87 protein-coding genes and 4 pseudogenes (2 of these 91 only partly in view) are annotated in these 115343 nt (G+C 67.2%); 53 read left to right on the top strand and 38 right to left on the bottom strand.

Features of this window, described 5'->3' with window-relative positions; genetic code table 11:
• The 6 genes from narH to EET10_RS21125 form a co-directional block, all read left to right on the top strand.
• Positions 1 to 311 carry the 3' portion of a nitrate reductase subunit beta gene (narH, locus tag EET10_RS21150; RefSeq protein ID WP_122502473.1) on the top strand. The gene continues 1276 nt to the left of window position 1, outside the view, so the window shows 311 of its 1587 coding nt (coding positions 1277-1587); its start codon lies beyond the left edge, outside the window; the stop codon is at positions 309 to 311.
• On the top strand, positions 308 to 970 hold the full coding sequence (narJ, locus tag EET10_RS21145) for a nitrate reductase molybdenum cofactor assembly chaperone (protein WP_122502472.1): 663 nt from the start codon (positions 308 to 310) through the stop codon (positions 968 to 970). The genes narH and narJ overlap by 4 nt, the downstream gene beginning before the upstream one ends.
• On the top strand, positions 963 to 1694 hold the full coding sequence (gene narI / locus EET10_RS21140; protein ID WP_063467036.1) for a respiratory nitrate reductase subunit gamma: 732 nt from the start codon (positions 963 to 965) through the stop codon (positions 1692 to 1694). Before narJ ends, narI begins: the two co-directional genes overlap by 8 nt.
• A 184-nt stretch (positions 1695 to 1878) precedes the next feature.
• The gene (gene typA, locus EET10_RS21135) at positions 1879 to 3753 is read left to right on the top strand and encodes a translational GTPase TypA (RefSeq protein ID WP_063467035.1); all 1875 of its coding nucleotides are present in this window, start codon (positions 1879 to 1881) and stop codon (positions 3751 to 3753) included.
• 103 nt (positions 3754 to 3856) lie between these two features.
• Positions 3857 to 5743, top strand: a complete 1887-nt coding sequence (locus EET10_RS21130) for an ABC transporter family substrate-binding protein (RefSeq protein WP_244602034.1) — start codon at positions 3857 to 3859, stop codon at positions 5741 to 5743.
• 228 nt (positions 5744 to 5971) lie between these two features.
• On the top strand, positions 5972 to 7744 hold the full coding sequence (locus tag EET10_RS21125; protein WP_122502471.1) for a PE family protein: 1773 nt from the start codon (positions 5972 to 5974) through the stop codon (positions 7742 to 7744).
• Between the two features lie 32 nt (positions 7745 to 7776).
• On the opposite strand, the gene EET10_RS21120 is transcribed toward EET10_RS21125, so the two are convergent.
• Positions 7777 to 8373, bottom strand: a complete 597-nt coding sequence (locus EET10_RS21120; RefSeq protein WP_063467032.1) for a TetR/AcrR family transcriptional regulator — start codon at positions 8371 to 8373, stop codon at positions 7777 to 7779.
• A 312-nt stretch (positions 8374 to 8685) separates the two neighbouring features.
• Between EET10_RS21120 and EET10_RS31080 the strand changes: the two are divergent.
• From EET10_RS31080 to EET10_RS21105, 3 genes and pseudogenes are all read left to right on the top strand, one after another.
• A pseudogene (locus EET10_RS31080) lies at positions 8686 to 9046 on the top strand (PE family protein); the annotation flags it as partial.
• A 443-nt stretch (positions 9047 to 9489) separates the two neighbouring features.
• A complete protein-coding gene (mshB, locus tag EET10_RS21110) occupies positions 9490 to 10386 on the top strand; it encodes an N-acetyl-1-D-myo-inositol-2-amino-2-deoxy-alpha-D-glucopyranoside deacetylase (protein WP_063467030.1) in 897 nt (298 codons plus the stop codon).
• Positions 10387 to 10478: 92 nt separating this feature from the next.
• Complete coding sequence (locus tag EET10_RS21105) at positions 10479 to 10943, top strand: hypothetical protein (RefSeq protein WP_063467029.1); 465 nt, start codon at positions 10479 to 10481, stop codon at positions 10941 to 10943.
• A gap of 13 nt (positions 10944 to 10956) precedes the next feature.
• On the opposite strand, the gene EET10_RS21100 is transcribed toward EET10_RS21105, so the two are convergent.
• Positions 10957 to 11829: a PE family protein gene (locus EET10_RS21100; RefSeq protein ID WP_063467028.1), complete on the bottom strand. Its 873-nt coding sequence runs from the start codon at positions 11827 to 11829 to the stop codon at positions 10957 to 10959.
• Positions 11830 to 12012: 183 nt separating this feature from the next.
• Here EET10_RS21100 and EET10_RS21095 point away from each other — a divergent pair, with 183 nt between their 5' ends.
• Positions 12013 to 14607 (top strand): bifunctional FO biosynthesis protein CofGH, encoded by a 2595-nt coding sequence (locus EET10_RS21095; RefSeq protein WP_063467027.1) that lies wholly within the window; start codon positions 12013 to 12015, stop codon positions 14605 to 14607.
• Positions 14608 to 14665: 58 nt separating this feature from the next.
• Here EET10_RS21095 and EET10_RS21090 read toward each other — a convergent pair whose 3' ends face one another.
• Positions 14666 to 14998, bottom strand: a complete 333-nt coding sequence (locus EET10_RS21090) for a hemophore-related protein (protein ID WP_036400603.1) — start codon at positions 14996 to 14998, stop codon at positions 14666 to 14668.
• Positions 14999 to 15221: 223 nt separating this feature from the next.
• Positions 15222 to 17246 (bottom strand): NADPH-dependent 2,4-dienoyl-CoA reductase, encoded by a 2025-nt coding sequence (locus EET10_RS21085; protein WP_036400601.1) that lies wholly within the window; start codon positions 17244 to 17246, stop codon positions 15222 to 15224.
• 292 nt (positions 17247 to 17538) lie between these two features.
• Here EET10_RS21085 and fdxA point away from each other — a divergent pair, with 292 nt between their 5' ends.
• Positions 17539 to 17865, top strand: a complete 327-nt coding sequence (gene fdxA / locus EET10_RS21075) for a ferredoxin (protein WP_036400599.1) — start codon at positions 17539 to 17541, stop codon at positions 17863 to 17865.
• 32 nt (positions 17866 to 17897) lie between these two features.
• Positions 17898 to 18992: a succinyldiaminopimelate transaminase gene (gene dapC, locus EET10_RS21070; protein ID WP_063467025.1), complete on the top strand. Its 1095-nt coding sequence runs from the start codon at positions 17898 to 17900 to the stop codon at positions 18990 to 18992.
• Between the two features lie 5 nt (positions 18993 to 18997).
• On the opposite strand, the gene EET10_RS21065 is transcribed toward dapC, so the two are convergent.
• Entirely contained in the window at positions 18998 to 21814 is a 2817-nt protein-coding gene (locus EET10_RS21065; RefSeq protein WP_122502470.1) for a DEAD/DEAH box helicase family protein, read from the bottom strand.
• Positions 21815 to 21918: 104 nt separating this feature from the next.
• On the opposite strand from EET10_RS21065, the gene EET10_RS21060 reads away from it, so the two are divergent.
• Complete coding sequence (locus EET10_RS21060; protein WP_425461693.1) at positions 21919 to 24303, top strand: APC family permease; 2385 nt, start codon at positions 21919 to 21921, stop codon at positions 24301 to 24303.
• A 39-nt stretch (positions 24304 to 24342) separates the two neighbouring features.
• Here the strand turns inward: EET10_RS21060 and EET10_RS21055 are convergent, their stop codons facing one another.
• Together EET10_RS21055 and EET10_RS21050 are read right to left on the bottom strand one after the other, a co-directional pair.
• Positions 24343 to 25503: a PPE family protein gene (locus EET10_RS21055; protein WP_063467045.1), complete on the bottom strand. Its 1161-nt coding sequence runs from the start codon at positions 25501 to 25503 to the stop codon at positions 24343 to 24345.
• A 48-nt stretch (positions 25504 to 25551) separates the two neighbouring features.
• Positions 25552 to 26733, bottom strand: coding sequence for a PPE family protein (locus EET10_RS21050; protein WP_063467023.1), 1182 nt, complete (start codon positions 26731 to 26733; stop codon positions 25552 to 25554).
• A 1239-nt stretch (positions 26734 to 27972) separates the two neighbouring features.
• On the opposite strand from EET10_RS21050, the gene EET10_RS21045 reads away from it, so the two are divergent.
• Together EET10_RS21045 and EET10_RS21040 are read left to right on the top strand one after the other, a co-directional pair.
• Entirely contained in the window at positions 27973 to 29397 is a 1425-nt protein-coding gene (locus tag EET10_RS21045) for an MFS transporter (RefSeq protein WP_063467022.1), read from the top strand.
• A gap of 330 nt (positions 29398 to 29727) precedes the next feature.
• On the top strand, positions 29728 to 30471 hold the full coding sequence (locus tag EET10_RS21040) for a lytic polysaccharide monooxygenase (protein ID WP_036400597.1): 744 nt from the start codon (positions 29728 to 29730) through the stop codon (positions 30469 to 30471).
• Positions 30472 to 30601: 130 nt separating this feature from the next.
• Here the strand turns inward: EET10_RS21040 and stf0 are convergent, their stop codons facing one another.
• Together stf0 and EET10_RS21030 are read right to left on the bottom strand one after the other, a co-directional pair.
• Positions 30602 to 31405 carry a trehalose 2-sulfotransferase gene (stf0, locus tag EET10_RS21035; RefSeq protein ID WP_122502468.1) on the bottom strand — a complete coding sequence of 268 codons (804 nt, stop codon included), beginning with the start codon at positions 31403 to 31405 and terminating at the stop codon, positions 30602 to 30604.
• A gap of 51 nt (positions 31406 to 31456) precedes the next feature.
• A complete protein-coding gene (locus EET10_RS21030; RefSeq protein ID WP_099187598.1) occupies positions 31457 to 33049 on the bottom strand; it encodes a PucR family transcriptional regulator in 1593 nt (530 codons plus the stop codon).
• An 84-nt stretch (positions 33050 to 33133) separates the two neighbouring features.
• Here EET10_RS21030 and pruA point away from each other — a divergent pair, with 84 nt between their 5' ends.
• Together pruA and EET10_RS21020 are read left to right on the top strand one after the other, a co-directional pair.
• Positions 33134 to 34765, top strand: a complete 1632-nt coding sequence (gene pruA / locus EET10_RS21025) for an L-glutamate gamma-semialdehyde dehydrogenase (RefSeq protein ID WP_122502467.1) — start codon at positions 33134 to 33136, stop codon at positions 34763 to 34765.
• Positions 34765 to 35724, top strand: a complete 960-nt coding sequence (locus EET10_RS21020; RefSeq protein WP_122502466.1) for a proline dehydrogenase family protein — start codon at positions 34765 to 34767, stop codon at positions 35722 to 35724. The genes pruA and EET10_RS21020 overlap by 1 nt, the downstream gene beginning before the upstream one ends.
• Before the next feature lie 240 nt (positions 35725 to 35964).
• Here EET10_RS21020 and EET10_RS21015 read toward each other — a convergent pair whose 3' ends face one another.
• The 5 genes from EET10_RS21015 to EET10_RS20995 are packed head-to-tail and all read right to left on the bottom strand — an operon-like array spanning position 35965 to position 39178.
• A complete protein-coding gene (locus tag EET10_RS21015; protein ID WP_036400593.1) occupies positions 35965 to 36606 on the bottom strand; it encodes a TetR/AcrR family transcriptional regulator in 642 nt (213 codons plus the stop codon).
• Positions 36607 to 36610: 4 nt separating this feature from the next.
• The gene (locus EET10_RS21010) at positions 36611 to 37780 is read right to left on the bottom strand and encodes a lipid-transfer protein (protein ID WP_036400592.1); all 1170 of its coding nucleotides are present in this window, start codon (positions 37778 to 37780) and stop codon (positions 36611 to 36613) included.
• Positions 37777 to 38220 (bottom strand): MaoC family dehydratase, encoded by a 444-nt coding sequence (locus EET10_RS21005; RefSeq protein ID WP_036400591.1) that lies wholly within the window; start codon positions 38218 to 38220, stop codon positions 37777 to 37779. Before EET10_RS21005 ends, EET10_RS21010 begins: the two co-directional genes overlap by 4 nt.
• Complete coding sequence (locus EET10_RS21000) at positions 38217 to 38636, bottom strand: Zn-ribbon domain-containing OB-fold protein (RefSeq protein ID WP_036400588.1); 420 nt, start codon at positions 38634 to 38636, stop codon at positions 38217 to 38219. The genes EET10_RS21005 and EET10_RS21000 overlap by 4 nt, the downstream gene beginning before the upstream one ends.
• Complete coding sequence (locus tag EET10_RS20995; RefSeq protein WP_036400586.1) at positions 38636 to 39178, bottom strand: FAS1-like dehydratase domain-containing protein; 543 nt, start codon at positions 39176 to 39178, stop codon at positions 38636 to 38638. Before EET10_RS20995 ends, EET10_RS21000 begins: the two co-directional genes overlap by 1 nt.
• Positions 39179 to 39383: 205 nt before the next feature.
• Between EET10_RS20995 and EET10_RS20990 the strand changes: the two genes are divergently transcribed.
• From EET10_RS20990 to EET10_RS20975, 4 genes are all read left to right on the top strand, one after another.
• Entirely contained in the window at positions 39384 to 40841 is a 1458-nt protein-coding gene (locus EET10_RS20990; protein WP_063467044.1) for an aldehyde dehydrogenase family protein, read from the top strand.
• 76 nt (positions 40842 to 40917) lie between these two features.
• Positions 40918 to 41826, top strand: a complete 909-nt coding sequence (locus tag EET10_RS20985; protein WP_036400583.1) for an alpha/beta fold hydrolase — start codon at positions 40918 to 40920, stop codon at positions 41824 to 41826.
• 3 nt (positions 41827 to 41829) lie between these two features.
• Positions 41830 to 42630 (top strand): esterase/lipase family protein, encoded by an 801-nt coding sequence (locus tag EET10_RS20980; protein ID WP_051490326.1) that lies wholly within the window; start codon positions 41830 to 41832, stop codon positions 42628 to 42630.
• A 9-nt stretch (positions 42631 to 42639) separates the two neighbouring features.
• A complete protein-coding gene (locus EET10_RS20975) occupies positions 42640 to 44043 on the top strand; it encodes an acyl-CoA synthetase (protein ID WP_122502465.1) in 1404 nt (467 codons plus the stop codon).
• Positions 44044 to 44078: 35 nt separating this feature from the next.
• Here EET10_RS20975 and EET10_RS20970 read toward each other — a convergent pair whose 3' ends face one another.
• On the bottom strand, positions 44079 to 45344 hold the full coding sequence (locus EET10_RS20970; protein ID WP_036400578.1) for an Rv1453 family transcriptional regulator: 1266 nt from the start codon (positions 45342 to 45344) through the stop codon (positions 44079 to 44081).
• 731 nt (positions 45345 to 46075) lie between these two features.
• On the opposite strand from EET10_RS20970, the gene EET10_RS20965 reads away from it, so the two are divergent.
• Together EET10_RS20965 and EET10_RS20960 are read left to right on the top strand one after the other, a co-directional pair.
• Positions 46076 to 46375, top strand: coding sequence for a PE family protein (locus EET10_RS20965; RefSeq protein ID WP_036400575.1), 300 nt, complete (start codon positions 46076 to 46078; stop codon positions 46373 to 46375).
• Between the two features lie 30 nt (positions 46376 to 46405).
• Positions 46406 to 47581, top strand: a complete 1176-nt coding sequence (locus tag EET10_RS20960; RefSeq protein ID WP_036400572.1) for a PPE family protein — start codon at positions 46406 to 46408, stop codon at positions 47579 to 47581.
• 246 nt (positions 47582 to 47827) lie between these two features.
• Here the strand turns inward: EET10_RS20960 and EET10_RS20955 are convergent, their stop codons facing one another.
• The 7 genes from EET10_RS20955 to EET10_RS20925 all read right to left on the bottom strand — a co-directional run bounded on the left by EET10_RS20955 (position 47828) and on the right by EET10_RS20925 (position 65460).
• A complete protein-coding gene (locus EET10_RS20955) occupies positions 47828 to 48457 on the bottom strand; it encodes a GNAT family N-acetyltransferase (RefSeq protein ID WP_063467011.1) in 630 nt (209 codons plus the stop codon).
• A gap of 81 nt (positions 48458 to 48538) precedes the next feature.
• Positions 48539 to 48763 carry an MbtH family protein gene (locus EET10_RS20950; protein ID WP_036400569.1) on the bottom strand — a complete coding sequence of 75 codons (225 nt, stop codon included), beginning with the start codon at positions 48761 to 48763 and terminating at the stop codon, positions 48539 to 48541.
• Positions 48741 to 50027, bottom strand: a complete 1287-nt coding sequence (mbtG, locus tag EET10_RS20945; protein WP_036400567.1) for an NADPH-dependent L-lysine N(6)-monooxygenase MbtG — start codon at positions 50025 to 50027, stop codon at positions 48741 to 48743. The genes EET10_RS20950 and mbtG overlap by 23 nt, the downstream gene beginning before the upstream one ends.
• The gene (locus EET10_RS20940; protein WP_122502464.1) at positions 50024 to 54445 is read right to left on the bottom strand and encodes a non-ribosomal peptide synthetase; all 4422 of its coding nucleotides are present in this window, start codon (positions 54443 to 54445) and stop codon (positions 50024 to 50026) included. Before EET10_RS20940 ends, mbtG begins: the two co-directional genes overlap by 4 nt.
• Positions 54442 to 60978, bottom strand: a complete 6537-nt coding sequence (locus EET10_RS20935; protein ID WP_122502463.1) for a non-ribosomal peptide synthetase — start codon at positions 60976 to 60978, stop codon at positions 54442 to 54444. The genes EET10_RS20940 and EET10_RS20935 overlap by 4 nt, the downstream gene beginning before the upstream one ends.
• Entirely contained in the window at positions 60971 to 64129 is a 3159-nt protein-coding gene (gene mbtD / locus EET10_RS20930; RefSeq protein ID WP_122502462.1) for a mycobactin polyketide synthase MbtD, read from the bottom strand. The genes EET10_RS20935 and mbtD overlap by 8 nt, the downstream gene beginning before the upstream one ends.
• Positions 64129 to 65460, bottom strand: a complete 1332-nt coding sequence (locus tag EET10_RS20925; protein ID WP_036400792.1) for a beta-ketoacyl [acyl carrier protein] synthase domain-containing protein — start codon at positions 65458 to 65460, stop codon at positions 64129 to 64131. Before EET10_RS20925 ends, mbtD begins: the two co-directional genes overlap by 1 nt.
• 580 nt (positions 65461 to 66040) lie before the next feature.
• Between EET10_RS20925 and EET10_RS20920 the strand changes: the two genes are divergently transcribed.
• From EET10_RS20920 to EET10_RS20895, 5 genes are all read left to right on the top strand, one after another.
• Positions 66041 to 66355, top strand: coding sequence for a hypothetical protein (locus EET10_RS20920; RefSeq protein ID WP_036400565.1), 315 nt, complete (start codon positions 66041 to 66043; stop codon positions 66353 to 66355).
• Between the two features lie 10 nt (positions 66356 to 66365).
• Complete coding sequence (locus tag EET10_RS20915) at positions 66366 to 67106, top strand: thioesterase II family protein (RefSeq protein WP_036400563.1); 741 nt, start codon at positions 66366 to 66368, stop codon at positions 67104 to 67106.
• 247 nt (positions 67107 to 67353) lie between these two features.
• Positions 67354 to 68685 (top strand): condensation domain-containing protein, encoded by a 1332-nt coding sequence (locus EET10_RS20910; RefSeq protein ID WP_099188500.1) that lies wholly within the window; start codon positions 67354 to 67356, stop codon positions 68683 to 68685.
• 134 nt (positions 68686 to 68819) lie between these two features.
• Positions 68820 to 70181, top strand: a complete 1362-nt coding sequence (locus EET10_RS20905; protein ID WP_122502836.1) for a cytochrome P450 — start codon at positions 68820 to 68822, stop codon at positions 70179 to 70181.
• A gap of 885 nt (positions 70182 to 71066) precedes the next feature.
• Positions 71067 to 72350, top strand: a complete 1284-nt coding sequence (locus EET10_RS20895) for an MFS transporter (RefSeq protein ID WP_063467042.1) — start codon at positions 71067 to 71069, stop codon at positions 72348 to 72350.
• Between the two features lie 3 nt (positions 72351 to 72353).
• Here EET10_RS20895 and dapD read toward each other — a convergent pair whose 3' ends face one another.
• Positions 72354 to 73343, bottom strand: coding sequence for a 2,3,4,5-tetrahydropyridine-2,6-dicarboxylate N-succinyltransferase (gene dapD / locus EET10_RS20890; RefSeq protein ID WP_099187594.1), 990 nt, complete (start codon positions 73341 to 73343; stop codon positions 72354 to 72356).
• A gap of 55 nt (positions 73344 to 73398) precedes the next feature.
• Here dapD and dapE point away from each other — a divergent pair, with 55 nt between their 5' ends.
• The 6 genes and pseudogenes from dapE to eccE all read left to right on the top strand — a co-directional run.
• Positions 73399 to 74463, top strand: a complete 1065-nt coding sequence (dapE, locus tag EET10_RS20885; RefSeq protein ID WP_036400549.1) for a succinyl-diaminopimelate desuccinylase — start codon at positions 73399 to 73401, stop codon at positions 74461 to 74463.
• Positions 74464 to 74955: 492 nt separating this feature from the next.
• Entirely contained in the window at positions 74956 to 75246 is a 291-nt protein-coding gene (locus EET10_RS20880; protein ID WP_081260500.1) for a PE family protein, read from the top strand.
• The gene (locus EET10_RS20875; protein WP_167480205.1) at positions 75191 to 76360 is read left to right on the top strand and encodes a PPW family C-terminal domain-containing PPE protein; all 1170 of its coding nucleotides are present in this window, start codon (positions 75191 to 75193) and stop codon (positions 76358 to 76360) included. Before EET10_RS20880 ends, EET10_RS20875 begins: the two co-directional genes overlap by 56 nt.
• Before the next feature lie 64 nt (positions 76361 to 76424).
• Complete coding sequence (locus EET10_RS20870; RefSeq protein WP_122502460.1) at positions 76425 to 76718, top strand: WXG100 family type VII secretion target; 294 nt, start codon at positions 76425 to 76427, stop codon at positions 76716 to 76718.
• Positions 76719 to 76751: 33 nt separating this feature from the next.
• Positions 76752 to 77042, top strand: a complete 291-nt coding sequence (locus EET10_RS20865; protein WP_063467440.1) for a WXG100 family type VII secretion target — start codon at positions 76752 to 76754, stop codon at positions 77040 to 77042.
• A gap of 416 nt (positions 77043 to 77458) precedes the next feature.
• Positions 77459 to 78391, top strand: a pseudogene (gene eccE, locus EET10_RS32420) (type VII secretion protein EccE); the annotation flags it as partial.
• Between the two features lie 215 nt (positions 78392 to 78606).
• Here eccE and EET10_RS29995 read toward each other — a convergent pair.
• On the bottom strand, positions 78607 to 80787 hold the full coding sequence (locus EET10_RS29995; RefSeq protein ID WP_036400544.1) for an ATP-binding protein: 2181 nt from the start codon (positions 80785 to 80787) through the stop codon (positions 78607 to 78609).
• A 101-nt stretch (positions 80788 to 80888) separates the two neighbouring features.
• Here EET10_RS29995 and EET10_RS20850 point away from each other — a divergent pair, with 101 nt between their 5' ends.
• The 8 genes and pseudogenes from EET10_RS20850 (at position 80889) to EET10_RS20815 (ending at position 88486) form a co-directional block, all read left to right on the top strand.
• Complete coding sequence (locus EET10_RS20850; protein WP_122502458.1) at positions 80889 to 81458, top strand: LOG family protein; 570 nt, start codon at positions 80889 to 80891, stop codon at positions 81456 to 81458.
• Positions 81459 to 81509: 51 nt separating this feature from the next.
• The gene (gene fadD6 / locus EET10_RS20845) at positions 81510 to 83291 is read left to right on the top strand and encodes a long-chain-acyl-CoA synthetase FadD6 (RefSeq protein WP_122502457.1); all 1782 of its coding nucleotides are present in this window, start codon (positions 81510 to 81512) and stop codon (positions 83289 to 83291) included.
• 141 nt (positions 83292 to 83432) lie between these two features.
• Positions 83433 to 84329, top strand: a complete 897-nt coding sequence (gene folP / locus EET10_RS20840; RefSeq protein WP_276857437.1) for a dihydropteroate synthase — start codon at positions 83433 to 83435, stop codon at positions 84327 to 84329.
• Positions 84326 to 85315, top strand: coding sequence for a glucosyl-3-phosphoglycerate synthase (locus EET10_RS20835; RefSeq protein ID WP_036400537.1), 990 nt, complete (start codon positions 84326 to 84328; stop codon positions 85313 to 85315). Before folP ends, EET10_RS20835 begins: the two co-directional genes overlap by 4 nt.
• A gap of 143 nt (positions 85316 to 85458) precedes the next feature.
• Positions 85459 to 86866 (top strand): annotated as a pseudogene (locus tag EET10_RS20830) (IS1380 family transposase).
• 192 nt (positions 86867 to 87058) lie between these two features.
• Positions 87059 to 87430, top strand: a complete 372-nt coding sequence (locus EET10_RS20825) for a DivIVA domain-containing protein (RefSeq protein WP_036400534.1) — start codon at positions 87059 to 87061, stop codon at positions 87428 to 87430.
• A complete protein-coding gene (locus EET10_RS20820) occupies positions 87427 to 88002 on the top strand; it encodes a DNA-3-methyladenine glycosylase I (RefSeq protein WP_063467437.1) in 576 nt (191 codons plus the stop codon). Before EET10_RS20825 ends, EET10_RS20820 begins: the two co-directional genes overlap by 4 nt.
• Positions 88003 to 88318: 316 nt before the next feature.
• Positions 88319 to 88486, top strand: a complete 168-nt coding sequence (locus EET10_RS20815) for a DUF3117 domain-containing protein (protein WP_011211259.1) — start codon at positions 88319 to 88321, stop codon at positions 88484 to 88486.
• Positions 88487 to 88510: 24 nt separating this feature from the next.
• Here the strand turns inward: EET10_RS20815 and glgA are convergent, their stop codons facing one another.
• Positions 88511 to 89674 (bottom strand): glycogen synthase, encoded by a 1164-nt coding sequence (gene glgA / locus EET10_RS20810; RefSeq protein ID WP_036400525.1) that lies wholly within the window; start codon positions 89672 to 89674, stop codon positions 88511 to 88513.
• Positions 89675 to 89943: 269 nt separating this feature from the next.
• Here glgA and glgC point away from each other — a divergent pair, with 269 nt between their 5' ends.
• Complete coding sequence (gene glgC, locus EET10_RS20805; RefSeq protein ID WP_023366483.1) at positions 89944 to 91158, top strand: glucose-1-phosphate adenylyltransferase; 1215 nt, start codon at positions 89944 to 89946, stop codon at positions 91156 to 91158.
• A gap of 174 nt (positions 91159 to 91332) precedes the next feature.
• Here the strand turns inward: glgC and EET10_RS20800 are convergent, their stop codons facing one another.
• From EET10_RS20800 to EET10_RS20770, 6 genes are all read right to left on the bottom strand, one after another.
• Complete coding sequence (locus EET10_RS20800) at positions 91333 to 93012, bottom strand: CocE/NonD family hydrolase (protein WP_122502456.1); 1680 nt, start codon at positions 93010 to 93012, stop codon at positions 91333 to 91335.
• A gap of 63 nt (positions 93013 to 93075) precedes the next feature.
• Positions 93076 to 93750 (bottom strand): methyltransferase family protein, encoded by a 675-nt coding sequence (locus tag EET10_RS20795; protein ID WP_122502455.1) that lies wholly within the window; start codon positions 93748 to 93750, stop codon positions 93076 to 93078.
• 21 nt (positions 93751 to 93771) lie between these two features.
• The gene (locus EET10_RS20790; protein WP_122502454.1) at positions 93772 to 95415 is read right to left on the bottom strand and encodes an ABC transporter permease; all 1644 of its coding nucleotides are present in this window, start codon (positions 95413 to 95415) and stop codon (positions 93772 to 93774) included.
• Positions 95412 to 96350, bottom strand: coding sequence for an ABC transporter ATP-binding protein (locus EET10_RS20785; RefSeq protein ID WP_122502453.1), 939 nt, complete (start codon positions 96348 to 96350; stop codon positions 95412 to 95414). The genes EET10_RS20790 and EET10_RS20785 overlap by 4 nt, the downstream gene beginning before the upstream one ends.
• Entirely contained in the window at positions 96340 to 96978 is a 639-nt protein-coding gene (locus EET10_RS20780; RefSeq protein ID WP_122502452.1) for a TetR/AcrR family transcriptional regulator, read from the bottom strand. Before EET10_RS20780 ends, EET10_RS20785 begins: the two co-directional genes overlap by 11 nt.
• Before the next feature lie 596 nt (positions 96979 to 97574).
• Complete coding sequence (locus EET10_RS20770) at positions 97575 to 98249, bottom strand: O-methyltransferase (RefSeq protein ID WP_063467432.1); 675 nt, start codon at positions 98247 to 98249, stop codon at positions 97575 to 97577.
• A 224-nt stretch (positions 98250 to 98473) separates the two neighbouring features.
• Between EET10_RS20770 and sigE the strand changes: the two genes are divergently transcribed.
• The 4 genes from sigE to tatB all read left to right on the top strand — a co-directional run bounded on the left by sigE (position 98474) and on the right by tatB (position 101957).
• Positions 98474 to 99238: an RNA polymerase sigma factor SigE gene (gene sigE, locus EET10_RS20765; RefSeq protein WP_036400518.1), complete on the top strand. Its 765-nt coding sequence runs from the start codon at positions 98474 to 98476 to the stop codon at positions 99236 to 99238.
• Positions 99239 to 99423: 185 nt separating this feature from the next.
• The gene (gene rseA / locus EET10_RS20760; RefSeq protein WP_036400515.1) at positions 99424 to 99816 is read left to right on the top strand and encodes an anti-sigma E factor RseA; all 393 of its coding nucleotides are present in this window, start codon (positions 99424 to 99426) and stop codon (positions 99814 to 99816) included.
• A gap of 160 nt (positions 99817 to 99976) precedes the next feature.
• Entirely contained in the window at positions 99977 to 101503 is a 1527-nt protein-coding gene (htrA, locus tag EET10_RS20755; protein WP_036400513.1) for a serine protease HtrA, read from the top strand.
• Positions 101504 to 101555: 52 nt separating this feature from the next.
• On the top strand, positions 101556 to 101957 hold the full coding sequence (tatB, locus tag EET10_RS20750) for a Sec-independent protein translocase protein TatB (protein ID WP_122502451.1): 402 nt from the start codon (positions 101556 to 101558) through the stop codon (positions 101955 to 101957).
• 8 nt (positions 101958 to 101965) lie between these two features.
• Here tatB and EET10_RS20745 read toward each other — a convergent pair whose 3' ends face one another.
• The 5 genes from EET10_RS20745 to EET10_RS20725 all read right to left on the bottom strand — a co-directional run bounded on the left by EET10_RS20745 (position 101966) and on the right by EET10_RS20725 (position 107269).
• Entirely contained in the window at positions 101966 to 103114 is a 1149-nt protein-coding gene (locus EET10_RS20745; protein ID WP_036400781.1) for an Mrp/NBP35 family ATP-binding protein, read from the bottom strand.
• 49 nt (positions 103115 to 103163) lie between these two features.
• Positions 103164 to 104555: a lytic transglycosylase domain-containing protein gene (locus tag EET10_RS20740; RefSeq protein ID WP_122502450.1), complete on the bottom strand. Its 1392-nt coding sequence runs from the start codon at positions 104553 to 104555 to the stop codon at positions 103164 to 103166.
• Positions 104556 to 104668: 113 nt separating this feature from the next.
• Complete coding sequence (locus tag EET10_RS20735; RefSeq protein WP_122502449.1) at positions 104669 to 105211, bottom strand: DUF1003 domain-containing protein; 543 nt, start codon at positions 105209 to 105211, stop codon at positions 104669 to 104671.
• Positions 105208 to 106515, bottom strand: coding sequence for a magnesium transporter MgtE N-terminal domain-containing protein (locus EET10_RS20730; RefSeq protein ID WP_122502448.1), 1308 nt, complete (start codon positions 106513 to 106515; stop codon positions 105208 to 105210). The genes EET10_RS20735 and EET10_RS20730 overlap by 4 nt, the downstream gene beginning before the upstream one ends.
• A gap of 91 nt (positions 106516 to 106606) precedes the next feature.
• Entirely contained in the window at positions 106607 to 107269 is a 663-nt protein-coding gene (locus tag EET10_RS20725; RefSeq protein ID WP_122502835.1) for a DUF4190 domain-containing protein, read from the bottom strand.
• Positions 107270 to 107495: 226 nt separating this feature from the next.
• On the opposite strand from EET10_RS20725, the gene EET10_RS20720 reads away from it, so the two are divergent.
• The 5 genes from EET10_RS20720 to EET10_RS20700 all read left to right on the top strand — a co-directional run bounded on the left by EET10_RS20720 (position 107496) and on the right by EET10_RS20700 (position 112340).
• Positions 107496 to 108023: a general stress protein gene (locus EET10_RS20720; RefSeq protein WP_023366448.1), complete on the top strand. Its 528-nt coding sequence runs from the start codon at positions 107496 to 107498 to the stop codon at positions 108021 to 108023.
• A 71-nt stretch (positions 108024 to 108094) separates the two neighbouring features.
• On the top strand, positions 108095 to 109438 hold the full coding sequence (locus EET10_RS20715) for an extracellular solute-binding protein (protein WP_081260617.1): 1344 nt from the start codon (positions 108095 to 108097) through the stop codon (positions 109436 to 109438).
• Positions 109439 to 109446: 8 nt separating this feature from the next.
• Positions 109447 to 110334, top strand: a complete 888-nt coding sequence (locus EET10_RS20710; RefSeq protein ID WP_036400777.1) for a carbohydrate ABC transporter permease — start codon at positions 109447 to 109449, stop codon at positions 110332 to 110334.
• 4 nt (positions 110335 to 110338) lie between these two features.
• Positions 110339 to 111163 (top strand): carbohydrate ABC transporter permease, encoded by an 825-nt coding sequence (locus EET10_RS20705; RefSeq protein ID WP_099188494.1) that lies wholly within the window; start codon positions 110339 to 110341, stop codon positions 111161 to 111163.
• A 4-nt stretch (positions 111164 to 111167) separates the two neighbouring features.
• A complete protein-coding gene (locus tag EET10_RS20700; protein ID WP_063467426.1) occupies positions 111168 to 112340 on the top strand; it encodes an ABC transporter ATP-binding protein in 1173 nt (390 codons plus the stop codon).
• A gap of 167 nt (positions 112341 to 112507) precedes the next feature.
• Here EET10_RS20700 and corA read toward each other — a convergent pair whose 3' ends face one another.
• On the bottom strand, positions 112508 to 113608 hold the full coding sequence (gene corA / locus EET10_RS20695) for a magnesium/cobalt transporter CorA (protein WP_036400499.1): 1101 nt from the start codon (positions 113606 to 113608) through the stop codon (positions 112508 to 112510).
• Positions 113609 to 113792: 184 nt separating this feature from the next.
• Between corA and EET10_RS20690 the strand changes: the two genes are divergently transcribed.
• Positions 113793 to 114782, top strand: a complete 990-nt coding sequence (locus tag EET10_RS20690) for a malate dehydrogenase (RefSeq protein WP_036400497.1) — start codon at positions 113793 to 113795, stop codon at positions 114780 to 114782.
• Positions 114783 to 114819: 37 nt separating this feature from the next.
• Here EET10_RS20690 and EET10_RS20685 read toward each other — a convergent pair.
• Positions 114820 to 115343, bottom strand: a pseudogene (locus EET10_RS20685) (PE family protein) (its annotated part continues 639 nt past the right edge of the window); the annotation flags it as partial.

Below are 115343 nucleotides of genomic sequence, written 5' to 3'. Positions count from 1 at the left end.
CCCAGCCCCACATCCCGGAGTCGGTCGGGATGACCGAAGAGCAGATCTACGAAATGTATCGGCTGCTCGCGATCGCGAAATACGAAGAGCGCTACGTCATTCCGACCGCGTTCAGCCCGCAGGCGCGCGAGCTGGAGCAGCTGGGCTGCTCGCTGACCGGCGAAGGCGGCCCGGGCATGTACGAGGACGGCGGGCCGGTGCCCGTCTCCGTGGAGACATTCCATGCCACGCGAGCGGCCACGGTGAACCTGTTGACCTGGCAGGGCGACCAGGTGCCGGTCGGGATGTTCCCCGAAAAGCGGCAGTCATGAAACTGCGCTCCCGAAACCGCGAACCCGCGCTGCGCGATCGGCTGGTCTGGCAGGCCGCGTCGCTGCTGCTGGCCTACCCCGACGACGGGCTGGCCGAGCGTCTGGATACCGTCGAAAGCCTGCTGGCACACCTGGACGGGACCGTCGCCGAGCTGCTCGGACGCACCGTTGTGGCGCTGCGGGCCGCCGAGCCGATGGCCGCCGCCATGGACTACGTCGCCACGTTCGACATGCGCCGGCGAGCCACCATGTACCTGACGTACTGGACCGCGGGGGATACCCGCAACCGCGGGCGGGAGATGCTGGCCTTCGCCACCGCCTACCGGGAGGCCGGTGTGGAGCCGCCACGCAGCGAGGCGCCGGATCACCTGCCCGTGGTGCTCGAGTTCGCGGCGACCGTCGCACCCGGGGCGGGACGCCGGTTGTTGACCGAGCACCGGGTCCCGATCGACGTGCTGCGGTCCGCGTTGGCCGACGCCGGGTCGCCGTATGAGCACACCGTGGCGGCGGTGTGCGAGACGCTGCTGGCGGCCACCGACCAGGAAGTGCGCCGGGCGCAACGTCTGGTAGAAGCCGGTCCGCCCGCGGAAGCCGTTGGGCTGCAACCGTTTACCTTGACCGTGCCGCCTCGACGCGAAGAAGGAGCGCCCGATGTTTAGCAACGTACTGTTCTGGGACATCACTCCTTACGTCACGCTGGCGGTCTTGGTGGTCGGCCTCTGGTGGCGATACCGTTACGACAAATTCGGCTGGACCTCACGCTCTTCGCAGATCTACGAGTCGCGGCTGCTGAGCATCGCCAGCCCGATCTTCCACTTCGGAATCCTGGCGGTGTTCGCCGGGCACGTGATGGGATTGTTCATCCCGCCGCGGGTGACCAAGGCGCTGCATGTCAGCGACTACGTCTATCACCTCCAAGCCGTCATCGCCGGATCCATCGCGGGCTTTGCCACGCTGGTCGGGGTCGGGCTGCTGATCTACCGGCGGTTCACCCGCCCGGCGGTGTCGGCGGCCACCACCCGCAGCGACAAGGTGATGTATGTGGTTCTGGTGCTGGCGATCGTGGTGGGCCTCTACTGCGACCTGATCGGCACCGGCCCGCATGGCGGCGAGTTCCACTACCGCTACACCGTCGGCATGTGGTTCCGGCGGATCTGGGTCTTCCAGCCGCACGGCGAAGTGATGATCAACGCACCGCTGGACTATCAGCTGCATGCCCTGATCGGGATGGTGCTGTTCACGCTGTGGCCGTTCACCCGGCTGGTGCACGTGCTGAGCGCGCCGATCGCTTACCTGTTCCGGCCCTACATCGTCTACCGCAGCCGCGACGTGGCCGCATCCGACCAGTTGGTCGGTTCGGCGCCGCCCCGTCGCGGCTGGTAGGGCCGTCTCCAGGGCGTGCCGAGGCTGCGCCCAGCGCGCCGAGACTGCGCCCAGCGCGCCGCTCAGCCGCCCGCGGTAGCTCTGTACGCAGAGTCGATGTACGAGACGGCCTTGAGACGGCCTTCGAGACGGCGCCGGACGCTGGTTTTCGCGAACCGGCCACCGGGCTGCCACAATCACCGACGTGCCATTCCGCAATGTCGCCATCGTCGCGCACGTCGACCACGGCAAAACCACGCTGGTCGACGCGATGCTGCGGCAATCCGGGGCGCTGGCCGAACGTGGCGGGCTGCAGGAACGCGTGATGGACACCGGCGACCTGGAGCGGGAAAAGGGCATCACCATCCTGGCCAAGAACACCGCGGTGCACCGCCACAACAGCGATGGATCCGTGACGGTAATCAATGTGATCGACACTCCTGGGCACGCCGACTTCGGCGGCGAGGTGGAGCGCGGGCTGTCCATGGTGGACGGGGTGCTGCTGCTGGTCGACGCGTCCGAGGGGCCGCTGCCCCAGACCCGCTTCGTGCTGCGCAAGGCGCTGGCCGCGCACTTGCCGGTGATCCTCGTCGTCAACAAGACCGACCGGCCCGACGCGCGCATCGCCGAGGTCGTCGAGGCCAGTCACGACCTGTTGCTGGACGTGGCCAGCGATCTCGACGACGAAGCAGCCGCAGCAGCCGAGCACGCGCTGGGCCTACCCACGCTGTTCGCATCCGGACGCGCCGGGGTGGCCAGCACCACCCAGCCGCTCGACGGCCAGATTCCCGACGGCGACAACCTCGACCCGCTGTTCGAGGTCCTCGACGAGCACGTGCCGCCGCCGAAAGGCGACCCGGAGGCGCCGTTGCAGGCCCTGGTCACCAACCTGGATGCCTCGACATTCCTGGGCCGCCTGGCGTTGATCCGTGTCTACAACGGACGCATCCGCAAGGGTCAGCAGGTGGCGTGGCTCCGCGAGGAAGGCGCCGCGACCGCCAAGATCACCGAATTGCTGGCCACCGAAGGAGTGCAACGCACTCCTACCGAGGAAGCCGTCGCCGGCGATATCGTCGCCGTCGCCGGACTGCCGGAGATCATGATCGGCGACACGCTTGCCGATCTGGCCAACCCCGTCGCGCTCCCCAGGATCACCGTCGACGAGCCGGCCATCTCGGTCACCATCGGCACCAACACCTCACCGCTGGCCGGCAAGGTGGCAGGCCACAAGCTCACCGCCCGCATGGTCCGCAACCGGCTGGACGCCGAGCTGGTGGGCAACGTGTCGATCCGGGTCCTCGACATCGGCGCACCGGACGCCTGGGAGGTGCAGGGCCGCGGCGAGCTGGCGCTGGCCGTGCTGGTCGAGCAGATGCGCCGCGAGGGCTTCGAATTGACCGTGGGCAAGCCGCAGGTGGTGACCAAGACCATCGACGGCAGGTTGCACGAGCCGTTCGAGGCGATGACCGTCGACTGCCCGGAAGAATACGTCGGCGCGATCACCCAATTGATGGCCGCCCGCAAGGGCCGCATGGTTGAGATGGCCAACCACACCACCGGCTGGGTGCGCATGGATTTCGTGGTGCCCAGCCGGGGCCTGATCGGGTGGCGCACCGACTTCCTCACCGAGACCCGCGGCACCGGCGTTGCACACGCCGTGTTCGACGGGTACAAGCCGTGGGCGGGGGAGATCCGGGCGCGACACACCGGATCGCTGGTCTCCGACCGGTCCGGCACCATCACGCCGTTCGCGCTGCTCCAACTCGCCGACCGGGGCCAGTTCTTCGTCGAGCCCGGCCAGGACACCTACGAGGGCATGGTCGTCGGCATCAACCCGCGCCCGGAGGACCTCGACATCAACGTCACCCGGGAGAAGAAGCTGACCAACATGCGGTCGTCGACCGCCGATGTCATCGAGACGCTGGCCAAGCCGCTCGAACTCGACCTGGAGCGGGCCATGGAGTTCTGCGCCCCCGACGAATGCGTCGAGGTGACCCCCGAAGTCGTGCGGGTCCGCAAAGTCGAGCTGGATGCCACCTCCCGCGCCCGCAGCCGGGCGCGGGCAAAGGCCCGGGGTTAGCTTGGGTTCGCCCGGCTCGCGCGAGCGTGACGCCACTGCGAAGTCCGGCCCGGTTTTTCGCCGTGACGTCCCCGTCGTGGGTCACCTCGATACCCTGGGGCTTGTGCTGCGCCGAGCCCGTCATGTCATCGTGACGGTCGGGGTGCTGATCTCGACATTGGGTTTGGCGCTGTCCGGTTGCACGGTGAGCCCGCCGCCGGCGCCCCAGAGCACGGATACCACGCACATCACCCCGCCGCCGCCGCCGCATCCCACTCAGATCATCATGGGCATCGACTCGATCGGTGCCGGGTTCAACCCGCATCTGCTCTCGGATCTGTCGCCGGTGAACGCGGCGATCAGCGCGCTGGTGTTGCCAAGCGCCTTCCGCCCGGTGCCCGATGCCGGCTCGCCGACCGGTTCGCGCTGGGAGATGGACCCGACGTTGCTGGTGTCGGCGGATGTGACCAGCGAAAACCCGTTTACGGTGACCTACAAGATCCGGCCCGAGGCGCAATGGACCGACAACGCGCCCATCGCCGCCGACGATTTCTGGTACCTGTGGCGGCAGATGGTCAGCCAGCCTGGCGTCATCGATCCGGCCGGCTATGACCTCATCACCGGTGTGCAATCGCTCGAAGGCGGCAAGCAGGCGGTGGTGACCTTCGCGCAGCCATACCCGGCGTGGCGGGAGTTGTTCAACAACCTGCTGCCGGCGCACATAGTCAAGGACGTGCCGGGCGGTTTTGCTGCGGGGTTGGCCCGGGCGCTACCCGTCACCGGCGGGCAGTTCCGGGTGGAGAATATCGACCCGCAGCGCGACGAGATCCTGATCGCCCGCAACGACCGGTACTGGGGGCCGCCTGCCCAACCCGGCCTGATCCTCTTCCGGCGGGCCGGGGCACCCGCGGTGCTGGCCGATTCGGTGCGTAACGGCGACACGCAGGTGGCGCAGGTGCATGGCGGTTCGGCCGCCTTCGCGCAGTTGTCGGCCATTCCGGATGTGCGGACCGCGCGGATCGTGACACCGCGGGTCATGCAGCTGACGCTGCGGGCAAACGTGCCCAAGCTGGCCGACGCGCAAGTCCGCAAGGCGATCCTGGGGCTGCTGGACATCGATCTGCTGGCCGCGGTGGGCGCCGGCAGCGACAACACCGTGACCCTGGACCAGTCGCAGATCCGCTCGCCCAGCGACCCGGGCTATGTGCCGACCGCGCCACCGGCGATGACGACCACCACCGCGTTGGGGTTGCTGGCTGCATCCGGATATGAGATCGACAGCAACATGTCGGCGTCGACCGCGCCGCCGGGACCGGCTTCGACCACACCGGTGAGTACCGGGCCGCCCGAAGTGATCCGGGGCCGCATCAGCAAGGACGGCAAACAGCTGTCGCTGGTCATCGGCGTGGCGGCGAATGACCCGACGTCGGTTGCGGTCGCCAATACGGCCGCCGACCAACTGCGCAACGTCGGGATCGACGCGACCGTGCTGGCCCTGGACCCGGTCATACTTTATCGGGATGCGTTGAACGACAACCGGATTGACGCCATCGTGGGGTGGCACCAAGCCGGCGGAAACCTGGCGACATTGCTGGCCTCTCGTTACAGCTGTCCCGCGCTGCAGGCCACCCAGGTCCCGTCCCCGGCTTCGCCGGCGGTTACCCCGACCGGCGCCACGCCGACCGTGGCTCCCGACACGGTTACGCCCACGCCGCAGCCCGGGCCGCCGGCCGATCCGGGCGCGCTGGTCAAGGCGCCGTCGAACCTCACCGGGATCTGCGATCGCAGCATCCAGTCGAATATCGACGCCGCCCTCAACGGCACCAAGAACATCAACGACGTGATCACCGCAATCGAACCGCGCCTGTGGAATATGTCGACCGTGCTGCCGATATTGCAGGACACCACGATCGTCGCGGCCGGTCCGAGCGTGCAGAACGTCAGCCTGTCCGGCGCGGTGCCGGTCGGCATCGTCGGCGACGCCGGCCAATGGGTCAAGACCGGGCCGTAGCGGCCCGCGGTGGCCATCGGTTCGGGTAAACCCGTGGGCGATAGCTCTTTTCGCCGCGATCACGGGACCGCCTGAGGACGCCGTTACGCATTACCCGAGTGGCAAATTGTTACCAACGGATTACATCGAAACGCCTGAAGCGGCTCGCAGGTCGCGATACGCTCCGCTGCGGGCTGCTCTGATCGGGCCAGGGACGGCCAGCAATGACGCACGGTTGAGAGGCCCGAGATGTCTTTTGTATTCGCAGACGCCGAGCTATTGACGGCGGCGGCAACGGATTTGGCAAATATCGGTTCGACGATAAACACGGCCAGCAATACCGCGGCATCCGCGACCACCAGTGTGCTCCCTCCGGCTCTCGATGAGGTGTCGGCGAGCATCGCAGCGCTGTTCGGGGCGCACGGCCAGGCATATCAACAGCTCAGCACGCAGATGGCGCTGTTTCATGACCAGTTTGTGCGGACGCTGAACTCGGGTGCGGCGGCGTACGTCGGCAGCGAGGCCGGCAATGTGGCGGGGATGCTCTCGGGTGGCCCGGCGGGCGCGCTGCTCGAGCAGGCGGGCCAGGCGCGGGCCGCTCTCACCGCCGACCTGGCCTGCGCCGAGCTCGCGCTCAACGAGACCTTGGTCGCCGGTGAAACCGCGTTGGGGCAAGCGGTCGCCGGCGTCAACGGCGCATTGGGCGGTGTGCTCAACGCCGGCTTCAACGCCGCCAACTCTCTGGTGTATGCCGGCGAGCAGTTCGTCAACACCGTCGCGGGTGTGCCGGTCGCGCCGAATCTCAGCGCCAGCCTGCTGGTCGGCGGTTCGGTGCAAGGCGGTGGGCAGTTCGGTGCCGGTCTTGCCACATTGATCCCGACGGGTCGGCTGCTGACCGGCGGCTTCGACAGTGCGATCGACAGGTTGGCTGCGCAGTTGAGTGCTGCCCTGCCGCCCGGTATCGGCGGTGGACCCGGGGTGCTTTCGGGACTGGTGGCCACCGGCGGGACCCTTGCGGCCGGCTTGCACAGCGGGTACCCGGGGCTGCTGCAAGCGGTGGTTCCCGGCCCGGTCCGAGCGGTGCTGACGGGCTCGCCGGACAGTGTGTTGCAGCACATTGCGCACGCTGAAGTCGTCCTTGGTTCCGGCATCGTCAACGGTGAGCTGGCCTTCAACCATGCTCTGGTCGACGGGGAGATGGCGTTGCAGCAAGCTGTTTTCGGAACCGACGCGGCGTTCAACGGCGTGGTCAACAACGGCTTTGGCATCGTCAACTCGTTGCTGGGTACTGGCGAGCAATTCGTCAACACCCTGTTGGGTGCGCCGGTTCCGGACGGCTTCCATTCCAGCTTGGTCGTCGGTGGGTCGGTGGCGGGCGAAGCCCAACTCGGCGGTATCGCGGGCGCGATCACTCAAAAACTCATGCTGGACGCCAACCTGATCGGCCTGACCGGCGGCGTAGTGACGCCCGCGCTGGTGGCGTTGGGTGTCGATCCGACGCCGGTGCAGGCTGTCTTGGGTGCCCCGGCTGGTTTCGTGGCACAGCTGGAGCACGGGCTGGTGGGCTTCAACGCCAACCTGATCGGCGCCGAACTTGCCCTCAACCATCGGTTGGTCACTGGTGAAATGGGCTTGGAGCGGGCCGTTTTCGGCACCAACGGTGCCCTCAACGGGGTCATCGATCGCGCCTTCAATATGGGCAATCTGGCGTTGGGCACCGGCGAGCAATTGGTCAACACCGTCCTGGGTGCACCCGCTCCGGCAGGTTTTTACGCCGACCTGATCATCGGTGGTGACGGGCAGGTCTTCAGCGACGGTCACGTCGGCGGCCTGTTGGGTGCCGTGCAGCAGAAACTGATGCTCGACACTCAATTGGTCGGCCTGGTTCTCGGCGGCGGACCGGTCGATGTCTCTACCGGTGTCGAAACCGGTGGTGGCGGCGAAATCGGTGGCGTCGGAGGCGAATTCGGTGGTGGTGTCGAAACCGGTGGTGGCGGCGAGGTCGGCGGCGGAACGTACTGACGGCGGCGGTCCGTTGCCGGCAACCAAGACGTCTAGGACGTCTTTCGCGGGATCACCGTGTCGACGATGAGTTCCAGCTCTCTACGGTTTGGCGGCGTTCCGGTCAACATGAAGTGCTGGTTGATCAGGGCGGGCCCGACCCGTGCCGTCAACGGGGTGAGCAGGGACGCATCGATCTGGCCGTCGCGAACAGCGGCCTGCAGTATCGACTCGACGATTTTCAGGCGCGGAAATATCACCGCGTCGGTGAAGATGGCGCGCAGTTCGGGTTCGTGGACCAGCTGACCGATGATTTCGAGGCCAGGAAAATCGGTCTTGCCTGCCAGCACATCACGCTGAGCGGTGAAAACCGTCAACAGGTTTTCCCGCGCCGACCGGCCGGGGCGCGGGTCCTCCAGCGGCGGCACAGCGTGCTGCAGGGCGGCGTGGACCAGGTCATGCTTGCTGGCCCAGCGCCGATACAGTGCGGCCTTGCCGGTACGAGCGCGCGCCGCAATCCCTTCCATCGTCAGGCCGCCGTACCCGGCCGCCGCCAGCTCGGCCAACGTGGCCGCATAGAGCGCACGTTCGAGCACTTCGCCGCGCCGGCGACTGCGGACGTTCGACCGGTCCTGGGTGAGCTGGGCCATGGTGTGATAGTAGCCGCTCGCGTTCCTATTTGTTGCTCCTGGAGCCGGCGCTTCAGGATCCGGCCCGGCGTGCGGGCCGCTTCCCGGACAGCGGGACTGCAAACAGCCCGTCCGAATCCGCCCGGTGACGCTCTCCGCTGCAGGCGGTTCATCCTCGGCACGGGCCGGTGGCGGGCCGATTACCCGAGTAGCACATTATTGCCAACGGATTCTGTGGAAATGGTCATCTAAGCGGTCGTATCGGGATACGCTCCGCTTTGGTCACCCGATCGGGGCGGGACGGCCGGTAGTAGTGCTGTGGGGAGGTCGAACGTGTCTTTTCTCTTAGCGGAACCGCAACTTGTAGCCGCCGCCGCAACGGATTTGGCGGGAATTGGTTCGACGATAAGCGCGGCCAACACGGCCGCAGAAGCCGCAACGACCGGGGTGATACCGGCCGCTCTGGACGAGGTGTCGGCGGCGCTCGCATCGCTGTTCAGCGCCCACGGCCAGGCATACCAGGCGCTCAGCGCCCAGGCCGCGCGCTTTTCACGACCAGTTTGTGCAGGCATTGAACGCCGGCGCGAACCTGTATGCCAGTGCCGAGGCCGCTAACGCGTCTCCGATGCAGGCGGCGCAGAAGCTGCTCAGCGCACCGGGCCAGGCGTTGGCGGGCGGTTCGCCGGGCAGCCCGTTGCAGCGGCTCGAGTCGGCGCAGATCAAGTTCACCACCACTCTGGTCAACAACGAGCTGGGCTTCAACCATTGGTTGTTGACCAACGAGGTGGGATTGGAGCAGCGGTTCTTCGGCACCGACAGTGCCCTCAACGGGGTGATCAACCGCGGCTTCAACGTCGGTAACCTGCTGGTGGGCACCGGCGAGCAGGCTCTCAACACGGTGGTGGGCGCACCGGTGCCGGCAAACTTCACCTCGAGCCTGCTCACCGGCAGCGGGGCCCAGGTCTTCAACGGCGGTCAAATCGGCGGTCTGGCAGGCGCTTTCGATCAAGGCCTGATGGTCGCCGCCGACCTCGCCGGCCTCGTCACGGGCCGGTAGGGGGGCGTGTTCGGTCCGTTTGCGGTAGGCCATTGGTTGGGGCTGGATGCCGCCGCGCCCGGCGGCTAGGGTGCTAGCCGATGCCTGAGACGCCGCGGCTGCTGTTCGTGCATGCCCACCCCGACGATGAAAGCCTCAGCAACGGCGCGACGATCGCCCACTACACCGCCCGGGGCGCAGTGGTCCATGTCGTCACCTGCACGCTCGGTGAGGAGGGCGAGGTCATCGGCGACCGCTGGGCCCAACTCGCCGCCGACCACGCCGATCAACTCGGCGGCTACCGCATTGCCGAACTCACCGCCGCACTGCGGCTGCTGGGGGTGAGCGGACCCCGCTATCTGGGCGGCGCGGGCCGTTGGCGTGACTCCGGGATGGCCGGCACCGAGCAGCGCAGCAAGCGCAGATTCGTCGATGCCGACGAACGGGAGGCGGTGGGAGCACTGGTCGGGATCATTCGCGAGGTCCGCCCGCATGTCGTGGTGAGTTACGACCCCGACGGCGGATATGGGCATCCCGACCACGTGCATACCCACAAAGTCACCGCCGCCGCGGTGGCCGCAGCAGACACCTCAGATTTCCCGGGCGACCCGTGGACGGTGCCGAAGGTTTACTGGACTGTCTTCGGGCTCAGCGCATTCCGCGCGGCCAAGCAGGACCTGGCCGCCGAGGACCTGCGGCCCGAGTGGGTGATGCCGCCGGACGACGTACCCTTCGCCTTTCCGGACGAACGGATCGACGCCGTCGTCGAGGGGGACTCGCATGCGCAGGCCGCAAAGGCCGCGGCGCTCGCGGCGCACGCCACCCAGGTCACCGTCGGCCCGACCGGCCGGGCCTGCGCCCTGTCCAACAACATGGCGCTGCCGATCGCGGCTCAGGAGCACTATGTGCTCGCCGCGGGCGTCGCGGGGGACCGCGACGAACGTGGCTGGGAAACAGATCTGCTCGCCGGTCTGGGCTTCACCGGTTACGGCACGTAGGCTGCCAATCAGGCAGCCACGGAAGGAATTCGCATGGACCCCGACCTGGACCCTAACCTGCAGCATTGGCAGGACCGGCTGGACAGCCTGCAGTGGGTCATCGGTTCGATCCTCTCCCAAATCGACAGCGTCCCAACCTGACCGAAACTCAGCCGCGTGCCGTCTCGGGTGAAGAGACCGCCGCCACCACCGACCCCGCGATACGTGTCGTTGTCTTGGCGTTGCTGGCCGTCGACGGGGTGTTATCCGCACTAGCCGGGGCTCTGCTGCTGCCGTCCTACATCGGTTCGGTGCCCTTCCCGATCAGCGCTGTGATCAGTGGATTGGTCAATGCCGCCCTCGTATGGGCAGCCGAGCGATGGACCACGTCGCCACGGCTCGCCGCGTTGCCGTTGTGGACATGGCTATTGACAGTGGCGGTGTTGAGCCTGGGCGGTCCCGGTGATGACGTCGTCCTGGGTGGACGGGGCCCGATGGCCTTTGGGGCTTTGATCCTCATCGGGTTGGGGGTCGCGCCGCCGGCATGGGTGCTGTGGCGGCGCCGCGTCAGCGGCTAACGGTTACCGCCGGTTATGGCAGCGGCGGCCAGGGCGGAAGGAAGTTGCGGATCCAGTTGATCTCGGTGTTGATGAACTGGTTGACCGATGCCGTGGTGGCCGACCAGAAGTTGCTCAGCCCCTGACTGAAGGTGATGGTCCCGTCCAGCCAGTCGAGCGTGTTGAACAGCGCACTCTGCACCATCGGCTCGAAGAGGTAGTAGAAGAAGTTGATCTGGGGCGCCAAGATCCCGAGATAGGGCACCCAACCCGCCGCCCAGGAGGCGACGTTGAAGCCCCACTGCACCCACGGCTCGGCCCAAAGATAGAAATTCTGGATAGCAGTGGCCACCGACACCGGTATGACCGCTGCCGGTGCCGCGGCGGCGCCGGCCAAGGGCCGCAGCAGCGCGCCGTTGCCCGCCAAAGCGCCGAGTCCGCCGGTGGGCGGCAGCGCCAGCGCCCCCGCTAACGGGTTCCCGCCGAGCATGCTGGGGCCCACAGCGCCACCGACGGCGCTTTTGACTTGGTTCACCGCCTGCGATACGAGGCCGTTCGGGCCGATCAACGGGTGGCCCAGCAGTTTCTGGGCAGGCGCGGTCACCGCACCCAGCAAGGTCTTGGCCGCGTTGGCCTCGGCGGACGCATAGGCGTTGGCGCCGGCGCCCAGGGCCTGCGCGAACTGGTCGTGAAACGTCGCCAACTGCGCGCTGAGCCGCTGGTACACCTGACCCTGTGACGAGAACAGGGCGGCGACCTGCGCCGAGACGGCGTCGGCGGCTGACGCGGTGACCGCGGTCGTCGGAACCGCCGCCGCCGCGTTGGCCGCGCTGATTTCCGATCCGATGCCGGCGACACTCGAAGCCGCCGCTGCCAGCGCCTCCGGTGCCGCGGCCAGATACGACATCGCGTCCGCACCCCCGTTCCACCGTGGTCTGGCTAGCGTATCTCGATCGGGTGCGAATCGTGGCGGATCGGCCAAGACGCCGCCCAGGCCGGTCAGTGGCGTGTCCGGACCTGCCGCTACTGTTGCGAATATGGCACCCGCCGAGTTACGGACCATTGACGCGCGGACGGAAGTTGTACCAACGTGCCACTGACTTCGCGCCAGGAGTCCACAGCTCTGCCTCACCCCGTGGCGCCGCCCCGACCCGGTGCGTCGGCGCTGCGGCGGGTGCTGCGGCGGGCTCGAGACGGGGTCTTGCTGAATCTTGATGAGGCGGCCGTCGCCATGACGGCGCGCGGCGACGAACTGGCCGACCTGTGCGCCAGCGCGGCGCGGGTACGCGACGCGGGTTTGCAGTCGGCCGGGCGGCGCGGCCCGGAGGGTCGGCTGCCGATCACCTACTCGCGCAAGGTCTTCATCCCGCTCACCCATCTTTGCCGCGACACCTGCCACTACTGCACGTTCGTCAGTGTTCCGGGCAAACTGCGCGCCCACGGCGTCGGGATGTACCTGGAACCCGGCGAGATCCTCGACGTGGCTCGGCGCGGAGCCGAACTGGGTTGTAAGGAAGCATTATTCACACTCGGGGACCGTCCGGAGGATCGTTGGCCGGAGGCGCGTGAGTGGCTCGACGCACGCGGCTACGACTCCACACTGTCCTACGTGCGCGCGATGGCGGTACGGGTGCTGGAAGAAACCGGACTGCTTCCGCACCTAAACCCCGGGGTGATGAGCTGGTCGGAGATGTCGCGGCTCAAGCCGGTGGCGCCGTCGATGGGCATGATGCTGGAGACGACATCGCCGAGGTTGTTCGACACCAAGGGACTGGCACACTACGGCAGCCCGGACAAAGACCCGGCCGTGCGCTTGCGTACCCTGACCGACGCCGGCCGGCTCTCCATCCCGTTCACCACCGGCCTGCTGGTCGGCATCGGCGAGACGCTGGCCGAACGCGCCGATACCTTGCATGCAATTCGCAAGGTGCACAAGGAGTTCGGCCACATCCAGGAAGTGATCGTGCAGAACTTCCGGGCCAAGAAGCACACCGCCATGGCTGCCGTTCCCGACGCCGGGATCGACGACTACCTTGCGACGGTGGCGGTCGCGCGGCTGGTTCTCGGCCCCGGCATGCGCATTCAGGCGCCACCGAACCTGGTGTCCCGGGACGACTGCCTGGCGCTGATCGCCGCCGGCGTTGACGACTGGGGCGGTGTATCCCCGCTGACACCCGATCACGTCAACCCGGAACGGCCCTGGCCCGCGCTGGACGACCTGGCCGCCGTCACCGCGGAGGCCGGCTACGACCTGGTGCAGCGGCTGACCGCACAGCCCAGGTATGTGCAGGCGGGCGCGGCATGGATCGACCCGCGGGTGCGCAGACACGTTGCGGCCCTGGCCGATCCGGCGACCGGCTTCGCGCGTGACGTCAACCCGGTGGGCATGCCGTGGCAGGAGCCCGACGACATGGCGTCGGCGGGCCGGGTGGATCTCAACGCGGCGATCGACACCAAGGGCCGTAACACCGAGGCTCGCAGTGACCTCGACAGCGCCTTCGGCGACTGGGAATCCATCCGTTCGCAGGTGCACGATCTGGCGGCTCGCGCTCCCGAGCGCATCGACACCGATGTCCTTGCCGCACTGCGCTCGGCGGAACGGGACCCCGCCGGCTGCAGCGACGAGGAATACCTCGCCTTGGCTGCCGCCGACGGTCCAGCACTGGAAGCTGTTGTCGCACTGGCGGATTCATTGCGGCGCGATGCGGTCGGCGATGATGTGACGTTTGTGGTCAACCGCAACATCAACTTCACCAATATCTGCTACACCGGCTGCCGGTTCTGTGCCTTCGCCCAGCGAAAGGGCGACGCCGACGCGTACTCGCTGTCGGTCGACGAAGTCGCCGATCGCGCCTGGGAGGCTCACGTCGCCGGCGCCACCGAGGTGTGCATGCAGGGCGGTATCGACCCGGAACTGCCGGTCACCGGGTACGCCGATCTGGTGCGCGCGGTCAAAGCCCGGGTGCCGGAAATGCACGTGCACGCGTTTTCGCCGATGGAGATCGCCAACGGCGTGACCAAGAGCGGACTGAGCATCCGCGAGTGGCTGATCAGCCTGCGCGCGGCCGGACTGGGCACCATCCCGGGCACCGCCGCCGAGATTCTGGACGACGAGGTGCGCTGGGTGCTGACCAAGGGCAAGTTGCCGACGTCGTTGTGGGTAGAGATCGTGACCACCGCGCACGAGGTGGGGCTACGGTCGTCGTCGACCATGATGTACGGGCACGTCGACACCCCCCGGCATTGGATCGCCCACCTCAACGTGTTGCGTGATATCCAAGACCGCACCGGGGGCTTCACCGAGTTCGTACCGCTGCCGTTCGTCCACCAGAATTCACCGTTATATCTGGCGGGGGCGGCGCGACCCGGGCCCACTCAGCGCGACAACCGGGCGGTGCACGCCTTGGCGCGGATCATGCTGCACGGCCGTATCCCCCATATCCAGACCAGCTGGGTGAAGCTCGGCGTCGCCGGCACCCAGGTGATGCTCAACGGTGGCGCCGACGACCTCGGCGGCACGCTGATGGAGGAGACGATCTCGCGGATGGCCGGCTCCGAATACGGCTCGGCGAAAACCGTCGCCGAACTGGAGGCCATCGCCGAGGGGATAGGCCGGCCCGCGCGCCAGCGCACCACAACCTACGCCCTGCTGGCGGCCCAAGAGCGCATAAGAGCGCGGGCGTAACGCACGCAAGCTTCCCGGGATGAGAATCCTGCGTGGCGCTACGCCCGCGCGCTCAGAATCAGTAGTTGTTGCAGGACGCCGCGACCGACTCGACCAGCCCGACGTACTGTGCAGCTCCCGGCATGGCCTGCACCTGCGCGGCCATCTGCGCGCGTCGCGGCGGCGCCGCGGCCAGGAACGAATGCAGCCAGCCCTGCGCGAGCGGCGACGCGTTGAACTGCGCCGCGGCTCCGGGATCGGTCGCATTCAGCGCCGCCATCACCTGGCCGTAGTTACACGTGGTGTTGATGACCGCATCCAGCGGATCTGCGGACGCGACTCCGGCCCCGGCGCTCAGCGACAATGCCAACGCGCCGGCAGCGACAGTCAGTCCCTTCAACGACAGCCTCATGTGTGGACACCTTCCCCATTTATTGCACCGCCAACAAGACGTCGACGACATCTGCCCAGCGGGTTGCCGTCTTCGCTCAAGATTAGCAGCCTCCGTGGGCTAACTCATCTCAAACGGCTTATCGAGGAGATCCTTCCCGGCGTAACTATCTGCAGGTCAGCGCGGTATCCGCGGCAATTTCACGCTCAGTGAAATCGGTCCTCCTGGGGATCACAGCCGGGTTTCACAGCCGGGCAGCGACTTCGGTGCCCTGCTTGATGGCGCGCTTGGCGTCCAGCTCCGCGGCAACCGCCGCACCGCCGATGATGTGCGGGTCGACACCGCCGCGTCGCAGCGCGCCCTCCAGATCCCGGACTGGCTCCTGGCCGGCGCAGACCACCACGGTGTCCACTGCCAGTACCCGGGGCTGCTGCCGGTGCGCGCCCAAGCTGATGTGCAGGCCGTCGTCGCCGATCCGCTCGTAGTTCACCCCGGACAGCTGGTGGACGCCTTTGGCCCGCACCGATGCCCGGTGTACCCATCCGCTGGTCTTGCCGAGTCGCCTGCCCTGCGGACCCTTGGTGCGCTGCAGCAGGTAAACCTCGCGCGCCGGCGGGGCAGGTCGCGGCGTGGTCAGCGCTCCCCGGGCTTCCGGCGGGTTCGCGACGCCCCACTCCTCTTTCCAGAGCTTGAGGTTCAGGGTCGGTGAATGGTCGGTGACCAGGAGTTCGGTGACGTCGAATCCGATGCCCCCGGCGCCGATCACCGCCACGGACTTCCCGACCGGCTTGGCGCCGGTGATCGCCTCGGCATAGGTCAGCACCCGCGGGTGGTCGATCCCCGGAATGGCCGGAATGCGCGGCTCCACACCGGTGGCCAGGACGACGACCTCGTAGCCCGTCAGCAGGTCGGCGGTCGCCCGGGTGCCCAACCGGACCGCGACGCCGTGCTTGTCGAGCATCGTCGAGAAGTAGCGGATCGTTTCGCCGAATTCTTCTTTGCCCGGGATGCGCCGGGCCAGGTCGAACTGTCCGCCGATGAAGTCGTTGGCCTCGAACAGCGTGACCCGGTGGCCCCGCGCAGCGGCGTTGACCGCCGCCGCCAAACCGGCCGGACCGGCGCCCACCACGGCGACCGACCGAGCGCGCCGCGCCGGCGACAACACCAACGTCGTCTCGTGTCCCGCCCGTGGATTCAGCAGGCACGACACCGCTTTCTTGGCGAATGCGTGGTCCAGGCAGGCCTGGTTGCAGGCGATGCAGGTGTTGATCTCCGCGGCTCGGCCCGACTCCGCCTTAGCCACCCATGCCGGGTCGCTCAACAGCGGCCGGGCCATCGAAATCAACCGCACCGGGGTCTCGGCCAGAATGTGTTCGGCGGCCTGGGGCATGTTGATCCGGTTGGAGGCCGCCACCGGGATGCTGACCTGTTCGGCGATGGCGCTGCTGATGTCGACGAACGCGCTGTTGGGCACCGAGGTGACGATCGTCGGGACCCGCGCCTCGTGCCAGCCGAAACCGGAGTTGATCAGGGTCGCGCCGGCAGCTTCCACTTCGGTTGCCAGCGCAAGGATTTCGTCCCAGCTCTGGCCATCCTCGACGTAGTCGGCCAGCGACATCCGATAACAGATGATGAAGTCGGCGCCGACCGCCGCGCGGGTGCGACGCACGATCTCCACCGGGAACCGGCGGCGGTTGGCCGGTGTGCCGCCCCAGGAATCGGTGCGCTTGTTGGTGCGTGGTGCCAGGAACTGGTTGAGGAGATACCCTTCGCTGCCCATGATTTCGACACCGTCGTAGCCGGCCTCGCGCGCCAGCTGAGCGCACCGCACGAAATCCGCGATCGTGGACTCGACACCGCGCGCCGACAAGGCCCGGGGCCGAAACGGGTTGATGGGAGCCTTGATCGACGACGCGCTGACCGACAGCGGGTGGTAGGCATAGCGTCCGGCGTGCAGGATCTGCAACAGGATCTTGGCGCCCGCATCATGAACGCCGCTGGTGATCCGGCGGTGCCTGCGGGCTTGCGCCGCCGAGACCAGCTCCGAGGCGAACGGCAGCAGCCAGCCTGTGCGGTTGGGTGCGTAGCCGCCGGTGATGATCAGTCCGACGCCGCCGCGGGCGCGTTCGGCGAAGTACTCGGCGAGCCGGTCGGTACTGCCGGCCCGGTCTTCCAGCCCGGTGTGCATCGAACCCATGACCACCCGGTTGCGCAGCACGGTGAAACCGAGGTCTAACGGCGACAACAGGTTCGGGTACTGGCTCGTCAACGGGTTCTCCTGCGGTAGTCGAGCTGCTCATCGAGCCGGTCGTCGACGCGACGACCGCGTGGGCCAGCCCACCGGGGCCAGCCCACCGGGGCAGCATAAATGTCACTCGGCCGCTGTGCGGCGCGGTGCATGCCGGCCGTGCCCTGACCGGCGTGCCAGTTGGTTGACGTGTATGTGCAACGTCTAGTATCAGTAACCGAACGCTTCGCCGGTCAGCGGCCCGGAGCCCGCGGTAAGGCAAGCAGCAGCCCCACACCGAGCAGTAGCTGAAGTACACGTTGAGGAGACGTCCGTGACATACGTGATCGCCGAGCCTTGCGTCGACATCAAGGACAAGGCATGCATCGAGGAGTGCCCGGTCGACTGCATCTACGAGGGTGCCCGGATGCTCTACATCCACCCCGACGAATGTGTCGACTGTGGCGCGTGTGAACCGGTCTGCCCGGTTGAAGCGATCTACTACGAAGACGACGTGCCCGATCAGTGGAGTCAGTACACGCAGATCAACGCCGACTTCTTCGACGAGCTCGGTTCGCCCGGCGGCGCGGCCAAGGTCGGGATGACCGAGAATGACCCGCAAGTGGTCAAGGATCTGCCGCCGCAGGGCGAAGAAGACTGACCAGGTTCGCAGCTCCGCACCCTGGTCGCCGGGTGTCGGCGTCCCTGCCGGATTTTCCGTGGGACACGCTGGCCGATGCGAAGGCGCGGGCCGCCGCCCACCCGGACGGCATCGTCGACCTGTCGGTCGGTACCCCGGTGGACCCGGTCGCGCCGCTGATCCGGGAAGCGTTGGCGGCCGCTAGTTCCGCGCCCGGCTACCCCGCCACCGCGGGGACCGCGCGGTTGCGTGGGGCCGCGGTTTCGGCGCTGGCCCGCCGCTACGGCATCACCGGGCTGGCCGAGTCGGCGGTGTTGCCGGTGATCGGCAGCAAAGAGCTCATCGCCTGGTTGCCGACGCTGCTGGGTCTGGGTCCGCGCGACGTGGTGGTGGTGCCCGAGCTGGCGTACCCGACCTACGACGTCGGCGCCCGGCTGGCCCGCTCGCAGGTGCTGCGAGCGGACTCGCTGACCCAGCTGGGCCCGCAAACCCCGGCGCTGCTGTATCTGAACTCGCCGAGCAACCCCACCGGAAGGGTTCTCGGAGTCGATCATCTGCGCAAGGTCGTCGGGTGGGCCCGTGATAGAGGCGTGCTGGTGGCTTCCGACGAGTGCTATCTCGGTCTGGCCTGGGACGTCGCCCCTCCGGGACCGCGGTCGGTGCTGCATCCCGAGGTGTGCGACGGCGACCATACCGGGTTGCTGGCGGTGCATTCGCTGTCGAAGACCTCGTCGCTCGCCGGCTACCGGGCCGGTCTGGTCGCCGGGGATGCGACGTTAGTCGCCGAATTGCTGGCGGTGCGCAAACACGCCGGGATGATGGTGCCCACACCCGTGCAGGCAGCCATGGTGGCCGCCCTGGACGACGACGTTCACGAACAGCAGCAGCGGCACCGGTATGCGCAACGCCGGGCCGCGCTGTTGCCGGCCCTGCGGTCGGCGGGTTTCGCGGTCGACCACTCCGAGGCCGGCCTGTACCTGTGGGCCACCCGCGGCGAGCCGTGCCACGACACGGTCGCCTGGCTGGCCGAGCGCGGCATCCTGGTGGCGCCCGGTGATTTCTACGGACCGCGCGGCGCGCAGCATGTGCGGGTCGCGCTGACCGCCACCGACGAGCGCATCGCCGCGGCGGTTACGCGGCTCAGCTGAGCGGGTCAGCGCCAGGTCGTGCGGAGCTGGGTGGTGAGCGCGAGCGGGTTGTCGCCGCGGAACAGCTCGAGAATGGCTTGGCCCTCGGGGGAGTCGGCCCGCAGGTGTCGCGGCGGACCGATGTGTTGTCGCCACGACTGCAGCAGGCAGCCCAGCCGGTCCTTGCGACGGGCGAACCACTGCGGCACGCTGTGCCAGGCGATGGCGCCGGGCAGGGGCAGGCCGACGACGGCGCGCGCCGCGAACAGGCCCCGGGCAACGCGCCCGGTGGGCGGGGTGAGGATCTTGCGCCCGATGAGGTAGCGCGGTTCGGTCAGCGGGGCCAGTAGCTCGTCGAGGGCAGCGGTGAACCGCTGCGACTGCTCGATGGGCACGCCGCCGAGTTCGCAGCGGATCCAGCCGTCGGGATCAGCGGTGACTCGCAGCCCCTCGGATCCGCGGTCGGCACCGCCGGCGGCCCGCAGCGCATCCGCGACGGCGGCGGCCAACTGCTCGAGAGCGTTGGGTGCGTGGGACAGGCGACGGCTTTGGGCTCCGGCGGCAGCCGCCAGTAGCCCTACGCTGGTCGCGATGACGCCACCGGCCGTGGCAGCTGCGGCGAGCGGGCCAAGGCTGGTGCTGGCGACTGCGGCGCCGCTGGCCGCACCGGCCAGGGACACGCCGGCGATGGCGGCCCGTGCCGTGCGGAGCGGACTGCGCCGCCCCGGCACCGGCGGTGCCAATGCCGACGCGGGTATCCCGGGTGCGGCGATTCCCGGGGAGCGCTGGGAGCGGATACGGATGGTTGCCACATCGGTTCCCTGATAGGGCTCACCGATCCGCCACGACGCCCGGGCCTGGCCGCGTTCGGCGACGCGCTGCAGTGCCCGGGCGGTAATGCCGGCATCGGCCGCCGGCGGGCCATAGGGCGACAGGCGGGGATCGCAATGCGTCACCCCCGACTCGATGAGCCCTTGCGGACTCGCCGCGAAGTAGGCGTCGTGTTTGCGCACCAGCCGCAGGTAGTCGGCGTCGCCGCGCGGGTGATCGGCACTGACGCAGCACACCGACCAGTTGTCGGCCACCTTGCCGGCGTCGGCGGGATCTCTGCGGAGTGCCCGGCCGCGCATCTGGGTGATCGCTCCCGGGGTCGTCGCACTGGTCAGGTCGACGGTGACGTTGACCGCGGCGCAGTCCCACCCCTCGCCCAGCAGCGCGCGGGTGCCGACGAGCACGCGGGCCCGTCCGGTCATGAAGTATTCCGTGGCCAGCGCGACCCAGGTGCGGGGGCCGAAGTTGCCGTTGCCGCGCACAAGCCGCAACCCGGGGTGGGTCCGCAGCGGCTCGGTGCTGACCACCGCGCCCCGGCTTGCGCAGAAGGCCGTCAGGTCGTCTTCGATCGCGGCGGGACAGGCGAAGGTTTGACCCGTCACGAGCAGGGGGTGCAGTGGGCTGGCGCGCCGCTTGTCGGAGGCGGCGAGCATGGCGGTGACCAGCTGGGCCGACCCCGACAGGTCGTTGACGGGCGCTCCCTTCAGCGAGGTGGGAAGCGTGCCGGTCATGGACTCGAAGTCGCACAGCACCAGGGCTCGCAACCGCGCTCCCAGCACGGTGTCCTCGGCATCGAGGATGTGGGTCGTCGCCGCGACCTTGGACTCCGACAGCGCGCACACCCGGTCCACCGGTGAGGTGGCGACGCGCACTCCGCGACTGGTGAGCCGGTAACCGAGGCCGGGCAGTACCCGTTTGATCGCGGTCAGCGCCTGCGCATCCCGCGGATCGTCGCTGTCGAGCAGGTGGCCGGCGGCGAAGTCGGTCAGCACGGTGACCCAGTCGTGGGCGTCGGGTGCGACCCGGTGCTGCTCGCGCAGGCGGGCGCCGTCGGGCAGCGGAATGAGGCCGTCATGGACGAAGCGCAGTCCGCTTGCGGCCAGGGCGGGTTCGGCGCGCTCGAAGGTCGACCACGCGATCTGGTTGCCGTCGCGTGTCGACCGGTCCACGATCCGGGTCCGTAGCCAGGCGGCCAGCGACATACTGCCCACTTGTTGGTCGACGAGCGCCAGCATCAGGTCGGCGAAGCGAGCGCGTTCGGTCGCCATCCAGGCCTGCTCCTCCGGGGTTGGCCCGGTCAGGTAGACCAGCTCTTGATACGGGGCCAGGTCGCCTTCTTTGACCAGGGCAGGTGTGGGGACCACGAAGTCGGCCGTGCCGAACAGCTCGTCGTGCAGGGCCCGCTGCCACTCGGTCAGCGCTGTCGCCGGGGTCGCGGTCAGCCCGATCAGCGCCGTCCGGGGGCCCAGCACCGACACCAACGCCCCGACCAGCGCCCCCCACGTCGCCAGCAGGTGATGACACTCGTCGAGCACCAGCGTCCACGGTCCCAACGATGCGGCCCGCTCGATCAATGCCCTGCCGTTCGGGTGCAGCAGGCCCAGCAAGGCTTGGCGGTCCCGGGTGCGCAGGATCGCCCGCCGCGCCGTGGCATCCGTTTCGCCGTCGATGACCGCCAGCGACTGATAGGTCAGCACGTTCATCGCCGAGGTCAGGGCACGGTCGGTTCCGCAGGCCGGCGCCGACGGATCCAGTGGCGGAAATCTGGTATTCCACGCCGCGGCCCACTGTGCCTGGACCGCCGTGTTGGGAACCAGAACCAAGGTGCGCCGTCCCACCCGGCGCGCGGCTTCCAGTCCGATCATCGTCTTTCCGGCACCCGGCGGCAGCACCAGATACGACCGGTTGTCGCCCGTGGCGACATCGGCATCGAACGCGTCCAATGCTTGCTGCTGATACCGTCGCCATTCGCCGGCGAAGCCGCGGGAGTGTAGGTCACGGCCAGGCTCCACGAGTGCCCACCCTAACCAACACGCAACCAGACACCGGCTTGGCAGAATGCTGGGAATGCTTGCTCAACGCTGCACCTCGGGTAAGGATCGGGTAAGGAGTGGTCGTGACCGCTTCGGCTGGTAATCCGGCTGTCAAGCCGCCCATCCCGTTGTCGCTCGGCGACATCGTCAAGCGGGTGTTTCTGGGCAAACCGCTCGTCACCGAAAGCCTGACATCCGAGAAGCTGTCGAATCCGGTTGCGCTGGGTGCACTTTCACCGGACGCCATCTCGTCGACGGCCTATGGTCCAGAGCAGATCCTGATCGAGCTGCTGCCGAGCGCCGGACTGGCGGCCTTCGCGTTGCTGCTGCCCCTCACAGGCGTCATCCTGCTGATCCTGGTGCTGGTCACGGCTTCGTACCGGCAGGTCGTGATCGCCTACACCCGAGCCGGCGGTTCCTACATCGTGGCGCGGGAGAACTTCGGGCCGCGCATTGCGCAGATCGCGGCTGCGGCACTGCTCATCGACTACGTGGTCACCGTCGCGGTGCAGTCGGCGGCCGGGACCGTCGCGGTGGTGTCAGCCATACCGGCGCTGGGTCCCTACAGCCTGGAAATCACGGTGGGTGTGGTGATCGTCATCTGCTATGCGAACTTGCGGGGCATGCGCGAAGCCGGACTACCGTTTGCGGCGGCGACGTACTTCTTCGTCGTCATGATCGCCTTGACCATTATCACCGGTGTCGTCCGCCAAATATTCGGTGACTTACCGGTATACGATCCTGCGCAACTGCCCGGGACGGTGCCCGTCCACCAGGGGAACGGGCTGGTGATGGGTGCAACCATCCTGGTGGTGTTGCGCGCATTCGCCAACGGCGGTTCGTCGCTGACGGGCGTGGAGGCGATCTCCAATACGGTCGACGTGTTCCGGAAACCGCAGGGCCGCAATGCGCGTCGAGTTCTCACCACGATGGCCTGCATTCTTGGTTTCTTGTTGGCCGGTGTCGCCTATCTTGCCTACGCCACCCATGCCACCCCGTACCGCACCGAATACCCGTCGGTGCTTTCCCAAATCGGCCGAGCCGTATTCGGCACCGGGGCGATCGGACACGTCTTCTTCGTCCTGGTCCAGGCCTCAACCGCGGCAATCCTTTTCACCGGTGCCAACACGAGCTTCAACGGGTTTCCGGCACTGGCCAGTTTCGTCGCCGAAGACCGGTTCCTGCCCCGGCAGCTGACCAAACGTGGTTACCGCCTGGTGTTTTCGAACGGCATCATCACCCTGACGGCGCTATCGGTAGCGCTGCTGGTGATCACCGGTGGGTCGGTCAACGCGTTGGTCCCGTTCTACGCGATCGGAGTGTTCACCGGGTTCTCGATGGCCGGCTACGGGATGACCAAACACCATCTGACCCAACGCGAACCCGGATGGCATTACCGGTTGGCGATCAACCTGTCGGCGGGAATCTTGTCGACGGTCGTGGTGGGCATCTTCGCGGTGGCGAAGTTCACCGAGGGTGCCTGGCTGGTTGTCGTCGTGTTTCCGATACTGGTGTTCGTCCTGATGCGGCTCAACCGCGAGTATCGGGCCGAGGCGGCCATTCTCGAGATGTTCCGGACCGACCGTCCCGAGGTGGTGAGGTATGCCCGGCATCGGGTGTATGTCTTCGTGAGTTCGGTCGATCTCTCGGTGCTCGAGGCGTTGCGGTACGGGAAAGGGCTTCGCGCCGACGAACTGATCGCGGTGCATTTCATGGTCGACGCGGCCCAGGCCGCGCAGTTGCGCAAACGCTGGGACCACTTCGACCTCGACACCCCGTTGCGGGTGGTGGACTGTCCGGATCGGCGCATCAACCGCGCGGCACAGCTGCTGGTTGCCCAAGCGCGTGATGAGCATCCGAACACCAACGTGACGGTGTTGTTGCCGCGTCGAACGTTCGCGCCGGTGCTGGGGCGGCTGCTGCACGACCGCACCGCGGACAAGATCGCGCGGGCTGTCAGCCTGATTCCGGACGCCGCGGCCACGATCGTGCCCTACGACGTCCAGTCCCGGATCAAGCAGGCCTACCCCGACGGCATCGAGCAACGGGTGGCGCGGGTGCTGGACAGGCTCGAAGTGTGGGTCTCCCGGGACGCCGGGTCGGCTGTCCACGCCTACGAGCATCCCGAACGGCCGCCGACGGTGATCACCGTGGCGGGGCTGATTCCCGGCCAGCGCGCGACCATCGAAGGGCGGGTCAGTCAGGTCGAGGACATCAGCAAACGTGGGCGAACGCAGCGATGGATCCTGGTGGGCGACGAGAGCGGGGACATCCGGATCGCGTTTCGCGATGGGCGCGGCGGCGCCGACATCCAGCCAGGCCAGCTGGTGCGGATCACCGGCAAGGCCCGCCAGAGCGGCAACCGGCCCGTGTGGATGCTCGACCCCGGCTACCACGTGCTGGAGGAGCCACCGAAGTACCCGGATGCCGGAGACGCCGGAGCAGTGCAACACGTCGGCAGACGATAACGGTCGCATGTGCTCGCCGGCGGCACGCATTGCACCGCGCTATCCGCCGGATAGCGGACGGGGCATCGTGAAGCGGCGACGCCCCGTCCGCAACACCGGGGTGCCGGTGCGTCGGGCGACGTTGCCGGTCATCGGCCCCGTGCCGGGCAGCCGGTTGGAGATGCCGTGCGGTGAGTCTGGGCCGCCGGCCGAAACGGCGCGAAGATCGGTTCCGCGGGGCTCCGGCAGCGTATCGCCGACGCTGGGCTGCGAGATGGCCGCCGTCCAGCTCTGCGGGACGGACAAGCGTCCCACCGTCGCAGCGCGCCCCACCCGGGCAAGCACCGCACCGTTTCCTAGTCGTCCGGCCCGCACCGTGGTCGCCCGGGTGATGGGAGTGGCCTTGGCTTCGGCCTGGACGTCGGAGCGGTAAAGCCCGGTACCGAATCGGCCCGCCGAGGTGACGGTGCGGCTGAGGGCGGCAGCAAGGTTCGCTGGGCCGGTGAGGGTATTGAAGTCGCTGACGAGCGTGAGCAACAGGGTCGGCCAGAATGTCCACCAAGACCCCGAATGCCCTGCTGTTGCAAGGGCTTGCAGCAGCTGCGCCACGATTTGGCCCAGTTTGGCGTGTTCGGCGGTCGAGGTGGCAACCAGATGCGCCGCCGCGGCCATCTCGTCAGCTGGTCCGCCGGCAGTTGTGCTCTGCGGCGGAGCGCTGAGCGGCACCGGTTGCGTGGCAACCAACGACGAAGCGGCATAGCAGTACATTGCTGCCGCGTCTTGAGCCCACATCTCCACGTAGGCGGCCTCGGTCGCGGCGATCATCGGGGTGTTCTGACCAAAGAAGTTGGTTGCGACCAGCGTCGCAAGCAGGATGCGGTTGGCTGCGACCACTTCTGGCGGCACCGTTGCGGCGTAAGCCGCCTCGTACGCGGCCGCCGCTGCACGGGCCTGATCGGCGATTTGTTCAGCCTGCGCCGCTGTCGTCAGCGCCCACGCCACATATGGGGTGACGGCACTGGCCATAGCGATGGCCGCGGCGCCCGACCAGCTGGTGTCCAGCAGCTCCGACAGCACTGTGGAGTAGCCGGCCGCGAACAGTTCCAGTTGCGCGGCGAGCGCTGCCCATGCCGACGCGGCCGCCATCATCGGTCCCGAGCCGGGCCCGGAATACATTCTGGCCGAATTGATCTCGGGAGGCAGCATCCCGAAATCAAGCATCGGCACTCTTTCTGTGCATGGACGGGCCGGGTTCAGGTAACCGACGTACTAGCCGCCGAGCGACGGGCGTGGCATCTTGAACCGCCGGGGCTCCACGCGCAACACGCTGCCGACGGTGGGACGCGTCGAGAAGCCCGCTATCGGCCCCATGCCCGCGGTCGGCGGCCCGGTGAGCATCTCCGGTGTCTCCGACCATGACGGGCCGCCGTCGAGTTCGGTGTCGGACAACCACATCGGCTCGTCGGCAGCCGCCAAGACGGGTGGATTTGTCGTCGCCCAGCTCTGCGGAACAGACAGCCGCCCGACCGGCGTCGCGTTACCCACACTCACTGCCACCTGGCCGCGAAGGGTTGCCGGGCCAACCGATTCCGCGCCCTTAGCGATCGCTTTCGCGGCGCCGCCGCCGGCCTGAATCCCGGATCGGTAGGCCCCGGTCAGGAAACTTCCGGCCGATGTGCTGGTACGGCTGAAATTCGAGGCCAGACTCGCCGGACCGGCCAGCGTGTTGAAGGCGCTGAAAGCCGCAAGTATCGTCGATGGCCCCAGCCACCAGGAATGGGCCGAATGACCACCCGCCGCCAGGGCTTGCAGCTGTTGTGACATCGTCGACATCAATTGCGTCAAGCTGGTCTGAGTATTGCCGGCGGCCGATGCGGCGCCGGCTTGGGCCACCGCGGTGGATTGGGCTGCTTGCCCGGTGAGGTTCGTGGTCTGGGGTGGTTCCCGGAAAGGGGTCAGCCCGGTCGCTGCCGACGACGCGGCAGCGTAACCGTACATCGCAGCCGCATCCTGCGCCCACATCTGTTCGTATGCGGATTCGGTGGCGGCGATAGCGGTGCTGTTCTGGCCCAGAACATTGGTTGCCACCAGCGTCGCCAACTGGTCACGGTTGGCGATCACCAGGGCTGGCGGCACCGTCGCGGCGAACGCAGCCTCGTAGGCGGCCGCTGCCGCACGAGCCCCGCTGGCAGCCTGCTCGGCCTGCGCTCCCGTCGCCGTCGCCCATGCCAGGTATGGTGCGACGGCGCTGCCCATCGCCGCCGACGCACTGCCCGACCAACTTTCGCCTTGCAGCTGCGAGATCACGACGCAGTACGCGCGCGATGTGGACTCCAAGCCTGCTGCGAGTGTCTCCCAGGCTGCGGCGGCCGTCAGCATTGACGCCGAGCCAGGACCCGAATACATTCTGCCCGAGTTGATCTCGGGCGCCAGGGCCCCATAGTCCAGTATCAGTTTTTCACCTTCCTCAGTTTTCCTCAGTGCCGCTCAGGTCGCGACAAGCCGAGCCGCGGAACTCGCTGAGCACTCGTGGCTAGGTCAGGCAATCGGCGGCTGACCGGGATGTTGCCAAACACAACGGACGCCCCTACAGCTGTTGTGTTGCAACGATTTGTGGCTGTGAACGACCACGCGCGGTCAAGGGCGAGCAGGGCTGCCAACGCACGTTGACCATCCGCCGCGTACTCACCTTGACAGCGCACGTCTCACTGACCAGTCAATAGTCGCATGCAATTGTTGCATAGGGACACCAAATGTATCAACGATGCACAGGAGATTTACAGCTAACCTTCGGGTGTAACGATGTGGTCAAGCGGCCCGGCGTCGAGGAGCTGTCCGGAAAGCCCGACCGGCATCACACGAATTACATTGGGGTGGAGGTATTTCGAATCGTGGATTTCTGGCAGCGGGACATGTCCCCGGCGACTCTGCCACGGCAGTACCTTATTGGCTGTTGGACTGGCTGTTGGACTGGCTGTTGGACTGGCTGTTGGACTGGCTGTTGGACTGGGTTTCAGGCATTACGCGAGTCCGGATATGGTTACGCGGCAAGCTATTTCGACGAACCAGGAGAGCGCCGCAATCCGGGGGAGGGGTACATCCGCGGAAAGCGCTGCGGCTCTGCATCATCGCCGCTGCTCGAGCGTCGGCCGTGGCCCGAAGCCGAGCCGGTTCCGGGTGAGGTCCCGGGTGAGGTGAAGTCTCCGCTCGGCTGGCAGTACTGGCCAAGTGAGCTGAAAATCTCCTGTGCGTAAGCGATGTCTGGTTGTCGGGTGACCGCGATTGGGCTTCACTATCGGGTGGTCGGTGTGACGGCGTGCAGCGGTGCCCGTGTTCGTCATTGCCCAGGTGTCACCGGTCGTCGTCAAGAGCCCCTTAGAACCGCGTTGCGTTGCTGTCCGATCGGGTAGTCATTCGTGACGCGGAGGAAGAGCAGTGTCCGTGCACTTTTCGTCAGAGCCATCGGTGGAGAAGTGTGGCAACCCGCGGCCAGCCGGCGGCGCGTCGTCATACTGATAATCCGTATGCCGGACGTCCGAACCGATCGGCCGAGCAACGTCCGACGGTTTCGGTGGGCAACAAAACGCACCGACCCACTGTTGCCTGATCTTCCCGAGTGAATGCACACTAAGCCACCATGTATTGCCGCTCGGTGGTACGCCGACATCGTCTGTGAAAGGTAAGTACCGTATGGCGCGACCGCATCGCATCGCGGATTGGGATGCGGAAGACGCTGCCGCCTGGCGCGACGGCAACAACGTGATCGCCCGTCGCAATCTGATTTGGTCGAACGTGACCGGGCACATCGCCTTCTCCATCTGGTACCTCTGGTCGGTAATGGTGCTGTTCATGCCGCAGAGCGTCTACGGTTTTTCGACCGGCGACAAGCTGCTGCTGGCGGCCACCGCGACGTTCGTCGGGGCGATCGTGCGCATCCCCTATGCGATGGCTACCACGAGGTTCGGCGGACGCAATTGGGCCGTTTCGTCGTCACTGGTGTTGCTGATCCCCACCGTCGGCGCGATGGTGTTGCTGGCCAACCCCGGCCTGCCGTTGTGGCCATATCTGGCCTGCGCCGCGCTGACCGGATTGGGCGGCGGCAACTACGCCGCTTCGCTGGCGCACATCGAAGCCTTCTACCCGCAGCGGCTGAAGGGCTTTGCGCTGGGCTTCACCGGGGGTTTCACCAACCTGGGGTCGGCGGCCATTCAGGCAGTCGGGCTCGTAGTGCTGGCGACCGCCGGCCACCAGGCGCCCTACGTGGTGTGCGCGGTTTACCTGGTCCTGCTGGCCGTAGCGGCTGTCGGCGCGGCACTGTTCCTGGACAACCTTAGCCACGTCATCGACGTGGGCCATGTGCGATCGGTTCTGCGGGTTCCCGACTCGTGGGCCATCTCATTTCTCTATCTGTGCTGCTCCGGCTCGTTTCTCGGTTTCGCGTTCGCTTTCGGCCAGGTGCTGGTGCACAATTTCGTGGCCGCGGGGCAAACCCACGCACAGGCATCGCTGCACGCGGCGGAGATCGCCTTCATCGGCCCGCTGCTGGGATCGGTGGCGCGGATAATCGGCGGCAGGTTGGGCGACCGCTTTGGTGGTGGTTACGTGACCCTCAGTGCATTGGCCGCCATGGCGGGAGCCGGTGGGTTCCTGGTCGCGGTCAGCACCCACGACGACCTCACTCAGGGGACTCGCGGGGGGCCGACAGTCCATACGATGATCGGCTACATCTTCGGCTTCATCATGCTGTTCATCTGTTGCGGCATCGGCAAGGGGTCGGTGTTCAAGCTGATCCCGTCGATTTTTCAGAATCGCAGTCGCGCGCTGAACGCCACCGCCGCCGAACGCCGCGACTGGGAGCGGGTCATGTCGGGAGCGTTGATCGGGTTTGCCGGGACACTCGGCGGGTTGGGTGCCATGGGGGTCAACCTGGTGCTGCGGCAGTCGTATGTGAGCGCCGGCACCGAAACCCCGGCATTCTGGGTCTTCCTGCTGTGCTATATCGGCGCCACGACGTTGACCTGGTGGCGCTACGTACGCCCGCACGGCGGGAGTGGGCCGGCACCGACGTTGCGACAACAAGCGGCAGGGGAGCCAGTCGGAGGGGCTGCCGCCTAACACGAGAGGGAGCATCAACGTGCTCTCGCCGGGAGACGTCCGGCCGCCGCCGTCGAGGCCGCAGCCGAATCCAGTAGCGCGCATCAATGCTGGTGAATTGATTTCCAGCCCAGGATAATTCGATTTTATACGCTCCAAACAGCGTGATTTCGCAACGATGTACACAGCCAGGTTTTCCTAAAATACGGCATCGCAACAGAATCAGATTCCGAAACGCCGTAAGTACAACATCGTTGACGCATCTGTCCCGTATGTATAGGTTCGATCACCACAACCGAATAGCGTCGGCATCAATGCGATGTAGTCGAAACACGCAGGGAGTAAACGCAGATGACGAACCGCGTATTGTCTATTATCGGCACGGCAACATTGATCCCTTGTCTTCAGGTCTTTCTTCCGATGGCTAACGCCTCTGCGCATGGCTTTGTCTCGTCTCCGCCCAGCCGTCAAGCCCAGTGTGCACAGGGCGTAGTTCAATGCGGCGCGATCAAGTATGAGCCGCAGAGTGTGGAGGGCCCCAAGGGGCTTACCAGCTGCAACGGCGGCCTCGGGCAATTCGCCGAGCTCAATGACGACAAGAAGCCGTGGCGGCCGACACCGGTCGGCAACACCGTCTCGTTCACCTGGACCAACACCGCACTACACCGGACCACCGGCTGGGAGTATTACATCGGCGCCACCAAAGTCGCCCGCTTCGACGGTAATAACGCGCCACCTGGTGCGACGGTCACGCACACCGTCAACCTGAGTGGGTTCAGCGGTCGCCAGAAGCTGCTGGCCATATGGATTATCGGCGATACTCCCAACGCGTTCTATTCCTGCGTCGACCTGCAAGTCGGCGCCGGTCAACCGCCCACCAGCACATCGACCCCGTCCGCCGGCACAACAACCCCGTCCGCCGGCACAACGACGACGGTTCCACCGGCGGCCAACTCGTGGGCCGCCGGCGCGACCTATGCGGTGGGTGACACCGTTACCTACAACGGCAAGACCTACCGATGCCTGCAGGCGCACACCGCCTACGACCCAACCTGGACCCCGGCCGCAACGCCGGCGCTGTGGAAGGAGACGTGACCGTTGTCGTCGAGCGGGTTGACCCGTTCACGTGGGGCCGGCGTCAGACCCGCCATGCCGGTAAGCGTGCTGGCCCGTCGTCCCGTGTGCGGCATGCGGCGGCGCAGTCCGGCGATGTGCCGGGCCGCCATCACCTAGGCAGCCCGTCCCTTTCGGCATCTGCCCGATAGCGGTCCACCCATTCGTCGGAACGCTGATCGGCCTGCCGCTCCAGCGCCGGGGCAGGCGCCAGCCGCGGGTCGAGCCCCAACGCCTGGAGGATGGTGCCGACCAGTTCGGTCAGATTGCGCCACAACACCGGATAAGCGATCTCTAACGGTGTGATGTTCTCCTCGACGAACCAGCCGCGCCAGCCCGCTTCCTGGGCGCGCAGCATGGTGACGACGTGAGCAATCGCCCCGGCGTGATAGACGGCGCGAGCGTCGCGGACCGGATCGGGGCGCCCCCGCCAGACCCGCGTCTGCACCGCACGCCAAAACGACACCGCCTGCGACACGACGTCGGGACGGTAGACATAGACAAGGAACGGGTTCTCACCGACGACGTCACGGATGGCCGCCTTGAGGCCCTCGCCCGAGCAATCGGGAAGCTCGCACGCGCGATTCAGCAGCAGCGGGGTCTGATTCCACATCAGCTTGCCGCCCCAGACACCGTTGGGCGTTCTGCCGACCGTGCGGATGTAGTCGCGCCAGATCTCGGCCGGCGCGAGGTCCGGCTTACCGTTGTCCAGCGGATCGAGCAGGCGCAGGATCGACTCGTCGTCAACTCCGGCAAACCAGTCCCGCGGTTGCGGCGGCTGGCTCGTCGTCGGCAGATATTGGAAGAACTCCTGGGGTTCGCCGGCTACGCCGGTGGCGCGCAACGATTCGACCAACAGCGTGCTGCCGCTACGCTGCGATGCCAACACCAGGTATGACGACGGGCGGTCTGCCACGAAAAAAGAGTATCCGGAAGAAAACTGACTCCGCGCGTGATTCGGCCGGTGTCAACCAGACCGTTCGGCCACGCGCAATCCCAGCGAAAAGAGCAGCCGCACATCGGGATCAGCCAACGACGTCGACAGCAGCTTCTCGATCCGCCGCACTCGATAGCGAACTGTGTTGGGATGCACCTGCAGTGCCTGCGCGGCGGCGCCGATATCGCCGAAGCTGTCCAAGTAGACCCGTAACGTTTCGGCCAGCGCAGGATCCCGGGTGCGCAGGTCGCGTATCCGCGGGTCGACCAGCCGCGCATGGGTGCCGACCAGCGTGACGATTTCGTCGAGCAGGACTGCGGTGCGTGCTTCGGCCACCGAGGTCACCTGCCCTATCGAGATGGGGTGGCGCACAGCGCTGTCGAGCACGCCGTCCACCTCGGTGCGTGCCGCGGCGATCCCCCGCAGACCCGCGACCGGCGCGGCGATCGCGGCCCGCAGGTGCACGCCCAGCTCGGTGCGCAGCGAGCTGACCGTGCCATGCACCCATGAGGTGACCGCGCGGGCCGTCGCGGTGTGCGGTAACACCACATAGATCCGCGATCCGTTGGTGCCCACCTGGGCGTCACGACGAAAAGCGCTGGCGCTCAACGCCAAGACGTCGGTGAGCCGGGCTGGTTGGTTTTCGGCGGCAATGGTGTCGAAGCCGATCAGCGCGGCGTTCCCGTCGCCGGGCAGCCCGAGTTCGCGCGCGACAGCGGCCGCATCGAGCGGTTCACCATCGGCCAGGCCGAGTAATTGCTGTACCCGCCGCGCGTGGGTGGAGGGCCGGGCCGCCAGCCGCGACATGATCCGAGCGGCCAGCACCGCCGCTCCCTGCAAAATCTCTTCGGCATCGTCGGCCAGCGGCTGCGAGCCCTGCTGAACCCAGATCGCGCCGGCGAACACCGGTGAGCGCCGCGGGGTGACCGCTGGTTGGTGAATCCCGATCGCCAGCCGCGGACGCAGTGCCAGTTCCGGGCGCTCAGCCACCCGGACCACCTCGCTGCTGGCGCGAAGGGCGTCGAAAATGCCCCATTGGGCCAGCCATTCCAGATGCTCGGGCGGGCCGGCGCGGCCCAGGATGGACAGCCGGCGCAGCTCGTCGGCGTCTTCGTTGGAAGCCGAGTAGGCCAGCACATGAGACTGCGCGTCTTCGATGCTGACCATGCCGTGGATTCGGTCGGCCAGGGACTGGGCCAGGCCGAACAGGTCGGTGCCCGAGTCGTCCACGGGATCGCCACGGTCCCCGTGATGCTCCAACACGTGATTGACCAGCCGGTAGAGGCGTTCCCAGCGAGCACGCGGTTCCACGGCAACCACCGCCGACCCTGCTCGGACCGCTTTGGCCACCACCGCGTCGGACGGTTCCTTGACGAAGATCGCCACCGGCGCTCGGGCTTGGCCGTCGATCCAGCGCAGCGCCTCGTCGCTGGCGACGCCCAGCAGAAAGAAGGCGTCGGCCGAGCCCGCCGCTTCGGCCAGGCCCAGCCGTACATCGTCGGAATCAACCAGCGCCGCCGAGGCCACGGTGAGATCCAGCCCCCGCGGAGCTTCGACCAGGCTGACCAGGGTCGCATCCAGGGCAAGGAGTAACTGGCCCAATCCGACACCGGCCACCCGCATATTGTTCGATCCTACTAGCAGCGGTGGCAATTCCTGTCGTATCGGCCAATCGATTCCGGCGCGGGGACGGGGAACCTGGCAGGCATGGACGCTATTACCCAAGTGCCGGTCCCGGTCAACGAGCCGGTGCATGACTATGCCCCGAAATCGCCGGAACGCGCCCGGCTGCGCGCCGAGCTGGCCTTGCTGTCCGGTCATCCGATGGAACTGCCGCACGTCATCGGCGGCCGACACCGGATGGGCGACGGCAAGGCGATCGACGTCGTCGCCCCGCACCGGCATGCCGCGCGGCTGGGCACCCTGACCAACGCCGACCATGCCGATGCGGCGGCGGCTATCGCGGCCGCCATGGCCGCCAAAAACGCTTGGGCCGCTGTGCCTTTCGATGAGCGTGCCGCGGTGTTCCTGCGCGCCGCCGATCTGCTCGCGGGGCCCTGGCGAGAAAAGGTCGCCGCCGCCACCATGCTCGGCCAGTCGAAGTCGGCGTACCAGGCCGAGATCGACGCGCCCTGCGAGTTGGTGGATTTCTGGCGATTCAACGTCGCGTTCGCCCGCCAGATCCTGGCCCAGCAGCCGATCAGCGGCCCCGGGGAGTGGAACCGCACCGATTACCGTCCGCTGGACGGCTTCGTCTATGCGATCACGCCGTTCAACTTCACCTCGATCGCGGGCAATCTGCCCACCGCGCCGGCGCTGATGGGCAACACCGTGGTGTGGAAACCGTCGATCACCCAGACCTTGTCGGCCTATCTGCTCATGCAACTGCTCGAAGCCGCGGGGTTGCCGCCGGGTGTGATCAACCTGGTCACCGGCGACGGCTTCGCGGTTTCCGAGGTGGCGCTGGCCGATCCGCGATTGGCCGGCATCCACTTCACCGGATCGACGGCCACCTTCTGTCACCTTTGGCAGCAGGTCGGCGCCAATATCGGCCGTTACCAGAGCTATCCGCGGCTGGTCGGGGAGACCGGTGGTAAGGACTTCGTGGTGGCACACCCGTCGGCACGCCCGGATGTGTTGTCCACATCCTTGATTCGCGGAGCATTCGACTATCAGGGCCAGAAGTGCTCGGCGGTGTCGCGGGCGTTCGTCGCCCACTCGGTGTGGCAGCGGATGGGTGATGCCTTCCTGGGCGCCGTCGCCGAGCTGAAATACGGTGACATCACCGACCTGTCGAACTATGGTGGAGCGCTGATCGACCGGCGCGCTTTCATCAAGAACGTCGACGCGATCGAGCGGGCCAAGGGCGCGGCCGGTGTCACGATCGCCGTTGGCGGCGAATACGACGACAGCATAGGCTATTTCGTGCGTCCCACGGTATTGCTGTCCGACGACCCGACCGACGAGGCATTCGCGACCGAGTACTTCGGGCCGGTGCTGGCGGTGCACGTCTACCCTGACGGGCACTACGAACGCATCCTCGACGTCATCGATACCGGATCACGCTACGCGCTGACCGGCGCCGTCATCGCCGACGACCGCCGCGCGGTCCTGAGGGCACAAGACCGGCTTCGGTTCGCTGCGGGCAACTTCTATGTCAACGACAAGCCGACCGGTGCGGTCGTCGGACGTCAGCCATTCGGTGGCTCGCGCGGATCGGGCACCAACGACAAGGCGGGTTCGCCGCTGAACCTGTTGCGTTGGACCTCGGCGCGCACCATCAAGGAGACGTTCGTCCCGGTGACCGACCACCACTACCCGCACATGGCTGCCGACTGATGGCCCGGTTGTTCGCCCGCACCCTGCGCCCGGCCCTGCTGGTGGCCGGACGGTCCGACAGGTTGCGGCTCATGACCGAGCGCTCGTCGGTGACCCGGCGGGTGGTGCGCCGGTTCGTGCCCGGTGAAACGCTGGATAGCGTTCTGAAAGTCATTGCAGTGCTGCGTGATTCGGGACGTTATGTCAGCATCGACTATCTCGGCGAGAATGTCACCGACGCTGACGGCGCCGCGGCCATCGTGCGGGCCTACCTCGACTTGCTCGACGCGCTGGGCCGGCGGGCGGACACGGCATTCGCCGGGGTGCGGCCGCTGGAGGTGTCGGTCAAGCTGTCGGCGCTGGGGCAGGCGCTGGACCGCGATGGCCCGAAGATCGCCTTGGACAATGCCCGCACTATCTGCGAGCGGGCCGAGCAGGTCGGGGTGTGGGTCACCGTCGACGCCGAAGACCACACCACCACCGATTCGACCTTGTCGATCTCGGGTGACCTGCGGGTCGACTTCGGTTGGTTGGGCACGGTTGTGCAGGCCTACCTGCGGCGCACGCTTGCCGATTGCCGAGAGCTGGCCTCGGTAGGCGCCCGGGTCCGGCTGTGCAAGGGCGCCTACGACGAGCCCACAGCGGTGGCCTACCGGGACGGCGCCGAGATCACCGACTCCTACCTGCGCTGCCTGCACGTTCTGCTATCCGGTTCCGGGTACCCGATGGTGGCGTCGCACGACCCGGCGATCATCGGCGCGACCGGCGGCATGGCTACTGGAATACGTCGTACCGCTGGTGATTTCGAATACCAGATGTTGTACGGCATTCGCGACGACGAACAGCGGCGACTGGCCGCCGCCGGTAATCAGCTGCGGGTTTACGTGCCGTTCGGCGGCCAGTGGTACGGCTATTTGATGCGACGCCTGGCCGAACGCCCGGCGAACCTGGCGTTTTTCCTGCGCGCCTTGGCGCATTGAGTGCGTCGAGTGTGCCCAGGTGGCGTCGAGTGTGCCCAGGTGGCGTCGAGTGTGCCCAGGTGGCGTCGAGTGTGCGGCTGTGGCGTCGAGTGTGCCCAGGTGGCGTCGAGTGTGCCCACTGGGCGGGTTTTCTGCGGCTCGGCCGCCCTGGCCGCACACTCGACGCCGCAGCCGCACACCGAAAGTCCCAGCCGCACACTCGACGCCGCAACCACCCACTCGACGCCGCCAGTTGCACACTCAGCGCAGCTTCGACGCCGCGCGGGCAGACTGCGGCCGGTCATCGCGGAAACCCCGTACCACATGCGCACGCACGAAATCGGCCACGGCTTCGGGGGCATCGGGGTCGTCCAGATTGCGGATCGGCGATGGCGTGGTGAACAACGAGAACAGGATGCGGGCGAACCACTCCCCGGCGGCCTCGACATCGAGGTCCTTGCGTACCTCGCCGGTGAGCTTGGCCGCAGTGAGGTAGGGCGCGAAGAAGTCGACACTTTCGCGCAGCAGCTCGGCAGCGTCCTTGGTCAGCAACAGGTTGATCGCGTCTTCATCGACATACGTAGCCGACGTGATCGCCCGGCGCGCCCGAGTCACAAATACCGCTGCGCGGCAAAGCTTTTCCTCCAAGGGGCTCACCCGGCTCATGGCCTGGGCCATTTCGCGGTAGAACTGGTGGGAAGCATGTTCGGCACAGGCCTCGACAAGGGCGGCCTTGTCCGGGAAGTACTCGTAGACGGTGCTGCGGGATACCTTCGCCGACCTGGCGATGTCGACAATGGTCGCCTTCTGCAGTCCGTGCTCGCGGAAACAGACGTATGCCGCCCCGATGATGAGCTCGCGCGTATCACCCGCCTGGATCACCGCAGAAGCTCGCGTCGTCACGCGCTCACCTGCCCGGCTCAAGAATCAGGCCGCTGGTCGGCACCCCGGTTCCCGACGTGACCACGACATGTTCGACGCCGTCGACCTGGTTGCAGGAGGTGCCGCGCACCTGACGAACCGCCTCGGTGATGCCGTTCATGCCGTGGATGTAGGCCTCGCCCAGCAGACCGCCGTTGGTGTTGATCGGCAGCACCCCGCCCAGCGACAGGTTCTCGACGGTGGCGAAGTCCTTCGCCTCACCGCGCCCGCAGAAGCCGAGCTCCTCGAGCTGAACGAACACAAAGGGCGTGAAATGGTCGTAAAGGAAGGCGGTTTGGATGTCGGCGGGCTTGAGACCCGAATCCCGCCAGAGCCGCCGGGCCACCACTGCCAGCTCCGGCAGGCCGGTGATGTCCTCGCGGTAATAGCTGGTCATCATCTCACCCTCGGCGGCGGCGCCCTGGGTGGCCGCGGTGATCACCGCCGGCGGCTGCCGTAGATCCCGGGCTCGGTCAGCGCTGGTCACCACCAGTGCCACACCGCCGTCGCTTTCCTGGCAGCAGTCCAGCAGTCGCAGCACGGGTTCGACGATCCAGCGCGAATTCTGGTGGTCTGCCAACGTGATCGGACGCTGATAGAACCACGCATCGGGGTTGCGGGCCGCATGGGCACGGTCGACGACGGCGATCGCGCCGAAGTGTTCGTTGGTGGCGCCGTAGGCCGACATGTAGCGCTGGGCGTGCAGCGCGACCCACGCTGCCGGAGTGAGCAACCCGAATGGCGCGTAATGCGCCATGAACAGCGGAGTTTCGCTGCTGGTGCGCCCGCTGCCGCCGAACCGCATGCCGGAACGCTCGTTGAACGCGCGGTAGCACACCACGATGTCGGCCACAGCCGTGGCTATCGCCATTGCCGCGTGGACCACCGTTGCGGCTGCCGCGCCGCCGCCGTGCGGCACCCGGCTGAAGAAGTTGAGGTCGCCGATTCCGAGGTTGCGCGCGACGGCGATCTCATCGCTGGCGTCCATGGTGAAGGTGACCATGCCGTCGACGTCGCCGGGCGCCACACCGGCGTCGTCGAGTGCGGCGCGCACCGCCTCGCACGTCAATTGCAGCTCGCTGCGGCCGGACTCCTTGGAGAACTCGGTCTGGCCGATTCCCGCTATGGCCGCGGCACCGGCCAGCGAGCCGGTCATGCACCTGCCTTGTCGAGCAGGCTGAGGATCGCGGTGCCGGACACGTGCTTGCCCAGGCAGTTGGCGGCCTGGAACGTCACTTCGACGAAGTTCTCGCCACCCGAGCCGGCCGACTTGCCCGTCACACTGCCGGTGAAGCGCAGCGGGTCGTCCGGAAAGCACGGTACGCCAAGGCGAATCGAGAGCTTCTTGACCATCGCCTCGGGCCCGGCCCAGTCGGTGAGGAAACGGACGCACAACCCGTTGGTGGTCAGGATGTTCATGAACAGGTTGGGCGAACCCTGCTTGTTGGCGTAGTCACGGTCGTGATGCACCGGCATGAAGTCCCGCGACGCGATCGCGCCGGCGACGATAACCGTTGCGGTGACCGGGATCTCGAGCGGAGTCAGCTCGTCGCCGACGGCCACGTCGGCCCATCTCAAAGTACTGATCGCGGTCATCGAGATCCTCCCGAGGCTGGGGCGCGGGGCCGGAATTGGTGCAGCACCAGGTTGTTTTCGAAGGTCTGGTAGTACACCTCGACCGGCATCCCGACTACGACGTCAGCCGGATCGATCTCACACAGATTGGACACCAGCCGCACCCCTTCGGCCAGTTCCACCAGCACGACGATGTAGGGGTAATCGAAGAAGGGAAACCGCGGCTGGTGGGGTATCACGTAGCTGTAGACGGTGCCGCGGCCCGACGACTCGACAGCCGTCCAGTCCAGGGAGCGGCACCCGGGACACATGGGGCGTGGCGGATGACGCAGCGCTGTGCATCCGTTGCAGCGCTGGATCAGTAGTTTGCGCTCACGCAATCCGCGCCAAAAGAATTCGGTGTCCGGGCTGGTTGCCGGTGCAGGCCGGGTCGCCATCAGCGCTTCGGCCTGAATCGCAGAACCCGGAACCGTTGGCGGCCCAACACCTCTGAATGCTGGTCGACGTAGGTCGTCACCCAGGTGAGGAAGAAGCCGGTGCCCAGCGCGGTCTCCTTTTCGTCGGAGACGTCCTCGTACACCGCCATCGCACTGATCACGTCGCCCAGGCGCGGATAACGTTCGATCTCGAACTCCGAGTTCACCGCCACCGTGCTGGTGTAGCCGGCCTCGTCGAGAAATGCCGTTGGATTGGAAGTGATTTCGGTCGGGGCTCCGCCCCGCTCCCGGATCCCCGCCAGCTTCGGCGCCGGCATTGTCCACGTCTGCAGCATGACCGGCGGTGATACGATGCCGCCGAACCTCGACGTGGCCGCGAACTCCGGATCCAGATACACCGGGTTCATGTCGTCGAGCGCATGCGCCCAGTGCCGAATCATCGGTTGATTGACCGGATCCGGCGCCACCAAAGGGGTTCCGGTACCACCGGTGTGCTGCCCGACGAGAGCCCGCAGCTTGGCGCGGAACTCGGCTGACGGCACGCGCCCTCCAGTCGCAGATCGATCAGAAAACCATCGGATCCGACACATCGACGAAAGATGTTCGCCAATTGTGTCTACTCGTGTACCACGTTGCTTGTCAATATGCCTGAAATTGCCTGTAATTCGGGCTGGCACTCGTTGACTCCGAACTGCGACCGGTGTACACCAGGTGTTGATATGACCGATATCCGGTGTGGGGATGCAGATGGCTGAATTACCTCTTGTCGAGGCCTACCAGCTCTATATCGGCGGACGCTGGGTGGAACCGCACAACGGCCGCTACGACGACATCTCGCCATCCACCGGCGCGACGATCGCCACCGCGCCGGACGCCAGCGTCGGCCAGGTCGCCGAGGCGATCGGGGCCGCCCGTCGCGCGTTCGACGAAGGCCCCTGGCCGGCGATGAGCCACCAGCAACGCGCCGCCTGCCTGACTCAGCTCGGCGAGGCGCTGAACGAACACGCGGACGAGTTCTTCGCGCTCGCCCAGGCCGAATGGGGCTGCACGACCAATGAGCGATCAATCCAGATCGACAGCGCGTCCTTCATCGTGCAGCGCGCCGGCCAACTCGCCACCACGCTGCGCGAGGAGCCGATCGGATCGGTCGGCGCCGGTGCCACCGTGCTGTGTCACGAGCCGCTGGGTGTCGTCTCCATCCTGACGCCGTGGAACTTCCCGCACAGCCTCAACGTCATGAAGCTCAGCCGGGCCCTGGCTGCCGGCAACACCGTCGTGCTCAAGCCGTCGCCGCTGACCCCGCTGGCCGGGTTGGCGCTGGCCAAGACGATCGACGAGCACACCGACATGCCGCCCGGGGTGGTCAATGTCGTCACTCCCGGCAGTATCGAGGCCAGCAAGCTGCTGGCCGTCGACCCGCGGATCGACATGGTCAGCTTCACCGGCAGTTCGGCGGTCGGGCGGGAGGTGATGGCCGCCGCGGCCGGCACCATGAAGCGGGTCCTGTTGGAGTGCGGCGGCAAGTCGGCGAGCATCGTGCTCGACGACGCCGCGCTGACCGACGAGTTGCTGCAGCGAATGCTGTTCGACTCCTGCCTGTTGCATGCCGGCCAGGCGTGCATCCTGCAGAGCCGGCTGCTGCTGCCCGACGCGATGCACGACGACGTCGTCGACCGGCTGGTGGCGCTGGCGCGTCAGGTGAAGGTCGGCGATCCCGCCGATCCGGAGGTCCAGATGGGCCCGCTGATCAGCGAGCAACAACGGCAGCGAGTCGAGGGTCTGGTCTCCCGGGCGCTCGGCGACGGGGCCACCCTGGCCACCGGGGGCCGGCGCCCGCCGGCGCTGGGAACGGGCTTCTACTACGAGCCGACGATCCTGACCGGCTCGACCCCGGACGCGACCATTGCGCAGGAGGAAGTCTTCGGGCCGGTGTTGACCGTCTTGCGTTACCGCGACGACGACGAGGCGGTCGCGATCGCCAACAACTCGCAGTACGGCCTGTCCGGCGCGGTGTGGGGCGCCGACGCCGAACGCGCCGTCGGGGTCGCTCGCCGCATCCGCACCGGCCAGATCGCGGTGAACGGTTTCGGTCCGGGCGACGCGCCGTTCGGCGGTTTCAAGCAGAGCGGCCTGGGTCGCGAGGGCGGCGGAATCGCCGGCCTGCACCAGTACATGGAGCCCAAGGCGATCGGGATGCCCGCCTGACGGGGCGCCGCGAAAGCCGCCGATCACGGACCCCTCCCAGATTGTCACGGGCAAACTCACATGCGAAGCTCTCGGGATGGTCGTCGCAATTGCCCGCCCCAAGATTGAAGGAAACATCGCCGTCGGCGAAGACCGCCAAATCGGTTTCGCCGAGTTCGGCGCCCCGCAGGGACGTGCGGTTTTCTGGCTGCACGGCACCCCCGGTGCCCGCCGGCAGATCCCGACCGAGGCCCGGGTCTATGCCGAACACCACAACGTCCGGCTGATCGGCGTCGACCGCCCCGGGATCGGCTCGTCGACCCCGCACCAGTACGAGACCATTTCGGCGTTCGCCGACGACATGCGGACCATCTCCGACACCCTGGGCATCGAGAAGATGGCCGTCGTCGGCCTGTCCGGCGGCGGACCCTACACGCTGGCGTGCGCCGCCGGGCTGCCCGACAAGGTAGTGGCGGCGGGCGTACTTGGTGGCGTCGCACCGACGCACGGTCCCGACGCGATCAGTGGCGGCGTGATGAACCTTGGTGTGCGGGTCGCGCCGTTGCTCAGGCTGGGCGGTAGCCCGCTGCGGCTGTCCGCCAGCCTGCTGATCCGAGCGGCCCGGCCGGTCGCGTCCCCGGCACTGGACGTGTACGCGCTGCTCTCACCCCAGGCCGACCGGCATCTGCTGGCCCGTCCCGAGTTCAAGGCGATGTTTCTCGACGACCTGCTCAACGGCAGCCGCAAACAACTGGCCGCTCCGTTCGCCGACGTCATCGTTTTCGCTCGGGACTGGGGATTCCGGCTCGAGGAGGTGACGGTCCCGGTCCGTTGGTGGCACGGCGATCACGACCACATCATCCCGTTCTCCCACGGAGAGCACGTCGTTTCGCGCCTGCCCAACGCCGAGCTGTTCCACCTTCCAGGAGAAAGCCACCTCGCCGGTCTCGGCCGCGGCGAGGAGATCTTGGCGACCATGATGAAGGTCTGGGACGAGGAGGGCTGACCGATGTCCACGACCAAACCCGTCAGTGCCCCGCCATTGGCGCTCTACCTCACCGACATCCCGCGTGCGGTGGCCGAGTACGGGCAGTTGGTCAGCGTGCTGCCGCTGCACCGGATGCTGCCGGTCGGTGACGGGGATCCGGTGCTGGTGCTGCCCGGCCTGCTGGCCGGGGACGGTTCCACCTGGACGCTGCGGCGGCTGCTGCGCCGCCTCGGGTATCGGGCCCACGGCTGGGGCCTGGGCCGTAACATCGGCCCCACGCCCGAAGCGGTGCGCGGAATGGAACTGCGCCTCGAGGAGCTGGACGCCCGCTACGACGTTCCGCTCACCCTGATCGGCTGGAGTCTGGGCGGCATCTTCGCGCGTGCGCTGGCTCGCCGTCACCCGGCGGCGGTGCGTCAGGTGATCACCCTCGGCAGCCCGTTTCGCATGGAGGACGAAGCCCAGACGCGCGCGACCCCCAGCTTCAAGCGCTACGCCCACCTGCACTCCGAACAGCACGTGCTGCCGTTGAAGTCCGAAGCCGAACCCATGCCGGTCCCCACGACGGCGATCTACTCGCGCTTCGACGGCATGGTCGCATGGCAGACATGCATCAATCCGCCGTCGCCGCGAAGCGAGAACATCGCGGTACTGGCCAGCCACATCGGTTATGGACACCATCCGGCGACGGTGTGGGCCATCGCCGACCGGCTGGCGCAACCGCGGGACAGCTGGGCCCCGTTCCGTGCTCCGGCGCTGCTGCGGCCGCTGTTTCCCGGATCTTCGGAGACCGTCGCTGCGGCCGCCGACGGGTCTGGGTAGCCTGCTCAGGTGCTGCTGGCCTCGCTGAACCCCACTGACCTGTCCGCCGCCGACATCGCAGACGCGGTCAGCATCGACGGTGTCACGCTCAGTCGCAGTGACCTGGTCGGCGCCGCAACCTCGGTGGCCGAGCGGGTCGCGGGCGCGCACCGGGTCGCGGTGCTGGCCACGCCGACCGCCGCCACCGTGCTCGCCGTCACCGGCTGTCTGATCGCCGGCGTGCAAGTCGTCCCGGTACCGTCCGACGTCGGGGTGGCCGAGCGCCGGCATATGCTGACCGACTCCGGCGCGCAGGCGTGGCTGGGAACGGTACCCGACGAAACCGAAGGGCTACCGCACATTCCGGTCCGGTTACGCGCCCGGTCCTGGCACCGTTATCCCGAGCCGTCACCCGATGCCGTCGCGATGGTGGTCTACACTTCGGGCACCACCGGCCCGCCCAAGGGCGTGCAGTTGAGCCGGCGCGCGATCGCCGCCGACCTCGACGCGCTGGCCGACGCCTGGCAGTGGACCGCCGATGATGTTTTGGTGCACGGGTTGCCGATGTATCACGTCCACGGCCTGGTCCTCGGTCTGCTCGGCTCGCTGCGGGTCGGAAATCGGTTCGTGCACACCGGAAAACCGACGCCGGCGGGCTACGCCGCAGCGGGCGGCACCCTGTATTTCGGGGTGCCGACGGTGTGGTCGCGGGTGGCGGCCGACCAGGCTGCCGCCAAGGCGCTCAAACCGGCGCGGCTGTTGGTGTCCGGCAGCGCGGCTCTGCCGGTGCCGGTTTTCGACAAGCTGGCCGCGGTCAGCGGGCACCGGCCCATCGAACGCTACGGCGCCTCGGAATCATTGATCACCGTGTCGACTCGGGCCGACGGCGAACGTCGCCCCGGCTGGGTAGGCCTGCCGTTGGCCGGCGTGCAGACCCGGCTGGTCGACGACAACGGTGACCCGGTCCCGCATGACGGCGAAACCGTTGGCAGGCTGCAGGTTCAGAGCCCAACGATGTTCGAGGGCTACCTGAATCGACCGGATGCCACTGCTGAGGCCTTCGACGCCGATGGTTGGTATCGCACCGGTGACGTCGCGGTCGTCGATTACGGCGGCATGCACCGGATCGTGGGGCGCGAGTCGGTCGACTTGATCAAGTCGGGCGGATTCCGCATCGGCGCAGGCGAAATCGAGACGGTGCTGCTGGGGCATCCGGATGTGGCGGAGGTCGCGGTCGTCGGGTTCCCCGACGCGGACCTCGGCCAGCGCATCGTTGCCTACGTCGTCGGCTCAGCCAACCCGGATGACTTGATTCAGTTTGTCGCTCAGCAGCTTTCGGTCCACAAGCGCCCACGTGAGGTGCGGATCGTGGAGTCGCTGCCGCGCAATGCGCTGGGCAAGGTACTCAAGAAGCAATTGCTGTCGGAAGGCTGAATCAGCTCGAATCGGCTCGAATTGCCTCGAATTGGCTAAGCCGGCACGCCGCCGCCGCGACGAGCGGGTGAGGGGATATTGCCGACGTTGCTGCCGCGCCACCTCAGGGCTTCGAGGGCGACGGCGACCTCGACGGAGGTGCGGCCGAGTGGCCGCGGCAGGAGTCGTTGAGCGGACTCGATTCGGCGCAGCAAGGTGTTGCGATGAGTGTAGAGGCGCTTGGCGGCGCGGGAGGCGTTGCACTGCTCGTTGATAAATGTCAGCAGTGTCGTCTGCAGCTCCGGGCTTGCCGATTCCAGGTCCCCGAGCGTGCTGGAAATGAATTCGCTTGCAGCTTGTGGGTTTTGGGTGACCAGAGCGACCATCTGCACGTCGGAGAAGAATGCCACCCGCTGGCCGGACCGCAGTCGCATCAGGGTGCGCTGCGTGGTCAGCGCCTCGAAGTGGCTGCGCCGGAACGCTCCGGTCCCGGTTGCGGTGGTTCCAATGGCGATGCGTGCCCCGGCAATGTTGTCCAGCGCCCGCTCAACCGCAGCGATGTCGAGGACGGCGGCGTCGGCCAGCCACACCCAGCGGGTGGCCGCACTGGCTACCACGGTGAGCTGTTGCGCATAGCCCACAGCGTGGCTGAACGCGTCGGCGGCACGATCCAGCTCGCCTTGGCCGCCGTCGATCTCGTCGCTCCAGACGATGGCTGCCGTGTGCGCCCGATTCAATGGGTAGCCAAGCCGAGCCTCGGCGCGCTCCCGGCTGATCGGGGCGCCCTCGAGAAGGAGCCCGACCACCTCGAGGCGCTCGGCATGGCTGCCACGGTTGAGTTCGTGGTGCTCGAGCTGGATTTGGGTGGCGATGCCGGCAAGTGTGGCCTCGATGAAGTCGTTGATCGACCGGGCGGAAACGTCGAGAAGCTCGCGCAGCTCCGCAGGATCGGCGGTCAGGCCGAACGCGATGTGCAGCCACAGCCGCCAGGCGATGTATTCCCCGGTTCGATAGACGTCGTGCGCCAAGGTGTCCAGGCCCCGGCGCACCAGGTCCCGGGCCATGCGAAGCGGCTCCGCACCAAGGTTGGGCGGCACCGGCGCGCCGGGGTCGCGCATAGTGGCGGCCGCCCAGTGCACCAGGTTGGCGCGGTTGGCCTTTTGGACAACCTTGGCCAGGACAGGATCATCGGCGATGGCCGGGTTAGCCGCGACGGTGGCACGATCCAGCTCCGCGATCCATTCCGGGCCGGGGTTGAGGGCGATCCGGGCCCCTTCTCGGATGAGCTCACGTATTCGCGGCGAGGGTCGTTGCCGTACCACGCGCTGATTCTAGGATCGGCAGTTGGTGCCACAGGTGATCGATTTCCGCTGTCTGGGGGGACTTAAGCTTTTGCCGTCCTTGCCCTCTCGGATTCACGGAGGCAGTGCCTTGTCCGTCTGCCGCCGATGTGGTAACCGCCGCGGCCGCAGTTGCGGATTCGCGAAGCCGCTGGTTGCGCGGGCGCGAAACCAGTTGACCGCGTGGGCCGGGAAGGCCGTTGTGGTGGCCGGCCGACGGGATCGACAGTTATGCTCGTCGGGAAGCAAACGGTATCCGGCAACCAAAACCGGTTAGGGCGGCGCCGATCCGCTCAATTCAGGCTGAATATATCTCGGCTACGGCTCGATTGGCGTGGCTCCGCAGAAAGTACCGGGCTCATCAAGTATCCCGGTTTGGAACGGGTTGCGGCGCAGTGCAAAAGCCGACCCACGATGAGCCGGCGGCCGGGCCCGGGACAAAGTGCCGCGCTGTATACCCACGGTGCATTTTGCACCTGCGGCCGGGTCCCATTGGGAAGATTTCACCGCTGGCCCGGCCCGTCGGTGCATTTTGCACCTCCGGCCGGCCGGTTCGGGTGAGATTAACCTGTTGCCGTCGTTGCGTGTTCGCCATCATCAGCGCCAGTTCATCACCGCCGGCCCGACCCGTGGCGGATAGCTTGGGCCACCGGTGACCCGACGACCAACCTGCATTGCCGGGCGAGTGCCCGCCCTCTCGAGGAGGTAACCGCATGTCCTTCCTGACGGCACAACCAGACGCCTTGGCGGCCGCAGCCGCCAATCTCGGGTCGGTCGGTGCGGCACTGAGCGCCGGCAATGCCGCTGCCGCGGCTTCGACGACGGGTGTGTTGCCCCCCGCCGCCGACGAGGTCTCGGCACTGGTCGCAGTGCAGTTCGCGGCGCATGCCGCCACCTATCAGGCGGTGAGCGCGAGGGCCGCCGCGATTCATGATCAGTTGGTGGCCACTCTTGCCGCGAGCGCCGGTTCGTATGCCGCCACGGAAGCCGCCAACGCTGCGGCCGCCCAGTAACCGCCGGCGTTGCGGAGAATAGGACTGAAGATGGATTTCGGAGCTTTGCCGCCGGAGATCAACTCCGCCAGGATGTACACCGGTCCGGGTTTGGGCTCGCTTCTGGCCGCTGCGCAGGTTTGGGATGGCGTGGCTATCGATTTGTACAACGCTGCGTCCGCAGTTCAGTCGGTGATCCGGGGGTTGTTGGTCGGGCCGTGGCGGGGTTCGTCGGCAGGCTTGATGGCCGCGGCCGCATCGCCATACGTGACGTGGCTGGGTATCACCGCAGCGCAGGCCGAACTGACCGCTGACCAGGTCCGCACGGCGGCGACGGCCTACGAGTCGGCCTTTGCCACGACGGTGCCGCCGGCGGTGATCGCCGAAAACCGTATCCAGCTGCTGACGCTGATCGCGACCAACCTTTTCGGGCAGAACACCCCGGCGATCGCGGTTACCGAGGCCGAGTACGGCGAAATGTGGGCGCAGGACGCCGCCGCGATGTATGGCTATGCGGCTTCGGCGGCCATTGCGACGGAGACGCTGACGCCGTTCGACGAGGCCCCGGAGATCACCAATGCCGGCGGGCTGGTGCAGCAGGCCGCGGCGGTCGAGGAGGCCACCGATACCGCCGCGGCGAATCAGCTGATCTCCGCGGTGCCGCAGGCGCTGCAACAACTCGCCGAGCCCACGCAAAGCATCACACCCTTCACAGCAGCGGGTGAGCTCTGGAAGGCGATTTCGCCGCATCTGTCGCCGCTCAGCAACATCGTGTCGATGCTCAACAATCACGTTTCGATGCTCAGCTCGGGCATGTCGATGACCAACACGGCAAGTTCGCTGTTCAAGGGTATGGCTCCGGCGGCCGCCAAGGCTGTTGAATCCGCGGTCGAATCGGGGGCCAGGGCCATGGGGTCGTTGGGAAGCGGGTTGGGTACCCCCGGGATCGGTGGTTCCGGGGTCGCGGCGGGTTTGGGCCGGGCGCTATCGATCGGCTCGTTGTCGGTGCCGCAAGGCTGGGCGGCGGCGAATCAGGCGGTCCTCCCGGCGGCCCGGGCATTGCCGTTGGCCGGTGTGGCGAGCGCTGCCGAATCCGGACCCGCGCCCATGCTCGGTGGGTTGCCGCTGGGCCAACTGGCCAACGCCGGCGGTGGCAATGGTGTCAGCGGGGTGCTGCGGGTCACGCCGCGGCCCTATGTCATGCCTCGGACGCCGGCCGCCGGGTAACGACTGAGCCGCGGCGCCGAGTGGGCATTGGTGGCGCCGACTGTGCCGTCAGGGACGTCCGATCGCGAATGTTGCTGCCCTACAGGCACACTCAAAGCCGCCACCGCACACTCGATACCGCGCCATGACGGCCCGGTGCGGGGTAGCTGGGATTCCCTGCGCTCGGAGGTTGGCACTCAGCGGCCGCACATCGGTTACCGGCCGGCCGATAGCCAGGACACACCACTAGAACTCGCGTAGCGGCAATCACGATTCTTTAGCCCGGGGTACGTCGTCGGGTGTCCGGGGCAATGCATACAGCGCCATCCGGCGATTCGCCATGTCGTGTTCGCCGAGAAATACACAGCCGGCGCGCTCACAGAACCTGCGCGCTATCTTGTTTCGGTAGTCCGGATCGAACATGACTCGCCGACATCGCGGTTCGGCGTTGAGCATACTGGCCACCAAGTGCGGCAACACGAATTGGGCGATTCCCTTGTTCGTGACTTCCGGGTCGGCCATGCCGGCGTGGATGCCCAGATCATAAGGAGCCCACTCGTATCGGGTAGCGATGGAATCCTTCGCTGCCCAATAGAGTTCGACGTAGGCATGGTCTTGTCCGTCAATGCTGCCGATCATCGGTCGCGAATAGCTGCTGTCGAGCTGGGCACGCAGGTAGCGCTGCCACCGCGACACCGGCCACACGTACTCCCATGCTTCGGCCAGGTGGGGCCGGCGCATCCATTCGGCGATCATGTCGGCATCGGCATCGGGATCGGCCAGCCGGAATGCGTATGGTTCGGGCACTTCGGGTTGGGCAGGCGGCGGCGGGATATTGCGGACCTCGTCGGGTAGGTCGGTCAGTTCCCGCGGCAGGATCACGTCGGGTTCACTCATGTCGTCTCGGGTTTCGGTTGCTGTCGTAGGTGTCGCGATTCGGGATCGAAGTCACCGCGTGGCCGGCGCCGGCTGGCTTGGCTAACCAGACCGCCCCGAATTGACCGCCTCACGCAGGCTTTTGGGCCGCATGTCGGTCCAGTGTTCCTCGACGTATTGCAGACAATCCGCCCGGCTGGCCTCGCCGTACACCGTGCGCCAGCCGGCGGGGATCTCGACGAATGTGGGCCACAGGCTGTGCTGCTCTTCGTCGTTGGCCAGAACGACGAAGGCGCCGGTCTCGTCATCGAAGGGATTGGTGCTCATCATTTCTCCTACTCGAAGGGTCGTTTTGGGGTAGCTCGGCGCCCAGTACCCGGTCGGAAAGCAGTCCCAGGCAGCTGAGGTTGGGAAATCCGGGCCCCTGGTTCAGGCCGGCCAGTCCGGGCAGAAACAGCTTCGGCGCGACGCTGTTGACGGCGAGGTCGTAGCCGATCGACTCCTGCAAGCGTTCGCTACTCAGCGGCCCGCCCAGCCCGAGTTCGAGCAGGTCGAGCGCATCCTGGTTCAGCAGCGTGGTAAACCACAACGCGTCAACGCCCGAGCCGTCGATGACCAGGTCGAAACCGTGGACGGTTTCGAAGTTCTCGGTGCCCCGGTCGGTGCTCAGGGTGAGCCGGATCTGTTGGTCGCGATCGACCGCGTGCGCAACCCGGCCGCGCAGGTGCCGGATCCGGTCGTCGGCCATCAACGCATCCTGCACGCTCGACGAGAACACTCCGCGGTCCGTGCGGGCTATCGCGTCGCGTCGTTCCGGCAGAGTCAGGGCGGCCCAGTCGGACGGGTCGGAGAACAGCGAGTTCTCGAAGAAGCCTTCGCCCCGGGTGAATAGCGTGACCTGCGGCGAGATGACGGTGATCGTCGAAATCGGGTGCCGGAACAGCTCATGGAGCATGGCCGCGGCGGTTTCACCACCGCCGATCATCGCGACTCGCTCGGCACTGATCCGGTCGTGCTGGGCGGCGCGATGCCAGAACTGCGCGATGGAGAGCACCCGCGGATTGCCCGGCAGCAGGGTCCGTTCGGCTTGGCCGGGCCCAGTGATCATCAACCCGTCGGCGTGCACGGTGCGCCCCGGGGTGTGCAGCGCCCAGCGCCGGCCGTCGAGGGCGATTCGGTCGACCTCGCCGTAGACCACCGTCATGTCGATTCGCTCGGCGACCCAGCGCAGATACCGGCCCCACCGGCCGTGGGTCGGCGCCGGGCGGCCACGGTCGATCCATTGGGCGAATTGACCGGTGGCGATCAGATACGCCTGCCAGCTGTAGCGCGTCATACGCTCGTCGAGTTCGGCGTTGCGGCGCGGCACCAGCGACGAGCGGTAAGGGAAGCCGACGTCTTTTTCGGGGCTGGTGCCCAGGCTTTGGGCGCCGTCGGTCCAGCCGCCGCCGGCCTGCCAGTTGGCGGCCACCCCGGTGCGTTCCACAGCGAGGACGTCAGGTGTGTCGACACCCATTGCGCGTAACACCGACGCCTTGGCGGCGACGGCCACCGCCTTGGCCCCGGCGCCGACGACCGCCAGCGTAGTCATGTCACGGTCTCCTCGAGAGATTCATTCCAAAGATCTTGCAGCGCAGTCAGATCCGCCTCGCCGAGGATATCGGGCAGGGCACGCCACTGGGTCACCAAGATTTGCTGATCAGCGGAGCCCAGCAGGGTGGCCATGATGACCAGTTCGTGACGCACCGCCAGGTCCGGTTCGGGCAGTGGCGGCAGTCCGCCCAGCAGCTCACGGTCGAGGCGCACGCCGGTACCGGCGTGAGAGACTCCGTCGACGTCGCTGCGGCCCAGGTAGTTCAGCAGCAGCTGCGGCCCCGGAACACTGTTGAGCGCGGCCGCGGTGTCGCTGCGCAGGTAGCGCAGCAGCCCGTAATCGATTCCGCCGCCGGGGATTGCCGCCAATTGCTCGGTCACCCGTTGCGGGTCGGTGGCAGGCACCCGCAGCGGATAGATCGCGCTGAGCAGGCCCACGGTGTCGGTGGTATCGATGGCGTCGCTATCCACCACGGAGTCGGCGCGGCCGTGGGTTTCCAGGGCCAGCAGCGGCGCCGGGGTCGGCTGACCCCGGCGCTGCCGCCACCGGGTCACTGTCCGCGCCGCCGCCGCGACCAGCAGGTCGAACATCGGCACACCCGAGGCCAAGAGTCGACCGGTGATGTCGGTGTCGGTCACTGCGGCGCGGATCAGCAGGCCAGCGGCCCGGTCACGGTCGGGGCGGACCCGTCGGGCGCCCAGATCCGGGTCGTCACCCTGGAGCTGGGAAAGCCAAAACGGCATGGTGTCAAGGGTTTCAGCGCGCCGCATGAGCGCTTGGGCCCACCGCCGGTAGCTGGTGTGCTCGGGAACGGGCGCGGGTGAGTGGCCGCCGGCCAGCGCATGCAGGGCCGCATCGAGTTCACCGAGCAGCACCCGCCACGACGCCGGGTCCATCGCCAGCACATGCCCGGCCAGAAGCAGCACGCTCGGTCCGCTCGGCGGCCGCAGCCACCTGGCGGACAGCAGCGAACCACATTCGGGGTCCAGGCTTTCCAGCGCCTGTCCGGCGTGCTCGGTGACCGCTGCCCGCAGATTGCCGGACACTGCTGCCTCGTCGAAGAAGTCACCGACCGGGGTGGGCACCAGGGTCATGCTGGTGCGGTCCAGGCGGGTGCGCAGCACTTCGTGGCTGTCGACGATGGCGGTCAGCGCCGCTCGCAGCTGCGCTGCGGTGATGTCCTGGGGCAGCCGGATGGCCTCGACCTGTCCCATCCGCCGCGGCTCGCCGTATTCATAGACCCACATCGCGTTGGGCAGCAATGGAATCGGTTCGGTGCTGCACTCGTTGTCGCGGGCCGCACCGGTGGTTTCCGAGTCGATCGCGGCGGCGAGTTCACGAATGTTGTTGCACTCCAGGATGAGCCGGGCGCGTAGTGGGATGCCGCGGCGCCGAGCCGCCTGGACCACCGACAGCGCGACGATGCTGTCCAGTCCCAATTCCAGGAAATCGGCTGTCACGTCGACCTCGCGGCTCTGCAACATCTCCGAAAGCAACTCGGCCAACGCCGATTCCGTGGCTGTTTCGGGTGCCGACCCAACAGCGCCGGCATCGACGTCGGGCAGCGCGGCCTCGTCCAGCTTGCCGTTGGCGGTCAGCGGGATCTCGTCGACGACGACGATGCGCTGCGGCACCATGTAGCGCGGCAGCCGCTCCCCGAGCATGGTCCGCAGCTCGGCTTCGGTGGGCTCGGAGCCGTTCGCGGTCGCGGCGCAGGCCGTCAACCGAGCGCCGCCCTGGTGTTGGCGGACCACGACATGGGCATGACGTACCGCCGGGTGCGCCTGCAGCGCCGCGGCGATCTCGCCTGGTTCCACCCGGTAGCCGCGGATCTTCACCTGCTCGTCGGCGCGGCCCAGATAGCGCAGCGAGTCGTCGGGCCGGCGGCGCACCACGTCGCCGGTGCGATACATCCGCTCCCCGGACCCGAATGGGTCGGCGATGAATCGATGTGACGTCTCACCGGGGCGTCCGAGGTAGCCGCGCGCCAATTGTGCTCCCGCAACATATAATTCGCCGGCTGCGCCGTGGGGCACCGGGCGCAGCGCGGAGTCCAGCACATAGGCGCGGCTGTGCTGGGTCGGGCACCCGATCGACGGCGCGGCATGCTCGGTGATGTCGGCGACCACTGCCTCGACGGTGGTTTCGGTAGGGCCGTAGCAGTTGTAGGCCACCATCCCGCTGCGCGCGCATGCGTCGCGGATCATATTCCAGGTCGGCGGAGCGACGGCTTCGCCGCCCAGCGCGAGCACCGTCAACGGCACGCGCGTGAGCAAACCGAAGGCTCGCAGTTGGGCGAACATCGACGGGGTGGTGTCGATCATGTCGATGCGGTGTTCGGCGATCGCCTGCACCAGCGACTCGGCGTCGCGCTGGGTGTGTTCGTCGACGACGTGCACGGTGTGGCCGTCGAGCAAGGCCACCAGCGGTTGCCAGGCGGCGTCGAAGGCGAACGACCAGGCGTGCGCGATACGCAGCCGGCGCCCCAGCCGGGCGGCGGCGGGCCGCAGCACGGTGTCGATGTGGTGGTCGGCATAGGCGCCCAGCGCAGCGTGGGTTCCGATGACTCCCTTGGGTTCTCCGGTGGTCCCAGAAGTGAAGACGACGTAGGCGGCGTGCCGGGAATCCAGATCGACGGGACGAAAATCGCCGGCCTCTTCGGGCGTCTCCGCGTCGGCCGACGAAACCATGTCCTCGTCGATGACCACGGTTGCGCCGGTCTGGCGCAGGATCGACTCGACCCGTTCCGGCGGCGTTCCCGGTTCCAGCGGCACGCACACGGCACCGGCCTTGAGCACCGCGAGCAGCGCGATGACATAGTGCGGGCCGCGGGAAAGCCGCACTGCCACTGGTATTTCCGGCTCGATCCCGCGAGCGGTCAGCACTGCGGCCAGCCGGTTGGCCGCCGCATCCAGCTCGTCGTAGGACATGGACCCGCCGGCCCAGCTCAGCGCCTCCTGCTCGGGACCGGCCTGTGCGACCGCGGCGAAGCGGGTGTGAAAGCCTGCTGCCGGGCGGGCCGGCGCCGTGCCGGGGGCGCGCAGCGGCCGGGTCTCTTCGTCGAACAGCACGCTGACCTCGCGCAGCGGGCGCTCCCAGCTCGACAGCAGCCGCTCGGCGGTGGCCAGCACGCGCCGGCCGAGCATCTCACCGGTGGTGGCGCCCAGCGCACCGTCGAGCGCTTCGACGAACATGACCAGCTCCCCGTCGTCGAGGTGGGCGGCCAGCGCGACCGGGAAATGCGTCACGCTCTCCAGCCCGGCCGGGCGGAATGTCACACCGCCTGCAGTCAACTCGCCGTTTTCGGCCAATCCTGCCGTGGGGAAGTTCTCATAGACCAGCAGCGTGTCGAACATCTCGCCGACGCCGCCGATCGCCCGCAGCTGCGCGTGGCTGAGGTAGCTGTGGTCCCGCAGCACCGCCGCATTCCGTTGCAGCGCAACGCATTGCGCGCCGACTTCGACGTCCGCGTCGAGCCGCACCCGCAGCGGCACGGTGTTGATGAACAACCCGATCATGGTTTCGACGCCGGACAGTTCGGCGGGCCGGCCCGATACCGTGACGCCGAACACCACGTCGTTGCGGTCGGTCAGTCGGGACAACACCAGCGCCCAGGCCAGCTGCATCAAGGTGTTCACGGTGATTCCGCGGGAGCGGGCACCGTCGCTCAACCGTCCGGTGGTCTGACGGTCGGTGCGTAACTCGGTGCGCCGGGGCAGTCCGGTCCGGGGTGCTTCGGTGGCCATCGACGCCGCCAGCAGCGTCGGGCCGGGCAACCCGGCAAGGTGCTCGCGCCACACCTGCTCGCTGGCCGAGCGATCCCGCTCGGCCAGCCACCCGATGTAGTCCCGGTACGGACGCGGCTTGACCGGCAGCGCGTCCAGGTCACCGTCCGCCCCGTAGAGCGCAATCATCTCCGCTGCGAACACCGGCAGGGACCACCCGTCGATCACGATGTGATGCGCGGTGATCACCAGATGCCAATGCTGGTCCGGTAATTCGATCAGCAGGAAACGGATCGCCGGTGTCTTTTCGAAGTCGAACGGCCGAGACCGTTCCGCGGCGGCCAGTTTGGCGATGTCCGCCGGCTTGGCGGCAACCTGGCGCCAGGGCAGCTCGACCCGCGACGGCACGACCTGCACAGGCCGGGGAATGTCGCGGCTGACGAAGCTGGCCCGCAGGTTCGGGTGGCGCCTCAACATCTTTGCCGTGCAATCCTTGAGCAGCTCGACGTCGAGCGGACCGGCGATATCGGCGGCGATCCCGACCAGGTACGGGTCGTCGGCCGGCCCGTCACCGTCAGGGCCATCGGCCAGCCCGGAAAGCACCGTCAGCGAATACAGCCCCTCCTGCAAAGGGCTCAGCGCCATCACATCCTCGATGCCCGGGGGCGTGCCGGTTTCGGTGGCGGTCATTGCTTACCCCACGACTGCGTCACTGCCGCCAGCTGCTCGGCGGACAGTCCGGAGGTGCTCATCGGCGCGTGGTGGGTATCGGCTTCGGCAGCGCCGTCGGCCCCTCCGGAGTCCAGGACGGCGTCACCCGATGCCGGATCCACTGCCGCACCCGATTCGAGCGCGGCCGCCAGCTGCTGCACTGTCGGGTTCTCGAACACCATCCGCGGACTGACCGGCAGACCGGCAGCCCGTGCCCGCGCCGCCAGCTGCACCGACAGGATGCTGTCACCGCCGAGGGTGAAAAAGTCGTCGAAGCGCCCGATTTCGTTGATCGGCAGCAGGTCGACGAAGACCTCGGCCAGCGCACGCTCGATGTCGGTGCTCGGCGGCTCGCGGTGGCCGGTGGTGCTCACCGACGGCCGCGGCAGGCCGGGCCGGTTCAGCTTGCCCGACTCGGTCTTGGGCATTTCGTCGAGTACGGTGATCGACGACGGCATCATGTAGCCCGGCAGCACCGCGGCAACTTCGGCCCGAACCGCCGATGCGAACGCGGATTTCGCCTCCTCGCCGGCGGCGCGGTGATGCGGCACCACATAGCCGGCCAAGGTGGTGCCGCCGTCGACGTCCCAGGTGCGCGCGGCCGCCACGGCCACCCCGTCGGCGGACTTCAAGGCGGCTTCCACCTCGCCCAGTTCGACGCGGAACCCGCGCACCTTGACCTGATGGTCGGTGCGGCCGACGAACTCGAGTCGACCGTCTTGCGTCCAGCGGGCCCGGTCGCCGCTGCGGTAGAACCGCGCGCCCGGCTCGCTTGAGTACGGGTTGGCCACGAACCGTGCTGCCGTCAGGCCCGGCCGTTTCCAGTAGCCACGCACCAACTGTCCACCGGCGTAATACAATTCGCCGACCACACCGGGCGGCACCGGGTTCAGGCCGTCGTCGAGCAGATACACCTGCGCGTCGGGCATCGGGGTTCCCAGCAGCGGCACCGGCGGCGTCATCGGACCGCGGACCAGCGCGCCGGACGTTTCGGTGGCGCCGAAGTTGTTGAGCAACTGCGGGCCGTCTTCACCGCCGTAGTTGGCCAGCAACCGCTCCTGCAGTGACGCGGTCAGCGGCTCGGCGCCACACACCAGCCGATACAGCGACCGCAGTGCGTCGGGCCCGGGGGCACCTCCCGGTTGCGGGGGACTGTCGACGATGGTCGTGACCAGGCTGGGCACCGCGGTGACCTGGGCCACCGAGTGACGCCGGATCAGCGAGGCGAGCGCCTCGGGATCGCGGTGCTCGGCGTCGTCGGCCAGGATCGTGGTGGCCCCCGCCGCGAGGCCGCCCAGGGTTTCCATGCACCCCTCGAGGAAGGTCCACGACGCCTGGGCCAGGCGGATATCTTCGATGTCGTTGTCGGCTACCGGGTAATTCCATAGCTGCCAGTTCAGCCGGGTCGTCATCGCGCGGTGGGTGCCCAAGACACCCTTGGGGGTGCCGGTCGACCCGGAGGTGAACACCAGATACATCGGGTCGTCGGGATGTGCGGCGGGCAACGGATCTGCTGACGGCTCAGTGTCCAGAGCTTCCTGCACCTCGGGATCGTCGAGCGAAATAAACGTCACCTCAGGCGATTCCGGCATCGTGTCCAGAGCTTCGGACGTTACGACCACCACCCGCGGCGCGACGTCGTCGAGCATGAGCTGCTTGCGAGCCAGCGGATAACCGGGATCCAGCGGGAAGAAGCCGGCGCCGGCTTTCATGATCCCGACCAGCGCGACCACCATGTCGATGCCGCGCCGCGTCGACAGGCCCACCAGCGAACCGGGACCCACCTCACGCGCGACGAGCAGGTGGGCGAAGTTGTCCGAACGGCGGTGCAGCGCTGGGTAGTCGAGCTGCTCGTCGCCGCAGCGCAGCGCGATGCGATCGGTGCCCCACCCGCGACTGGGCTCGAGCAGCTCGGCGATCGTGCGCGGGCGCTCGGGCGGCGGCTCCGGCCCGCGGCTCCACTGGGTGAGAATGCGCTGCCGCTGCTCGGCGTCGAGCAACTGCACGTCGCGCAGCCGCTGATCGAGGTCGTTCGCAAATGCGTCGACGATCTGCAGCAGCCAGCCGACCAGCCGCTCGATCGTGCTGCGGTGATACAGCTCGGTGCGGTAGAGCATGTTGCCGGTATAGGTCTGGTCGGTCGCGAAGAAGTTGACGCTCAGGTCGGCGTGGGCGATGTCGAATGTCGGCTCCAGCGCGGTGAATACGGTGTTGCCGGCTGCGCTGGAGTCGATGACCCGTTCGCCGGGCAGGTGATCGCGGACGTGCACGACGGTCTGGAACAGCGGGTTTCGCGATAGCGTCCGCACCGGGCTGACCGCGTCTACGATCCGGTCGAACGGCAGGTCCTGGTGGGCGTAGGCGGCCAGCGCCGTTTCGCGGGCCCGGGTCAGCACCTCGCGCAGCGACGGGTTGCCGTCCAAGTTGTTGCGCAGTACCAGGACGTTGATGAAAAAGCCGATCAGTTGGTCGAGTTCGGGCTCGGTACGCGCCGCGATCGGTATGCCCAGCGGAATGTCCACGCCGCCGCCGGCTTTGTGCAGCACCACGGCGACGGCCGATTGCAACAGCATGAATTCGGTGACACCCAGTTCCCGGCACAGCTCGGCGAGCTTGCCGCGGGTGTGCGCGTCGATGCTGAACTCGACGGAGTCGCCGGCGCCGCTGGGCACCGCCGGACGCGGAAGGTCGGGCCGCAGCCCGGTGTCCTCGGGTATGCCCTCCAGCTGGCGCACCCAGTAGTCGCGTTGCGCTCGGGCGATGCTGGGCTGTGTGTCTTGCTCCGACAACAACTCGCCCTGCCAGGCCGCGTAATCGGCGTATTGGAGCGGCAGCGGCGCCCAGGACGGCTGTTGTCGGGCGTGGCGAGCGCGGTAGGCGGTGAGCAGGTCGGCGAAGAGCACTCCGCCCGACCAATGGTCGATCGCGATGTGGTGCACCACCAACGACACCACGTGCTCGTCACCGGTGTGCAGTACCGCGGCGCGGATCGGCCATTCGCGGTCCAGCCGGAAACTGTAGTGGCGCTCGGTGTCCAGCTGCTGCCGCAACCACTGCTCACCCTCCCCGGATGCCTGCCGCACCGGTAGTTCAGCGGCCGGTTGGACCACTTGATAAGGCACACCGTCGATTTCGGTGTAGGTGGTGCGCAGGATCTCATGCCGCCGGACCACGTCGCCGACGGCGGCCACCAGCGCGTCGACATCGCACGGCCCGCTCAACCGGGCGGCGAAGGAGATGTTGTTGACCTCGCTGGGTCCCTCGATCCGGTAGGCGAACCAGGTCCGCAGCTGCGCGGCCGAGAGCGGCAGCGGACCCTCGTGTGAGGTCTTGACCAGCTTGGGTCGCTTGAAAGTGACCGCGCCCGACTGCAACTGGTCGACCCGTTCGGCCAGCCGCCCCACCGTCACCAGCTCGAAGACGTCGCGGATGCCGAGTTCGACACCGCATTCGGAGCGGATCGCGGCGACCAGCTTGGTGGCCACCAGCGAGTGCCCGCCGAGGTCGAAGAACGAGTCGTCCACACCGACCGGGTCGTGGCCCAGCAACTGGGTGAACAAGCCGGCGACCGTGCGCTCGGACGCCGTGCTGGGTTCGCGATATTCGGCGGCCGATGCGATCTCGGGCTGCGGCAGGGCGTCCCGGTCGATCTTGCCGTGCGTCGTGATCGGGATCTCGTCGAGGACGACATAGGCGGCGGGGGTCATGTAGTCCGGCAGCGCGGCGGCCACCCGGGCCCGGATGCGGTCCACGTCGACGGTTTCGGCGCCGCCGTCGGAACCGGTGACGTAGCCGACCAGACTCTTGCCGAGCCCGGGCAGATCGGTGGCGATCACGACCGCCTGCCCGACGCTGGGGTCGACCGAGATGGCGGCGGCGATCTCGCCGAGTTCGATGCGGAAGCCGCGGATCTTCACCTGCTCGTCGGCCCGGCCGACGAATTCGATGTCGCCGTCGGCGTTGCGGCGCGCCAGGTCCCCGGACCGGTACAGCCGGCCGCCGGGGGTGAACGGGTCGGCGACGAAGCGTTCGGCGGTCAGCGCCGGCCGGCGGTGGTAACCGTGGGCCATATGCGTTCCGCCGATGTAGATTTCGCCGATCACCCCGACCGGCACGGGCTGCAGCGCAGCGTCGAGCAGATACACCTGGGTGTTGATCTTGGGCCGGCCGATCGGGACGATCCGGGTTCCCTGGGTGCCTTCGACCTGATAGCTGGTGGCGTTGATGACGGTTTCTGTCGGTCCGTAGAAGTTGTACAACAGCGCGTCGAAGGTGGCGTGGAACTTGTCGGCTACCTCGCCCGGCAGCGGCTCCCCGCCGATCGGCACCCGGCGCAGGGTGCGCCACTGGTTGACACCGGGCAGCGACAGGAACAGGCCGAGCAGCGACGGCACGAAATGCATCGAGGTGATGCCCTCGCGGTAGAGCAGATCGGTCAGATAACCGATGTCGCGCAACCCGTCCGGCCGCGGAATGACCAGCCGCCCGCCGCAGATCAGCAGCCCGAAGATCTCGGCGATGGACACGTCGAACCCCGGCGAGGCCACCTGCAGCAGCCGGTCGGTCTCGTCGACCTGGTACTCGTCGCCGAACCAGACGAAGTATTCGGTGACCGGCGCGTGCGGCACCGGCACTCCTTTGGGCAGCCCGGTCGATCCGGAGGTGTAGATCAGGTAGGCGGTGTTGTCGGGCCGCAACGGCCGGACCAGGTCGTCGGGCGCCGGGTCGGCCGGCGAATATCCTGCCAGGCCGGTAACCGGTTCGCGCAGCACGAGTTTGGCCTCGGCGTCCTCGAGGATGTAGGACAGCCGGTCTTCCGGGTAGGTCGGGTCGACCGGCAGGTAGACGGCACCGGCTTTGAGGACGCCCAGGGCGGTGATGACCAGCTCGGGAGACTTGTCCAGCAGCACGGCGACCCGGTCCTCGGTGCCGATACCCCGGTCGATCAGCCAGTGCGCCAACCGGTTTGCTTCCTCGTTGAGTTCGCGGTAGCTGTATTGACGGCCCTCGTGGACGACGGCGACGGCGTCGGGCGAGGATGCCGCGCGTTCGGCCACCAACGCCGGCATGGTGGTGGGTGTCGTCGAGAACTCCTGGCCGGTGGCGACTTTGCGCAGCCATTCGGCCTCGGCGGCACCGAACAGCGAGAGCCGGTTGAGCTCGGTGTCGGGGTCGGCCAGCGCGCTGTCGAGCAGGATGGCGTAGTGCTCGAGCAGCTGAGCGGCCAGCGGCGGATCGAGCACCTCGACGAGATATTCGGCTTCCACCAGCGCCCCGGTTCCGGACAATTCGACCGTGAAACTCAAGGGCAACTGGCTGAATTGACCGCAAAGCTCGCCGCACCGGCACTGCACGCCGGGCGGGCAGAAGCCGCCGCCGTCGGATTCGCGGAGGCCGAAGCTCACCCGGGTCATCCGGTCGGCACCGTGGCGGCGGTCGGGGTTGGACTCCCGCACCAGCCAGTCGAGGTTGACGCGCTGGTGGGCGAAAGCCCCGGTGGTGACGTCGCGGGTCTGGGCCAGCAGGTCACGGAAGGTTTGCCGCGGCTGCGGCCGGGCTCGCACCACGACGGTGTTGCCGTAGTAGCCGATCGCATTCTCGGCTCCGCCATTGCGGTCCGTGACCGGTGCCGCGATCAGGAAATCCGTGGCATGGGTGTAGCGGTGGATCAGCGCGGCGAATGCGGCCAGCATCACCAGGTACGGGGTGGCCTCGCACTCGCCGGCCAGCGCCGTGACCCGGTCGACGGTGTCCGCGGACAGCTGCGCCGACACCCGTTGCGCTCGCCAGGTGCTGGGCACCGCTGAACCGTTGGCACCCGGAAGTTCCAGCGGCTCGGGCAGGTCCGCCATCAACGATCGCCAATAGGCCAGATCCTCGTCGAGGGTTCCGACGGTAGCGGCCGACACCGGCGGCGTCGCGCCGTCGAGGCCGTCGCGGTCGGCGTAGGCACGGGTCAGGTCGGTGAAGAACGGGCCCCACGATCCGTCATCCCAGGCGATGCGATGGGCGGTGATCAACAGCGTCAGCTCGTCGGCGCCCAGCCGCACCGCGGTGACCCGCAGCGGGGAGTCGGTGGCCAGGTCGAAGGGACGGCGAAACTGCCGTTGCGCCAGCACTTCCAGCCGCAACTGACGGGCCTGCTCGGCCAGCCCGGAGAGGTCGTGGTGGGCCCAGCCGGGACGCAGGTCATCGTGCACCACCGGGCACGGATCTCCGTCGTCGTCGGCGTGATAAGTGGTACGCAGCACCGGGTGCCGAACCGCAACGGCGTCCAGCGCCCGGTGCAACCGCCCGACGTCGACGGTTCCCGTCAGCCGGTAGGACGCGCAGACGTTGAGCAGTGAGCTGCTCGGATCGATCGACTGCACGAACCACAGCCGGCGCTGACCATCGGACAGCGGGGGGCGGGAGTCCTGCTGTGAGTCCTGGGAAGGCGACGCGGACCAGGCCAAGTCAGGCTCGGCCAGCCCACGGCGCAACGACGTCAAGTCTTGGTGGGTGTCAGTCACGCGCGGATCTCAACCTTTCTCGTCTTTCGGGATTCGCGGTAGACCCGGGTTCCGCGGTTGGCTCCGGGCTTGCGGCTGGGCCGTCCGCACCAGGTGCCGATTGCAGAATCGCGATCAGCTCGGCGCCGGTGATACCGCCGAGCAGTCGGGCCGCGGGCACCGATCGGCCGGTCCATCGGCGCAACCGGTCACGCAGGTCCAGCGCCAGCATCGAGTCCGCGCCGAGGTCGACCAGCGCCACGTTCAGGTCGACCGCAGCCGGACCATCGAGACTGAATGACGTAGCGATCTCGGTGCGTACCAGCTCACTGATCGGTCGCTGGTCCGGACTGTGGCTGTCGGCCGCCGAATCGTCGTCGCGTTCGGTGGTTGCCGTCGTGGTGAACGGCATTGCGGCGCCCTGGCTTTCGAAGAACACCCGAAGGCGGTCGAAATCAGCGGCCAGAATCAGCGGGTCGCCTTGACGGCACCCGAGACTGGTCGTGATCGCGGCGTCGGGGTCCATGGCGATCAAGCCGGACCGCTCAATGCGGGCGACGTCGTCGGCGCCGGCGATGGTGGTGCCCTGCCATAAGCCCCACCGCACCGACATGCAGTTCAGTCCGTTGCCGCGCAACCGGCCGGCCACGGTGTCGAGCATCCGGTTAGATGCCGCATAGCCGGCGTGCCCGTAGCCGCCCCACACTCCGGATACTGAGGAACACACCAGGATCCGCGCATCCGGCCGCAGCGGCCATGCGTCGGTCATCCTGATCAGTCCGGTTACCTTGGCGGAGAACACATCTGCCCACTCCTGGTCGCCGAGTTGGTCATGGGGGGCGAAGCGGGCTGCGCCGGCGGCGTGGATCAGCAGCGAGGCGCCGTCGCCGGCGTACTCGCCGGCAACCGCCGACACCGCCTCGGCGTCGGTGATGTCGCAAGCCGGAGCGTGCACCTGCGCGGGGTATCCCGCAGTCAACCGGTCCAGCTCGTCCCGGTCGACGCCGTTGCGGCTCAACAGCGTGACCCGCCGGGCGCCGTGTTCGACGCAGTGCCGGGCGTACCGCAGGCCGATGGTGCCGTTGCCGCCGGTGATCACCACGTGGTCCAGCGCCTTTGCGTCGACGCCTTCGGGTGCGGATTCGGCGGACTCGCGCAGCGTCCGGACGAAGCAATCGAGTCCGGTGCCAGAATCGTGGGCGCGCACCGCGACTTCGGTGTGATCGTCCAGCAGGACATCGATGCATTGGCGAGCGGTGGCCTCGTCGATATCCCGGCTCGGCACGTCGAGGTGGGCGAATGTCTGGTCGGGGAACTCGAAACCGACGCTGCGGTGCATCGCGGCCAGCGCGGCCTGCGCCGGCAAAGCTGCCGGTCCGCCGGCGTCCACCTGCTCACCGCAGATGGTGACCAGCCAGACCCGTCGGCAGCGCGCCCCGACCGCGTGGTGGTAGTCGAATTGTCGTGCATCGCTACGGAGTCGGCCGGCCGCGGCGATCGCGTCCAGCTGCATCACAGCCGGTGCGATGATCACGGCGATCTCCGCCTCGGCGGGTCCCGTCAGGTCGCACGCGGGATGCGCCCCGACCGCCTCGGTCAGCCGGCGCGCCAACGGATCGTCGGCCGAGTCGAGCGTCACGATCGCGACGGCGCTGGCCGGCCGGTCCGCCGCGTTGTGCTGACGCGGGTCGTGCGCCGGCAATTGCTCCCACCGCTCGTAGGCGACCACCAAAGTCGACCCGGGTGCCGGCGGCAACGGTTCGCGGGTGGCCCACAGGTGTATGGCCCGCATCGGCGCGGTCGGGAAACCCCGCAGCAGCGGCTGGTCGCCGACGCCCGCGATGTCGCGCCAGCGGTAACCGGGATTGGCCACCGCGGCAGCGGCGATGTTGGCGGACAAGTGCTCCACGACGGGTTCGTCGCGGCGCCCGGAACCCACGATCAGGGCGTCTTCGGCCAGTTCGGCGAGTGCGTAGCGCAGCGACGGATGCGCCGACAGTTCCACGAACGTGCTCGCGCCGCGTTGCCCGGCCGTTGCCGCAGCCTGATCGAATCTGACTGTGTTGCGCAAGTTTTGGTACCAGTAGTCGGTGAAGTCGGTGCCAGGTGTGACGACGTCGCCGCAAGCCGAGCTGACGAACTCCACCGGTGCGTCGAAGAACTGCGATGCGGGCAGCAGTTCACTCAATGTGTCGCGCAGAGATTCCAGCTTGCTGGTGTGCCCCGGATAGTCAACGGTCAGCTCGCGGGCGAATATGCCGTTCTTTTCGGCTCGTCCCACGATGGCGGCCACCGCGTCGCGGTCCCCGGAAACGACACTCGACGACGGCGAGTTGACTGCTGAAAGTTCCAGCCAGCCAGGCGTTTCGGTGATCAATCGCTCAGCCTGGTCGGCGTCCATGCTGAGCACCGCCATGCCGTAGCGGCCCGACAGCCGGCTGACTACCGTGGCCCGGGCGGCCACGACGGCGACCGCGTCCGCCAGCGTGATGGTGCCGGCTACGTAGGCGGCCGCCGCCTCTCCCAGGCTGTGCCCAATGGTCAGGTCGGGCAGCACTCCGCAGGATCGCCACAGCTGCGCCAGACTTGCCGCGTGGGTGAATTGTGCTCCCTGGATGTCGATCTGCGACCAGCCCTGGTCCGAGCCGGCTGACGTGTCGGCTGACGAGCCGGCCCACGAGCCGGCTGACACCTCGCCCAACACGGCTGGTGCCTCGCCCAACAGATAGGGCAGCGGCGAAGGCAAACCCGCGGCGACGAATGCTTGCGCGCACCGGTCCGCCTCCGTCCGGTACGCCGGAAGGCGCTGGTACGCCACGGCTCCCATCGAGGGCCACTGATTGCCCTGGCCCGGGAACGCGAACGCGGTTCGAGTTTTGGCGTTCTCCGAAGACCGGGCGACCAGCGGATGCTGTTCACCAGCGGCAAGTGCGCGCAGCCCGGCCTCGAGTTCAGTGCGGTCGGCGGCCCGCACGACCGCGCGGTGGCGGCGCACCCGCCGGGTGCGCAGCAGCGTGGCCGCCACCGCCGGGGTCACGTCGTCGGTTCCGGGTTGTGTCCCGAGGTACTCGAGGTAGTCGAGGATTGCAGCGGCGTCCTGACCGATCAGCTCTTCTTCATGTGCACTGAGCAGCACCGGCACGCGGTTATCGGGAAGTCGGTGCGTGGTCATTATCCGGCGCCTGCTAGCGAGGCCGTCGAGACGATGAGATGGGCATTGGTGCCGCTGATGCCGAAGGCGGAGACGGCGCCGATCCGCTGCCCGTCCACGGCCGGCCACGGGGTCAGTTCCCGCGCCAGTCGCAAACCCTGCCTGTCCCAATCGATTTCCCGGCTCGCCTCGGCGGCGTGCAGGGTGGGTGGAACAGCGCCATGCTCGGCGGCGACCAGAACCTTGGCCAGCCCAAGCGCGCCGGCGGCTGCCTGCGCATGGCCGAAGTTGGATTTCACCGACCCCAGCAGTGCGCCGCGACCCGGTTCGGTGTTGCCGTAGGTTTCGGCCAGCGCCTGCAATTCGGTGCGATCTCCGAGTCGGGTGCCGGTGCCGTGCCCCTCGATCATGCCGATCTGCTCGGGCCCGAGCCCTGCTTGGGCCATGGCCCGCTGAAACAGGCGGCTCTGCGCCGCAGTCGACGGGGCCGCGAGCCCTGCGCTGCGGCCGTCCTGGTTGAGGGCGCTGGCGCGGACTTCTGCGACGATTCGCCTGCCGTTGCGCAGCGCAGCCGACTTCCGTTGCAGGACAAACATTGCCGCACCTTCGGCCCAGACGGTGCCACTGGCCCGGGCGCTGTAGGGGCGGCAGTGGCCGTCGTCGGACAGGGCGTGCTGCTTGGAGAACTCGACGAAGAAGCCGGGGGAGCCCATCACGGTGACCCCGCCGGCCAGGGCCATGTCGCAGTCGCCGGCCCGCAATGCCTGCACCGCGACGTGAAGCGCTGCCAGCGCAGACGAGCAGGAGGAGTCGATCGTCAACGCCGGGCCGGCCAGCCCCAACAGGTAGGAGATCCGGCCGGAGATCACGCCGGAAGCGGTCCCGGTGAGCAAGCGTCCGCTGTGGCCGGAGAACTCCGCCATGTCGGGGCCGTATCCAGTGAGGTAGGCGCCGAGGTAGCAGCCGACGTCGTGTCCGGCCAGGTCGTCGGGGTTGATGCCGCTGCCTTCCAGGGCTCGCCAGGCGACTCGCAGGGCGACCCGTTGCTGCGGGTCCATCGAGATGGCCTCGCGCAGCGAAATGCCGAAGAACGCCGGGTCGAAGGTAGCCGCCCCGGTCAAGAAACCGCCGCAATTGTGGATCCGCTTGAATCCCACACGGCAGGATCCGTTCAGCAGGTCGCCAATCGGCCAGCCCCGGTCGGTGGGCAGCGGGCACAACCCCTCCTGCCGCTGCGACAGGAAGTCCCAGTAGCCCTCCGCGGTGTCGACACCACCGGGTGCTTCGATCGCCATGCCGACGATGACGACCGGATCGGGGTCGACGACGGTGGTCGGTTGGTGGTCAGACATCTCAGACATCGTTGTTTGCCGGGTCGTTTGCCGGGCCTCCGCGCGCGGCGACCGATCGGCGCACGGCTGGTCTAGCGCCGCCGCGCCCACCTGGGCCCAGTCCGGCCGAGCCATGGGTTCGTCCATACCCACGCTGGTCCCGGCCAAACCTCCGGGCACCAAGACGCAATGCCCTTAATGCCATAGCCACCTCCCCCCATGATCAGCTCCACATGTTCAGCTTTGGCCGGCCGGTGGATCGGCTGGCGACGCAACGCCGGCGAGCCAAAGCGGCCGACGTGGCGAATCAGCGAAAACCGCTGCGCGGTCTGCACATACGCAGATCGTTGCGACCTGCATACCCGCCGGCGCCAGCCGGTAAACACGCAGCTGAGAGGGCACCGCGCGGTATCTGGACGACCCGATGAACGGGCGTTCACCGCCGCGCCGGCCAGGACGCGCGCGACGTCCTGCGGCGCCTCCCCGGCAGGCTGGTCATGAGCATGGCCGCTGCTGGGATGGCCTACCGCAGGCGATCGTGACGGCCCGCTATTTGGTTACCCCCGTCATAGTTTTGACTGCGTCTGCGCAGGGAATCGCAGTGGATGTGTTCGAGCGGCTCGGCGGGCAGCACCTGGCGCGGACTGGGTCCGGGGCGGTGGTGTTGGTCGCACCGGCCGCAGCCGATGCCGATGATCACAGCGCCTGCGCGGTGCTGCCGCGGGCCCGCGACGAATCCAGCGCGGACCGCAGCGGCACCCGATCCCGAATCAGATGCCGGGTGATGGAGCCGTCGCGAGTCCAACGCGACACCCGCAACACACCAGAGCGCACCGAGAACCCCGGAGGACCCGGTCGAAAAATGCCGGGCCGCCAGCAAGCGATGCCCCACACGGCACCCACTGACGACCGATGAAAGGACATACATGTCAACCACATTCGCGCCCTGGATCAAGCGCGTGCCGGGGCCGGACCGACAACCTCACCGCGGCGCCATCGTGGTGTTCCCGCACGCCGGAGCAGCGGCCGCCAGCTATCGGAAATTGGCGGCGGCCCTGGCCGCCGGCGGCGACACGTTCATCGTCCAGTACCCGCAGCGGGCCGAGCGGCTCAACCATCCGGCGCCCCGAGATATCCACGACCTGGCCCTGGGGTTGTTCCAGGCGGGCCCCTGGAACCAGGCGGCACCGCTGCGGCTGTTCGGGCACAGCATGGGCGCGGTGGTGGCGTTCGAATTTGCCCGGATCGCCGAACAGCGCGGTATCGCGGTGCGCAAACTGTGGGTGTCGGCCGGCCCGGTACCATCCGCGGTCGCCGATCTGCCCCAGCTACCCACCAGCGATACCGAGCTGCTGGCCGACCTTGCCGACATGGGCGGGACCGACCCCAGGCTGTTGGCCGACGAGGAGTTCGTCGAGCTGCTGACCAATGCGGCGCGATGCGACTACCAGGCGCTCAACCGCTACGGCTGCGGCAACGGGGTGCGCATTCGCGCCGATATCCACGTCATCGGCGGCCGGCATGACAGCCGGGTCGATGCCGGGTCGCTGCACCGGTGGGCCAACCACACCGACGGCAAATTCACGTTGTCGTTTTTCGACGGCGGTCACTTCTACATCAAGGATCACACCAACACCGTCGCCAACCGCGTCGTGACCAATGTCTGATCCCGCGTTCGCCGCGCACCGGGAGAGGACCGGAAACGGATTCCGGTGGCCATCGCCGGCAAGGGCCGGCGCGCGGCGCCGGCATTGACCGGTTGACGTTGTACGGGTGTTTGCCCGGCGACACAACCCGCAATCGATCGGAGGCTGACAAGTGCCAGTCCAGATACGGCCGGCGCGAGCGCTGCAGACGCTCCGGAAAAGCAATGCACCCATCGGCGAAGTATCGCCGGACAATCAGCTGTCGTCCATGGACCAAGCCATGTTTGCGCTGCTGCGCGCCATGGACCGGGCCGCTGTCGTCCAATGTGTGTGGGTATACGAACATCCGGTCAACTTCGAGGCACTCAAACGCTTCCACCACCACCTCGGCTGTGGATTGCTGGGGCGGCGCATCGAGCGTTCGCCACTGCCGTTCGCCCGCCATCGCTGGGTCTGCGACCGGGGGCCGGCGGAGATGGAAGTGGCCGAGAGTCCGCGTCCACGCGGTGAACTCAGCGACTGGATCGACGAGCGCGCCCAGGAACCGATCGATCCGGAGCAGGGGCCCGCCTGGCACCTGGGCGTCCTTCCGCTGACGGACGGCTCGACCGCGGTCAGCCTGGTGGCGTCGCACTGCCTGATCGACGGGTTGGGGATAGGCCTCGCGGTCGCCGAGGCGGCCATCGGCAAGACGCGCAACCTCGGTTATCCGCCGCCGCATTCCCGCACTCGGCTGCGGGCGCTGGCCCAGGATGCCCGGCAGACCGTGCGGGGCGCGCCCGAGGTCGGCCGGGCCTTTGCCGGGGCGGCGAGAGCGGCCCGGCGTCGTCGCCACGAGGAGGCGACTGCCGCCGCGTCGACACCGTCGCGGTCGGTCGCCGCCGGGAGCGGCTACGGCGACGAACGTGTCGTGGTGCCGGCGATCGCCATCCACGTCGATCTGGATCAGTGGGATGAGCGTGCCAGCGCCCTTGGCGGGACCAGCCACCATCTGGCTGCCGGGTTGGCTGCCAAACTCGGCGAGCGGATGGGGCGCGGGCGTGCCGGTAACGGCACGGTCACCTTGCAGGTGCCGCTCAGCGACCGGACCGAAGACGACGCCCGGGCCAACACGCTGTCGTTTGTGAGCGTGAGTGTCGATCCGAGCCGGGTCACAACCGACTTGTCGCACACCCGCGCGGCCATCAAGCGGGTGTTCAACACCTTGCGCGAAACCCCCGAAGTGGCCTCGCCGATGCTTCCACTTGCCCCGCTAGTGCCGTACGTCCCGAAGCGGGCGCTCAAACGGCTGGCAGAGGCCGCGTTCGGCTACGACGATCTGCCCGTGGCGTGTTCAAGTCTCGGCGATCTGGCCGCCGTGGCGGCCTGCCCGGACGGAACCGAAGCCGAATACGCGTTCGGCGGCGGCGTGATCCAACGGGTCACGCGGGAGCATCTCGAGCGCCACGGCGAACTATCGCTGGTGTTCGTCCGGATCAGCGGCAAGATGTGCATCACCGTCGTCGCCTACCAGGCCGGTGAGGTCTGCTCCAAGCCCCAACTGCGTGAGCTGGCGGCACGCACCCTGGCCGAGTTCGACCTCAGCGGGGTGATCGAGTAACCGGGACTCGCTGTCGCGCATAGCAAACTCATAAAACTGTCAACCGTTTTGGACGTATTCTGCCGGGTATCCCTCGTTCATGACCCTCGCCCTAGCCGCCGGCCGCGCGATCACCGTCTCCCATGGTTGCCGACATGAGTGAACCGGTCCGGCCCGCCGGCCCCGCCGGCCTCGCCATCACGACGGCCAAGTTGCCGCCGGCACCACCCCGGATAGTCCCCAAGGGCCTGCAGGGCATTGCGTTCTTCGCGGCGCGGCGATGGGCCACCGAGCAGTTCACACGTCGTTACGGCGGTGCTTTTCAGCTCGATGTCCCGGTGTTCGGACACCTGGTCGTCGTGGCCGACCCGAGGCTGGCAAAAAAGGTATTCACCAGCACGACAGACGAGCTCGGCGCCATTCAGCCGAACCTGAGCAGGCTGTTGGGCCCGGGTTCGGTATTCGGGCTCGACGGCCAAGCGCATCGCAGGCGCCGAAAGTTGCTGGCGCATCCCTTCCGCGCCAGCAACATGAGGAATTACGAGCGGATCGTCGAGCAGGAGACACTGCGCGAAATCGCCGACTGGCCTGACGGCACGGTCTTCTCGACATTGCCGGCGATGAAGCGCATCACCCTCAACGTGATCTTGCGCGCCGTGTTCGGCGCCGAGGGAGACGACTTCGACGAGCTGCGCCAGGTCATCGTGCCGTGGGCGAAGTGGGGTTCACGATTGTCGACGCTGCCCCTGCCGAACCGAACCTATGGTCGCTACACCCCGTGGGGCCGGCTAGCGGAATGGCGGCGCAAGTACGACACGATCATCGACAGAATCATCGACAAATCCCAATCGGGCGCCAAATCGGGTGCGGAGTTGGAGGACCGGGCCGACATTCTCTCGCTGATGCTGCGCGGCGCATACGACGACGGTTCACCCATGTCGCGAGAGGACGTCCGGGACGATCTGCTCACTCTTCTGGTCGCCGGACACGAGACCACCGCAACCACCTTGGCCTGGGTGTTCGAACGGCTGACCCGCCAGCCCGAGGTGTTGTCGGCGCTCGTCGAGGAGGCCGACACCGACGAGAACGAGCTGCGCCATGCGGCGATCTACGAGGTGCAGCGCACCAGGTCGGTGATCGACTTCTCCGGTCGCCGGGTGCTCGCGCCGACGTTCGAGTTGGGGGAGTACATCATTCCCGAGGGCTATTCCATCGTCGTCAGCATTTCGCGGTGCCACGCCGACGCCGCCACGTTCCCCGATCCTGATCGCTTCGATCCGCAACGCTACATCGAGGGGAAACCGTCGCCCTTTGCCTGGGTTCCGTTCGGGGGCGGAACCCGGCGCTGTGCGGGGGCCGCGTTCGCCAAGATGGAAATGAACGTGGTGCTGCGAACCATCTTGCGCCACTTGACCATCGAAACCACCACGGCACCACCGGAGAAGATACGGGCAGGCGGACTCGGCTTCCTGCCGAAGGACGGCGGGCGGGTCGTCGTGCACCACCTCGAGCGGTGAACAGTCGCCCGTGCGGCCCGCCCCGGGCCGGTGGGGGCGACCGGCGCATCAACGGGGTTTGCCCCCGGCACGCGGGGGAGGGGGATGTGCCGGGGGCAAAGCAGCGGGTCGATCAGGGGACAAGTGCCCAGAACGGATGGGTGACCGACCAAACCGGGTGGGTCAAGTCATCGGTGTAGTGATAGATCGGGTGGGTTGGCGGCGGCACCGGGTGCATCGGAGCCATGCCCGGGCGCATCGGACCTGACGCGGGGTTCATCGGCCCCCGGCCCGGGTGAAGCGGGCCTGCTACGGAGTTCATCGAAGACCCGCCCGGATGCATCGGACCCGCGACAGGCTGCCCCGGGGCGGCCGCCGCAATAGCGGGTCCGGCGAACGTGCCCGCGAGCGAAAGGCCAAGGGCGCAGAGAACACCCGCCGCCAAGGTGCGAACGGTTGACATGTCGAACTCCCTTCAGTTCGGTATGAGGCTGTTCGGCTCGAAAAGCCCGCGTTGTCGACGCTGAATGAACCGGGTCTGTTGGCCCCGTTGCCGTGTCGTCGAGCCCACCCCGGCCCTGGCTGTCATACATGGTTGACAATTCGACGGTAGCGCCGCGTGCTCATATTGTCAACTATGGTTGCTTAATCTGGACGATCGTCGCATACCGGACGGGGCTCATCTTGGGGCGCAACGGGTTTCGCCAGGCCGGGTAGCGATCCGCGAGCTCGCGACCATCCTCATGCTCGGTATTGCTCAGCATGTTGGCAGTGAATTCACGGCGCTGGAACGGAATCCGGTCGGCTTCGTGGCTTATCGTCATCGCCGTGTACGGAACCGCGGAGACGGCCAGCGGCGCAGTGACCGGTATCGGGACCGGTGAGCCCAGCCCGGTGGTAACGCCGATGAGGCGGGTGGCGCTTGCCTGCGTCGTCGGCTCAGCGGTCGAGTACTACGACTTCTACATCTACGGCACCGCGGCCGCGCTGGTGTTTCCCTCGGTGTTCTACCCCGGTCTCGGTCCTACGATGGCCACCGTCGCCTCGATGGGGACATTCGCCATGGCGTTTCTGTCGCGGCCGCTCGGTGCGGCGGTGTTCGGACATTTCGGGGACCGACTGGGCCGTAAGAAGACCCTGGTCGCCACGTTGCTGATCATGGCCGTGGCGACGGTCACCGTCGGCGTTGTTCCGGCGACGGCCACGATCGGGGCGCTGGCACCACTGATCCTGATAATGCTGCGCCTGCTGCAGGGTTTCGCCGCCGGCGGTGAATGGGCCGGATCGGCGCTGTTGAGCGCCGAGTCCGCGCCCGCGCACAAACGCGGCTATTACGGAATGTTCACCGCGATCGGCGGCGGCATCGCACTGGTGCTCAGCGGCCTCACCTTCTTGGTCGTGAACTACACGCTCGGAGCCGACAGCTCCGCATTCATGCATTGGGGATGGCGTATCCCGTTCCTGCTGAGTGCGGCGCTGGTCCTCATCGCCTTGTATGTGCGCCTGAAGATCAGCGAGACCCCGGTCTTCGCCACCGAGATGGCCAGGACCGACGCCGGGAAAGCAACCGGTCACCCCGCTCCGTTGGCGGAAGTGCTGCGCCGGCAGCGCCGCGAACTGATCCTGGCTGCGGGCTGTGTCCTCGCGGTCTTCGGCTACCTGTATCTGGCCAGCACCTACCTTCCCTCCTACGCGCAAACCCGCCTGGGCTATTCCCGGGACTTCATCCTGCTGGTCGGGGTGCTGGGCGGGCTGACCTGCATCGTGTTCGTGTCGACGACGGCGGCGCTATGCGACCGGTTCGGGCGCCGGCGCCTCATGCTGGTCGGGTGGGCAGTGGGTCTCCCGTGGTCGCTGTTGGTGATGCCGCTGATCGATTCCGGCGATCGCACCTGGTTCGCAGCCGCCATCCTGGGCGTTTACGCCATCGCGGCGGCTGGTTTCGGACCCGTCGTCGCACTGCTCCCCGAACTGTTCGCCACCCGCTACCGCTATACCGGCACCGCCCTGTCGATCAACCTCGCCGGCATTGCCGGGGGTGCGGTGCCGCCATTGGTCGCCGGCACCCTGGTGGCCGTCTACGGCAGCTGGGCGGTCGGCGTGATGATGGCCGCTCTGGTGGCGGTCAGCCTGGTGTGCACCTATCTGCTTCCCGAAACAACCGGAACCGCATTCGGCTCGCTTATTTGAGGGCTAATTGGCGTGCAGATCCTCGTTAAGTGTGATGCCTTCCCGGTCGCGGGCTACCACCTCGACGGCCCCGGTCACCGAATTGCGGCGGAACAGCAGGTTGCTGTGGCCGGAAAGTTCGCGCGCCTTGACCGGGGTTCCGTCGGGCATGGTGACCTTGGTGCCGGCGGTGAGGTAGAGACCGGCCTCCACCACGCAGTCGTCGCCCAGGGAGATGCCCAGCCCGGCGTTGGCGCCGAGCAGGCAGCGTCTGCCGATCGAAATGACGTGGGTACCACCCCCGGACAGGGTCCCCATGATCGACGCGCCACCGCCGATGTCAGTGCCGTCGCCCACTACCACGCCCGCCGAGATGCGGCCCTCGACCATTGAGGCGCCCAGGGTTCCGGCGTTGTAGTTGACGAAGCCCTCGTGCATCACGGTGGTGCCCGGCGCCAGGTGAGCACCCAGCCGCACCCGGTCGGCGTCGGCAATGCGAACCCCGGTGGGCAGGACGTAGTCGACCATCCGCGGGAACTTGTCGACGCCGTAGACCGTGACCGGGCCGTGGCGGCGCAGCCGGGCCCGCACCGCTTCGAAACCCTCGACGGCGCACGGTCCGCGATTGGTCCACACCACATTCGTCAATACCCCGAACAAGCCGCCGGCGTTGAGCCCGTGCGGCGCCACCAACCGATGCGACAGCAGATGGAGCCGAAGGTAGGCGTCGTACGCGTCGGCGGCGACATCGTCCAGCGAGCCGATGACGGTGCGGACCGCGACCACTTCGGTGCCGCGATCGTCGTCGCGGCCGACCAGTGCGACCAGCTCGGAGGGAATGTCGGACAGCGCCAGCCGGGACGTTCCGCTGCTATCCGATTCCGTCAGCTCCGGTGCTGGGAACCAGGTGTCGAGGACCGATCCGTCGGCGGCGAGGGTCGCCAGGCCGATGCCTGCTGCTCCAGTCACGCCTCGACACGCTACTTGCCTGCGCGAGCAGACATCGAATCGCATCCCGGGGCGCCCGGGCGTGCGATTGTGTGTCTGCTCGCCGCTCTAGGCTGGGGGCGTGCTGGACTTACGCGGGGACCCGATCGAATTGACCGCGGCGCTGGTCGATATCCCCAGCGAGTCGCGCAACGAGGCCCGCATCGCCGACGAGGTGGAGGCCGCGCTGCGTGCCCAGACAACCGGCTGGGAGATCATCCGCAACGGCAACGCCGTGCTCGCGCGCACCTGCCGCAACCGGCCGTCGCGGGTGCTGTTGGCCGGACACCTCGACACCGTGCCGGCTGCCGGCAACCTGCCCAGCAGGCTCGAGAATGGCGAGCTGTACGGCTGCGGCGCCGCCGACATGAAGTCCGGTGATGCGGTTTTCCTCCACTTGGCGGCCACCGTACCCGATCCGGTGCACGACCTGACGTTGGTGTTCTACGACTGTGAGGAAATCGAAGCTGCCGCAAACGGTTTGGGTCGCATCGAAGATGAGCTGCGGGACTGGTTGTCGGCCGACGTCGCCATCCTCGGCGAGCCGACTGCCGGATATATCGAGGCCGGCTGCCAGGGCACGCTGCGCGTCGTGATCAGCGCCACCGGAACCCGCGCCCATTCGGCGCGTCCCTGGTTGGGCGACAACGCAATTCACAAGCTGGGCGCGGTCCTGGACCGGTTGGCGCGATACCAGGCCCGCAGCGTCGACATCGACGGTTGCACCTACCGCGAGGGCTTGTCGGCGGTGCGCGTCGATGGCGGCGTGGCCGGCAATGTGATTCCCGATCGCGCGTCGGTCACGGTGAACTACCGCTTTGCGCCCGACCGGTCGGTGGCCGCGGCCCTGCACCATGTCCACGAGGTGTTCGCCGGGCTCGACGTGCAGATCGAGCAGGCCGACGCCGCCCCGGGCGCCCTACCCGGGCTGTCGGAGCCGGCCGCTAAAGCCTTGGTCGAGGCCGCCGGTGGGCAGGTCCGGGCGAAGTACGGGTGGACCGACGTATCGCGCTTCGCGGCGCTTGGCATCCCCGCGGTCAACTACGGACCCGGTGATCCCAATCTGGCGCACCGGCGCGACGAGCGGGTTCCGGCCGCCCAGATCACGGTCGCCGTCGACATGTTGCGGCGCTACTTGAGCGGGTAGCGCATTCCCACATTGCTTGATTCATACGGTGATAGCGCGTAGCGGGATGGTGCCACGGCGCTAGGTGATGGTCAGTTCGTAGCAGCTAGCCGCCGCCACGCAAGCTGCGGACCGGACACGACCCGATTCACGGGCCCGCGCTTGGCCTGAGTCCCTTGTTCCGTTCGACGGGGGGCGACCTCGCATAGCGAACCGCGTCGTAGCTGCCCGCTGTGGACAGTCCGAATAGTGCACTGTGCCCACTGCACAAGTAGTTCGCGTGGTCGTTTCGCACAACCCGTCGTCGCCGTCGTCCGCCAACTTCAGCGCTCTGCCACATGCTGCGGGGTGGATTGGGACGTTTTGGCCCTGTAACTCTCGTGTGCAGCTGATCAAGAATTCTTCAGGCGCGTTGCTTGTGCGCTTGGGGGTTCAAAGGCGTTTTGCCCCAACGGTTGTGAGCATGCGGACTTCCATGCGCGGCAGATTCGTCGATCACTTGAGGAGTTGCGGTTGATGTTACGAGTGGTTCCTGAGGGTTTAGCGGCGGCAAGTGCAGCGGTGGACGCACTGACGGCTCGCCTGGCCGCTGCACATGCTGCTGCAATACCGGCGATTACGGCGGTGGTACCACCGGCGGCGGACCCGGTGTCACTGGAGACCGCGGCCGGGTTCAGCGCGGTGGCCGGCGAGCATGGTGCGGTCGCTGCCGGGGGAGTCGAAGAGCTTGGCCGTTCGGGGACCAGTGTTGCTGAGTCTGGTGTTAGTTACGCGATTGGTAAACACCATCCCGATCGCCCTTAATGAAGCCGACTATGTGCGCATGTGGATCCAGGGTGCCGCGACAATGGGAACCTATGCGACAGTTTCGGGCGCGGCCCTGGCCGCAGTACCCCACACCGCACCGGCGCCAGTGGTGGTCAAGCACCCCGGAGTCGGACACCTCGGCGATATCCCTCCGATTCCTCCGCCGGAAACGCCGTGGTGGCTGGAAATCCTAGCCTGGCTGCAAGAGTTCGAAACGCTGTTAGAAGAAGTGCTGACGACGTTCGTCAACGAACTGTGGATGTGGATACAAGAGGCGCTGCTGGTGGCGGCGGAAATACTCGAAACGTTCCTCAGTGAACTCTGGATGTGGGTGCAAGAGGCCCTGCTCGTGTTCCAGGAGATAATGACGGCGTTTTTCCAGGGGCTGGCAAGCATTCTGGAAGTGGTGGTTGAGGTTCTCTACGTTGGGGCCTTACTGCTGGGAGAATTCCTTGCTACGGTCCTGCTGGCATTGGCCGAGGGCCTTGCGGTGGCGGCACAAGCTATAGCGGAAGCCATCATCACGCTATTGGCCCTCTATCCAGAAATCATCGTGGTCGCCCTGATAGCGGCGGGAATTCTTGTTCCGCTCGGTGTCGGCGGTGCTGTGCTGGCAGGAGTTGGCGCCGCTATCGCGGTACCACTCGCGACCGGCCTGGGGATCGGGATCCCGGCGTATGTCGATTCCATCGATCAGCGAAGCGATGACACTTCCGAGACCATCGATGGCCCGGCTGCGCCGGATTGCGCCGAAATCGTGACATCTGACAAAACCGAGGTGTTTACACCCGGTAAGGGTGAGTTGGTGTCACCCGGCAACGGGGAGTTGGATACGCCCAGCAAGACTGAGGTATTCACGCCCAACAAGGGTGAGGCGGTGACATCGGGCAAGTTCGACATGGCTACGGCCGCTGGCCGCGACGTGCCGGCGGGCATGGTCAAGTTTTCGGATACCGGGGCTGGACCGATTGGGTTTACCGGTACCGCTCCCTCATCGACCGGTCCCGGTGCTTCAGGGCTGGCCACGTTGGCTGGTGGATTCGGTGATAGCGCCGGCATGCCGATGGTGCCAGCGACATGGGACGTGACTTTAGTCGGGGCGCCGACGTGAGGATGCGTCTAAACCCGGTGACCTAACGGCCAAGTATGCAGGAATCGAATCGAAAGGAAAATGTATGAGTTTGTTGGATACCGATATTCCCCAGTTGGTATCGTCGCAGTCGGCTTTTGCGGCGAAGGCGGGTTTGATGCGGCACACTATTAGCCAAGCTGAGCAATCGGTGATGTCGGCTCAAGCGTTTCACCAGGGTGAATCCGCGCTGGCATTTCAAGGTGCCCATGCCCGCTACATGGAGGCGGCCAGTAAGGTCAATGCTTTGCTCGATATTGCGCAAGCTAATTTGGGCGACGCTGCGGGTACCTATGTCGCCGCCGATGCGGCCGCCGCATCGACTTACACCGGCGCCTGAGTCGACCACTATTAGCTTGAGAAAGGACTTGTGATGTCACAGATTATGTACAACTATCCGGCGATGGTGACCCATGCCGGTGATATGTCGGGATACGCGGGAACGCTACAGAGCATGGGTGCTGATATCGCCGGCGAGCAGGCTGCGCTGTCGAATGCCTGGCAGGGTGATACCGGTGTGACCTACCAGGCGTGGCAGGCGCGGTGGAACCAGGCTCTGGAGGATCTGGTGCGCTCGTATCAGTCCATGGCGAGCACCCACGAATCCAACACGATGGCGATGATGGCCCGGGACCAGGCTGAAGCCGCAAAATGGGGCGGATAGCTGTTCCCCGGTTCTCACCACGCGAGCCGCTGGTTGCCGCTGGCGCGGTGCGCCAGTGGGCAACGAGCGGGCTGGTCGCGGGCCGGCGGGTTAGCTGCACGCGGTGCTGATACCTGAGTTGGTCGACAGCGCCCATCAGGAATGGCGGCACGGCGTCTTGTGCTTCAAAGCTGCGCTCCCGCAACAGTTCTGAAAGTAGGTGCGAGAAAGTCCCCGGCTTTGCCGCCTCTGGTACTGGGTAACGGTTCGTGCCGCCCTGGCGTTCGTACCTGACCGCAACGGCTTCGGAGCATGCCGCGCCCTGCCGCGTCGTGGTGGTCGGCGCACCGTCGAAGAATGCCGATGGCCTCGTACCTGACGGCCGCCGTTGACATGGAGTTTCGTTTCCATCAGCCACAAGCCGCGCCGTTCGGGAGATGGCGGAGGGAGCCAGCATTGTGAGAATGTCCCCATCCGGAAGGCGACCCATCATCGTCTGGCCGGACACCTGGCGCGTCACGTTGGCGGTCTCGGTCGGGATCGCGGCGGTGCTGGCCCATCCGTGGCGTTCAACACACGACCGGTGGGTGTTAGGCGTCGCCGTCCTCAGCGTGGTCGTGTTGTTGGGTTATTGGCGCGGAGTACACCTGACGACCAACGCCCGACGCCGACTGGCGATAACCCGTGGCCGTCGACCCGGAATCCATCGACGTCGCGGGTCGTTGTTCAGCGCGAGCGTTGACGAAACGGCAACCGCCTTGATACGCCTCGAGCCGAGGGCCGGCCGGCTGGACGCACTTCCGCTGCCGCTGATAGCCAGTTACCTGGATCGCTACGGTATTCGCACCGACAACATCCGAATCATCAATAACGAGAAGATAACCGGCATCGGTCAGACTTGGATTGCCGTGACTATCTCAGCGATCGCAAACCTGGCGGCACTGCAGGCCCACGCTCCGCACATACCCTTGGACCAGACAACGCATGTCGTGGCGCGTCGGCTTGCAGATCACCTCCAAGAGCTCGGTTGGACAACCAGGGTCGCGCGGCCCGGCGACCTTCCTCAGTTGGGCGCTGGAACAGGGCGCGAGACTTGGCGTGCGGTTGTGCGCAACGATAGCGTGGATTACCTTGCGGCGTACCGGATCGACATAACTGATGAGTTGCCGGACGTCTTTCCGCAGATCCGGTCGCACGCGGTCGGCGAATCCTGGATGGTCTTGGAGATTGCCAGGGCCGCAACAGGCTTCAGTCTTGGAGCAGCCTGTGTCTTTCGCGCCGCCGCGATGCCGCGGCGACGAGCGCCCTTGGCCGGCATGACGCCCCGGCACGGTAGCCATCGGCAGGCGCTGATGGCACTGGATCCGTTTTCGGCGCAACGACTGGAGGGGCACACCGCGGTGCCCTACGAACTGGTTGGCCGGTTGCTTTGGCCCGTCCTTGCGCGCGGCGCACGCGCCGCGCGCCTCTCCGAGGCGGGAAGAGCGGACCACCGCTTCGCGGTGCTGCCAGACATTGGCCGCCGCGGCCGGCGCCAAACCGCGATGATTCGGGAGAGCCGTCGCGACGGTGCCTGGTCCGAGAGTCACACCGAGCCCGACTGGTTCGCCACCGCTACCGCTGCTGCTGCTGCTGCGTCGGAAGCCGCGGCGGCCATCCCGATCGCGGCCAACTCTTCGGCCACCACGGTCAGCGCGGCAGCGTCGCCATCGGCGAGCGCGCGGGCCTGTTTGGCCACGAGATCGCCTACTGGGCAGTCGATTTCGGTGGCCAGCCGAGTCACCGGGACCACAGCCCGGATATCGCCGAGGCGAACGGCATCATGCCAGGCCCGAAGCGCCACCGTCGACTGCCCGCCTCGTTCGGCGGTCCGGGCCGCTTCGCGGGCATCGGCGATGGCGCCGGCCTTGTCCCGGGCGGCGGCTTTGGTCCACGCGCGGGCCAGCATGAGTTCGGGTGCGAACAGCGCTGACTTGGTTCCGTGTCGGGTTTCGGCGCGCCGCAACGCTTTCGCGGACTCGGCGATGCGGCCCTGCTGCGCGATGGCAGTGGCCAGCAACATCAGCGACAGCGGACCCCAGGAATAGCCGGTGCGTTCCAGTTCGGCAGCGGCAGGCTCCAATAGCGATGCCGCAGAACCGAATTCGCCCTTGGTGAGCAGCACGTGTCCCAGCAACACCTCACCGATGGCCCGACCGGGCTGCTGCAACTCGGCAAAGTCGGTGAACTGCTGGGCCAGCGTCTGAGCCTGGGCGATCTCACCCGCCATGAGTAGCGAGGTGATCTGAGCCAGGCCGACGGTGAATCGCAGCAGCCCGGGATGCTCGGCGGCCGACGCCCGTTGGACCAGTGGCTCGACGTCGCGGAAGCGACCCATCCGGGCCGAGGACAGCGCGGCGGCGCTGGCCGCCCAGGCCACGGCCGTGTCACCGGGGGACGGCTGGGACAACACCTGGTCGGCCAGCGTGACGGCCCGCGGCAGGTTTCCGGCGTTCATGGCGAACGTTGCCGTCAGTGCGTCCAGCTCGGCCTGCGCGGAGGGCTCGATGATCCGGCCGCGAGTGGTCTGCAGGAACGCCGTGGCCCGCTCCGGTTCGCCGAGCATCCAGAACTGGTTGGCGGCCCGCGGCACCGCCCACGCCCTCAGCTCGGCCTCGGACAGACCGGCAGGATCCACGGCCGCCAGCACCCCCGCGGCTTCCCGGCCACGTCCCTGCCAGCTCAACGCCTGCGCCAGCACCAGTCGCGCGTCCAGTCCGGCCGAGCGATCCAGCGCCGCTCGCGCCAACCGCTCGGCCAGCCGGACGTCGCCCAGGCGCAGCGCCTGCTGCGCGGCGGCGACGACCTCGTCCACCGGTTGCTCGGCTTCGCTGTCCAGGCCGCCCAGCGCCAACGCCGCCAGCCGCAGCCGGTCGCTGAGGTGTTCGGTCGGATGCCGCGACAACAGCATGACTATCTCGGTTCGTCGTCGTCGCGCGCCGTCATCGCCCAGCGCCGCACGCGTGCGTTCGGCGAACAACGGGTGAGCCGTATAGACCACCGGATCGTCGGCGCGTCCGCCGCGTACCCGGGTTTCCGCGGCGCCCAACTCCTCGGCCTGCTGCACGGCGCCGTCACCGGCGAGCACCGTGAGATCGGCGAGCGACAAGGGCTCTGCGATGGCGAGGTAATCCAGCACCGACCGCGCCGGGGCGGGCAGCTCGGCGATGAATTCGTCGACCTCGGCCGGCGCGGTTGGTCCGCCCGGCGGCTCGATGTCGATCCGCTCCAGCAAACGGTCGGTCCACAGCGCTGTGATGGCCTCGGGCGCGGCTGGGGTATCCGGGGTATCCGGGGTGCGCGCGGTGACGATCATCCGGGCCGTGCCGGTCAGCGCTAACTGGTACACCAGGGTGGCCGACAAGATGTCCAGGTCGTGCGCGTCGTCGACGATGAGCAGCAGCTTGCCTTGCGTATCGTCAGCGCATAGCGATGCCCGGGCGGCCCGCAGTAGGGCGGCCGGCTTGCCGATTTCGGCGATGCTGACCAGATGGCCGAAGGCGCCGAACGGAACCACGCGCTCGGTCGGGGTGCCGATGACCCAGCGGATCAGCGTGGTCGGGTGCCGGCGGCAGAATTGTTCGGCGGCCAACCGGGCCAGCGTGGATTTGCCCACGCCGTCGGGTCCGAGTACGACTGCCCCACCGCCAGCGGATGCGTCGCCCAGGGCGGCGTCCAACCGCTCCAGCGCGGCCGCCTGTTGCGGGACGTTCCATCGAATGGGCACCGCTGAGATCTTATGGCGCCCGATCAGATGGGACACAATGGCAGCCCACTTCTGCTCGCGTTCCGCCGCCCCCGAGCCGGTCTTGGTCTACGTTTCGGTATATGTGCCCACGGCCCGACTCAACCGAAGACGAGTGGGCGGTATGTGTCTACTGCGCGGCCGGACCGACACACCCGGAATTGCTCGAGCTCGCCGCTGAACTCGGCGAGGCAATCGCCGACTGCGGCTGGACCCTGGTCTGGGGCGGCGGCAACCTTTCGGCCATGGGCGCTGTTGCGGGGGCGGCGCACGCACGCGGCGGCCGGACCGTCGGCGTGATTCCCAAGCCGCTGATCCGCCGCGAACTGTCCGACGCGGGCGCGGCCGCCGAACTGATCGTCACCGACACGATGCGCGAGCGTAAGCACATCATGGAGGAACGCGCCGACGGGTTCATCGTGCTGCCAGGTGGCCTGGGGACGTTGGATGAGCTTCTCGATGCCTGGACTACCGGCTATCTGGGCATGCACAGCAAACCCATCGTGATCCTCGACCCGCGGGGGCACTACGACGGTCTGCTGGCGTGGCTCAACGGACTGGTGAACGCCGGTTACGTCGCGCAGGCAGCGATGGAGCGGCTGACGGTAGTCGATAAGGTGGGCGCGGCGCTGGAGCTGTGCGCACCCTCGTGACCGCATGGGCGCCGCGCCCCGTCATGTCTCACGAGCGAATCGAGGAAGAACGTGTCCGATCACCCAGGTGGCGCGCGCGCACGGGTCAAGCTCAGCGACGTCGCAGCCCGGGTGCCGGGCGTACTGGCCGACACACCGTCGATCGTGCGAGGGGCGGTGACCGGCTTGCTGGCCCGGCCGACGTCCAAGGCGTCGATCGGGAGTGTCTTCCAGGACCGGGCAGCCCGTTTCGGTGACCGGGTCTTCGTGAAATCCGGTGAGCAGCAGTTGACCTATCGCGAGGCCAACGCGATCGCCAACCGGTACGCCGCGGTGCTGGCCGCGCGAGGTGTCGGCCCCGGCGACGTGGTCGGCATCATGCTGCGCAACTCGCCCAACACGGTGCTGGCCATGCTGGCCGTCGTCAAGTGCGGCGCCGTTGCCGGAATGCTCAACTACCACCAGCGGGGTGAGGTGCTCGCCCACAGTCTGGGCCTGCTTGACGCAAAGCTGCTGCTCACCGAATCGGACCTGGTCAGCGCCATCAGTGAAAGCGGTGGCCCGGCCGGCGAGGTGCTGACCGTCGACGACCTGGAGCGCTGTGCCGCGACCGCGCCCGCGCATAACCCGGCTTCGGCTGCGGCGGTGCGAGCCAAGGACACCGCCTTCTACATTTTCACGTCGGGCACCACCGGCTTCCCCAAAGCCAGCGTGATGACTCACCACCGGTGGCTGCGGGCGCTGGCGGTGTTCGGCGGCATGGGGCTGCGGCTGAAGAGCTCGGACACGCTGTACAGCTGCCTGCCGCTGTACCACAACAACGCGCTGACGGTCGCGGTGTCGTCGGTGATCAATTCCGGAGCGACGCTGGCGCTGGGCAAGTCGTTCTCGGCGTCGCGGTTCTGGGACGAGGTGATCGCCACCGAGGCCACGGCGTTCATCTACATCGGGGAGATCTGCCGTTACCTGCTCAACCAGCCGGCCAAATCGACCGACCGGGCCCACCGCGTACGCGTGATCACCGGCAACGGCTTGCGGCCGGAGATCTGGGACGAGTTCACCGAACGGTTCGGCATTGCGCGCGTCTGCGAGTTCTACGCCGCCAGCGAGGGGAACTCCGCGTTTATCAACATCTTCAACGTGCCCAGGACAACCGGCGTGTCACCGATGCCGCTGGCCTACGTGGAATACGACCCGGATACCGGCGCCCCGCTGCGCGACGAGAGCGGCCGGGTACGCCGGGTCCCCCCCGGTGAGCCGGGCCTGTTGCTCAGCCCGGTCAACCGGCTGCAGCCGTTCGACGGCTACACCGACCCGGCGGCCAGCGAAAAGAAGCTGGTGCGCAACGCATTTCGGGACGGCGACTGCTGGTTCAACACCGGCGACGTGATGAGTCCGCAGGGCATGGGGCACGCCGCGTTCGTCGACAGGCTGGGCGACACCTTCCGGTGGAAGGGCGAGAACGTCGCCACCACGCAGGTCGAAGCGGCGCTGTCGGCCGACCCCTCAGTCGAGGAGTGCACGGTCTACGGCGTGGAGGTGCCCAACACCGGCGGCCGCGCCGGCATGGCCGCGATCAAGCTGCGCGACGGCGCCGAGTTCGACGGGCAGTCCCTGGCCCGGGCCGTCTACGGTCAGTTACCCGCCTACGCGCTGCCGCTGTTCGTGCGAGTAGTCGAGTCGATGGCGCACACCACGACGTTCAAGAGCCGCAAAGTGGAGCTGCGCCAGCAGGCTTACGGCGCCGAGGTCGAGGATCCGCTCTACGTGCTGGCCGGCCGCGACGAAGGATACGTGCCCTACTACGCCGAGTACCCCGACGAAGTAGCGGCCGGTAAACGCCCCCGGGCGTAACGGCGTCGCGTAGCGCACCCCGTCGATCGATCTAGTTGGCGGCCTCTGGGCGCCAGCGTTGTCGTCGAGCCTGCGCTGACGGCGTCGAAACTGCGTGAACAGCCCGTGAGCGCTCGTCGAGTAGCGCTGAGCGCAGGTTGGATGGTCCGGCACTATGTAGACGTGCACGCAATGCTGTGCGGCCGCCCGGTCGCCGCGGATCGCCCGCTGATCATGGCGATCGTCAACCGCACCCCCGATTCCTTCTACGACAAGGGGGCGACCTTCAGCGACGGGGCCGCCCGAGAAGCCGTCCATCGGGCCATCGATGAGGGCGCCGACGTCATCGACGTCGGCGGCGTCAAAGCCGGCCCCGGCGAGGATGTCGATGCCGACACCGAGATCGCCCGGCTGTTGCCCTTCGTCGAGTGGTTGCGCGGTGCCTACCCCAACAAGCTGATCAGCGTCGACACCTGGCGCGCGGAGGTGGCCCGGCTGGCCTGCGCGGCGGGAGCCGATCTGATCAACGACACCTGGGGCGGTATAGACCCCGCAATACCCGGCGTCGCCGCCGAGTTCGGCGCCGGCCTGGTGTGTGCCCACACCGGGGGAGCGCTGCCGCGCACCCGACCGTTTCGGGTCAGCTACGGTACGACCACCCGCGGCGTGGTCGACGACGTCATCCGTGAGGTCACCGCGGCGGCCGAGCGCGCAGTCGCAGCGGGAGTAGCCCGCGACCGGGTGCTCATCGACCCCGCCCACGATTTCGGCAAGAACACCTTTCACGGGCTGATGCTGTTGCGCCACGTGGACGATCTTGTTAAGACCGGGTGGCCGGTGCTCATGGCTTTGAGCAACAAGGACTTTATCGGGGAGACTCTGGGAGTGGACGTGACCCAACGCCTCGAGGGAACGCTGGCAGCCACCGCGCTGGCGGCGGCTGCCGGAGCGCGCATGTTTCGGGTGCACCAGGTCGCGGCCACCAGGCGAGTGCTGGAGATGGTGGCCTCCATCCAGGGGACGCGACCTCCGATGCGCACGGTGAGGGGACTCGCATGACGGCATCGGAGTTGGTCGCAGGCGACCTCACTCATGACGCGGTCCTGGCGGCGAAACCCGGTGACACCTGGTTGGCGGACCGCAGCTGGAACCCTCCCCGCTGGACGATCGGGGAACTGGTGGCGGCCAAGGCGGGGCGGACGATCTCGGTGGTGCTGCCGGCCCTCAACGAGGAAGAAACCATCGAATCGGTGATCGACAGCATCTCACCGTTGGTCCGGGACTCGTCAGGCCTGGTCGATGAGCTGATCGTCCTGGATTCGGGCTCCACCGACGACACCGAGATCCGTGCCATCGCCGCCGGCGCCCGCGTCGTCAGCCGCGAGCAGGCGCTGCCCGAGGTTCCAACGCGCCCGGGTAAGGGTGAGGCGCTGTGGCGCTCGCTGGCCGCTACCAGTGGCGACATCGTGGTGTTCGTCGACTCCGACCTGGTCAACCCGCACCCGATGTTCGTTCCGTGGCTGGTCGGCCCGCTGCTGACCCGCGACGGTATTCACCTGGTCAAAAGCTTTTACCGGCGTCCGCTCACCGTCAGCGATGCCGGCGGCAGTGCGGGTTCCACCGGTGGCGGCCGGGTCACCGAGCTGGTGGCGCGACCGCTGCTGGCGGCGCTGCGGCCCGAGCTGGGCTGTGTGCTGCAGCCGCTGGGCGGTGAGTACGCCGCCAGCCGCGAGCTGTTGACATCACTGCCGTTCGCGCCCGGCTACGGCGTGGAGATCGGACTGCTGGTCGACACTTTCGACCGGCTGGGCCTGGACGCGATCGCGCAGGTCAACCTTGGGGTGCGGGCACACCGCAACCGGCCGCTGGCCGAGCTGGGCGTGATGAGCCGCCAGGTCATCGCCACCTTGCTGTCCCGGTGCGGAATCCCCGATTCCGGGGTCGGGTTGACCCAGTTCTTCGCCGTCGGTGACGGCTACACCGAGCACACCTGGCCGGTCTCGCTGGCCGACCGGCCCCCGATGAATGTGGTGCGGCCCCGCTGATCGCCGGGATGTCGATCCCTTAGCCTGAATGCACCGATGCAATTGGCGCCTTGAGTGTGTCGTAACAGCAGAAGTGCCCTTTGACCTGGGAAGATCGGAGTTGGTGAAGCTTCAATCCGTCCCGAGGAAAGGGCACCTCGTAAGTGCAATTGTTACATGCCGCGGCCAAGACGCACGCCAGCTTCGATGACCCGAATCTCGTGTCGCATGCCGGGCTGGTGCCGGTGATGCGGCTGGCCCAGCTGGTGGGGCTGGAAGAGCTTGTCGCCCAGCATGTTCGGCTCAACGCCGAGGTGGGCGCCAACGCAGGTGTGAAGGTCGGCTCGCTGATCGCGGGGATGATCGCCGGCGCCGACGATATCGACGGCATGGACCTGTTGCGCCACGGCGCGCTGCCGGACACCTTCGGCGGGATCCGCGCCCCTTCCACGCTGGGGTCGTTTCTGCGCGCGTTCACCCACGGCCACGTGCGTCAACTAGGAGCGGCGCACCGCATGGTGCTGGCCGAGCTGGCCGCGCGCACCCCGCTGCTGCCCGGCGCCGATCAGCTGGCATTCATCGATGTCGACTCGACGCAGAAGCGGGTATTCGGGCCGGACAAGCAGGGCGCGGCGTTCGGGCATGCCAAGATCGCGTCCAAATCGCTGACGGTGCGCGGGCTTAACGCGCTGATCGCCACCGTGAGTACCCCGATCGCCGCCCCGGTGATCACCACCACCCGGCTGCGCGGCGGCAACGCCGCCTCCGCACGCGGGGCGGCATCGCTAGTGGCCGAGGCGATCAGCACTGCCCGCGCCGCCGGGATTACCGGGCTGATCGTGGTGCGCGTCGACTCGGCCTTCTACAACGGGGCGTTCGTGGCCGCCTGCCGCCGCAATGGGGCACATTTTTCGGTCACCGTGCGCATGGATCCCAAGATCCGCCGTGCCATCGCCGCCATCGACGAGGACGCCTGGACCGCCATCGCCTATCCCAACGCGGTGTTCGACGAGCAGGCCGGGCAATGGATCTCCGACGCCGAGATCGCCGAAGTCCCCTACACCGCGTTCACCTCCACCCCAGCGCATGCCACCGAGGGGCGGTTGATCGTGCGCCGGGTGCGCGATCTGGCCAAAAGCCCCGCCGGCCACGGCCAGGGCGAGCTGTTTGCCGCCCACCGCTATCACGCGGTATTCACCAACAGCCCGTTTCAACTCGTGCAGGCCGAATCCCAACACCGCGCCCACGCCATCATCGAACAGGTCTTCGCCGACCTGTTCGCCGGGCCACTCGCCCATCTACCTTCGGGCAAGTTCAATGCCAATGCCGCCTGGCTGGCCCTGGCCGCCACCGCCCACGCGCTCACCCGCGCCCTGGGTGTGTTGGCCTCACCCGAACACGCCCTGGCCCGCGGTGACCATCCGCACCCAACTGATTAACGTCGCCGCCCGCCCCGCCCGCGCCGGACGTGACACGATCACCTGGCACCTACCCCGCGACTGGCCCTGGGAACAACACTGGCTCAACGCCTTTCACGCCACCCACCGCGGACCACCAGCGCTGGCCGCCTGAAAGAAAACCGCGCTCCGTCACCGCCCGCCCTGACCAAACCGCCCTACTTCAGGGGCCAATCCCAACTGGACAAGCTGGCAGAAGAGGCCAGCAGCTCAAACGCGCCACCACCCAGCGGCCTCAACTCAATCCGGTCGCAAACCGTCACACCAAGTACATCGGTGGATTCAGGCTTAGGGCAAGATCGTCGGCGTGGCATTGGTATTGCTGTACCTGGTGGTGCTGGTCCTGGTGGCGATCGTGTTATTCGGTGCGGCGAGCCTGCTGTTCGGCCGCGGTGAGCAGTTGCCGCCGCTGCCGCGGGCGACGACGGCGACGGTGCTGCCCGCGTCCGGCATCACCGCGGCCGACGTCGATGCGGTCAAGTTCACGCAGGTGTTGCGCGGCTACAAGACCAGCGAGGTCGATTGGGTGCTGGATCGGCTCGGCCGCGAGTTGGACGTGCTGCGCGGCCAGCTGGCTGCCGTCCACGGACCTCCCACCGGTGAAGCCGAGGCCCGGCTGCAGAACGTCGAGGTAGCTGACGTGGACGCCGTCGCTTACGACCGTCCCAACCCGACGTGAGCGACGACGGCTTGGTGCGCTGCGGCTGGGCGGTGGTTCGCGCCGGGCCCGGCGCCGAGCTTTACCGCAACTACCACGACCAGGAGTGGGGTCGCCCGCTGTACGGCGGGGCGGCATTGTTCGAGCGGATGAGCTTGGAGGCCTTCCAGAGTGGCCTGTCGTGGTTGACCATCTTGCGGAAGCGGGAGAACTTTCGGCGCGCGTTTTCCGGGTTCGATATCGAGGCGGTCGCCGACTACACCGACACCGATGTGCAGCGATTGCTGGCGGACGCGGGCATTGTGCGCAACCGGGCCAAGATCGAGGCGACGATCGCCAACGCGCGTGCTGCGGCTGAGTTCGGGTCAGCGCAGGACCTGTCGGACCTGCTGTGGTCGTTCGCGCCCCCGCCCCGGCGGCGGCCGGCAGCCCTATCCGAAATCCCTTCAGCCACTGCGGAATCCACGGCGATGGCGCGCGAATTGAAACGGCGTGGGTTTCGCTTCGTCGGGCCCACCACCGCCTATGCGCTGATGCAGGCCACCGGGATGGTGGACGACCACGTCCGCACGTGCTGGGTGCCTCCCCGGTGAGTATGCGCCGTCGGCGGCCCGGTGCCGGGCGGTCGAGGCTGACAGGATTCCTCATAAGTCCACGTGTCCGAGGTGTTGCAGGCATCCCGTGAAGCCGGGCGTCGAAAATCCCGACCGGGGATCCGGCAACCGGCTTGGACGGCCCTGCGCGGCCATAGAACCGGGTCTTGTGCACCTGGTGAACCGGAATAGGGAACAATGGAGGGGTGATTTGGCAGTTCAATGTCGGGTACGGCTGGGAATCCACTTACGGGGCATGCTCGGCGCCGACCAGGTCCGCAAGGGCGGGCCAGCTCGAATCTGGAGGGAGCACTCGATGGCGGCGATGAAGCCCCGGACCGGCGACGGTCCTCTGGAAGCAACCAAAGAGGGGCGCGGCATCGTGATGCGGGTACCACTCGAGGGTGGCGGCCGTCTCGTCGTGGAGCTGACGCCCGACGAGGCTGCGGCACTCGGTGACGAACTCAAGAGCGTTACCAGCTAAATCAGCTCCGGGGCGGGTGGTGTGTCACTGGCAGACCTTCCGGTAGATGTCCAGCGTCTGCCCGGCAATGTGCGCCCAGGAGAACTCCTCGATGCAGCGCTGACGTCCGGCCTGGCCGTAGCGCTTCGCTGTGGCAGGGTCGGCGACGAGAGTATTGACCGCTTCGGCCAACCTGGCCTCGTAACCGCTCGGGTCGTCAGGGTCGTAATGCACCAGGGAACCGGTGACCCCGTCGGCGACCACCTCAGGTACCCCCCCAACGTCGGAGGCCACTACCGCGGTAGCGCAGGCCATTGCCTCCAGGTTGACGATGCCCAACGGCTCGTATACCGAAGCGCATACGAAAACCATTGCAGCAGAAAGTATTTCGCGCAGTTTCCCGATCGGAAGGATGTCACGGACCCAGAACACGCCGGTGCGGGTACGGGCCAGTTGGGCCACCGCGGACCTGACCTCATCGGCTATCCCGGGAGTGTCGGGAGCACCCGCGCACAGCACCACCTGAATATCCGGGCTGAACTGGTGTGCCGCCGCCAGCAAATGCGGAACCCCTTTTTGCCGGGTGATCCGGCCGACGAACGCCACTATCGGCCGGCTTGGATCAACTCCGAGCTCGGTCAGTACCGAACCGGTGCGCACGGGGCCGGCCGGATACCACACGTCGGTGTCGATCCCGTTGCGGATCACGTGCACCACAGCGGGGTCCAGCGTCGGATAGATGCGCAGCAGGTCGTCACGCATGCCCGCGCTGACGGCGATGACGGCGTCTGCGGCCAGCACGGCGGTGTTTTCCACCCAGGACGAGACCTGATAGCCGCCACCTAGCTGCTCGGCTTTCCAGGGCCGCATCGGCTCCAGCGAGTGCGCGGTCAACACATGCGGGATGTCGTAGAGCAGCGCGGCCAGATGGCCCGCCAGGCCGGTGTACCAGGTGTGTGAATGCACCACGGTGGCCCCGCTCGCGGCGTTGGCCATCACCAGGTCAGCGGACAGGGTTGACAGTGCGGTGTTGGCGTTGCGCAGCCGCGGGTCGGGCTGATGAGTGATGGCCCCCGGACGAGGTGCGCCCATGCAGTGCACGTCGACCGCACACAAACGCCGCAGTTGGGATACCAGCTCGGTGACATGTACCCCGGCTCCGCCGTAGACCTCCGGTGGGTATTCCCGAGTCATCATCGCTACCCGCATACGCAGCACCGTAGTTCGGCGACGAGGCGGCCCGCATTGCGGGCAGTTGAGGAGCCGGACGAGTGGGTGGTGTCGGCGACGAGGCGGCCCGCATTGCGGGCAGTTGAGGAGCCGGACGAGTGGGTGGTGTCGGCGACGAGGCGGCCCGCATTGCGGGCAGTTGAGGAGCCGACGGACCGGCCAATTACCTTGGCCAGCAGCCCGTCACAACGGCGGCTATACGGGGATGCCCCTGGCAGCGGTTCGCGGGTGCCGATAGGTTTGAGGCCATGAGGGAAGCGCCACACGTGCTGGGCGTCGTTTTGGCCGGCGGTGAGGGCAAGCGGCTTTACCCGTTGACGGCGGACCGGGCCAAACCCGCGGTTCCCTTCGGCGGCGCCTACCGTTTGATCGATTTCGTGCTTTCCAATCTCGTCAACGCCCGATACCTCAGGATCTGCGTTCTCACCCAATACAAGTCACATTCGCTGGACCGTCACATTTCGCAGAACTGGCGGTTGTCGGGTTTGGCCGGTGAGTACATCACCCCGGTGCCGGCGCAGCAGCGTCTGGGTCCGCGCTGGTACACCGGCTCCGCCGACGCGATCTACCAGTCGCTCAATCTCATCTACGACGAAGATCCCGACTACCTGGTGGTTTTCGGCGCCGATCACGTGTACCGGATGGACCCGGAACAGATGGTCCGGTTCCACATCGACAGCGGTGCCGGCGCAACGGTGGCCGGCATCCGGGTTCCGCGTGCCGGTGCCAGCGCGTTCGGCTGCATTGACGCCGACGACTCTGGATGCATCCGCAGCTTCCTCGAGAAGCCGCTGGATCCGCCCGCCACCCCCGATGACCCCACCAGCACGTTCGTTTCGATGGGCAACTACGTGTTCACCACCAAGGTGCTGATCGACGCAATTCGCGCCGACGCCGATGACGATCACTCGGATCACGACATGGGCGGGGACATCATCCCGAGGCTGGTGGAGGACGGGATGGCAGCGGTATACGACTTTTCCGACAACGACGTGCCGGGTGCCACCGACCGCGACCGGGCTTACTGGCGTGACGTCGGGACGCTGGATGCGTTCTACGACGCCCACATGGATCTGGTGTCGGTGCACCCGGTGTTCAACCTGTACAACCGGCGCTGGCCCATCCGGGGTGAGTCGGAGAACCTGGCGCCGGCGAAATTTGTCAACGGAGGATCGGCGCAGGAGTCGGTGGTCGGTGCCGGCAGCATCATTTCGGCGGCCTCGGTGCGCAACTCGGTGTTGTCGTCCAATGTCGTTGTCGACGACGGCGCCATCGTGGAGGGCAGTGTGATCATGCCCGGCACCCGGGTGGGCCGTGGCGCGGTGGTACGCCACGCGATCCTGGACAAGAACGTCGTCGTGGGGCCTGGCGAGATGGTGGGAGTGGACCTGGACCGAGACCGGGAAAGGTTCGCGGTCAGCGCCGGCGGGGTGGTCGCGGTGGGCAAAGGCGTCTGGATCTGAAAGGTGTCGAACGACACCGGTGAGTGGTCAGTCACCGCCGGGCAGCGTCCGATCACGCTCGTGCAGCCGCGTTCATCACACCCGGCATGACCGTCCGGCGATTGCGCCAGATCGTCGCCGCTGCACAGCCTGCGTTGCCAGCCGGGTGTGCCGGCTTGCCCGGTTGTGACCGGGTCAGGGGATTTCTGGGATCAGCAGGTGGGCGTCGTAGCGGGGGCCCCAGCGCAGCGTGATTCGACTGCGCGGCGGGTCAGGATAGGCAGCCGGGAATTGACCCGTGAGCGGGTTGCGCGGGGATAACCATCGACCGGCGATCACCAGGCGCAGTTGGTCTCCGGCACGAAACAACGTCGCCGACGGACCGAGGGCGACATCAACGGCGACCACCTCGCCCGGGGTAGTCGGATGCGCCCGGACGCACGCCGGGACCGGCTGCCAGGGCCGGGAGGCTTCAGGGTCCAGTTCGCGTAGCGAGACCCGCTGCCAGCCGGTGGTGACACGATCGCGGCCCCAGCCGTAGGACCCCTCGAATCCGACGAACCGCCCGTCACACCACTTCTCCACGCCGACGAACAGGTTCGCGTCTTGGCCGCCGTCCAGCTGGACCCAGAGCCGGGCCGCCATGGGCCCGGTCAGTTCGATGTCGGTCGGTGTTGTCCAGTTGAAAGATGCTGCGCGCGAATGTGTTTCGAAGGATATGCTGCCGGCTTTCGGCGGCCTTGCGGCCGTCAGCATTCCCGCGGCGGCAAGATACATTGGCCGCCAACGGGTGCGGGCGAGGGGCCATTCGGACTCCTCGCGCACCGCGGCGATGGTGTCGCGATCCTCGCGGACCTCGAGGCGAACGCTGCGCGACGTGGGTGCGCCGTCGAGCACGTGGCGGAAGAACTCGAGCTGTTCAGCCAGCGCGGACTCGGAGTAGAACGTCTCCCACTTCCCACCGCGATGCGTATAAAGCCGGGCGTGGCTGGAGCCGCCATCGGTGAACGCCCGGATCGAACCGCGACTGTGCAGGTTGCTGTCGGAGAAGCTGCCGCAGACCAACATCGGCACCGTGATCGCAGATAGATCGGGAACGATTGCGCGCCATTCCTCGTCACGCAACGGATGATCGGCCTGCATCTGCTCGAGGTCGTAGGCCTGCCGGGTACGGCGCACGCTGCGTGACCAAAACCGGGTGAAGCCGACCTCGCGAATTCCGCCGGGAAACGCCAGGTCACGGTAGGCATCGGTGAAGCCCTCCCACGGGCAGATGGCCCGCAGTGCCGGTGGCTGCAGAGCGGCGACGGCGTACTGGCTGATGGCCAGGTAGGACACTCCGAGCATGACCACCCGGCCGTCACTCCAGGGCTGCTCGGCCACCCACTGCACCAGGTCGTAGGTGTCTTCGGCTTCCTGGGCGGAGAGTAGCCTCCCCGTGCCGTTAGAGCGACCGCAGCCGCGCGAGTCGGCATTGACGACGGTGAACCCGTGTGCGGTCCACCAGACCGGGTCCGGCGCCTCCCAACCGGTCAGGGCGGAGAATGTCACCGCCTTGGGTTGGCGCAGTACCCGGTATGGCCGGGGGACGGTCCAGCGCTTGCGGCGCCTGGTCGGCAGATCGTCCTTGCCGTAGGGATGGATGCTGACGATGACCGGCCGGGCGGCCCCGCCGGATCGCCGGAAAACGTTGACCCGCAATACGGTCCCGTCGCGGGTGATGACGTCGACGTCACGCTCGACGACGACGTCGGCCGGGGGATCGGTAACGGTGACCGGGGGTTTGACGATTCCGCGAATCCGGCTGAGTGCGTACCGAAGAGCGCCCGGCCGTCGCCACGGCCGGTCCAGGGCGGGTGCCGGATCTCTGGCCACGCCGTTACCTTAGAACGTGCCGGCTTGGCAGTGACCGGATTTCGTCCGCTCCGATCCGACTTGCTACCAGACGTGGGGTAGCAACCGGTAGCGCACCCGCTGCATGTAGTCGCGATATCCATCCAGTTCCACGGCGAGAGCCTTCTCCTCGTCCAGAATGCGGAAAACGAGGACAAGCAACCCAGGGATGACACCCAGTAGCCCCCAATAGGAGCCGAGCGCAAGCGGCATGCCCACCATCAAGATCACGTTCCCGACGTACATCGGGTGCCGCACGAACCGGTAGAAACCGCTGGACACTACCTTCTGGCCCGCCTCCACCGTCACCGTCGCCGCGGCGTAACTGTTCTGGACGATCACCAGCATGGCGATTCCGAGTCCGGTCGCGACGAGTAGGTCGCCGACCACGCATACCGCCACCGGCACTGCCGACCAACCGAATCGGTGGTCGAGCACGCTGAGCACCATGATGGCAAAGACGCCGACGAACGCGCCCATGATGATGAATTTCTGGGCCGTTCTGGTTTCCGCGCGCGGTCCCGCGTGCATGCGCCGCTGCAGTGCGGCCGGGTTTGTCCGCGCCAGGTAGATGCTGGGCACGATCGTGGCAACCGTGAATACGGCGATGAAAACCCATGCCTGCCAATAGTCGAACGTGCCCGCAGGGTAAAACAGCACGAATCCGAATACGACCAGGCCGGCCAGCCCCGAGATAACGGCCCGCAGACCAGTTTTCATATCCTCTCCCGATGCTCTTGGCTAATTCCGCATGTCACGCCGTTGAAAAGCCATGGCGCCCAGTGTGACCAATCCCGCATCTATAGCCAGCAGCCATAGCAGCGGCTCGGCGGTGAACTCGCTGCCGCCAACTCGCGGAGTGTGTGCGAAAGGTTCCAAATCCAGCACCCACTGCGGGAATCCCGACAACGATCCAAGCAGGTACAACGCGACGAAGCCGACCAGCACGCCCCACGCCACCGGGGTGAACCGCGGTGCCACACCGAACAATGCGATGGTCACCGCGGACAGCAGCCAGACGCCCGGCAGCTGGACCGCTGCGGTGGCGACAGCGGTGGTCAGCTTGCCGCCGAGGTCGCTGGCGGCGGCGCCGTAGGTGAGGCCGGTGACCACGCCGCCGAGCAGTATCGCCGCCGCGGGCGCGGCCAGCGCGATCACCAAATGGCTTGACAGTAGACGAATCCGGGACACCGATCCGGCGAGCAGGGTCTCGGCGCGCTGCGCGAGTTCCTCCTGGTGCAGGCGTAGCGACACCGAGACGGCGAACGCGGCGGAGATCATGCCCAGCATGGTGAAGCCCACCGCGATAAAGGCTTGCTCCAGCACGCTGGTGCCGCCCAACCGCGCGACGATGTCTCGTACCGCGGTGCCACTGCCCAACTCCTGTCCGATGCCGTGCACTACGCTGCCGATCAACAGGCCATAAAGCACCAGTCCCACGGTCCAGACCAGCACCGCGCCGCGGTCAAGCCGCCACGCCAGCCCGAAGACGTTGCCCAGCCAGGGCGCGGCGGTGGCGGGGCCGCCGCGTTCGGCGATGAGCCCGGCGCCGACGTCGCGGCCGGCGAGCAGCCGATAGGCCGCCACGGTCAGCGCGGCGGCCGTCGCCAGATGCAGTAGCAGCACCCACCAGCGATCCCCCGCATAGGGCCTGACCTGAAGCGACCACCCCAGCGGGGAAAACCAGGACAGCGCGCCCGATCCGGCGTCTCCGACGGCCCGTAGCGCGAACACCGTGCCGAGCACGCCGAACGCGACACCGCGGGTCACTCGGGCGCTGGGCGACAGCTGCGCGGCCACGGCGGCCACGGCCGTGAACACCAATCCGGAGCCCGCCAGCGCCGCACCGAAGGCCACCGACCCGGACGGCGCCACGTTGGTGGCGAGCAGCCCCGCCGCACCGATGGCACCGGTAGCGATCGACGCCGAAAACGACAACAGCAGTGCCGCAGTGAGGCTCGCGTAACGGCCGACGGCGGTGGACTCGATCAGCTCGGCACGGCCGGTCTCCTCATCGGCCCGGGTGTGGCGGATCACGGTGAGGATGACCGCCACCGCGATGAGGGTGTGAAACATTCCGGCTTTCCAGATGCCGACGGCGCCGAGACTGTCGTTGTAGACCTGACCGTAGAGCGCTCGTTGGGCCGGGCTGGCCGCGATCGAGGCCACGAACCCCGCGCGATCTTGCTGGGCGGGGTAGACCTTCTCGATACTGCTCACGTACACGGTGGCCAGCGGCACCGAGAGCAGCAACACCCACAGCGGCAACACCACGCGGTCGCGCCGTAGGTAGAGCCGGAGCAATCCGAGCGTGCCGGTGAAAGCCGAGTCGTTCGGAGCCGACTGTGGTTCGGGGCGTGGGCGATTCAGCGTTGCGGTGCTCATGTCGACGGTACCTCCTGGGTGCGTTCGCCAACGTGCGGGCCGACGCTGTAGTGGCGCAGGAACAGTTCCTCGAGCGAAGGTGGTTGGCTGACCAGACTGCGCACCCCGGCGTCGCCGAGCACCCGGACCAGTTCACCCAGGCTTTCGCTGTCGACCTGGGCGCGCACTGTGGTGCCCTCGACGGTGACGTCTTCGACGCCCTTGATCCTGGTGAGATCGCCGGGGTCGCCGATCATTTCGGCCTTGATCGAGGTTCGACTGAGGTGGCGCATGGATTCCAATGAGCCGCTCTCGACGGTCTTGCCGGCCTGAATGATGGTGACCCGTTCGCACAGGGCTTCCGTTTCGGCCAGAATATGGCTGGAGAGCAGGATGGTGACCCCACGGCCGCGTGCTTCCTTGACACATTGCTGAAAGACGTTCTCCATCAACGGGTCCAACCCGCTGGAGGGTTCGTCCAGCAGCAGCAGCCTGGCCCGTGACGAAAATGCCGAAATCAGGGACACCTTCTGGCGGTTGCCTTTCGAATAGGTGCGTACCTTCTTGCGCGGATCGAATTCGAAGCGCTCGATCAAGTCCGCACGAAGCCTCTCGTCGATACCGCCCCGCATCCGAGCCAGCAGTTCGATCGTCTCGCCACCGGTCAACGTTGGCCACAACGTGACATCGCCTGGAACATAGGCAATTTGGCGGTGCAACTCAACCGCGTCCGCCCAGGGGTCACGACCCAGCAGCCGCGCACTGCCGCCGTCAGCCTTCGCCAGGCCTAACAGAATCCGGATGGTGGTCGACTTCCCGGCGCCATTGGGTCCGAGAAAGCCGTGCACCTCGCCTTCGTGCACCGTGAGATCAAGGCCGTCGAGCGCACGCACCACCCCGAAGTTCTTGATCAGGCCCCGAATATCGATGAGGGCCGAGACGTTGTCACTGGACATCGGATTCTCCTTGCTTCTCTTCGGCCAGGAAGGCCTCGTACATGGAGCGATCAGCCAGCAGGCCCTCGGTGTAGACCTCCAGCGCCGGCAGCACCATGTCGCGCGTGTAGTCACGGAGTACGGCACGCAGATCGGTTGGGGTTGCATGCATTTGCAGGTACAACAGAAAGCCGCCGCCCCCGGTGATGGCCAGGTATTTGGCCCTGGCCTGCGGGTCGCGGCTGGGTTTGACGGTGCCGGCGCGCACTCCCTCCTCGAGGTAGTCTTCGGTATTGTCGATCATCTTCTGCCACAACGTCATCGCCAATTCACCGCCCGATTGCATGCTGCGCACCAGGTAGGCCATCAGCGGCGCGTAGGACTCGACTTGGGCGAGCTGGCCGAGCCAGGTGGCCGGGTCGTTGGACTGCATCGCCGTCGACTTTTCGCTGCGGATCTCTTCGGCGACGTAGTCGTCGCAGGCCTTGCGCAGACCCTCCTTGGAGCCGAAGTGGTGGATGACCAGGGCGGCGCTCACTTCCGCGGCTTCGGCGATGGTTCGCAGTCCAACGCCGAAACCGTGCTGACCAAACTGCTCGATCGCCGCATCCCTGATGCGGGCCGCCGCAGTCAAGTCGACTGAACGCATGTTCAGTAGATTAAACGACTGTTCAGTACAAAGTCAAGGAGGCGGCCCGTCTGCGGGCCTCGGTTCGGTTCGGCGAGGCCGCCGACGCGGCAGCGCCTTGTCTGCCGACCGGCTTGTGCGGCAGTTCGATCCGTGATCTTCCGGCTTCGAAACCGTATTAGCGCTGATCATCGGGCTGGCTGTCGGCGCATGAGGGCGTTGAGCCGACGAGATGCCCCGACCTTGGTGCTCTGATTTCGGGCTTCGGCACGGTCGCTACTTCGTGGCTCGCCGCCCTGGGGCCGGGAGCTGAAACTGCGCATGCCGAAGTCGGTGTGACCCGGTCTGCCACGGCACCTGGTGCCCGGGAGACCCAGTTGATTTTCGGGTTCGAGACCTGGCGGCCGGCTGGCACAGGAACACCTGCCACGAATACCACCAGGTATCAGGTCAGCCAGGGGTCTATGCCGAGGGCCCACTTGACCTGGCAACGTTTGTCTGCCGCGGTTTCCCTCATGTGCCCCTGACCGTTGGTCGGTGCGCCTCGCTGGATTATCGGCCTGAGCAGTGCAGCACCGGGTCTGGCGGGGGCGGCGGGGGACACCCGAGCTTGGGCTTTAATCCCGGACGGCGGCCAGCACACCATCACCCAGCGGCACCAGCGCCGGAGTGAGCCGTTCGTCCTCGGCGATCAGTCGGGCCGCCTCCCGGACCGCGGTCACCTCGGCGTCGCGTGCCGCCGGATCACCGGCCCGTCCGCCCAGCGCTGCCCGGTGCACCACGATGACCCCGCCGGGTCGCAGCAACCGCACACCCTCGACCACGTAGTCCGGTTGGTCGACCGGGTCGGCGTCGACGAATACCAGGTCATAGGCTTCGTCGGCGAGTCGGGTCAGCACCTCTTGGGCACGCCCGCCGATCAGTCTGGTGCGCGACGGTCCGATTCCCGCCTCATGGAAGGCCTGCTTGGCGAGTCGCAGGTGCTCGGGCTCGATATCGATCGTGGTCAGCACGCCGTCGGCGCTCATGCCGGACAGCAACCACAGTCCGCTGACACCCGCTCCGGTACCCACTTCGGCGACCGCCTTGCCGCCGCTGAGTCTGGCCAGCAGGCTCAGCAGGGCGCCGACCGCGGGAGTCACCGCTCCGGCGCCGATGTCCATGGCCCGCTCACGGGCGCTGGTCAGGATCGCGTCTTCGGATATCGACCCCTCGGCGTGCGCAGACATCAGGTCGGCTCGACTGGGGGCCTGCGGGCCGGGGGCGACCGAGCTGTCAGCGGTGCCGTCCATGTCGGCAGCGTATGTCGGATCGGCGGCGCCGTCAGGCAGGCGCGCCCGATGGCCGGGCCCTGGCCACGGCGTGTGGCGCTCGCGGACACGCCCGGGATGCGTCGCGCGATCAAGGTCACCACGTCACCGAAAAGCCCAGGAAAATCCAGGTAACGGAATGGTTTCTCAGCTAAAGCTCAGTTTGCTCATATACCGCCCACACGCCGGTACGCGACGGTATCGGTATGGAACGAGGCGGACGCTGGGCGGGGAATACCGAGTGGCAACTTCGCGTTGCCGGAGACGAGCTGCCAACGCTTGATGGCAAGGGAATTCCGGAGGGACACGACATCGCCACTTTGAGCACGACAACCATGTCTCACCCCCGACAGTTCCGCGACGACGAGTGGGTCGAACCGTCCGACGGGTTGCTGGGTACTGCGGTATTCGACGCGACCGGGGACAAGGCCACGATGCCGTCGTGGGACGAGTTGGTACGTCAGCACGCCGACCGGGTGTACCGACTGGCCTATCGGCTTTCCGGCAATCAGCACGATGCCGAGGACCTGACGCAAGAAACGTTCATCAGGGTTTTCCGGTCGGTCCAGAACTACCAGCCGGGGACGTTCGAGGGCTGGTTGCACCGCATCACCACCAACCTGTTTCTCGACATGGTCCGCCGCCGGACCCGCATCCGCATGGAGGCGTTGCCCGAGGATTACGACCGGGTGCCTGCCGACGACCCCAACCCCGAGCAGATCTATCACGACGCACGTCTGGGGCCCGATTTGCAGGCCGCCCTCGATTCACTGCCGCCGGAGTTCCGTGCCGCAGTCGTGTTGTGCGATATCGAGGGTTTGTCCTACGAGGAGATTGGCGCCACCCTCGGTGTCAAGCTCGGCACCGTGCGGAGTCGGATCCACCGCGGACGCCAGGCGTTGCGCGACTATCTTGCCGCTCATCCTGAACACGGCGAGGCTTACGCACGACCGGCCAGGACAGGCGGTTAAGACACGCGCCAGCAGCCAACCATCGGTTTGGCTACCGCATGGTTGCCAACCGGTCCCAAATCCTCGGGTTTTACTCGCTGATGATGGTTATCCGGCACCGAGCCGCGCTACATTCGAAATACCCAAGTGGGAAAAGGCTCGCCAAAGCCTGGAAATTGCTCTAATGCGCTGGGAAGGAGCTGGTGATGGCCGACCGGGGACATGTGTTTCGGCGCGCGTTCTCCTGGCTGCCCACCCAGTTCGCTTCCCAGAGTGATGCCCCGGTCGGCGCGCCGCGCCGGTTCCGGTCCACCGAACACCTCTCCATCGAGGCCATTGCCGCGTTTGTCGACGGTGAGCTGACAATGAACGCCCATTTGCGCGCGGCGCATCACCTGTCGCTGTGCCCGCAGTGCGCCGCCGAAGTAGACGACCACAGCCGCGCTCGTGCCGCGCTACGCGACTCGCGCCCGATCCGCATCCCCAGCACGCTGCTCGGGTTGCTGTCCGAAATCCCGCATCAGCCGTCCGACGACGCAACGCCGCTGCCGGGTCCCTTCGCTCAGCGCGATGTCCGTGGCCAGCGGAAGCGTCGCTAGCTTGGTTGGCTGCACCCCGAATGAATGCCGGCCGGCTGCTGGCTTCAGCCATCAGCAACGTCGCGGATACTAGGGTGGACACCGATAACGCCGCGTCCGGTAGGGCGGGCCGTCGTGGTCCGTGTCGCCAACGCTCAGCAGAGAACCAGAAGAGGATCACGTGACCTCCGACCAAGGCAAAAACAGTGGCAGTACCGGTGTCGGGGACGGCGGCCCCCGCCTGGCGCCGCGTCCCGTCTTTCGGCCACCGGTCGATTCCGCGTCGCGTCAAGCGTTCGGGCGACCATCGGGGGTGCAGGGTTCGTTTGTGGCGGAGCGGGTGCGTCCGCCGAAGTATCAGGACCAGGCCGAGTTCCGGACACACGAGCAACCGCCCGATCCGGTGCTGGAGGAAGCCTTCAGCCGGCCACCCGGCGGCGTCGACTCGCTGCAACGCCATCCCATCGACGCCGGGGCGCTGGCGGCGGAAAAGGACGGCCAACAGGACGAGCCTGATGATCCGTGGCGCGATCCCGCAGCGGCGGCCGCGCTGGGAACCCCGGCACTGACCCCACCGTCACCACACAGCGCGCTGGGCCAGCGGGGCAAGCTTGGCGTGCGCGATGTGCTGTTCGGCGGCAAGGTGTCCTATCTGGCGCTGGTTGTCCTGGCCGTCTTGGCGCTGGTGATCGGGGTGATCGGCGGCGTGATCGGTCGCAAGACCGCCGAAGTCGTCGAGGCGTTCACGACGTCGAAGGTGACCTTGGCGACCAGCGGCAACGCCGAGGAGCCGGCCGGCCGGTTCACCAAGGTGGCCGCGGCGGTCGCCGACTCGGTCGTGACCATCGAGTCCAAGAGCGACCAGGAGGGCATGCAGGGTTCCGGTGTCATCATCGACGGTCGCGGCTACATCGTCACCAACAACCACGTGATCTCCGAAGCCGCCAACAACCCCAGCCAGTTCAAGACGACCGTGGTGTTCAACGACGGCAAGGAGGTACCCGCCAACCTGGTGGGCCGCGACCCCAAGACTGACCTGGCCGTCCTGAAGGTCGACAACGTCGACAACCTGACCGTGGCCCGGCTCGGTGATTCCAACAAGGTCCGGGTCGGCGACGAGGTGCTGGCCGCCGGAGCGCCGCTGGGACTGCGCAGCACCGTGACGCACGGGATCATCAGCGCGCTGCACCGCCCCGTCCCGTTGTCAGGTGAGGGTTCCGACACCGATACGGTGATCGATGCCCTGCAGACCGACGCCTCGATCAACCACGGCAATTCCGGCGGTCCGCTGATCGACATGGATTCGCAGGTGATCGGCATCAATACCGCCGGTAAGTCGCTCTCGGACAGCGCGAGCGGACTGGGCTTCGCCATTCCGGTCAACGAGATGAAGGTGGTCGCCCAAACGCTGATCAAGGACGGAAAGATCGTCCACCCGACGCTGGGTATCAGCACCCGTTCGGTGAGCAACGCGATCGCATCGGGTGCGCAGGTGGCCAACGTGAAGGCCGGAAGCCCCGCTCAGAAGGGCGGAATTCTGGAAAACGATGTGATCGTCAAGATTGGCGACCGTAAGGTGGCCGACTCCGATGAGTTCGTCGTCGCCGTGCGGCAGCTGACCATCGGGCAGGACGCGCCGGTGGAGGTGGTCCGCGAGGGTCGCCACGTCACGCTGACGGTCAAGCCCGAACCCGATACCAGCTCATGATGATCGCAAGCGCGGCGCAGCCGGGCGCAGCGGGTCATCACCGTCCGACCTGATGTTCGCCAACGTCGGCTGGGGGGAGATGCTCGTACTCGTGGTGGTCGGGCTGGTGGTGCTTGGCCCGGAACGGCTCCCCGGTGCGATCCGCTGGACTGCGGGTGCGCTGCGTCAGGCTCGGGAATACCTCAGCGGCGTGACCAATCAGCTACGCGAGGACATGGGGCCTGAATTCGACGACCTTCGCGGGCACATCAGCGAGCTGCAGAAGCTGCGGGGCATGACGCCCCGCGCGGCGCTGACCAAGCACCTGCTCGACGGCGACGATTCCCTCTTCACCGGCAACTTCGACCAGCCGGCCGCCGCGACGCCGGCGCAGCCGGCCCCCCCGTCGCCCGGTGCTGAACGGCCCGTTCCCGACGAGCCCGCACGTCCTCCGTTCGATTCCGACGCGACCTGAACAGCCGCTCAGCGCCGGGTCGGGTCGAGTCCCAGCGACATGCCGGCCAGCCCGCGGCGGCGTGCGGTCAAACCCTCGGCGATGTGGAGCAACTCCTTACCCACCGCCGAGTCCGGCGCACTCAAGACCAGCGGCACGCCCGAGTCACCGGCGGCCACCAGCGCGGGGTCCAGCGGGATCCGACCCAGCAGCGGCACCTCGGCGCCGACCGCACGGGTCAGCCGCTCAGCCACCTGCTGACCTCCGCCCTGGCCGAATACCTGCAGCGTGCTGCCGTCCGGCAGGGTGAGCCCGGACATGTTTTCGACGACGCCGACGATCCGCTGGCGGGTCTGCAGGGCGATGCTGCCGGCCCGTTCGGCCACTTCGGCGGCGGCCAGCTGCGGCGTGGTCACCACCAGGATCTCGGCGTTGGGAATCAGCTGAGCCACCGAAATGGCGACGTCGCCGGTCCCGGGCGGCAGGTCGAGCAGCAGCACGTCCAGATCGCCCCAGAACACGTCGGCCAGGAACTGCTGCAGCGCCCGGTGCAGCATCGGCCCGCGCCACACCACCGGCGCGTTGCCCTCGGTGAATTGCGCGATCGAGATGACCCGCACCTCGTGCGCAATGGGCGGTAGGATCATCGACTCCACCTGCGTGGGCCGGTCGGTGGTACCCATCATCCGGGGAATGGAATGGCCGTGAATGTCGGCATCGAGTACGCCGACCGACAGCCCACGGGCGGCCATCGCCGCGGCGAGGTTGACCGTGACGGTGGACTTGCCGACGCCGCCCTTGCCGGAGGCGACGGCATAGACCCGGGTCAAGGAGCTGGGCTGGGCGAACGGGATGACCGGCTCCCGCGCGTCACCGCGCAGCTGTTTGCGCAACTCGGTGCGCTGCTCGTCGCTCATGACGTCCAGGCTGACCCGGACGGCTCCGGTGCCGGGAACGTCGGACACCGCCCGGGCGACGCGCTCGGTGATTTCCGACTTCTTCGGGCAGGCCGCGGTGGTCAGGTAGATACCGACATGGACCTCGCCCTGCGGGCTGACGTCGATACCCTTGACCATTCCGAGTTCGGTGATGGGTCGCCGTAATTCCGGGTCGATCACTTTCGCCAGCGCAGCGCGGACTGCGGCGGTCAGGTCGGCGTCGTCTTGAGTTTGGGACATCACGCCGAGTTTATGCGGCGGCGGCTCCGGCCCACCGGGCGGTCGACCGTCAGCTCACCGGAGTGAGCACCGGCCCGCCCGGCACGGGCGTGGTGGGCGCCGGGGCATGCGAGGGCCCGGCCGGTTTCGGCGACGCCGAGCCGTTGGGTGCGGGGCTGGCCGGTGCCGGGGCAGCCGGTGGCGCCGGTTGGCCGGGGTCGCCGGGGGGCGGCAACTCGGGTGGCGGGGGAGCGGCGGGCGCAGCCGGCGGTGCGATCACGATGCCCCCGAACGGCACCGGAGGACCTCCGGGCGGACCTGCCTCGGCCGGGTTCTGTGGTGTGATGCAGATCAGCGTGCACCCGGGTTGCGGCGCCTGGGGCTGTGCGGTGGGTTGTTGCAGCCAGGGCCACAGCGCCGGCGGCGTGTTGGCTGGCTGCGGCGGGCCGAAGTCGATCAACGGAATGTGGCCCATAGGGTCGTAGGCGCCCAAGCCGTTGACGTTCATCGGCAGGTTGGGCCCCAGCCCCTCCGGATGCTCCAGGTGCGCGTCGCCGATCGGCGGCGGCGGCCCGGTGATCGGCGGCAGGTCGACCGGCACCACGCCGGTGGCGTACGCCGCCGCCCAGCCCAGCACGTTCTGGGCATAGGGCATCGAGTTGTTGTAGCGCAGGATGGCGGCCATGACCTGCGCGGGGTCCCGCAAGTTCAGTCCGCCGCTGCACAGGTAGCGAGCGGCCGCCAGGGTGGAGTCGAACAGGTTCTGCGGATCGGGTACGCCGTCGTTGTCGCCGTCGACGGCGTAACGAGCCCAGGTGCCGGGCAGGAACTGCATCGGGCCCATCGCGCGGGCGTAGGTGACGCGGTTGCCGATCATGCTTTGGATGATGACCTCGTTGCCGGGCAACGTGCCGTCCAGGGCGGGGCCGTAGATCGGGCTGACGGCGGTACCGCGTGAGTCGACGGCGCCGCCGTTGGCGTGCATCGACTCGATCCGCCCGATCCCGGCCAGGAGGTTCCAGCTGATACCGCAGGCGGGCGCGGCAACGGCCATCTTCTGTTCGGCGTTGCGATAGGCCGTCAGTGCCATGATTGGAATGCCAAGCGCTCCCGGCGAATTGACGATCATGGGCGGCGGTGGGGCCGAGGTGGTGGCCGCAGCGACGTGGAAGCTGGTCGGCGGACGCGGGACGGCGATGACGGTCGGTCCGGACAGGTCGACGAGGGGGGAGGGAGCGACCGCGGCCGCCGGCGTGATGGCGGTGCGTACCGGTGGCGTACGTCCGTGGGATGCAGGTGCCGCGCCGCTGACCGCCCCGGCGAACACCAGGGGGGTAATCATGGCGATGCCGAATACCGGTGACTTCGTGAGGCGCACTACCCGCTGACGCACCGAATCCCACAACTGGGTGGCGCTTTCAGTAACGGCCGGGTGAGCACCCCAGCGGCCCCCTATGCGCACCTCGACCGTCCTCAATTATGCGAGCCGTCGAATAACTATGCTTCTTAGCCTCGTGAACTAGATCACCATACATAACTCTTGTGACGGGAGTGGCGCAATGGGGGTGTTGGTTCTCACAGGGTTTTCCTCGCTCGGCGTTCCGTCCCGTCAGTCGCCCGCGCCGGGTCGGCATCCGGACGGGCAGGCTGCAAATCGGCCATCAGAGTACGCAGGCTCTCCAGTTCGTGCCGCAGGTAGTCCCGCGTCGGGACCTCGCCGATGGCCAACCGCAGGGCAGCCAGCTCCCGGGCCAGGTATTCGGTGTCGGCCTTGGTCTGTGCGCCGCGCCGCCGGTCCTCTTCCAGGGCGACGCGGTCACGGTTTTCCTGACGATTCTGGGCCAGCAGGATCAGCGGCGCCGCGTAGGCGGCCTGGGTGGAAAAGGCCAGATTGAGCAGGATGAAGGGGTAAGGATCCCAGCGCCAGTGGGCTGCGAACAGGTTCACCGCGACCCAGGTCAGCACCGCCAGCGTTTGCAGCAGCAGGTAACGGCCGGTGCCGAAGAACCTCGCGATGCGTTCGGTGGTCTGCCCGACGGTCTCGGGGTCCAGCCGCGGCGTGAACCTGCGCGAGGTCCGCGGGGTATACAGCCGCCGCGGCGTTGGGGGCTTGCTCACAGGTTTCCTCCGGATTTGGCGGGCCGGCCGGCGGGGTCGAGTTGCTGGACGTCCACGCGCCAGTCATGGGGCAGCAGATGGTCGAGCAGGTCGTCGACCGTCACCGCGCCCAGCAGGTGGCTCTGATCGTCGACCACCGGCCCGCACACCAGGTTGTAAGCGGCGAAGTAGCGCGTCACCGCGGCCAGCGGGGTGTCCGGCGTCAGGGTCAGCAGGTCGGTGTCGACGATCCCGCCCACCAGTTCGGCCGGCGGTTCGCGAAGCAGTCGCTGCAGTTGCACGCAACCCAGGTAGTGGCCGGTTGGGGTGGCCGTCGGTGGACGTGCCACGAACACCATGGACGACAGCGCCGGGGTCAGGTCGGGATCGCGGACCCGGGCCAGGGCTTCGGCAACCGACGTGTCCGGGGTGAGGACCACCGGATTCGAGGTCATCAAGCCGCCGGCGGTGTCGGGCGAGTGCTTCAGTAGCCGTCGCACCGAATTGGAGTCGTCGGGATCCATTCGGGTCAGCAACGTCTCGGCATCGTTCGGATTCAGCACCCCGAGCAGGTCGGCGGCGTCATCGGGATCCATCTCCTCCAGCACATCGGCAGCGCGATCGGTCCCCAGTTGGGACAAAACTTCGGCCTGATCCGATTCGGGCAGCTCCTGCAGGATGTCGGCCAGCCGTTCGTTGTCGAGCGCCCGAAACACCTCGTAGCGGCGTTTGGACGGGAGGCCGCGGATGGCGTCGGCGACGTCGACCGGGCGCCGCCCTTCGAACTGGTCCAGCAGTTGTGCCACAGCCTGACCGGGCATGGCCAGGGCAGACGGCGTCAATCCGCGTACGTATTGCCAGTCCACGATGTGTACCGGTCCGCGCCGCCCCAGCCGTCGGTGGGTGCGGACGGCGACCCTGGTCACCAGCCAGTCGCGGGTTCGGGTTTGCTCGATGCCCAGGTCGGTCACCACCAGGTCGGTGTTGGTCAGCTCCGGCAGGGCCGGGTCGTTGACCTTGACGGGCGTGTCGAGTACCTGGCCGATGGCCAGGACCTCACCCGGCCGTTGTTCGAAGTGGCGTAACGACACGTTGCCGGTGGTCAGCGTCACCGCGTCCGGCTCGATCGCGGCGACTCGCAGGATCGGTATGAAGATGCTGCGGCGGGTCGCGAGATCGACCACCAATCCCAGCACACGCGGTTGCTGGCGGACAATGCTGATGCTGATCACGACATCGCGAACCCGGCCGAAGGATTCGCCGAGCGGACCCAGCACCATCATCCGCGACAGCCGCGCCACATACACCCTGTTGACCGAGCCCATGATTGAGAGCGTAAGCAGCCCGATGTCAGTTGCTAACGGGTGCTATGGGTGCTAACGGGTGCTAACGGGTGCTAACGGGTGCTAACGGGTGCTAACGGGAAGGAATGCTGAAGATCGCGACGATCAGATAGACCAGCAGCGTCGCGACGCTGATCACGATGCCGGCAACCGCCAGGCCATAGCCGTCTTCTCGGGTTTGCTTGATCTGGTTGAGCGCAATCGTGCCCATCACGATGGACACGATCGAGCCGATGCAGCAGAACACGCCCACGAACGATGACACCAGCGAGACGATCGCCATCGTGTTGGTGCCCGGCACCGCCGGGCCCGGCGGGGAGTAATAGCCGCCCGTATAGTCCGGCGGCGGGAAATTGCCGCCCGGGTAGGAGGGCGGCGGGTATGCCGCTCCGCCGTACGGCGATGCCATGGGTGCGGGATACGGCCCCGGGTAATCTGCCGGCGGCGCGCCGTAGGGCGAATATCCCGGCGGCGCATAGTTGGTCGGCGAAATGGGCGGCGGATACGCGGGCGCGTAATCGGACGGATACCCCGCCGGGCCAAGCGGGCCGGGCGGATACCCGGGCGGCGGATACGCGGGCGGGTAGTCGGCGGCCGGCGACGATGTTTCCGGGGCCGCCCACGGCGCGCCGGACATGGAGGAACCGGGCTGCTCAGGGCTCTGCTCACCGACCGCGGGAGGTGAGGTCGTGCCGTCGTGGGCACCCTCGTCGGGGGAGCCGCCGGAAGCTGCCATGGTGATCAACCTAGCCGACGGGACCGGGCCTACGCCCGTGTGCTGGCGGGGCCGGGCGCCCCGTGAAATGACGGCAAACGTCTTTGTCGGACACGGCCGTCGCCGGGCGAAATATGGGTAATGCCCGGTGCGAGCGGACCGGTTCGCGGTCGTCCTGATAATGCGGGGACGTCCCGAAGATGAAACGATGGCCAGGGCATAGCAGGGCAGAGGAGAATGAAGACCGATGACTAGCCCATTCCAGCCGGGACAGGTTCCCGGTGCCACACCGCCCACCGGGCCTGCTGGCCGACGGGTTGTGCCCGGATTGCCCACCCCGCCCAAAGGCTGGCCGGTCGGGTCCTATCCGACCTACGCCGAGGCGCAGCGCGCTGTCGACTACCTGTCGGAGCAGGAATTCCCGGTTCAGCAGGTGACCATCGTCGGCGTCGACCTGATGCAGGTGGAGCGGGTGACGGGCCGGCTGACCTGGCCGAAAGTCCTCGGCGGCGGTGTGCTCAGCGGGGCTTGGCTGGGCTTGTTTATCGGTTTGGTGCTCGGCTTCTTCAGCCCCAACCCGTGGGCCGCGCTGGTCACCGGTTTGGTGGCCGGGGTTTTCTTCGGGCTGATCACCTCCGCGGTTCCCTACGCGATGGCTCGCGGTACCCGGGATTTCAGCTCCACCATGCAATTGGTGGCCGGGCGGTATGACGTACTCTGCGATCCGCAAAACGCGGAGAAGGCACGCGATCTGTTGGCGCGTTTGGCGATCTGACGCCGGTGCCGGTGGCGACGGTGGGACGGCGGCCGGGCGCGGCCGTGCTGGCGGCGCTGACGGTCGCATCCATGGTCTCGGCGTGCGGGTCGGGCAGCCAAGGAGTGGTGCTCAGCTTCTACACCCCGGCCACCGACGGGGCGACGTTCACCGCCGTCGCGCAGCGCTGCACCGAGCAGGCCGGCGGCCGATATGTCATCGAGCACGTGAGCCTGCCTCGATCACCCGACCAGCAGCGGTTACAACTGGCCCGGAGGCTGACCGGAAACGACCACACCTTGGACGTGATGGCGACGGACGTCGTCTGGACCGCCGAGTTCGCCGAAGCCGGATGGGCGTTGCCGCTGTCGGAGGATCCCGCCGGGCTGACCGAGGCCGACGCCACCTCCGACACACTGCCGGGTCCGATCAAGACCGCCACCTGGAAGCACCGGCTGTACGCCGCACCTGTCACAACCAATACCCAATTGCTTTGGTATCGGCCGGATTTGGTGCCGCAACCGCCGGGGGATTGGAGTGGCATGCTGGCCGAGGCGGCCCGATTGCGCGCGGCCGGCCAGCCGAGTTGGATCGCGGCGCAGGCCAACCAGGGTGAGGGTCTGGTGGTGTGGTTCAACACCGTGCTGACCAGCGTCGGCGGTCAGGTGCTCGCCGAGGACGGCAAACGGGTCACCCTGACCGACACGCCCGCTCATCGGGCCGCCACCGTCGCCGCGCTACGGGTCCTGAAATCGGTGGCCACCGCACCCGGAGCCGACCCGTCGATCAGCCGCGCGGAGGAGGGCACCGCCCGGCTGGCGTTCGAACAGGGCAAGGCGGCCCTGGAGGTCAACTGGCCGTACGTGTTCGCCTCCATGCTGGAGAACGCGGTCAAAGGTGGGGTGCCGTTTCTGCCGCTCAACCGCCTTCCCGAGTTGGCCGGCAGCGTCAACAGCGTCGGCACCTTCGTGCCCAGCGACGAGCAGTTCCGCATCGCCTATCAGGCCAGCCAGCAGGTGCTCGGCTTCGCGCCCTATCCCGGCGTCCTGCCGGGCCAGCCGGCCAAGGTGACGATCGGCGGGCTGAACCTGGCCGTGGCCAGCACGACCCGCCATAAGGCCGAGGCGTTCGAAGCGGTCCGATGCCTGCGTAACCTGCAGAACCAGAAGTACGTCTCGATCCAGGGCGGTCTTCCCGCGGTACGGTCGTCGCTGTACTCCGACCCGCAGTTTCAGGCGAAGTATCCGATGTACGAGATTATCCGTCAGCAGCTCACCGACGCGGCCGTGCGCCCGGCGACGCCGGCCTACCAGGCGGTGTCGCTGCGGCTGGCGGCGGCACTGAGTCCGGTCACCAAGATCGACCCGGAACGCACCGCCGATGAGATCACCGTGCAGGTGCAGAAGGCCGTCGACGGCACGGGCCTGCTGCCGTGACGGCCGGTATGGTGCGCTCGGGGAACCGCCGGGCCGAACAGCGACTGGCGTTCACCCTGGTGGCACCGGCGGCGCTGTTGATGCTGGTGGTGACGGCCTATCCGATCGGTTACGCGGTGTGGCTCAGCCTGCAGCGCAACAACCTGGCTACCCCCAACGAGACGGCGTTCATCGGATTGGAGAACTACCGAACCATTCTGACCGACCGGTATTGGTGGACGGCGCTGACGGTGACGCTGGCGATCACGGTGGTGTCGGTGACGCTCGAGTTCGTGCTGGGCCTGGCGCTGGCGCTGGTGATGCACCGCACCATGATCGGCCGCGGGGTGGTGCGCACCGCGGTGCTGATCCCGTACGGCATCGTCACGGTGGTCGCGTCGTACAGCTGGTACTACGCCTGGACCCCGGGCACCGGATACCTGGCCAACCTGCTGCCACACGGTAGTGCGCCACTGACCCAACAGGTCCCGTCGCTGGGCGTCGTGGTGATTGCCGAGGTGTGGAAGACGACGCCGTTCATGTCGCTGCTGCTGCTGGCCGGGCTGGCGCTGGTGCCCGAGGATCTGGTGAAGGCCGCGCAAGTCGACGGAGCCGGCGCCTGGCGACGGTTGAGCAAGGTCATCCTGCCGATCATCAAGCCCGCGGTGGTGGTGGCGCTGCTGTTTCGGACGCTGGATGCCTTCCGCATTTTCGACAACATCTATGTGCTGACCGCCGGCGAGAACAACACCGAGTCGGTGTCAATCCTGGGCTATGACAACCTCTTCAAGGGGTTCAACGTCGGTCTCGGCTCGGCGATCAGCGTGTTGATCTTCTGTTGCGTGGGGATCATCGCGCTTGTTTTCATCAAGCTTTTCGGCGCTGCAGCTCCAGGGAGTGACACGCATGGCCGCTGAGTCATTGAGCGCCCGCCGCGCGGTGTTTTGGGCCGTCGTCGACACCTTGGTCGTGGTGTACGCGCTGCTTCCGGTGCTGTGGATTTTCAGCTTGTCACTCAAACCGACGTCAACGGTCAAGGACGGCAAGCTAATTCCGGCGTCGGTGACCCTGGACAACTATCGCGGCGTATTCCGGGGCGAGTTCTTCAGCTCGGCGCTGATCAACTCCATCGGAATCGGGTTGATCACCACCGTGATTGCGGTGGGGCTCGGTGCGATGGCCGCCTATGCCGTGGCCCGGCTGCAGTTTCCGGGCAAGCGGGCGCTGATCGGCGCCACCCTGTTGATCACCATGTTCCCGGCAATTTCGTTGGTGACGCCGCTGTTCAACATCGAGCGCGCTGTCGGCCTGTTCGACACCTGGCCGGGTTTGATCCTGCCGTATATCGCTTTCGCTCTGCCGCTTGCCATTTACACGCTATCGGCCTTCTTCCGGGAGGTCCCCTGGGATCTGGAGAAGGCGGCCAAGATCGACGGCGCGACGCCGGGGCAGGCGTTCCGCAAGGTGATCGCGCCGCTGGCGGCTCCGGGTCTGGTGACCGCCGCGATCCTGGTGTTCATCTTCGCCTGGAACGACCTGCTGCTCGCGCTGTCGCTGACCGCTACCCAGGCGGCGATCACCGCGCCGGTGGCGATCGCCAACTTCACCGGCAGTTCGCAGTTCGAGGAGCCGACGGGATCCATCGCGGCCGGAGCTATGGTGATCACGGTTCCGATCATCGTCTTCGTTCTCGTCTTCCAACGACGGATTGTCGCCGGCTTGACGTCCGGGGCTGTGAAGGGATAGCGCAATGGCCGAGATCGTGCTCGAGCACGTCAGCAAGAATTACCCCAACGGCGCGATGGCGGTAGACGACCTTTGCCTCACCATCGCCGACGGCGAATTCCTTATTCTGGTCGGGCCGTCCGGCTGCGGCAAGACCACCACACTGAACATGATTGCCGGACTTGAGGATATCTCCTCGGGAGAACTGCGCATCGATGGTCAACGGGTCAATGAGAAGGCGCCCAAAGACCGCGATATCGCCATGGTGTTCCAGTCGTATGCGCTGTATCCGCATATGACCGTGCGGCAGAATATCGCATTTCCGTTGACCCTGGCGAAGATGAAGAAGGCCGACATCGCGCAGAAGGTTTCCGAGACGGCCAAAATCCTTGACCTGACCGACCTTCTGGATCGCAAGCCCTCGCAGCTGTCGGGCGGGCAGCGTCAGCGGGTCGCGATGGGCCGAGCGATCGTGCGGCATCCCAAGGCTTTTCTGATGGACGAGCCGCTGTCTAATCTGGACGCCAAACTGCGGGTGCAGATGCGCGGCGAGATAGCGCGGTTGCAGAAGAGGCTGGGCACCACCACCGTCTACGTCACCCATGACCAGACTGAAGCCATGACGCTGGGTGATCGGGTGGTGGTGATGCACGGCGGCGTTGCACAGCAGATTGGCACTCCCACAGAGCTTTACGAGCACCCGGCCAATGTCTTCGTGGCGGGCTTCATCGGCTCACCGACAATGAATTTCTTTCCCGCGACTCTGACGTCGATCGGGCTGACCGTGCCCTTCGGTGAGGTGACACTGACACCGGACGTGCAGCAGCTGATTGCCGCCCGCGCGAAATCCGAGAACGTGATCGTCGGCGTGCGACCCGAGCACATTCAGGACGCCGCGGTCATCGATGCCTACCAACGCATCAAGGCGCTGACCTTCCAGGTCAGCGTCGACTTGGTCGAATCGTTGGGGGCGGACAAATACGTCTACTTCACCACCTCGGCGCCCGCCGTCCACTCGGCGCAGCTGGATGAGCTGGAGGCGCAGGGGGAAATGCGCGAAAACCAGTTTGCAGCAAGGGTTTCCGCGGAATCGAAGGCGGCGATCGGGCAGCTGCTCGAGTTGGCTTTCGACACCACCAAGCTGGCCGTCTTCGACGCCGACTCGGGGGTCAACCTGACGGTCCCCGCTGCCCAGTGATCCCACCGGTTGGCTGCGGGGCATCGAGTGTGCGTCCTTGGCGTCCAACGTGCATCCAGGGCGGCGGAATCGCGAGCACACCGCCGTGGACGCACACTCGGCGCCGCGGACGCACACTCGACGCCACGGACGCACAGTCGATGCCGCCGACGCACACTCGGCGCCCGTCAGAGCCAGTTCCGGTTGCGGAAACTGAGGTAAAGGACCAGGCAGACGACGACCATGCTGCTGATCACCGCCGGGTAACCCCACCTCGAGTCCAATTCCGGCATGAAGTGGAAGTTCATGCCGTAGATGCCGGCGATCATGGTCGGCACCGCGATGATGCCGGCCCAAGCCGAGATCTTGCGCATGTCGGAGTTCTGTTGCATGCCGACCCGGGCCAGCGCTGCCTGCACCAGCGAGTTGAGCATGTCGTCGTAGCTGGCGATCTGCTCAGCGGCCTCCGTCTGGTGGTCGGCGACGTCGCGCAGGTAACGCCGGACTTCCTTGGAGATCAGGTCCTTGTTCTCGGTCTGCATTCGCTGGAACGCGGTCGACAGCGGGTTGACGCAGCGGCGCAGCTCGAGCACTTCGCGCTTGAGCAGGTAGATCGGTTCGACGTCCAGCTTGCTACCGGGCGCGAAGGCAACTTCCTCGATGCTGTCGATGTCGGTTTCGATCAGCGACGTGACCGCCAGGTAATGGTCGACGACGTAGTCGGCGATGGCGTGCATCACCGCGTACGGCCCCAGCCGCAGGTGTTGGGGATCGGCGTCCATCCGCTTGCGCACATCCGACAGTCCGCCGTGTTCCCCATGCCTGACCGTGATGACGAAGTCATCGCCGACGAAGATCATGATCTCGCCGGTTTCGACGATCTCGCGGGCGAGCACCACCGAGTCGTGCGGGACGTAGTTGACGGTCTTCAGCACGAGGACCAGTGCCTCGTCGTAGCGCTCCAGTTTGGGCCGCTGGTGGGCGTGCACGGCGTCCTCGACCGCCAGCGGGTGCAGCCCGAAAACGTCTGCGACGTCTTGCATCTGGTGATGGTTGGGCTCGTGCAGCCCGATCCACACGAAGGCCTGTTCGCCGCCCGCTTCCCGCTCGCGCACTTCCCGCACGGCTTCGGTGTAGGCGTACTTGCCGGGCATCCGCCGGCCGTCGACGTAGACACCGCAATCAACCAACGCCTGCGCTGTGGGACTAGGCGTGGGATGGACGTGCTGCGGCCGTGATCGCGCAACCGTCCTCAGCGATTCGGGCAGTGCGTCAAATCCCTGAAACATCCTCAGTCTCCGATCGCAGCGCAGGTCTGACCGGGCGGTGGTCCATGCTACGCCGTTTTGCCACGTCAACGTGGTAGCAGCGGTGTCGGCGCGGGTCCGGAGATTTCCGGTGGGGCCGGTGCGCTAGTTTCGACCCGACACCCCAACCCTGTTAAGCAGATTTCTCCACAAGGAGCGAACCGACGTGAGCGCAAGTCCCCTCAAGGTCGCCGTCACCGGTGCTGCCGGCCAGATCGGCTACAGCCTGTTGTTCCGCCTGGCCAGCGGCTCGCTGCTGGGTCCCGACCGCCCGATCGAACTGCGGCTGCTCGAGATCGAGCCGGCGCTCAAGGCGCTCGAGGGTGTGGTGATGGAACTCGACGACTGCGCGTTCCCCTTGCTGGCCGGCGTCGAAATCGGCGCAGACGCCAACAAGATCTTCGACGGCGTGAATCTGGCCCTGCTCGTCGGCGCTCGCCCGCGCACCAAGGGCATGGAGCGCGGCGACCTGCTCGAGGCCAACGGCGCCATCTTCACCGCGCAGGGCAAGGCTCTCAACGAGGTCGCCGCTGCCGACGTCCGGATCGGCGTCACCGGGAACCCGGCCAACACCAACGCGCTGATCGCGATGAGCAATGCCCCCGACATTCCGCGCGAGCGTTTCACCGCGCTGACCCGTCTCGACCACAACCGGGCGATCTCGCAGCTCGCCAAGAAGACCGGCGTGAAAGTCACCGACATCACGAAGATGACGATCTGGGGCAACCACTCGGCCACCCAGTACCCCGACGTGTTCCACGCCGAAATCGGCGGCAAGAACGCGGCCGAGGTGGTGGGCGACCAGACCTGGATCGAGCACGACTTCATCCCGACCGTCGCCAAACGGGGCGCAGCTGTCATCGAAGCGCGTGGGGCATCCTCGGCCGCCTCGGCCGCCTCGGCCACCATCGACGCCGCCCGCGACTGGCTGCTGGGCAGCCCCGACGGTGACTGGGTGTCGATGGCGGTATTGTCCGACGGTTCCTACGGCGTCCCGGAGGGGTTGATCTCGTCGTTCCCGGTGACTACCAAGGACGGCGATTGGACGATCGTTCAGGGCTTGGAGATCGACGAGTTCTCCCGCGGCCGCATCGACAAATCGACTGCCGAGCTGGCTGACGAACGCAGCGCGGTCACCGAACTCGGCCTGATCTAAGCAAGTTTTCCCGCCGGCCGTCCAATCATCCCGTGTGGCCGGGGGTGCCGGGCGTTCCCGGTCCGTCCGTTCCGCCGGCCGCGCCGTTGGAGCCGTGCAAGGACCCCGTCCCGTGGAGGCCGCCCGCGCCGCCATTGCCGCCAGTGCCGCCGGCACCGGCAGCGCCGCCGGCGCCGCTCGCGCCTGGGCTGCCCGAGTGGCCGAGCAGTCCGCCGGCACCGGCAGCGCCGCCGGCGCCTCCGTTACCGCCGTCGCCGCCGGCGCCTCCGTTACCGCCGTCGCCGAACATCAAACCGCCGTGTCCTCCGGCGCCACCGATGCCTCCGCTGGTGGCCGGTGAGCCGGCCACACCATGACCGCCCTTGCCGCCGGAGCCGCCGGAGCCGGCGGCCACGCCGTTGCCGCCGGCCCCGCCGTTGCCTCCGGCGGCGCCGGCGCCACCGTTACCCCCGTGACCGCCCTGCCCCCCGTTGTAGGCGCTACCTCCCGGTGTGACGATGGCGTCGCCACCGGCTCCCCCGTTGCCGGCGGCCCCGCCCGTCCCTCCATTGCCGCCGGGCG

Source organism: Mycobacterium pseudokansasii (assembly GCF_900566075.1).
Lineage (GTDB): Bacteria > Actinomycetota > Actinomycetes > Mycobacteriales > Mycobacteriaceae > Mycobacterium > Mycobacterium pseudokansasii.
Note: the sequence above shows the minus strand (reverse complement) of the source record. Positions and strands in the feature narration are given on the sequence as shown.

What these genes read in the sequence shown, in the direction of transcription:
- EET10_RS20955 (WP_063467011.1), bottom strand. Translation starts at nt 48,457, where the DNA reads ATGAGTGAACCCGACGTGATCCTGCCGCGGGAACTGACCGACCTACCC.
- EET10_RS20790 (WP_122502454.1), bottom strand. Translation starts at nt 95,415, where the DNA reads ATGAGCACCGCAACGCTGAATCGCCCACGCCCCGAACCACAGTCGGCT.
- EET10_RS21030 (WP_099187598.1), bottom strand. Translation starts at nt 33,049, where the DNA reads ATGCGGGTGGCCGGTGTCGGATTGGGCCAGTTACTCCTTGCCCTGGAT.
- EET10_RS21045 (WP_063467022.1), top strand. Translation starts at nt 27,973, where the DNA reads ATGGCGCGACCGCATCGCATCGCGGATTGGGATGCGGAAGACGCTGCC.
- EET10_RS21005 (WP_036400591.1), bottom strand. Translation starts at nt 38,220, where the DNA reads ATGACCGCGATCAGTACTTTGAGATGGGCCGACGTGGCCGTCGGCGAC.
- EET10_RS20730 (WP_122502448.1), bottom strand. Translation starts at nt 106,515, where the DNA reads ATGGGCTCGGTCAACAGGGTGTATGTGGCGCGGCTGTCGCGGATGATG.
- EET10_RS21055 (WP_063467045.1), bottom strand. Translation starts at nt 25,503, where the DNA reads ATGCTTGATTTCGGGATGCTGCCTCCCGAGATCAATTCGGCCAGAATG.
- EET10_RS21010 (WP_036400592.1), bottom strand. Translation starts at nt 37,780, where the DNA reads ATGACCGGCTCGCTGGCCGGTGCCGCGGCCATAGCGGGAATCGGCCAG.
- pruA (WP_122502467.1), top strand. Translation starts at nt 33,134, where the DNA reads ATGGACGCTATTACCCAAGTGCCGGTCCCGGTCAACGAGCCGGTGCAT.
- EET10_RS20985 (WP_036400583.1), top strand. Translation starts at nt 40,918, where the DNA reads ATGGTCGTCGCAATTGCCCGCCCCAAGATTGAAGGAAACATCGCCGTC.
- EET10_RS20905 (WP_122502836.1), top strand. Translation starts at nt 68,820, where the DNA reads ATGAGTGAACCGGTCCGGCCCGCCGGCCCCGCCGGCCTCGCCATCACG.
- EET10_RS20720 (WP_023366448.1), top strand. Translation starts at nt 107,496, where the DNA reads ATGACTAGCCCATTCCAGCCGGGACAGGTTCCCGGTGCCACACCGCCC.
- EET10_RS20815 (WP_011211259.1), top strand. Translation starts at nt 88,319, where the DNA reads ATGGCGGCGATGAAGCCCCGGACCGGCGACGGTCCTCTGGAAGCAACC.
- glgA (WP_036400525.1), bottom strand. Translation starts at nt 89,674, where the DNA reads ATGCGGGTAGCGATGATGACTCGGGAATACCCACCGGAGGTCTACGGC.
- EET10_RS20870 (WP_122502460.1), top strand. Translation starts at nt 76,425, where the DNA reads ATGAGTTTGTTGGATACCGATATTCCCCAGTTGGTATCGTCGCAGTCG.
- glgC (WP_023366483.1), top strand. Translation starts at nt 89,944, where the DNA reads ATGAGGGAAGCGCCACACGTGCTGGGCGTCGTTTTGGCCGGCGGTGAG.
- EET10_RS20950 (WP_036400569.1), bottom strand. Translation starts at nt 48,763, where the DNA reads ATGAGCACCAATCCCTTCGATGACGAGACCGGCGCCTTCGTCGTTCTG.
- EET10_RS20960 (WP_036400572.1), top strand. Translation starts at nt 46,406, where the DNA reads ATGGATTTCGGAGCTTTGCCGCCGGAGATCAACTCCGCCAGGATGTAC.
- mshB (WP_063467030.1), top strand. Translation starts at nt 9,490, where the DNA reads ATGCCTGAGACGCCGCGGCTGCTGTTCGTGCATGCCCACCCCGACGAT.
- narJ (WP_122502472.1), top strand. Translation starts at nt 308, where the DNA reads ATGAAACTGCGCTCCCGAAACCGCGAACCCGCGCTGCGCGATCGGCTG.
- EET10_RS20700 (WP_063467426.1), top strand. Translation starts at nt 111,168, where the DNA reads ATGGCCGAGATCGTGCTCGAGCACGTCAGCAAGAATTACCCCAACGGC.
- tatB (WP_122502451.1), top strand. Translation starts at nt 101,556, where the DNA reads ATGTTCGCCAACGTCGGCTGGGGGGAGATGCTCGTACTCGTGGTGGTC.
- corA (WP_036400499.1), bottom strand. Translation starts at nt 113,608, where the DNA reads ATGTTTCAGGGATTTGACGCACTGCCCGAATCGCTGAGGACGGTTGCG.
- EET10_RS20940 (WP_122502464.1), bottom strand. Translation starts at nt 54,445, where the DNA reads ATGACCGCCACCGAAACCGGCACGCCCCCGGGCATCGAGGATGTGATG.
- EET10_RS20715 (WP_081260617.1), top strand. Translation starts at nt 108,095, where the DNA reads ATGGTCTCGGCGTGCGGGTCGGGCAGCCAAGGAGTGGTGCTCAGCTTC.
- EET10_RS21125 (WP_122502471.1), top strand. Translation starts at nt 5,972, where the DNA reads ATGTCTTTTGTATTCGCAGACGCCGAGCTATTGACGGCGGCGGCAACG.
- rseA (WP_036400515.1), top strand. Translation starts at nt 99,424, where the DNA reads ATGGCCGACCGGGGACATGTGTTTCGGCGCGCGTTCTCCTGGCTGCCC.
- mbtD (WP_122502462.1), bottom strand. Translation starts at nt 64,129, where the DNA reads ATGACCACGCACCGACTTCCCGATAACCGCGTGCCGGTGCTGCTCAGT.
- EET10_RS20770 (WP_063467432.1), bottom strand. Translation starts at nt 98,249, where the DNA reads ATGGACGGCACCGCTGACAGCTCGGTCGCCCCCGGCCCGCAGGCCCCC.
- EET10_RS20725 (WP_122502835.1), bottom strand. Translation starts at nt 107,269, where the DNA reads ATGGCAGCTTCCGGCGGCTCCCCCGACGAGGGTGCCCACGACGGCACG.
- EET10_RS20710 (WP_036400777.1), top strand. Translation starts at nt 109,447, where the DNA reads ATGGTGCGCTCGGGGAACCGCCGGGCCGAACAGCGACTGGCGTTCACC.
- EET10_RS20745 (WP_036400781.1), bottom strand. Translation starts at nt 103,114, where the DNA reads ATGTCCCAAACTCAAGACGACGCCGACCTGACCGCCGCAGTCCGCGCT.
- EET10_RS20980 (WP_051490326.1), top strand. Translation starts at nt 41,830, where the DNA reads ATGTCCACGACCAAACCCGTCAGTGCCCCGCCATTGGCGCTCTACCTC.
- EET10_RS20785 (WP_122502453.1), bottom strand. Translation starts at nt 96,350, where the DNA reads ATGTCCAGTGACAACGTCTCGGCCCTCATCGATATTCGGGGCCTGATC.
- EET10_RS20850 (WP_122502458.1), top strand. Translation starts at nt 80,889, where the DNA reads ATGTGCCCACGGCCCGACTCAACCGAAGACGAGTGGGCGGTATGTGTC.
- EET10_RS20835 (WP_036400537.1), top strand. Translation starts at nt 84,326, where the DNA reads ATGACGGCATCGGAGTTGGTCGCAGGCGACCTCACTCATGACGCGGTC.
- EET10_RS20990 (WP_063467044.1), top strand. Translation starts at nt 39,384, where the DNA reads ATGGCTGAATTACCTCTTGTCGAGGCCTACCAGCTCTATATCGGCGGA.
- EET10_RS20895 (WP_063467042.1), top strand. Translation starts at nt 71,067, where the DNA reads ATGAGGCGGGTGGCGCTTGCCTGCGTCGTCGGCTCAGCGGTCGAGTAC.
- EET10_RS20780 (WP_122502452.1), bottom strand. Translation starts at nt 96,978, where the DNA reads ATGCGTTCAGTCGACTTGACTGCGGCGGCCCGCATCAGGGATGCGGCG.
- EET10_RS21120 (WP_063467032.1), bottom strand. Translation starts at nt 8,373, where the DNA reads ATGGCCCAGCTCACCCAGGACCGGTCGAACGTCCGCAGTCGCCGGCGC.
- EET10_RS20865 (WP_063467440.1), top strand. Translation starts at nt 76,752, where the DNA reads ATGTCACAGATTATGTACAACTATCCGGCGATGGTGACCCATGCCGGT.
- narI (WP_063467036.1), top strand. Translation starts at nt 963, where the DNA reads ATGTTTAGCAACGTACTGTTCTGGGACATCACTCCTTACGTCACGCTG.
- EET10_RS21100 (WP_063467028.1), bottom strand. Translation starts at nt 11,829, where the DNA reads ATGTCGTATCTGGCCGCGGCACCGGAGGCGCTGGCAGCGGCGGCTTCG.
- EET10_RS21090 (WP_036400603.1), bottom strand. Translation starts at nt 14,998, where the DNA reads ATGAGGCTGTCGTTGAAGGGACTGACTGTCGCTGCCGGCGCGTTGGCA.
- EET10_RS21040 (WP_036400597.1), top strand. Translation starts at nt 29,728, where the DNA reads ATGACGAACCGCGTATTGTCTATTATCGGCACGGCAACATTGATCCCT.
- EET10_RS20965 (WP_036400575.1), top strand. Translation starts at nt 46,076, where the DNA reads ATGTCCTTCCTGACGGCACAACCAGACGCCTTGGCGGCCGCAGCCGCC.
- folP (WP_276857437.1), top strand. Translation starts at nt 83,433, where the DNA reads ATGGTCCGGCACTATGTAGACGTGCACGCAATGCTGTGCGGCCGCCCG.
- EET10_RS20925 (WP_036400792.1), bottom strand. Translation starts at nt 65,460, where the DNA reads ATGTCTGACCACCAACCGACCACCGTCGTCGACCCCGATCCGGTCGTC.
- EET10_RS20795 (WP_122502455.1), bottom strand. Translation starts at nt 93,750, where the DNA reads ATGAAAACTGGTCTGCGGGCCGTTATCTCGGGGCTGGCCGGCCTGGTC.
- dapD (WP_099187594.1), bottom strand. Translation starts at nt 73,343, where the DNA reads ATGCGATTCGATGTCTGCTCGCGCAGGCAAGTAGCGTGTCGAGGCGTG.
- EET10_RS21000 (WP_036400588.1), bottom strand. Translation starts at nt 38,636, where the DNA reads ATGGCGACCCGGCCTGCACCGGCAACCAGCCCGGACACCGAATTCTTT.
- EET10_RS21020 (WP_122502466.1), top strand. Translation starts at nt 34,765, where the DNA reads ATGGCCCGGTTGTTCGCCCGCACCCTGCGCCCGGCCCTGCTGGTGGCC.
- sigE (WP_036400518.1), top strand. Translation starts at nt 98,474, where the DNA reads ATGGAACGAGGCGGACGCTGGGCGGGGAATACCGAGTGGCAACTTCGC.
- EET10_RS20910 (WP_099188500.1), top strand. Translation starts at nt 67,354, where the DNA reads ATGGACCAAGCCATGTTTGCGCTGCTGCGCGCCATGGACCGGGCCGCT.
- mbtG (WP_036400567.1), bottom strand. Translation starts at nt 50,027, where the DNA reads ATGACTACGCTGGCGGTCGTCGGCGCCGGGGCCAAGGCGGTGGCCGTC.
- EET10_RS20915 (WP_036400563.1), top strand. Translation starts at nt 66,366, where the DNA reads ATGTCAACCACATTCGCGCCCTGGATCAAGCGCGTGCCGGGGCCGGAC.